The 112,797-nt window shown below is 70.3% G+C and carries 109 protein-coding genes, 2 pseudogenes and 1 riboswitch; of the genes and pseudogenes, 52 read left to right on the top strand and 59 right to left on the bottom strand.

The window, feature by feature from the left end:
* Window positions 1-181: 181 nt before the first annotated feature.
* The 6 genes from sufD to AB0436_RS00630 are packed head-to-tail and all read left to right on the top strand — an operon-like array spanning window position 182 to window position 4,466.
* A complete protein-coding gene (gene sufD / locus AB0436_RS00655) occupies window positions 182-1,279 on the top strand; it encodes a Fe-S cluster assembly protein SufD (RefSeq protein ID WP_366466100.1) in 1,098 nt (365 codons plus the stop codon).
* Complete coding sequence (locus tag AB0436_RS00650) at window positions 1,279-1,596, top strand: non-heme iron oxygenase ferredoxin subunit (protein ID WP_366465443.1); 318 nt, start codon at window positions 1,279-1,281, stop codon at window positions 1,594-1,596. The genes sufD and AB0436_RS00650 overlap by 1 nt, the downstream gene beginning before the upstream one ends.
* A gap of 7 nt (window positions 1,597-1,603) precedes the next feature.
* Window positions 1,604-2,395: a Fe-S cluster assembly ATPase SufC gene (gene sufC, locus AB0436_RS00645; RefSeq protein ID WP_366465442.1), complete on the top strand. Its 792-nt coding sequence runs from the start codon at window positions 1,604-1,606 to the stop codon at window positions 2,393-2,395.
* Window positions 2,392-3,648, top strand: a complete 1,257-nt coding sequence (locus tag AB0436_RS00640) for a cysteine desulfurase (RefSeq protein ID WP_366465440.1) — start codon at window positions 2,392-2,394, stop codon at window positions 3,646-3,648. The genes sufC and AB0436_RS00640 overlap by 4 nt, the downstream gene beginning before the upstream one ends.
* Before the next feature lie 27 nt (window positions 3,649-3,675).
* Entirely contained in the window at window positions 3,676-4,131 is a 456-nt protein-coding gene (sufU, locus tag AB0436_RS00635; RefSeq protein WP_366465439.1) for a Fe-S cluster assembly sulfur transfer protein SufU, read from the top strand.
* The gene (locus AB0436_RS00630) at window positions 4,128-4,466 is read left to right on the top strand and encodes a metal-sulfur cluster assembly factor (protein ID WP_366465438.1); all 339 of its coding nucleotides are present in this window, start codon (window positions 4,128-4,130) and stop codon (window positions 4,464-4,466) included. Before sufU ends, AB0436_RS00630 begins: the two co-directional genes overlap by 4 nt.
* A 92-nt stretch (window positions 4,467-4,558) precedes the next feature.
* Here the strand turns inward: AB0436_RS00630 and AB0436_RS00625 are convergent, their stop codons facing one another.
* The gene (locus tag AB0436_RS00625; protein ID WP_366465437.1) at window positions 4,559-5,644 is read right to left on the bottom strand and encodes a hypothetical protein; all 1,086 of its coding nucleotides are present in this window, start codon (window positions 5,642-5,644) and stop codon (window positions 4,559-4,561) included.
* Between the two features lie 79 nt (window positions 5,645-5,723).
* Between AB0436_RS00625 and AB0436_RS00620 the strand changes: the two genes are divergently transcribed.
* Genes AB0436_RS00620 through dapD form a run of 3 tightly spaced genes read left to right on the top strand, consistent with a single transcriptional unit; the run spans window position 5,724 to window position 7,648 of the window.
* Window positions 5,724-6,044 (top strand): multidrug efflux SMR transporter, encoded by a 321-nt coding sequence (locus AB0436_RS00620; RefSeq protein ID WP_366465436.1) that lies wholly within the window; start codon window positions 5,724-5,726, stop codon window positions 6,042-6,044.
* Window positions 6,044-6,589, top strand: coding sequence for a TetR family transcriptional regulator (locus AB0436_RS00615; RefSeq protein ID WP_366465435.1), 546 nt, complete (start codon window positions 6,044-6,046; stop codon window positions 6,587-6,589). Before AB0436_RS00620 ends, AB0436_RS00615 begins: the two co-directional genes overlap by 1 nt.
* A 60-nt stretch (window positions 6,590-6,649) precedes the next feature.
* Window positions 6,650-7,648 (top strand): 2,3,4,5-tetrahydropyridine-2,6-dicarboxylate N-succinyltransferase, encoded by a 999-nt coding sequence (dapD, locus tag AB0436_RS00610; RefSeq protein WP_366465434.1) that lies wholly within the window; start codon window positions 6,650-6,652, stop codon window positions 7,646-7,648.
* A gap of 45 nt (window positions 7,649-7,693) precedes the next feature.
* On the opposite strand, the gene dapA is transcribed toward dapD, so the two are convergent.
* From dapA to AB0436_RS00595, 3 genes are all read right to left on the bottom strand, one after another.
* Window positions 7,694-8,599 (bottom strand): 4-hydroxy-tetrahydrodipicolinate synthase, encoded by a 906-nt coding sequence (dapA, locus tag AB0436_RS00605; RefSeq protein WP_366465433.1) that lies wholly within the window; start codon window positions 8,597-8,599, stop codon window positions 7,694-7,696.
* Window positions 8,600-8,636: 37 nt separating this feature from the next.
* The gene (gene lepB / locus AB0436_RS00600) at window positions 8,637-9,497 is read right to left on the bottom strand and encodes a signal peptidase I (protein ID WP_366466099.1); all 861 of its coding nucleotides are present in this window, start codon (window positions 9,495-9,497) and stop codon (window positions 8,637-8,639) included.
* A 165-nt stretch (window positions 9,498-9,662) separates the two neighbouring features.
* Window positions 9,663-11,504, bottom strand: coding sequence for an endonuclease/exonuclease/phosphatase family protein (locus AB0436_RS00595; RefSeq protein ID WP_366465432.1), 1,842 nt, complete (start codon window positions 11,502-11,504; stop codon window positions 9,663-9,665).
* A 212-nt stretch (window positions 11,505-11,716) separates the two neighbouring features.
* Here AB0436_RS00595 and AB0436_RS00590 point away from each other — a divergent pair, with 212 nt between their 5' ends.
* A complete protein-coding gene (locus AB0436_RS00590) occupies window positions 11,717-13,168 on the top strand; it encodes a hypothetical protein (RefSeq protein WP_366465431.1) in 1,452 nt (483 codons plus the stop codon).
* 42 nt (window positions 13,169-13,210) lie between these two features.
* Here the strand turns inward: AB0436_RS00590 and AB0436_RS00585 are convergent, their stop codons facing one another.
* Entirely contained in the window at window positions 13,211-13,978 is a 768-nt protein-coding gene (locus tag AB0436_RS00585) for an SDR family oxidoreductase (protein ID WP_366465430.1), read from the bottom strand.
* A 107-nt stretch (window positions 13,979-14,085) separates the two neighbouring features.
* Here AB0436_RS00585 and AB0436_RS00580 point away from each other — a divergent pair, with 107 nt between their 5' ends.
* On the top strand, window positions 14,086-15,543 hold the full coding sequence (locus AB0436_RS00580) for an alkaline phosphatase PhoX (protein WP_366465429.1): 1,458 nt from the start codon (window positions 14,086-14,088) through the stop codon (window positions 15,541-15,543).
* Window positions 15,544-15,651: 108 nt separating this feature from the next.
* Window positions 15,652-15,882, top strand: a complete 231-nt coding sequence (locus AB0436_RS00575) for a CarD family transcriptional regulator (RefSeq protein ID WP_365855754.1) — start codon at window positions 15,652-15,654, stop codon at window positions 15,880-15,882.
* A 119-nt stretch (window positions 15,883-16,001) separates the two neighbouring features.
* Here the strand turns inward: AB0436_RS00575 and AB0436_RS00570 are convergent, their stop codons facing one another.
* Together AB0436_RS00570 and AB0436_RS00565 are read right to left on the bottom strand one after the other, a co-directional pair.
* The gene (locus tag AB0436_RS00570; protein ID WP_365855756.1) at window positions 16,002-16,157 is read right to left on the bottom strand and encodes a hypothetical protein; all 156 of its coding nucleotides are present in this window, start codon (window positions 16,155-16,157) and stop codon (window positions 16,002-16,004) included.
* Between the two features lie 188 nt (window positions 16,158-16,345).
* A complete protein-coding gene (locus AB0436_RS00565; RefSeq protein WP_366465428.1) occupies window positions 16,346-16,942 on the bottom strand; it encodes a helix-turn-helix domain-containing protein in 597 nt (198 codons plus the stop codon).
* Window positions 16,943-17,030: 88 nt separating this feature from the next.
* Between AB0436_RS00565 and AB0436_RS00560 the strand changes: the two genes are divergently transcribed.
* Window positions 17,031-18,242, top strand: coding sequence for a pyridoxal phosphate-dependent aminotransferase (locus AB0436_RS00560; RefSeq protein WP_366465427.1), 1,212 nt, complete (start codon window positions 17,031-17,033; stop codon window positions 18,240-18,242).
* Window positions 18,243-18,249: 7 nt separating this feature from the next.
* On the opposite strand, the gene AB0436_RS00555 is transcribed toward AB0436_RS00560, so the two are convergent.
* The 7 genes from AB0436_RS00555 to AB0436_RS00525 form a co-directional block, all read right to left on the bottom strand.
* Window positions 18,250-19,482: a TerD family protein gene (locus tag AB0436_RS00555; protein WP_366465426.1), complete on the bottom strand. Its 1,233-nt coding sequence runs from the start codon at window positions 19,480-19,482 to the stop codon at window positions 18,250-18,252.
* Window positions 19,483-19,580: 98 nt separating this feature from the next.
* Complete coding sequence (locus AB0436_RS00550; RefSeq protein WP_366465425.1) at window positions 19,581-20,579, bottom strand: zinc-dependent alcohol dehydrogenase family protein; 999 nt, start codon at window positions 20,577-20,579, stop codon at window positions 19,581-19,583.
* Window positions 20,576-21,484 carry a carbohydrate ABC transporter permease gene (locus AB0436_RS00545; protein ID WP_366465424.1) on the bottom strand — a complete coding sequence of 303 codons (909 nt, stop codon included), beginning with the start codon at window positions 21,482-21,484 and terminating at the stop codon, window positions 20,576-20,578. Before AB0436_RS00545 ends, AB0436_RS00550 begins: the two co-directional genes overlap by 4 nt.
* The gene (locus AB0436_RS00540; RefSeq protein WP_366465423.1) at window positions 21,481-22,416 is read right to left on the bottom strand and encodes a sugar ABC transporter permease; all 936 of its coding nucleotides are present in this window, start codon (window positions 22,414-22,416) and stop codon (window positions 21,481-21,483) included. Before AB0436_RS00540 ends, AB0436_RS00545 begins: the two co-directional genes overlap by 4 nt.
* Entirely contained in the window at window positions 22,413-23,783 is a 1,371-nt protein-coding gene (locus AB0436_RS00535; protein WP_366465422.1) for a sugar ABC transporter substrate-binding protein, read from the bottom strand. The genes AB0436_RS00540 and AB0436_RS00535 overlap by 4 nt, the downstream gene beginning before the upstream one ends.
* A 24-nt stretch (window positions 23,784-23,807) precedes the next feature.
* Window positions 23,808-24,575: a DeoR/GlpR family DNA-binding transcription regulator gene (locus AB0436_RS00530; RefSeq protein WP_366465421.1), complete on the bottom strand. Its 768-nt coding sequence runs from the start codon at window positions 24,573-24,575 to the stop codon at window positions 23,808-23,810.
* Window positions 24,576-24,859: 284 nt separating this feature from the next.
* Window positions 24,860-25,684 (bottom strand): NAD(P)-dependent oxidoreductase, encoded by an 825-nt coding sequence (locus tag AB0436_RS00525; protein WP_366465419.1) that lies wholly within the window; start codon window positions 25,682-25,684, stop codon window positions 24,860-24,862.
* A gap of 263 nt (window positions 25,685-25,947) precedes the next feature.
* Between AB0436_RS00525 and AB0436_RS00520 the strand changes: the two genes are divergently transcribed.
* From AB0436_RS00520 to AB0436_RS00455, 14 genes and pseudogenes are all read left to right on the top strand, one after another.
* Window positions 25,948-26,886, top strand: coding sequence for a 5-dehydro-4-deoxyglucarate dehydratase (locus AB0436_RS00520; RefSeq protein ID WP_366465418.1), 939 nt, complete (start codon window positions 25,948-25,950; stop codon window positions 26,884-26,886).
* A gap of 5 nt (window positions 26,887-26,891) precedes the next feature.
* Window positions 26,892-28,091 carry a hypothetical protein gene (locus AB0436_RS00515; RefSeq protein ID WP_366465417.1) on the top strand — a complete coding sequence of 400 codons (1,200 nt, stop codon included), beginning with the start codon at window positions 26,892-26,894 and terminating at the stop codon, window positions 28,089-28,091.
* Between the two features lie 65 nt (window positions 28,092-28,156).
* Window positions 28,157-28,801, top strand: a complete 645-nt coding sequence (locus tag AB0436_RS00510; RefSeq protein ID WP_366465416.1) for a dihydrofolate reductase family protein — start codon at window positions 28,157-28,159, stop codon at window positions 28,799-28,801.
* A 559-nt stretch (window positions 28,802-29,360) separates the two neighbouring features.
* Complete coding sequence (locus AB0436_RS00505; protein WP_366465415.1) at window positions 29,361-30,050, top strand: GntR family transcriptional regulator; 690 nt, start codon at window positions 29,361-29,363, stop codon at window positions 30,048-30,050.
* On the top strand, window positions 30,047-30,973 hold the full coding sequence (locus tag AB0436_RS00500) for a dihydrodipicolinate synthase family protein (protein WP_366465414.1): 927 nt from the start codon (window positions 30,047-30,049) through the stop codon (window positions 30,971-30,973). The genes AB0436_RS00505 and AB0436_RS00500 overlap by 4 nt, the downstream gene beginning before the upstream one ends.
* Entirely contained in the window at window positions 30,970-32,781 is a 1,812-nt protein-coding gene (gene araD, locus AB0436_RS00495) for an L-arabinonate dehydratase (RefSeq protein ID WP_366465413.1), read from the top strand. Before AB0436_RS00500 ends, araD begins: the two co-directional genes overlap by 4 nt.
* A gap of 132 nt (window positions 32,782-32,913) precedes the next feature.
* Window positions 32,914-33,846, top strand: a complete 933-nt coding sequence (locus tag AB0436_RS00490) for a sugar ABC transporter permease (protein ID WP_366465412.1) — start codon at window positions 32,914-32,916, stop codon at window positions 33,844-33,846.
* A complete protein-coding gene (locus tag AB0436_RS00485; RefSeq protein ID WP_366465411.1) occupies window positions 33,843-34,748 on the top strand; it encodes a carbohydrate ABC transporter permease in 906 nt (301 codons plus the stop codon). The genes AB0436_RS00490 and AB0436_RS00485 overlap by 4 nt, the downstream gene beginning before the upstream one ends.
* A 5-nt stretch (window positions 34,749-34,753) precedes the next feature.
* Window positions 34,754-35,917 (top strand): Gfo/Idh/MocA family oxidoreductase, encoded by a 1,164-nt coding sequence (locus AB0436_RS00480; RefSeq protein WP_366465410.1) that lies wholly within the window; start codon window positions 34,754-34,756, stop codon window positions 35,915-35,917.
* On the top strand, window positions 35,914-36,777 hold the full coding sequence (locus AB0436_RS00475; protein WP_366465408.1) for a PmoA family protein: 864 nt from the start codon (window positions 35,914-35,916) through the stop codon (window positions 36,775-36,777). Before AB0436_RS00480 ends, AB0436_RS00475 begins: the two co-directional genes overlap by 4 nt.
* Window positions 36,778-36,835: 58 nt before the next feature.
* Window positions 36,836-38,182, top strand: a complete 1,347-nt coding sequence (locus AB0436_RS00470) for a sugar ABC transporter substrate-binding protein (protein WP_366465406.1) — start codon at window positions 36,836-36,838, stop codon at window positions 38,180-38,182.
* 103 nt (window positions 38,183-38,285) lie between these two features.
* Entirely contained in the window at window positions 38,286-39,620 is a 1,335-nt protein-coding gene (locus AB0436_RS00465; protein ID WP_366465405.1) for a pectate lyase, read from the top strand.
* 91 nt (window positions 39,621-39,711) lie between these two features.
* Window positions 39,712-40,776: pseudogene (locus AB0436_RS00460) on the top strand (pectinesterase family protein); the annotation flags it as partial.
* Window positions 40,777-40,779: 3 nt separating this feature from the next.
* Entirely contained in the window at window positions 40,780-41,550 is a 771-nt protein-coding gene (locus AB0436_RS00455) for a rhamnogalacturonan acetylesterase (protein ID WP_366466098.1), read from the top strand.
* Here AB0436_RS00455 and AB0436_RS00450 read toward each other — a convergent pair.
* The 12 genes from AB0436_RS00450 to AB0436_RS00395 form a co-directional block, all read right to left on the bottom strand.
* Window positions 41,543-42,343, bottom strand: coding sequence for a GNAT family N-acetyltransferase (locus AB0436_RS00450; RefSeq protein ID WP_366465404.1), 801 nt, complete (start codon window positions 42,341-42,343; stop codon window positions 41,543-41,545). The genes AB0436_RS00455 and AB0436_RS00450 overlap by 8 nt on opposite strands.
* 46 nt (window positions 42,344-42,389) lie before the next feature.
* Entirely contained in the window at window positions 42,390-45,776 is a 3,387-nt protein-coding gene (locus AB0436_RS00445; RefSeq protein ID WP_366465403.1) for a family 43 glycosylhydrolase, read from the bottom strand.
* A gap of 38 nt (window positions 45,777-45,814) precedes the next feature.
* Complete coding sequence (locus tag AB0436_RS00440; RefSeq protein WP_366465402.1) at window positions 45,815-48,748, bottom strand: beta-galactosidase; 2,934 nt, start codon at window positions 48,746-48,748, stop codon at window positions 45,815-45,817.
* 187 nt (window positions 48,749-48,935) lie between these two features.
* A complete protein-coding gene (locus tag AB0436_RS00435; RefSeq protein ID WP_366465401.1) occupies window positions 48,936-49,769 on the bottom strand; it encodes a pectate lyase in 834 nt (277 codons plus the stop codon).
* 110 nt (window positions 49,770-49,879) lie between these two features.
* The gene (locus AB0436_RS00430; RefSeq protein WP_366465399.1) at window positions 49,880-50,578 is read right to left on the bottom strand and encodes a hypothetical protein; all 699 of its coding nucleotides are present in this window, start codon (window positions 50,576-50,578) and stop codon (window positions 49,880-49,882) included.
* A complete protein-coding gene (locus AB0436_RS00425; RefSeq protein ID WP_366465398.1) occupies window positions 50,578-51,138 on the bottom strand; it encodes a SigE family RNA polymerase sigma factor in 561 nt (186 codons plus the stop codon). The genes AB0436_RS00430 and AB0436_RS00425 overlap by 1 nt, the downstream gene beginning before the upstream one ends.
* Window positions 51,139-51,273: 135 nt before the next feature.
* Window positions 51,274-52,722, bottom strand: coding sequence for a penicillin-binding transpeptidase domain-containing protein (locus AB0436_RS00420; protein ID WP_366465397.1), 1,449 nt, complete (start codon window positions 52,720-52,722; stop codon window positions 51,274-51,276).
* Between the two features lie 80 nt (window positions 52,723-52,802).
* Window positions 52,803-53,450, bottom strand: coding sequence for a response regulator transcription factor (locus AB0436_RS00415; protein WP_366466097.1), 648 nt, complete (start codon window positions 53,448-53,450; stop codon window positions 52,803-52,805).
* Window positions 53,450-54,679, bottom strand: coding sequence for a histidine kinase (locus AB0436_RS00410; protein WP_366465396.1), 1,230 nt, complete (start codon window positions 54,677-54,679; stop codon window positions 53,450-53,452). The genes AB0436_RS00415 and AB0436_RS00410 overlap by 1 nt, the downstream gene beginning before the upstream one ends.
* Window positions 54,676-55,659 carry a hypothetical protein gene (locus AB0436_RS00405; protein ID WP_366465395.1) on the bottom strand — a complete coding sequence of 328 codons (984 nt, stop codon included), beginning with the start codon at window positions 55,657-55,659 and terminating at the stop codon, window positions 54,676-54,678. Before AB0436_RS00405 ends, AB0436_RS00410 begins: the two co-directional genes overlap by 4 nt.
* A gap of 80 nt (window positions 55,660-55,739) precedes the next feature.
* Entirely contained in the window at window positions 55,740-56,213 is a 474-nt protein-coding gene (locus tag AB0436_RS00400) for a GNAT family N-acetyltransferase (protein WP_366465394.1), read from the bottom strand.
* Window positions 56,214-56,987: an IclR family transcriptional regulator gene (locus tag AB0436_RS00395; protein WP_365855812.1), complete on the bottom strand. Its 774-nt coding sequence runs from the start codon at window positions 56,985-56,987 to the stop codon at window positions 56,214-56,216. It lies immediately after the preceding gene.
* Between the two features lie 130 nt (window positions 56,988-57,117).
* Here AB0436_RS00395 and AB0436_RS00390 point away from each other — a divergent pair, with 130 nt between their 5' ends.
* From AB0436_RS00390 to AB0436_RS00375, 4 genes are all read left to right on the top strand, one after another.
* Window positions 57,118-58,644, top strand: coding sequence for an aldehyde dehydrogenase (NADP(+)) (locus tag AB0436_RS00390; RefSeq protein ID WP_366465393.1), 1,527 nt, complete (start codon window positions 57,118-57,120; stop codon window positions 58,642-58,644).
* Window positions 58,641-59,252 (top strand): DUF1349 domain-containing protein, encoded by a 612-nt coding sequence (locus AB0436_RS00385; RefSeq protein WP_366465392.1) that lies wholly within the window; start codon window positions 58,641-58,643, stop codon window positions 59,250-59,252. Before AB0436_RS00390 ends, AB0436_RS00385 begins: the two co-directional genes overlap by 4 nt.
* 79 nt (window positions 59,253-59,331) lie before the next feature.
* Window positions 59,332-59,850 (top strand): GNAT family N-acetyltransferase, encoded by a 519-nt coding sequence (locus tag AB0436_RS00380; protein ID WP_366465391.1) that lies wholly within the window; start codon window positions 59,332-59,334, stop codon window positions 59,848-59,850.
* Window positions 59,851-59,919: 69 nt separating this feature from the next.
* A complete protein-coding gene (locus tag AB0436_RS00375) occupies window positions 59,920-60,984 on the top strand; it encodes an aminotransferase class V-fold PLP-dependent enzyme (RefSeq protein WP_366465389.1) in 1,065 nt (354 codons plus the stop codon).
* A gap of 85 nt (window positions 60,985-61,069) precedes the next feature.
* Here AB0436_RS00375 and thpD read toward each other — a convergent pair whose 3' ends face one another.
* The 5 genes from thpD to AB0436_RS00350 all read right to left on the bottom strand — a co-directional run bounded on the left by thpD (window position 61,070) and on the right by AB0436_RS00350 (window position 65,727).
* A complete protein-coding gene (thpD, locus tag AB0436_RS00370) occupies window positions 61,070-61,972 on the bottom strand; it encodes an ectoine hydroxylase (RefSeq protein WP_366465388.1) in 903 nt (300 codons plus the stop codon).
* Window positions 61,973-61,977: 5 nt separating this feature from the next.
* The gene (locus AB0436_RS00365) at window positions 61,978-62,376 is read right to left on the bottom strand and encodes an ectoine synthase (protein WP_366465387.1); all 399 of its coding nucleotides are present in this window, start codon (window positions 62,374-62,376) and stop codon (window positions 61,978-61,980) included.
* Between the two features lie 39 nt (window positions 62,377-62,415).
* Window positions 62,416-63,684: a diaminobutyrate--2-oxoglutarate transaminase gene (gene ectB / locus AB0436_RS00360; RefSeq protein ID WP_366465385.1), complete on the bottom strand. Its 1,269-nt coding sequence runs from the start codon at window positions 63,682-63,684 to the stop codon at window positions 62,416-62,418.
* A gap of 30 nt (window positions 63,685-63,714) precedes the next feature.
* The gene (ectA, locus tag AB0436_RS00355) at window positions 63,715-64,245 is read right to left on the bottom strand and encodes a diaminobutyrate acetyltransferase (RefSeq protein ID WP_366465384.1); all 531 of its coding nucleotides are present in this window, start codon (window positions 64,243-64,245) and stop codon (window positions 63,715-63,717) included.
* A 375-nt stretch (window positions 64,246-64,620) separates the two neighbouring features.
* Window positions 64,621-65,727, bottom strand: a complete 1,107-nt coding sequence (locus tag AB0436_RS00350; RefSeq protein ID WP_366465383.1) for an aminotransferase class V-fold PLP-dependent enzyme — start codon at window positions 65,725-65,727, stop codon at window positions 64,621-64,623.
* A gap of 80 nt (window positions 65,728-65,807) precedes the next feature.
* Here AB0436_RS00350 and AB0436_RS00345 point away from each other — a divergent pair, with 80 nt between their 5' ends.
* Window positions 65,808-66,893 carry an amidohydrolase family protein gene (locus AB0436_RS00345; RefSeq protein ID WP_366465381.1) on the top strand — a complete coding sequence of 362 codons (1,086 nt, stop codon included), beginning with the start codon at window positions 65,808-65,810 and terminating at the stop codon, window positions 66,891-66,893.
* A 336-nt stretch (window positions 66,894-67,229) separates the two neighbouring features.
* Window positions 67,230-68,192: an SCO1860 family LAETG-anchored protein gene (locus AB0436_RS00340; RefSeq protein WP_366465379.1), complete on the top strand. Its 963-nt coding sequence runs from the start codon at window positions 67,230-67,232 to the stop codon at window positions 68,190-68,192.
* A 54-nt stretch (window positions 68,193-68,246) separates the two neighbouring features.
* Here the strand turns inward: AB0436_RS00340 and cobC are convergent, their stop codons facing one another.
* Window positions 68,247-69,311, bottom strand: a complete 1,065-nt coding sequence (cobC, locus tag AB0436_RS00335; protein ID WP_366465378.1) for an Rv2231c family pyridoxal phosphate-dependent protein CobC — start codon at window positions 69,309-69,311, stop codon at window positions 68,247-68,249.
* A gap of 103 nt (window positions 69,312-69,414) precedes the next feature.
* Window positions 69,415-69,786: pseudogene (locus AB0436_RS00330) on the bottom strand (cobalamin biosynthesis protein); the annotation flags it as partial.
* A 147-nt stretch (window positions 69,787-69,933) separates the two neighbouring features.
* On the opposite strand from AB0436_RS00330, the gene AB0436_RS00325 reads away from it, so the two are divergent.
* Entirely contained in the window at window positions 69,934-70,713 is a 780-nt protein-coding gene (locus AB0436_RS00325) for a ZIP family metal transporter (RefSeq protein WP_366465377.1), read from the top strand.
* 11 nt (window positions 70,714-70,724) lie between these two features.
* Here AB0436_RS00325 and AB0436_RS00320 read toward each other — a convergent pair whose 3' ends face one another.
* From AB0436_RS00320 to AB0436_RS00290, 7 genes are all read right to left on the bottom strand, one after another.
* Window positions 70,725-72,095, bottom strand: a complete 1,371-nt coding sequence (locus AB0436_RS00320; protein ID WP_366465376.1) for a cobyrinate a,c-diamide synthase — start codon at window positions 72,093-72,095, stop codon at window positions 70,725-70,727.
* Entirely contained in the window at window positions 72,089-72,685 is a 597-nt protein-coding gene (cobO, locus tag AB0436_RS00315; RefSeq protein WP_366465375.1) for a cob(I)yrinic acid a,c-diamide adenosyltransferase, read from the bottom strand. The genes AB0436_RS00320 and cobO overlap by 7 nt, the downstream gene beginning before the upstream one ends.
* Complete coding sequence (locus tag AB0436_RS00310) at window positions 72,685-74,727, bottom strand: putative cobaltochelatase (protein WP_366465374.1); 2,043 nt, start codon at window positions 74,725-74,727, stop codon at window positions 72,685-72,687. Before AB0436_RS00310 ends, cobO begins: the two co-directional genes overlap by 1 nt.
* 55 nt (window positions 74,728-74,782) lie before the next feature.
* Window positions 74,783-76,327, bottom strand: a complete 1,545-nt coding sequence (locus tag AB0436_RS00305; protein ID WP_366465373.1) for a cobyric acid synthase — start codon at window positions 76,325-76,327, stop codon at window positions 74,783-74,785.
* Window positions 76,324-77,325: a cobalamin biosynthesis protein gene (locus AB0436_RS00300; protein WP_366465372.1), complete on the bottom strand. Its 1,002-nt coding sequence runs from the start codon at window positions 77,323-77,325 to the stop codon at window positions 76,324-76,326. The genes AB0436_RS00305 and AB0436_RS00300 overlap by 4 nt, the downstream gene beginning before the upstream one ends.
* A 125-nt stretch (window positions 77,326-77,450) precedes the next feature.
* A riboswitch (cobalamin riboswitch) is annotated at window positions 77,451-77,593 on the bottom strand.
* A 61-nt stretch (window positions 77,594-77,654) separates the two neighbouring features.
* Window positions 77,655-77,882 (bottom strand): hypothetical protein, encoded by a 228-nt coding sequence (locus AB0436_RS00295; RefSeq protein WP_366465371.1) that lies wholly within the window; start codon window positions 77,880-77,882, stop codon window positions 77,655-77,657.
* A 19-nt stretch (window positions 77,883-77,901) separates the two neighbouring features.
* Window positions 77,902-79,143, bottom strand: coding sequence for an inorganic phosphate transporter (locus AB0436_RS00290; RefSeq protein ID WP_366465370.1), 1,242 nt, complete (start codon window positions 79,141-79,143; stop codon window positions 77,902-77,904).
* Window positions 79,144-79,328: 185 nt separating this feature from the next.
* Here AB0436_RS00290 and AB0436_RS00285 point away from each other — a divergent pair, with 185 nt between their 5' ends.
* From AB0436_RS00285 to AB0436_RS00275, 3 genes are all read left to right on the top strand, one after another.
* Window positions 79,329-79,988: a class II aldolase/adducin family protein gene (locus tag AB0436_RS00285; protein ID WP_366465369.1), complete on the top strand. Its 660-nt coding sequence runs from the start codon at window positions 79,329-79,331 to the stop codon at window positions 79,986-79,988.
* A gap of 75 nt (window positions 79,989-80,063) precedes the next feature.
* Window positions 80,064-81,188, top strand: coding sequence for a hypothetical protein (locus tag AB0436_RS00280; protein WP_366465368.1), 1,125 nt, complete (start codon window positions 80,064-80,066; stop codon window positions 81,186-81,188).
* A gap of 151 nt (window positions 81,189-81,339) precedes the next feature.
* Window positions 81,340-82,704, top strand: coding sequence for a hypothetical protein (locus AB0436_RS00275; RefSeq protein WP_366465367.1), 1,365 nt, complete (start codon window positions 81,340-81,342; stop codon window positions 82,702-82,704).
* A 58-nt stretch (window positions 82,705-82,762) separates the two neighbouring features.
* On the opposite strand, the gene AB0436_RS00270 is transcribed toward AB0436_RS00275, so the two are convergent.
* The gene (locus AB0436_RS00270; RefSeq protein WP_366465366.1) at window positions 82,763-83,164 is read right to left on the bottom strand and encodes a VOC family protein; all 402 of its coding nucleotides are present in this window, start codon (window positions 83,162-83,164) and stop codon (window positions 82,763-82,765) included.
* Between the two features lie 254 nt (window positions 83,165-83,418).
* Between AB0436_RS00270 and AB0436_RS00265 the strand changes: the two genes are divergently transcribed.
* From AB0436_RS00265 to AB0436_RS00255, 3 genes are all read left to right on the top strand, one after another.
* Window positions 83,419-85,017 carry an ABC-F family ATP-binding cassette domain-containing protein gene (locus AB0436_RS00265; protein WP_366465365.1) on the top strand — a complete coding sequence of 533 codons (1,599 nt, stop codon included), beginning with the start codon at window positions 83,419-83,421 and terminating at the stop codon, window positions 85,015-85,017.
* Between the two features lie 363 nt (window positions 85,018-85,380).
* Window positions 85,381-85,602 (top strand): helix-turn-helix domain-containing protein, encoded by a 222-nt coding sequence (locus AB0436_RS00260; protein ID WP_006123601.1) that lies wholly within the window; start codon window positions 85,381-85,383, stop codon window positions 85,600-85,602.
* A gap of 130 nt (window positions 85,603-85,732) precedes the next feature.
* Window positions 85,733-86,524 (top strand): enoyl-CoA hydratase/isomerase family protein, encoded by a 792-nt coding sequence (locus AB0436_RS00255; RefSeq protein WP_366465364.1) that lies wholly within the window; start codon window positions 85,733-85,735, stop codon window positions 86,522-86,524.
* A gap of 36 nt (window positions 86,525-86,560) precedes the next feature.
* On the opposite strand, the gene amaP is transcribed toward AB0436_RS00255, so the two are convergent.
* The 10 genes from amaP to AB0436_RS00205 form a co-directional block, all read right to left on the bottom strand.
* Window positions 86,561-87,139, bottom strand: a complete 579-nt coding sequence (amaP, locus tag AB0436_RS00250) for an alkaline shock response membrane anchor protein AmaP (RefSeq protein ID WP_366465363.1) — start codon at window positions 87,137-87,139, stop codon at window positions 86,561-86,563.
* A gap of 7 nt (window positions 87,140-87,146) precedes the next feature.
* Window positions 87,147-87,809 (bottom strand): DUF6286 domain-containing protein, encoded by a 663-nt coding sequence (locus AB0436_RS00245; RefSeq protein WP_366465362.1) that lies wholly within the window; start codon window positions 87,807-87,809, stop codon window positions 87,147-87,149.
* Entirely contained in the window at window positions 87,806-88,150 is a 345-nt protein-coding gene (locus AB0436_RS00240) for a hypothetical protein (protein ID WP_366465361.1), read from the bottom strand. Before AB0436_RS00240 ends, AB0436_RS00245 begins: the two co-directional genes overlap by 4 nt.
* Window positions 88,147-88,338, bottom strand: a complete 192-nt coding sequence (locus AB0436_RS00235; RefSeq protein WP_366465360.1) for a hypothetical protein — start codon at window positions 88,336-88,338, stop codon at window positions 88,147-88,149. The genes AB0436_RS00240 and AB0436_RS00235 overlap by 4 nt, the downstream gene beginning before the upstream one ends.
* A gap of 33 nt (window positions 88,339-88,371) precedes the next feature.
* Entirely contained in the window at window positions 88,372-88,818 is a 447-nt protein-coding gene (locus tag AB0436_RS00230) for an Asp23/Gls24 family envelope stress response protein (protein ID WP_366465359.1), read from the bottom strand.
* A 238-nt stretch (window positions 88,819-89,056) separates the two neighbouring features.
* Window positions 89,057-89,812: an SDR family oxidoreductase gene (locus AB0436_RS00225; RefSeq protein ID WP_366465358.1), complete on the bottom strand. Its 756-nt coding sequence runs from the start codon at window positions 89,810-89,812 to the stop codon at window positions 89,057-89,059.
* A gap of 4 nt (window positions 89,813-89,816) precedes the next feature.
* Window positions 89,817-91,616: a glycoside hydrolase family 15 protein gene (locus AB0436_RS00220; RefSeq protein WP_366465357.1), complete on the bottom strand. Its 1,800-nt coding sequence runs from the start codon at window positions 91,614-91,616 to the stop codon at window positions 89,817-89,819.
* 30 nt (window positions 91,617-91,646) lie between these two features.
* Window positions 91,647-92,435 (bottom strand): SURF1 family protein, encoded by a 789-nt coding sequence (locus AB0436_RS00215; RefSeq protein ID WP_366465356.1) that lies wholly within the window; start codon window positions 92,433-92,435, stop codon window positions 91,647-91,649.
* Window positions 92,436-92,507: 72 nt separating this feature from the next.
* A complete protein-coding gene (locus AB0436_RS00210; protein WP_365855879.1) occupies window positions 92,508-92,744 on the bottom strand; it encodes a hypothetical protein in 237 nt (78 codons plus the stop codon).
* A gap of 63 nt (window positions 92,745-92,807) precedes the next feature.
* Window positions 92,808-93,791 carry a DEDDh family exonuclease gene (locus AB0436_RS00205; RefSeq protein WP_366465355.1) on the bottom strand — a complete coding sequence of 328 codons (984 nt, stop codon included), beginning with the start codon at window positions 93,789-93,791 and terminating at the stop codon, window positions 92,808-92,810.
* Between the two features lie 85 nt (window positions 93,792-93,876).
* On the opposite strand from AB0436_RS00205, the gene AB0436_RS00200 reads away from it, so the two are divergent.
* The 4 genes from AB0436_RS00200 (at window position 93,877) to moaA (ending at window position 97,338) form a co-directional block, all read left to right on the top strand.
* Entirely contained in the window at window positions 93,877-94,602 is a 726-nt protein-coding gene (locus AB0436_RS00200; protein WP_366465354.1) for a VIT family protein, read from the top strand.
* An 88-nt stretch (window positions 94,603-94,690) separates the two neighbouring features.
* Entirely contained in the window at window positions 94,691-95,578 is an 888-nt protein-coding gene (locus tag AB0436_RS00195; protein ID WP_366465353.1) for a sterol desaturase family protein, read from the top strand.
* A complete protein-coding gene (locus tag AB0436_RS00190) occupies window positions 95,575-96,237 on the top strand; it encodes a lysoplasmalogenase (protein WP_366465352.1) in 663 nt (220 codons plus the stop codon). The genes AB0436_RS00195 and AB0436_RS00190 overlap by 4 nt, the downstream gene beginning before the upstream one ends.
* A gap of 111 nt (window positions 96,238-96,348) precedes the next feature.
* Window positions 96,349-97,338 carry a GTP 3',8-cyclase MoaA gene (moaA, locus tag AB0436_RS00185; protein ID WP_366465351.1) on the top strand — a complete coding sequence of 330 codons (990 nt, stop codon included), beginning with the start codon at window positions 96,349-96,351 and terminating at the stop codon, window positions 97,336-97,338.
* On the opposite strand, the gene AB0436_RS00180 is transcribed toward moaA, so the two are convergent.
* Together AB0436_RS00180 and AB0436_RS00175 are read right to left on the bottom strand one after the other, a co-directional pair.
* Window positions 97,321-97,560 carry a hypothetical protein gene (locus tag AB0436_RS00180; RefSeq protein WP_366465350.1) on the bottom strand — a complete coding sequence of 80 codons (240 nt, stop codon included), beginning with the start codon at window positions 97,558-97,560 and terminating at the stop codon, window positions 97,321-97,323. The two genes, moaA and AB0436_RS00180, sit on opposite strands and share 18 nt — an antisense overlap.
* 215 nt (window positions 97,561-97,775) lie before the next feature.
* Window positions 97,776-98,165: a DUF3099 domain-containing protein gene (locus AB0436_RS00175; RefSeq protein WP_366465349.1), complete on the bottom strand. Its 390-nt coding sequence runs from the start codon at window positions 98,163-98,165 to the stop codon at window positions 97,776-97,778.
* A gap of 216 nt (window positions 98,166-98,381) precedes the next feature.
* Here AB0436_RS00175 and AB0436_RS00170 point away from each other — a divergent pair, with 216 nt between their 5' ends.
* Window positions 98,382-98,663 (top strand): GlsB/YeaQ/YmgE family stress response membrane protein, encoded by a 282-nt coding sequence (locus AB0436_RS00170; protein WP_366465348.1) that lies wholly within the window; start codon window positions 98,382-98,384, stop codon window positions 98,661-98,663.
* Window positions 98,664-98,742: 79 nt separating this feature from the next.
* On the opposite strand, the gene tyrS is transcribed toward AB0436_RS00170, so the two are convergent.
* From tyrS to AB0436_RS00150, 4 genes are read right to left on the bottom strand one after another with little or no spacing between them, the layout of a single operon-like run.
* Window positions 98,743-100,011, bottom strand: coding sequence for a tyrosine--tRNA ligase (tyrS, locus tag AB0436_RS00165; RefSeq protein ID WP_366465347.1), 1,269 nt, complete (start codon window positions 100,009-100,011; stop codon window positions 98,743-98,745).
* A gap of 52 nt (window positions 100,012-100,063) precedes the next feature.
* Entirely contained in the window at window positions 100,064-101,455 is a 1,392-nt protein-coding gene (locus tag AB0436_RS00160; protein ID WP_366465346.1) for a metallopeptidase TldD-related protein, read from the bottom strand.
* Entirely contained in the window at window positions 101,452-102,975 is a 1,524-nt protein-coding gene (locus AB0436_RS00155; protein WP_366465345.1) for a TldD/PmbA family protein, read from the bottom strand. Before AB0436_RS00155 ends, AB0436_RS00160 begins: the two co-directional genes overlap by 4 nt.
* Window positions 102,976-103,028: 53 nt before the next feature.
* Window positions 103,029-103,502 carry a nuclear transport factor 2 family protein gene (locus AB0436_RS00150; RefSeq protein ID WP_366465344.1) on the bottom strand — a complete coding sequence of 158 codons (474 nt, stop codon included), beginning with the start codon at window positions 103,500-103,502 and terminating at the stop codon, window positions 103,029-103,031.
* Between the two features lie 215 nt (window positions 103,503-103,717).
* Between AB0436_RS00150 and fabG the strand changes: the two genes are divergently transcribed.
* On the top strand, window positions 103,718-104,422 hold the full coding sequence (fabG, locus tag AB0436_RS00145; RefSeq protein WP_366465343.1) for a 3-oxoacyl-[acyl-carrier-protein] reductase: 705 nt from the start codon (window positions 103,718-103,720) through the stop codon (window positions 104,420-104,422).
* Window positions 104,423-104,426: 4 nt separating this feature from the next.
* The gene (fabI, locus tag AB0436_RS00140) at window positions 104,427-105,194 is read left to right on the top strand and encodes an enoyl-ACP reductase FabI (RefSeq protein ID WP_366465342.1); all 768 of its coding nucleotides are present in this window, start codon (window positions 104,427-104,429) and stop codon (window positions 105,192-105,194) included.
* A gap of 78 nt (window positions 105,195-105,272) precedes the next feature.
* Here the strand turns inward: fabI and AB0436_RS00135 are convergent, their stop codons facing one another.
* Window positions 105,273-105,947 carry a FadR/GntR family transcriptional regulator gene (locus tag AB0436_RS00135; RefSeq protein ID WP_366465341.1) on the bottom strand — a complete coding sequence of 225 codons (675 nt, stop codon included), beginning with the start codon at window positions 105,945-105,947 and terminating at the stop codon, window positions 105,273-105,275.
* A gap of 78 nt (window positions 105,948-106,025) precedes the next feature.
* Here AB0436_RS00135 and AB0436_RS00130 point away from each other — a divergent pair, with 78 nt between their 5' ends.
* The 4 genes from AB0436_RS00130 to AB0436_RS00115 all read left to right on the top strand — a co-directional run bounded on the left by AB0436_RS00130 (window position 106,026) and on the right by AB0436_RS00115 (window position 108,449).
* The gene (locus tag AB0436_RS00130) at window positions 106,026-107,318 is read left to right on the top strand and encodes an MFS transporter (protein WP_366465340.1); all 1,293 of its coding nucleotides are present in this window, start codon (window positions 106,026-106,028) and stop codon (window positions 107,316-107,318) included.
* A 17-nt stretch (window positions 107,319-107,335) separates the two neighbouring features.
* Window positions 107,336-107,452 (top strand): SGM_5486 family transporter-associated protein, encoded by a 117-nt coding sequence (locus tag AB0436_RS00125; protein WP_365855913.1) that lies wholly within the window; start codon window positions 107,336-107,338, stop codon window positions 107,450-107,452.
* 169 nt (window positions 107,453-107,621) lie between these two features.
* Window positions 107,622-107,828: a hypothetical protein gene (locus tag AB0436_RS00120; RefSeq protein WP_366465338.1), complete on the top strand. Its 207-nt coding sequence runs from the start codon at window positions 107,622-107,624 to the stop codon at window positions 107,826-107,828.
* 69 nt (window positions 107,829-107,897) lie between these two features.
* Entirely contained in the window at window positions 107,898-108,449 is a 552-nt protein-coding gene (locus AB0436_RS00115) for a histidine phosphatase family protein (RefSeq protein ID WP_366465337.1), read from the top strand.
* A 52-nt stretch (window positions 108,450-108,501) separates the two neighbouring features.
* Here AB0436_RS00115 and serB read toward each other — a convergent pair whose 3' ends face one another.
* Window positions 108,502-109,803 (bottom strand): phosphoserine phosphatase SerB, encoded by a 1,302-nt coding sequence (gene serB / locus AB0436_RS00110; protein ID WP_366465336.1) that lies wholly within the window; start codon window positions 109,801-109,803, stop codon window positions 108,502-108,504.
* Between the two features lie 310 nt (window positions 109,804-110,113).
* Here serB and AB0436_RS00105 point away from each other — a divergent pair, with 310 nt between their 5' ends.
* Window positions 110,114-112,672 carry an FHA domain-containing protein gene (locus AB0436_RS00105; RefSeq protein ID WP_366465335.1) on the top strand — a complete coding sequence of 853 codons (2,559 nt, stop codon included), beginning with the start codon at window positions 110,114-110,116 and terminating at the stop codon, window positions 112,670-112,672.
* Window positions 112,673-112,797 lie beyond the last annotated feature (125 nt).

The raw sequence follows: 112,797 nt of genomic DNA, 5'->3' as shown, positions 1-112,797 counted from the left end.
CCGCACCATCGACCGACTCAGACGTCTTCATCAGAAAGCGAGCACGACGACAGCCATGGCTGAGGCTCAGAATTCCTCCAAGGACCCCCGACAGGCTTCGGTCCAGGGGGGACCGCCCGCGGCGGGTTCCACCACTGCCGGGTCCATCGCGGTGGCCGCAGAGTCGACCGTAGCCACCCGCATGAGCGCGCCGCCGTCCTTCGACGTGGCGGACTTCCCGGTCCCCGGCGGCCGCGAGGAGGAGTGGCGGTTCACTCCGCTGGAGCGCCTGAAGGGCCTGCACGACGGGACCGCGGTCGCGACCGGCAGCGGCGTCGAGATCGAGGTGACCGCCCCCGATGGCGTGACCGTCGAGACCGTGGGCCGCGACGACGCCCGGATCGGCGCGGCCGGCAAGCCCGTGGACCGGATCGCCGCGCAGGCGTACTCCTCCTTCGAGAAGGCCTCGGTCGTCTCGGTGCCCAAGGAGGCCGTGCTCAGCGAGCCGATCCGGATCGCGGTGCGCGGGGTCGGCGGAGTCGCCTACGGTCACCAGATCGTCGAGCTCGGTGCGTTCGCCGAGGCGGTCGTGGTCATCGACCACACCGGCGACGCGGTGCTCGCGGCCAACGTCGACTACATCCTGGGTGACGGCGCCAAGCTGACCGTCGTCTCCGTCCAGGACTGGGACGACAAGGCCGTCCACGTGGCCCAGCACAACGCGCTGGTGGGCCGGGACGCGTCCTTCAAGTCGGTCGTGGTCACCTTCGGCGGCGATGTCGTACGTCTCCACCCGCGCGTGCAGTACGCGGGCCCCGGCGGCGACGCCGAGCTGCTGGGTCTGTACTTCACCGACCGGGCGCAGCACCAGGAGCACCGCCTGTTCGTCGACCACAACGTCGCGAACTGCCGGTCGAACGTGGCCTACAAGGGCGCCCTGCAGGGCCAGGACGCGCACGCCGTATGGATCGGGGACGTGCTGATCCGGGCCGCCGCCGAAGGCACCGACACCTACGAGCTCAACCGCAACCTCGTCCTCACCGACGGCGCGCGGGTCGACTCGGTCCCGAACCTGGAGATCGAGACCGGCGAGATCGCGGGAGCGGGCCACGCCTCCGCGACCGGCCGTTTCGACGACGCGCAGCTCTTCTATCTGCAGTCCCGGGGCATCCCCGCGTCGGAGGCCCGCCGCCTGGTGGTCCGCGGCTTCTTCGCCGAGCTGGTCCAGCAGATCGGCCTGCCGGACGTCGAGGAGCGCCTGCTCGACAAGATCGACGCCGAGCTGGGGGCCGCTGTCTGATGGCCTTCGTCAAAGCCTGTGCGCTGAGCGAGCTGGAGGACGACACCCCGAAAAGGGTGGAGATCGGCTCCACGCCGGTCTCGCTCGTCCGGACCGAGGGCGAGGTGTTCGCGATCAACGACATCTGCTCGCATGCGAACGTCTCACTCTCGGAGGGCGAGGTCGAGGACTGCTCGATCGAATGCTGGCTGCACGGTTCGACCTTCGACCTGCGAACCGGCAAGCCGTCCGGTCTTCCCGCGACGCGCCCCGTCCCCGTATACCCCGTCAAGATCGAAGGGGACGACGTGCTCGTCTCCGTCACCCAGGAGTCCTGAGTCACCCATGGCAACGCTTGAAATCCGCGACCTGCACGTCTCCGTCGAAACCGAGAACGGTACGAAGGAGATCCTCAAGGGCGTCGACCTGACCGTGAAGCAGGGCGAGACCCACGCCATCATGGGCCCCAACGGCTCAGGCAAGTCGACACTGGCGTACTCACTCGCCGGGCACCCCAAATACACCATCACCCGGGGCACCGTCACCCTCGACGGCGAGGACGTCCTGGAGATGACCGTCGACGAGCGCGCCCGGGCCGGCCTCTTCCTCGCCATGCAGTATCCGGTCGAGGTCCCCGGCGTCTCGGTCTCCAACTTCCTCCGCACGTCGGCCACCGCCATCCGCGGCGAGGCGCCGAAGCTGCGTACCTGGGTGAAGGAGGTCAAGGGCGCGATGGAGACCCTCCAGATGGACCCGGCCTTCGCCGAGCGCAACGTCAACGAGGGCTTCTCCGGCGGTGAGAAGAAGCGCCACGAGATCCTTCAGCTCGAGCTGCTCAAGCCGAAGATCGCGATCCTCGACGAGACCGACTCCGGTCTGGACGTCGACGCGCTGCGCCAGGTCTCCGACGGCGTCAACCGCGTCCGCGAGTCCGGCGATGTCGGCACCCTGCTGATCACCCACTACACGCGCATCCTGCGCTACATCAAGCCCGACTTCGTGCATGTCTTCGCAAACGGACGCATCGCCGAGTCCGGCGGCCCCGAGCTCGCGGACAAGCTGGAGAACGAGGGCTACGAGGCGTACACGAAGGGTGGCCCCGTGAGCGGAGCAAACACAGAGGAGGGCGTGGCGTGACACAGCTGCCGGGCCTTCTCGACACAGAAGCGATCCGCAAGGACTTCCCCCTGCTGGACCGCGTGGTCCACGACGGGAAGAAGATCGTCTACCTGGACAACGCGGCGACGTCGCAGAAGCCGCGCCAGGTTCTCGACGCGCTGAACGAGTACTACGAACAGCACAATGCCAACGTCCACCGTGGCGTGCACGTGCTGGCCGAGGAGGCCACGGCGCTGTACGAGGGCGCCCGCGACAAGGTCGCCGCCTTCATCAACGCGCCGAGCCGCAACGAGGTGATCTTCACCAAGAACGCCTCCGAGTCGCTCAACCTGGTGGCGAACATGCTGGGCTGGGCCGACGAGCCCTACCGGGTCGACCACGAGACCGAGATCGTCATCACGGAGATGGAGCACCACTCCAACATCGTCCCGTGGCAGCTGCTCGCGCAGCGCACCGGCGCGAAGCTCAGGTGGTTCGGCCTCACCGACGACGGCCGCCTCGACCTGTCCGACATCGACGAGATCATCACCGAGAAGACGAAGATCGTCTCCTTCACCCTGGTCTCCAACCTGATGGGCACGGTCAACCCGGTCGAGACGATCATCCGCCGCGCCCAGGAGGTCGGTGCGCTCGTCTGCATAGACGCTTCGCAGGCCGCCCCACACATGGTGGTCGACGTCCAGGCACTGCAGGCCGACTTCGTGGCGTTCACCGGCCACAAGATGGTCGGCCCGACGGGCATCGGCGTCCTCTGGGGCCGCCAGGAGCTCCTCGAGGACCTGCCGCCGTTCCTCGGCGGTGGCGAGATGATCGAGACCGTGTCGATGCACTCGTCGACCTACGCTCCGGCGCCGCACAAGTTCGAGGCGGGCACGCCCCCGATCGCCCAGGCCGTCGGCCTCGGTGCGGCCGTGGACTATCTCAGCGCCATCGGCATGGACAAGATCGCGACGCATGAGCACGTGCTCACCGAGTACGCCATGAAGCGTCTCGGCGAGGTGCCCGACCTGCGCTTCATCGGTCCGACGACGGCCCTGGACCGCGGTGCGACGATCTCCTTCACGCTCGGTGACATCCACCCGCACGACGTGGGCCAGGTCCTCGACGAGCAGGGCATCGCGGTCCGGGTCGGACACCACTGCGCGCGTCCGGTCTGCCTGCGTTACGGAATTCCTGCGACCACCCGAGCGTCGTTCTATCTGTACTCCTCGCCTGCAGACGTCGACGCACTGGTGGACGGCCTGGAGTACGTACGGAATTTCTTCGGTTAACCGAACACACCGGGCAGGGACTGGATCGTGAAGCTGGATTCGATGTACCAGGAAGTGATCCTGGACCATTACAAGCACCCGCACGGGCGCGGTCTTCGTGACGGCGACGCCGAGGTGCACCATGTCAACCCGACGTGCGGCGACGAGATCACGCTGCGCGTGAAGTACGAAGGCGACCGCATCGCCGATGTGTCGTACGAGGGCCAGGGCTGCTCCATCAGCCAGGCCAGCGCCTCCGTGCTGAACGAACTGCTGGTCGGCAAGGTGCTGGCGGACGCGCAGAAGATCCAGGCCACCTTCCTGGAGCTGATGCAGTCGAAGGGACAGATCGAACCGGACGACGCGATGGAAGAGGTGCTGGAGGACGCGGTCGCGTTCGCCGGTGTCTCGAAGTACCCGGCGCGCGTGAAGTGTGCGCTGCTGAGCTGGATGGCGTGGAAGGAAGCGACGGCCCAGGCGCTGTCCGAAGGGAACACCGTATGAGCGAGAACGAGACCGCCACGATGAAGCCGGCCTCCGAGGAGGAGGTCCGGGAAGCGCTGTACGACGTGGTCGACCCCGAGCTCGGGATCGATGTCGTCAATCTCGGCCTGATCTACGGCATTCACATCGACGAGTCCAACGTCGCCACCCTCGACATGACCCTGACGTCGGCGGCCTGTCCGCTGACCGATGTCATCGAGGACCAGGCGAAATCGGCCACCGACGGCATCGTCAGCGAACTCAGGATCAACTGGGTCTGGATGCCGCCGTGGGGACCGGACAAGATCACTGATGACGGCCGGGAGCAGCTGCGCGCGCTCGGCTTCAACGTCTGATCCGCCCCGGACCTCTCATCGGTCCTTCGCGGAACGGCCACGGTGCACCGCACCGTGGCCGTTCGCCGTACCGCGCGCCCGCGGGGCCACCGTCAGGCGGTGACGTCCCGGGTGGCCGCCTCGGCGAGCACGGGGCCCAGATCCTCCGTGCGCATCCGCCGGTCGACGTAGAGCAGTCCGGTCACCAGCTGCGGGAAGGTGGCCGAGACGATCTGGCTGAGCGTCTGGCCCAGCAGCGCGAACGCCAGATAACCCGCCGCTTCGGCGAAGACCTGCGCGGGAGTGGGATCGTTGTGGGCGGTCACGCTCAGCGGCAGGCTGCTGAACATCCCCAGCATGCTGAACGGAACCTGGATGAGATATCCGGCTATCCCACCGATCGCCAGGCCCAGCAGCGTCACCCCGAACGTCCGCCACCAGGCGCCCCGCACCAGCGCGGCCGACCGGCGCAGTGCGCCGACCGGGCCCTGGTGCTCGAACACCACAGTGGCCGGAGCCAGGGTGAAAAGCACCCACAGCCAGGCGGCCGCCGGGACGAGCGCGAGCACACCGAGCACACCGGCCACGATGGCCGGCGCCGGGCTGTCCTGGTTGACGGACCACACGATGATCGCCGCCGCGGCGCCGCCGATCACCAGCAGCGGGATCATCACGATCAGGCCGCTCAGGAACACCGTGCCGATCACCGAGGGCACCCGGGACCACGCCTTCCGCCAGACCGCACCGAAGGTCGTCGCCCTGCCCAGGACGGCCTCCTGCAGGACCGTTGCGCAGGTCGCGTAGATCATCGCGCCGCTGACCATGAGCAGCAGCACGGCGCCGACCACGACTCCGAGGAAGGAGAAAACCAGCGGTGCCGCCAGATGCCAGCTGACGTCATCTCCCTCAGGGGCGTCGACAATGGTGTGGATCCGGTCCGACAGCACGGCATACAGCACCGCCAGCGCCACCCCCACCAGCACCGCGGCGCCGCCGTAGAGGGTCGCCGCTATGCCGAGCAGTTGCTTCCAGTACCGCCCCACCGTGGCCAAGGCCCCGCTGAGAATGTCACTGACCTGCAAAGGCCGCAGCGGTATCACCCCCGGCCTGGGAGCCTGCGGGGGTATCCAGCCCCAGCCGGGCGCTCCTCCGTACGGCGCGCCACCATAGCCGCCGCCCCACCCCGAATCCTGTGCCACGCTCACTCCGTCGTTGTCGCTGCCATTTTCCTACCGGACGGCACACCGTAACCGCTCCCCGATGTGTACGGTCGTACGCATGCCCTATGTACTGCTCGCCGCAGCCATCGCGGCAGAGGTCGGCGGAACCACCGCGATGAAGTACAGCGCCGGTTTCAGCAGGCTGTGGCCCTCACTGGCGACGGTGATCGGCTATGTGCTGGCCTTCGTGCTGCTGGCGCAGGTGCTGAAGTCGTTGTCGGTGGGCACGGCTTATGCGATCTGGGCGGGCGTCGGCACCGCCGCGATCGCGATCATCGGAATGGTCTTCCTGGGCGAGGCGGCGAGCGCGGCCAGGCTCGCCGGGATCGGTCTGGTCATCGCCGGTGTCGTGCTGCTCAACCTCGGCGGGTCCCACTGATGGTGCGCCGCTACGACCCCGAGCGCCGCGGGCGCATCATCGACGCCGCGATCCGAGTGGTCGGTGAGAAGGGCATCGCCGGGCTGAGCCACCGCTCCGTCGCGGCCGAGGCCGATGTGCCGCTCGGCTCGACCACCTACCACTTCGCGACCCTCGACGAGCTGCTGGTCGCAGCGCTTCGGCAGATCAACGGCGAGCCGCAGACCGCCCTTGAGGGCTGGGTGCGGGTCCTCGAAGGGCGGGAGGAGCCGCTCGCCGACCGACTCACCGGGCTGCTCGCACGGTTCGCCGCGGGCGACCGGAGCCGGATCCGGCTGGAGTACGAGCTCTATCTCGCCGCCCTCCGCCGCGAAGCGCTGCGGCCGGTCGCCGCGCAGTGGCTCGACGGGCTGGTGGAGGCCGTCCGGGTCCATGTCGGGGGAGACCCGGCGGTGGCCCGGGCGCTGGTCGCCCTGATCGACGGACTGCTCATTCAGCTGCTGCTGACCGAGCGGTCATTCGACGCCGCCGAGGTGCGCGGGATGCTCGCCCGGGTGATCGGCTGACCACCTGCCGGATCTGAGACGGGTTGGGCGGTGCGGGGCCCGGCCGGTTAGGTTTTGGTCATGACCGACACGCTTTCGCAGAGTTCCCCCCGCTCCACCGGCGCCGTGGCCGCCGGACTCGCCACCGTCACCGCCGACGGCACCGTCCTCGACACCTGGTTCCCCGCCCCCAGGCTCACCGCCGAGCCCGGTCCCGCAGGCACCGAGCGGCTCTCCGCCGAGCGCGCCGGGGAACTGCTGGGCGAGGCCGCGCCCAAGGCGCTGGGTCCGGACCGCCGCCGCGGAGTCGAGGTCGTCGCCGTCCGCACGGTCATCGCCTCGCTCGACGACAAGGCGCTGGACGCACACGACATCTATCTCCGCCTGCATCTGCTCTCGCACCGGCTGGTGCAGCCGCACGGCCAGAACCTCGACGGCATGTTCGGACTGCTCTCCAACGTCGCGTGGACCTCGCTCGGCCCGGTCGCGGTGGACGACATCGAGAAGGTGCGGCTCAACGCCCGTGCCGAGGGCCTGCACCTCCAGGTGACCTCGATCGACAAGTTCCCGCGGATGACGGACTACGTGGCGCCCAAGGGCGTACGGATCGCCGACGCCGACCGGGTCCGGCTCGGCGCGCACCTCGCCGAAGGCACCACCGTCATGCACGAGGGCTTCGTCAACTTCAACGCGGGCACCCTGGGCACCTCCATGGTCGAGGGCCGGGTCTCGGCCGGCGTGGTGATCGGCGACGGCTCCGACATCGGCGGCGGCGCCTCCACCATGGGCACTCTGTCCGGCGGCGGCAACGTCCGCATCAGCATCGGCGAGCGCTGCCTGATCGGCGCCGAGGCCGGTGTCGGGATCTCGCTGGGCGACGAGTGCGTCATCGAGGCCGGGCTCTACGTCACGGCGGGCACCCGGGTGACGATGCCCGACGGGCAGATCGTCAAGGCCCGTGAGGTCTCCGGCGCCTCCAACATCCTCTTCCGCCGCAATTCGGTGACCGGCAAGGTCGAGGCCCGCCCGAACAATGCGGTGTGGGGCGGGCTCAACGAGGTGCTGCACAGCCACAACTGAGACCGAGCGGCGGGTGAAGGCGCCTCACGAGTGCCTCACCAGCGCCTACGAAGCGTCTCGCGAGGCGCCGAGCAGCTCCTGGTACGCCGTGCGCAGCCCGTCGACCGCCTCGCGGCCGGCGGGCCGCAGCGGTTCCCGGACCGGTCCCGCCGGCAGCCCGGCCGCACCGAGCAGCGCCTTAGCGGTCACTGTGCCGGGCAGGCCGGAAGCCATCATCAACTCCACCAGCGGAAGGTTGAGTTGATTCAGCCGGGCGGCCTCCGCCGGATCCCGGCGGTCGAACGCGTCGAGCACCCCGCGCAGCTGCCGCGGCGCCACATTGGCCACCGTACTGACGAAGCCCGCCCCGCCCACCGCGTACAGCGGCAGGTTCAGTTCCTCGCAGCCCGAGTAGTAGGCGAGTTCGGTGCACGAGATGACCCGGGTCGAACCCAGCAGGTCGTAGGCGCAGTCCTTCACGGCCACGATGCGCGGATGTTCCGCCAGCCGCAGCAGGGAGTCGGTGCCGATGCGGGTGCCGGTACGGCCCGGGATGTCGTACAGCATGACCGGCAGCGCCGTGGCGTCGGCGGCGGTACGGAAATGTGCCTCGACGGCGTCCTGCGGCGGGCGGCTGTAGTAGGGCGTCACCACCAGCAGACCGTCCGCCCCGGCGCCTTCGGCCGCTCGGGCCAGTTCGACGGTGTGCCGGGTGGACGCGCTGCCCACCCCGGCCACGATGTGCGCCCGGCCGCCGACCGTCTCCGCCACGGCCCGCACCAGGGCGGTCTTCTCCGCGTCGCTGGTGGTCGGCGACTCACCGGTGGTGCCGCTCAGCACGAGGCCGTCGCAGCCCGCGTCGACCAGTTGGGACGCGAGCCGCCGGGCACCCGGCAGGTCGAGCTCACCGGTCGGCGTGAAGGGGGTGATCATGGCGCAGAGGGCCCGCCCGAAGGGGCGTGAGAGGGTCATGGCGCCAGTGTCGGCCCAGCGGAAGCTGAAGGTCTACTTAGTTCTTCTCCGAGGGAGCCGCAAGCAAAGCTGAACGGTGGGCCTGGCTGAGCGAGCGTTTCCGCCTCCGCCACAGCACCAGCGGCGCGGCGCCCATCAGGCCGGCCGCTCCGGGTGCGGCAGCGCCCACCGCGTTGATGTCCGACTGGCCGAAGGTGGCCGGAACCGGCAGATTGTTCAGGCGGTCGAGCGGCCAGGCGACCGCGATCGCGCGTCCCACCACGTCCTTCACCGGCACCGCGCCGCCGCCCGGCTTGTCCTGGTGGTAGCGGGAATCGGCCGAGAACTGCCGGTGGTCGCCCATCACCCAGATGCGGCCGCTCGGCACAGTGATCTTGAACTGGCCGGCGCTGTCCGTGCTGCACGGGGTGTTGCCGGGGAACACGTACGGCTCGTCGAGCGCCTTGCCGTTGACTTTCAGCGGGCCCGTGCCCTTGCACTCCACCGTGTCGCCGGCCACCCCGATGACCCGTTTGATCAGATCCTTCTCGTCGGCGGACGGCATCAGCCCGACCGCGCTGAGCGCCGTCTGGAGCGCGCTGGGTTTCGGGGTCGGCTCGTCCGCCAGCCAGCCGTCCGGGTCGTGGAAGACCACTACCTCGCCGCGCTCCGGTTTCGAGCCGAACCAGGGGGTCAGTTTGTCGACCAGGACCCGGTCGCCGATCTTCAGCGTGTTCTCCATCGAGCCCGACGGGATCGAGAAGGCCTGGAGCAGGAACGTCTTGATCAGCAGCGCCAGTACCAGCGCGATGACGATCAGCAGCGGCAGTTCCTTCCAGAAGGAGCGCTGCTGCTTCCGCTGTCCGTCCGGGGGTGCGGCGTCCGGCGCATCGCTCTCCTGGTCCGATTCAGTGCCGATCGTCACATCTCCACCCCTGCTTCATCCGGTAGCCGGCTCACTCCTCCCCGATCTTCGCATGCGACGCGTATCCGCAGCGTATGCAGAGCGAGGTGTCCCGGGGCGAGTGTGCGAGGCCCGGGCGAGGGCGTGCGGTGCCCCCTGCCCGGACCCGGCCGGAGCCGGTTACGGCCGGAAGCGGAGCACGCTGGGGTCGTGGTCGCTGTTCTGGTCGGCGAATTCGGCGTTGATGTGCACGATGTCCAGCTGGTAGTGCTTGATGGTCGGACTCACCAGGATCTGGTCCAGGATCTGCGAGTTGCCCTGGTAGACGTACGAGTACCGCTCGCTCACCGGCAGCGAGTAGGCCGTCGCCTCCAGGGCCCGCCCGGCGGTGAGCAGTTTCGCGGTGTCGGAGAACTCGAAGTCGTTCAGATCGCCGAGCACCACCACCTCGGCGTTCTTCTGTGCCGCATGGATCTTCTTCACGAAGGTGTTCACCACCGCGGCCTGCTGGTGACGGGCTGTCTCCGAGCTGCGGGTCGGCGGCTGGAACTGCGAATCCAGGCCCTGGTCGCCGCCCTTCGACGAGAAGTGGTTGGCGATCACGAAGACCTTCCTGCCGCGGAAGGTGAACTCGCCGGCCAGCGGCTTGCGGCTGTTCTTCCACGCCGCGTTGGCCGGGTCGATGCGACCGGGGGAGTAGGTGAGAGCCGCCTTGCCGTGCTTCGACTCGACGTCGGTGGCCGTGGTGGCGGTGCCGCCCGAGCGGTCGATGAAGTCCGCCCGGTCCGGGTTGTAGAGGAAGCCCTGGCGAATGTTGCCGCCGGGTTCTCCGCCGTCCGCGAGGTCCACCGGGTCGATGGAGCGCCACTCGTAGCGCGGGCCGCCGGCCGCGACGATGGCGTCGATGAACTTGCCGACCGTCACATCGGCGGACACCACGCCGTCCTTCTTGGCGCCGTCGTTGTCCTGGACCTCTTCGATGGCGACGATGTCCGGCGATGCCAGGTGGTCGACGATCCCGGCGGCGAGCTTGTCGAACTTGCTCTGCGGGTCGGTCGGGTCCAGGTTCTCCACGTTGTAGGTGGCGACCGCCAGTTCGCTCCGCTTCTGCTTGCGGGTGACCTCGGGAGTCGTACCGCCCGCCGTCACGGTGCCCAGCTCGCGTGCAGCCACGGTGTACGTCCCCGCGTACTGGTTGTAGTCCAGCGGGCCCTCGGTGGTGCCGGTCAGGGAGTCGCCGACATCGGCCACCGGGAAGGGCTGTTGGGCGATCGGCACCAGCGACTGGACCATCAACCGGCCGGTGTTCTGCGAGGTGTACGAGTTGTACAGGGTGCCGCCGCGCGGAGTCGGGCGCTCGTCCGGCTTCACGGTCACCCAGAGCTCGCTGTAGGGGTCGGTCGCCCCGGTGATCCGTGAGGTGCCGATCCGCACGTTCATGCCCTCCAGCGACTCGTAGTAGTCGAGGGCGTACTTATTCGGCTGCAGCGGCAGGCCGTTGATGCTGCCGCCGGCCGCCGGATCGCCCGCCGGGGCGAAGGTGCCGGGGACCGAGCGGGAACTGATGACCGTCGCGGCGGGTATCGGATTGCCCGACGAGGTGAGGGTCACGGCAGGCTTGTTGATCTCGGTGATCGACTGGTTGCCGGAAGAGGCGCCGCCCGGCACGTACTCGCTGACGGTGCCGGACACCGAGACCGCGTCGCCCACGGTGACGGTCGGCGTGGAGCCGGTGAAGACGAAGACGCCCTCGCTGGTCGCGGGGTCGGCGTCCGGCCGGGGATCCTGGAACCAGAAGCCCTTCGACCCGTACGTGCGGACGCCGGTCACCACGCCGGTGACGCCGGCCACCGGTTGGCCCGCGAGCGGCGATATCCGGGTCGAGCCCTGGATGTCGTGAATGCGAACCTCGGTCGCGCTCGCCGACGAGGTGCCGACGAGCAGACCCGCGGCGAGCGCGGCCGTGACGACGGCTGCGACCGCGGTCGATCTGGTGAGGCTGAGGGAAGGAACGGCAGGCATCACAGGACTCCGGGAGGTGAGGGTGGAGCGGAGCGGCGGTCTACGTTCTACGCGCGTCAATCTCTTGCCTGGGCACCGGAGTTGTCAAGGGTTCACAGGTGGACGAAACCTGACGGGTACATGAACCGGGCTGCATGGGTGGAAATGCGTCTACGCTGGGGCGCGCCCGATCCGTACGCCCGTCACCAGACCCGTAACGAGGAGAACCACCGATGTCCGGAGACCGCCCCACCATGCCGCCGGTGCGGCTGAACTCCGACGCGGAACTTGCTCGTGACGCGCTGGCCGCCCCGCTCTTCGCCCGCGCGGTGCGGCTCGCCCGCTGGGCCGGTCCCGGCACCCGGGTCGGTGCGGGCGGCGAGCTGACGGATGAGCAACTGCCGCTGGCCGCCGCCGAACTCGGCCTGCCGGCGGACGGGGACGGCGCGGCCGGGGCGAGCGAGGCCTGGCGGCTTGCCGTGGACACCGGACTCGTCGATGTGGAAGATGCCGACGAGGAGGACGGCGAGGGTACGGCGTCGCCCGGCGAGCAGGTGCAGCTGATCACGTCCGGCAGCCCGCAGGAGATCCTCGCCCTCTGGCTGGACGGTCTGGAGAGCGTGTATGCCGATGCCACCGGGCCGCAGTTCGACGACTTCGCCGATCTGGTGGGCGAGGACGGCGAGGTCGACTTCGCCAAACTGGAGTGGGACCCGGAGACGGAGGCGGAGTTCCTCGACGGTGTACTGGGCAATCTCTATCTGCTGAGCGTGTCGGAGACCGGTTCCGCCGACGGGCCCGTCCCGCTGCCCGCACTCGCCGCATCGATGATCGTCCCCGACGACATGGGGGAGCCCAGTGACGACGCGCTCGAGCAGGTGTCCGAGGCGATGATGCGCCTGGACGACCAGTTCCGTCTTCTGGAACCCATCGGCCTGGTCGAGTACTGGCCGGTTGACGAGGCGCTGATGGCGGAGGAGACCGAGGGCGCCGTTGAGCCGGTCGCCCCGGTCGACGAGGAGGACGTCGCGCGCTACGGAATGGTCCGGCTCACTCCGCTCGGTCTTTACGGCGTCCGGGCGCGGATGCTGGACGCCGGCGTCGAGGCCCCGGCCGTCGGCGACCTCGCCGGGAAGGACGCGAGCGCCCTGCTCGGCGCTCTTGCCCACTTCCCGGCGGCAGCGGCCCGCGCGGAGACCGTGCTCTGGCTGGCGGACCGCGAACCGGCGGCTGCGGCAAAGGAGTTGCTGTCCGCGGCGCGTGGCGCCGACCGGGGCGCGCCACTGCGGCGGCTGCACTGTCAGCAGGCCCTCTCGCTGGTCACCGACGAGGCCGCGGACCACGAGGTGCGCGCCGTACTCGACGACCCGGAACTCGGCGGTCTCGCCCGGGTCCGGCTCGCGGAACGCGGCGCGGCCGATGTGCCGCCGCCGCCCGAGGCCATGGTGTTCTGGCTGGCCATCGACACACTGGCCGCCCAGCTGGAAGCGGACGGTGAGGACGAGGAGTTGCAGGCGCTCGTCGAAGGGCTCACCGGACAGTACACCGGCTTCTTCGACGCCGCCTGGCGGGTGGACCACCCCGCCACCGCGGACGTGCTCGAGGCGATGGGACGGCTGCACCCGGACAAGAAGGCCGCGAAGGACGCCCGCAAGGCGGCCTTCAAGGCGCGGTCACGCGCCTGACCCGGTGGCCTGACCGCGCGGGCCTGCTCCTCGGCGCCTCTCTCAGGTGCGCAGGTACGAAGCGCCGTTGAGGTCGAGCACCGTGCCCGACGACCACTCGGCGAGGGGCGACGCCAGCCAGAGCACCGCTGCGGCGATCTCATCGGGCGACGCCACCCTGCCGAACGGCGACTGAGCCCGGATCGCCTCGCCCTCCGCACCGCTCAGCCGGTCCGCCACCCGCTCGGTCTCGAAGAAGCCGGGCGCGACCGAAGCCACTCCGATCCCGTACGGGGCGAGCGAGACCGCGAGCGACTGGCCCAGCGCGTGCACCGCGGCCTTGGTCGCGCCGTACGCGGGGTGGTCGGGCTCGCCGCGAAACGCGCCCCGCGAACCGATGTTGACGATCCGGCCACCGGTGCCGCCGTCGATCATGCGGCGTCCCGCGAGGTGGCTGAGGTGGGCCGTGGCGAGCAGGTTGACGGCGACATGCTGCTGCCACACGGCCACCCACTCCTCGTACGGCGTCTCGGGCAGCGGATGGCGCTCGTTCACCGCCGCGTTGTTCACCAGCACGTCGATGCCGCCCAGCCCGTCGGCGGCGCTCCCGGCGACGGCGGCCGCCCCCGCCGGATCCGAGAGGTCACCGCCCACCAGCACATGGCCGCTGCCGGCGAGTGATTCCAGGGTCCGCAGCGCGTCTGATGCACGGGATCCGTAATGCACCGCGACCCGGTCGCCGTTGGCCGCGAAGGCCTGTGCCATGGCGCGTCCGAGACCGCGGGAGGCGCCGGTGATGAGGACGCGCCGGCCGGTTGTCGGGAATTGCATGGGGAAAAGCCTCTCGAAGTAGTGCGTCGTTCAACTGCCGTTTATACGCGGACGGGACGGTGAGCCCGAAACGACTCAGCCGTCCGTGTTACGTCAGGAGACTCGCGATGCCGCTCAGCCGCAGGGAATTCACCGGACAGTCCGTGATCACCGGTGCGGGAGTGGCCCTGGCCGGGACCGTCGGGGCCCTGGCCACCGCCCCCGGAGCGCTCGCCGCCACCGAACCCTCCGGGGCCGCAGGCCACGGCCACGGGCACAACAGCCACCCGGCGGAGCCGGGGTACGGCGCTCTGGTGGCCGACCCGCAGGGCCTGCTCGCGCTGCCGGCGGGCTTCTCGTACCGCGTCATCACCCGTACCGGAGTGACCTCGCTCGACTCGGGCGAGACCACCCCGTCGAACCACGACGGGACGGCCGCCTTCGCGGGGCCGCGCGGTACCACCCTGCTGGTCAACAACCACGAGCTGGGCGGTGCCCGCTCGAAGCTTCCGCACCCGGTGCCGCACCTCGAGGGGCTGGTCTACGACCCCGCCGCGGGCGGCGGCTGCACGGTCGTCGAGGTGCACCGCAGCGGCGAGGTCGCCGAGTGGGTCGGTATCGCCGGCACATCCACCAACTGCGCGGGCGGCAGTACCCCGTGGGGCACCTGGCTCACCTGCGAGGAGACCGAGGACAAGGCCGGCGCCAACGGCATGACCAAGGACCACGGCTACGTCTTCGAGGTGGACCCGCAGGACCGCAGGGCCAATCAGCAGCCGCAGCCGGTCAAGGCCCTGGGCCGCTTCGCCCATGAGGCCGTGGTGGTCGACCCCGGCAGCGGTCGGCTCTACCTGACCGAGGACGCCGCGGGCCCGAACGGGCTGCTCTACCGCTGGACCCCGCCGGCCCGTGGATTCCGGCACGGTCGCGGGCAACTGCGCCGCCTCGCCGACACGGCGGGTGAGCTGCAGGCCACGAAGTGCTACGACCGGAACGGCGCGTTCGTCGACGACCTGTCGCGCGCCACCCGGATCGGTACGGTCTACGGCGTCGACTGGGTGGACGTGCCGGACCGCGACGCGAAGACGGTGTCGGCGCGCAAGCAGTTCGCCGACGGTGCGGTCACCCGCGCCCGGAAGCTGGAGGGCATGTGGTGGGCGGACGGCGGCGCCTACATCGTGTTGTCGTACGCCCGCGACGAGAGCCCCGTCCAGCACGACGGACAGGTGTGGTTCTACGACCCCCGGCGGCGGACGCTGACCCTGAAGGTGCTGCTGGGCGTGAACCGCGCCCCTGCCGAGGACGGCGCCTTCGACGGCCCCGACAACATCACCGTCTCGCCGTACGGCGGCCTGGTGATCGCCGAGGACGGCGAAGGGGTCCAGCACCTCTTCGGCGCCACCGACAGCGGGCGTACGTACCCGATCGCCCGGAACGAGCTCAATATCGGCACCGCACAGGAACCGCAGTACAGCGAGTTCACCGGTGTCACGTTCTCGCCCGACGGCCGGACGCTGTACGCGAACATCCAGACGCCGGGCATCATGCTCGCCATCACCGGCCCCTGGAAGCGTCAGAACCGCTGATCCCACCACGCCGCACCGCTGTCTCCACGGCCCGGAATCCGGTGGCCGGAGGCCGGGCAGCGGGACAGACATGGCGTGAGGGGGGCTCGCGGGCGCATACTGGCAGCAATGACTAAGTCAGCCGGATCCCGGCGCCACCTGCCCTCCAGTCCCTTCAACCGCCCGGCTCAAGCTGCCGCACCGATCGAGATCTTCGATGTGGGAGACCGGGTTTCGCATGACCAGTTCGGACTCGGAAGAGTCGTCGGCATCGAGGGCGACAATGACGCCGTGCTCATCGACTTCTCCGGGCGTCAGGGGAGGATTCTCAGCCCTTACGCCAAGCTGACCAAGCTCTGAGCCCGGCCAGGACCGGTCAGGCACGGGCGAATACGGCATGAGGTGACCCGGTGGGATGCCGGGTCACTTTCCGTATGTCGTCATTACCCCGACGGAGGGGCGCCGGCGTGCCGGGTCGGCTAGGCCGCCGGCTCGATCCGGTCCTGGATCGCGGCGGCCCACTCCGTGAGCAGCACCTCGTAATCCTCGGAGGGCCACTCGGCACCCGTCGCCTGGGCATCGACGAACCGGCGGATGGCGTCGTTGGCCTCGGAGGCGGAAGATGTGGTGGACATGTGAACAAGGCTAAGGCCTGCCACTGACAGTTAACCCTCATCTGCGCGTGGTATCAGTCACGTGCTGGACGAGCAACCATGTCGCCGGTCACATGTAGCGGTTACACCCGCAGGTCAGAGGAGGGAACGCGGCGCTGCCGCAGGCGAGTTCGGCCATGCCGACCGCCGTCTTCAGGGTGCGACGCTGCTCACACGGGTGGATCCAGCAGGACCGATCCCCGGCTGATGCCTTCCTTCAGGGAGAGGCTGCCGTCACTGATAGCGATACAGGTGTCGGCATCCAGAGTGAGCGTGGCCGCGGGCCGGTCGGCGGGGCCGTCACCGTACAGCGGTTCGCCGCCGTCGGTCCGCACATGGAAGACGCCTTCGTCCAGACGGACCTCGATCACCCCCGCGCCCAGGTCGCCGAGGCGCCTTGCCAGCGGAATGGCGAACCAGTGCGCCCGGACCGCGTCCGTGGGCCGGCGCTCGGCCAGCGCCGGTGCGCCCCAGTCGGCCAGCGCGGCGAGGACCGGCAGCAGCTCGCGGCCGCGTGCGCTGAGCTCGTACACGAACACCGCGCCCGGCGGTGGCAGTCTGCGCCGGGTGGTCAGGCCGTCGCGCTCCATGTCCTTGAGCCGGGAGGCGAGCACGTCCGTACTGACGCCGGGCAGGTCGGCGTGCAGGTCCGTGTAGCGGCGCGGACCTGCCAGGAGCTCTCGCACGATCAGCAGGGTCCACCGGTCCCCCACGGCATCGAGGGCGCGGGCCGCGGGGCAGTACTGGTCGTAGCTTCGGCGGGGCATGGGACGCAGTCTAGACAACAAGTTGGACTTTCCAAGCTGACACTTGGTAAAACCAAGTGACGTAAGTGAGACCTGGGAGGGCCACGGCATGGAGTTCCGCCAGTCCAACAAGCTGAGCGAGGTCTGCTACGAGATCCGGGGCCCGGTGATCGAGCAGGCGAACGCGCTGGAAGAAGCAGGTCACAGTGTGCTGCGCCTGAACACCGGCAACCCGGCCCTCTTCGGTTTCGAGGCCCCGGAGGAGATCGTCCAGGACATGATCCGGATGCTGCCCCGGGCGCACGGCTACACCGATTCGCGGGGCGTGCTCTCCGCACGGCGTGCCGTTGTCCAGCGCTACCAGGACCTGGGACTCACCGATGTCACGGTCGACGACGTCTTTCTCGGAAACGGCGTCTCCGAGCTGATCTCGATGGCGATGCAGGCGCTGATCGAGGACGGCGACGAGGTCCTGATCCCGGCCCCGGACTTCCCGCTCTGGACCGCGGTGACCACGCTGGCCGGCGGCAGGGCGGTGCACTACATCTGTGACGAGTCGGCGGACTGGAACCCCGACCTCGAGGACATGGCGGCCAGGATCACCGACCGGACCAAGGCCATGGTGATCATCAATCCCAACAATCCGACCGGCGCGGTCTACCCCCGGGAGATCGTCGAGGGCATGCTCGATCTGGCCCGCCGCCACGGTCTGATGGTCTTCGCCGATGAGATCTACGACCAGATCCTCTACGACGACGCGGTCCATCACAGCGCGGCGTCCCTCGCACCCGACCTGGTCGTCCTGACCTTCTGCGGTCTGTCGAAGACCTACCGGGTGGCCGGTTTCCGGTCGGGCTGGCTGGTCGTCACCGGCCCGAAGCAGCACGCCAAGAGCTACCTGGAGGGCCTGACGATGCTGGCCTCCATGCGGCTGTGCGCCAACGCCCCGGCGCAGTACGCCATTCAGGCGGCGCTCGGCGGACGTCAGTCCATCGGCGAACTGACCGCGCCGGGCGGCCGTCTGCACGACCAGCGTGACCGGGCGTGGCAGAAGCTCAACGAGATCCCGGGCGTCTCGTGCGTGAAGCCGAAGGGCGCGCTGTATGCCTTCCCGCGGCTGGACCCCAAGGTCCACAAGATCCAGGACGACGAGAAATTCGTCCTGGACCTGCTGCTCCGGGAAAAGATCCAGGTCGTGCAGGGCACCGGCTTCAACTGGCCCCGCCCCGACCACTTCCGGATCCTGACCCTGCCGTACGCCGACGACCTCGACGCGGCGATCAGCCGCATCGGCCGCTTCCTGAGCGGCTACCGTCAGTGACGGCTGGTCAGAGCGCCTGGGCTCCCGGCTTGACCATGCCGCGGACCGTGCGGGACTTCACGAAGTCGCCCACCGCCGTCATCTCCCACTCCCCGGAGAACTGCTTGATCAGCTTGGCCATCAGCACACCGGTCTGCGGCTCGGCGCCCGTCAGATCGAAGCGGACCAGTTCCTCGCCGCTGGCCGCGTCGATCAGCCGGCAGTAGGCCTTGGCCACCTCGGTGAACTTCTGGCCGGTGAACGAGTTGACCGTGAAGACCAGGCCGGTCGCCTCTGCGGGGATCCGGCCGAGGTCGACCACGATGACCTCGTCGTCGCCCGCGCCCTCGCCGGTGAGGTTGTCACCGGAGTGCTTGATCGCGCCGTTCAGGATGGACAGCTTGCCGAAGTAGCAGCTGTCGATGTGGTTGCGCTGCGGGCCGTAGGCGATGACCGAGGCGTCGAGGTCGATGTCCTTGCCACGGAAGGCCGGCTCCCAGCCGAGACCCATCTTCACCTGCGAGAGCAGCGGCTTACCTGCCTTGACCAGCGACACCGTCTGGTTCTTCTGCAGATTGACCCGGCCCTTGTCGAGGTTGATCCGGCCGGTCGCGGCCGGTGCGGCGGGTTCCGGCGCGGCCGGGGGCGTGGTGGCGGCCGGCGTCGGTGCGGCGACCCGCGGGTCGGCGGCCGGCGCCGGGGGTGCCTGCGGCATGGGCGGGAGGGTCGTGGCGGCCGGCGTCGGCGCTGCGGCGGCCGGTTCCTCCACCGAGACGCCGAAGTCCGTCGCGATACCGGCCAGCCCGTTCGCATAGCCCTGTCCCACCGCACGGATCTTCCAGGCGCCGTTGCGGAGATAGATCTCCACGATCACCAGCGCGGTCTCGGTGCCCAGCCGGGGCGGGGTGAAGGAGGCCAGCGGGGCGCCGTCCCGGGCGTTGCGGACGGTGGCGGTGGGCTCGATGCCCTGGAAGGTCTGTCCGGCCGCGTCGGGGCTCGCGGTGACCACGATCTTCTCGATACCCGCCGGGACCGCCGCTGTGTCCACCACGATCGCGTCCGGCGCGGAACCGCCACCGGACCGGTGGGTGACACCGGGACCGGACGGCTGGTTGTAGAAGATGAAGTCGTCGTCGGAGCGCACCTTGCCGTCTGCGGTGAGCAGCAGGCCCGACACGTCGAGCCGCACCGGGGCGGTGACGTCCACCGCGACATGGGTGGTCGGGAGCGGGATGTTCGAGCCAGGGGTCATTGCGGTCATGTCCGGAGCAACGAGCGGAGACCCTGTGCAGTTCCGCGAATTCTTTGCAGTTCCTTGAATCTTTTTCGGACTTTTCCGGCGTGCCCCGCAGTGACCGCTCAGCTCCCGGGCAGTACCACGATCTTCCGGCCCAGGCCCGCCCTGAAGCGGTCCAGCGCGTCCGGGTAGCTCGCCAGCGGCAACCGGTCGCTGATGAAGATCTCCGGATCCAGAGCCCCGGCGGCGAACAGTTCGGCGGCCCGCTCGTAGCTGTGCAGCACCGCCATCGAGCCGGTGATGGTGATCTCCTGGTTGTAGATGCGGTACGGGTCGATGGTGGCCCGGGTCGCGTAGTCGGCGACGCCGAACTGCAGGTAGGTGCCGGCCTTCGCGACCCGGCCCAGGCCGTCCTGGATGGCTGCCGCGTTTCCGGTGGCGTCGATGACGACGTCCCAGCCCTGCGGTGCCCGGCCCAGCTCGTCGGCGGCACCGGCCGCGCTGCTGCAGCCGAGTCCCCGGGCGGTGGTCAGCCGCTCCTCGTTGATGTCGACGACGTCGACGCTCGCCGCGCCGGTCCGCTTGGCCAGCTCCAGCATCATCAGGCCCATCGTCCCCGAGCCGTAGATCAGCACATGGGACCCGAGCCTGCTGTTCAGCACGTCGTAGCCGCGCACCGCGCAGGACAGCGGTTCGATCAGTGCCGCGTCCTCGGTCCTGACCTGGTCGGGCAGCTTGACGCAGTTGGCCGCGGGCGCCACCGCGTACTCGGCGGCACCACCCGCCGTGGTCACCCCGATCGCCGCCCACTTCTCGCACATGTTGTTGTGGCCGATGCGGCAGTAGCGGCACTCGAAGCAGTACAGCGACGGGTCGACGGCCACCCGGTCCCCGGCCGCCAGCGAGGTGACCTCGCTGCCCAGCGCGACGACCCGGCCGGCGAACTCGTGGCCGGGCACCACCGGCAGGGTGGGGGCGAACTCGCCCTGCAGGATGTGCAGATCGGTGCCGCACAGTCCGCAGGCGGCCACCTCGACGACCACCTCCCGCGGTCCGGGGGTGGGGTCGGGCACCTCCCCGTACACGACCTTGCCGACGGATTCGATGATGGCGGCCTTCATTTCACGGCTCCCAGCGAAAGGCCCTGGACCAGTTTGTCCTGGGCGGCGAACCCTGCGGCGAGTACCGGCAGGGAGATGACGAGCGACGCGGCGCACACCTTCGCCAGGAACAGGCCCTGGCTGGTGATGAAGCCGGTCAGGAAGACCGGCGCGGTCTGCGCGACCACCCCGGTCAGCACCCGGGCGAAGAGCAGCTCGTTCCAGCTGAAGATGAAGCAGATCAGCGCGGTGGCCGCGATACCGGGCGCCGAGATCGGGGCGACGATCCGGGTCAGGATCACCGGCAGCCGGGCGCCGTCGACCCGCGCGGCCTCGATGATGGCCACCGGCACCTCGGCGAGGAAGGACTGCATCATCCATACCGCGATCGGCAGGTTCATCGAGGTGTAGAGGATGACCAGCAGCCAGATGTTGTCGAGCATCCCGGTGTTTCTGGCGAAGAGGTAGATCGGCAGCAGCCCGGCCACCACCGGCAGCATCTTGGTGGAGAGGAAGAAGAACAGGACGTCGGTCCATTTCTTCACCGGCCGGATGGACAGTGCGTACGCGGCCGGCATCGCAAGCAGCAGCACGAACAGCGTGGAAGCGACCGAGGCCACCGCCGAATTGATCAGTGCGGGCCAGGGACTGGCACCGCCGCCCGCGCCGAAGAAGTCGCGGTAGCCGTCGAGGGTGAGTGAGGCGGCCAGCGACGGCGGGTTGGTGGCCGCGTCCGCCTCCGCGTGGAAGGAGGTGAGCGCCATCCAGGCGATGGGGAGGAAGAAGAGGATCCCGGCGAGCCAGGCGACGAGACCGAGCGCCGCGCCCTTACCGCGAGGGGGACGCCGGGTGCCGGCCGACGGGCCGGGCGGTGGGCCGGCGGTGGCGCCGACCGGTGTGCCGGTGGATGTGTCGAGGGACGTCATGCCCGGGATGCCTCCTCGTTGAAGAGGGACGAGACCACGCGGAGCGCGAAGGTCGCGATGATGATCGTGCCGATGACCACCAGCACACCTGCGGCGGAGGCCAGTCCGTTCTCATGTGCCTGGTAGAAGGCCTGGTAGACGGTGTACGGAAGGTTCGCGGTGCCCAGGCCACCCGAGGTGATGGTGAAGACCGCGTCGAAGTTCTGCACGATGTAGATCGAGCCGAGCAGCGCACCGAGTTCGAGGTAGCGCCGCAGATGCGGCAGGGTCAGGTGGCGGAAGATCTGCCAGCTGCCCGCCCCGTCGATCCGGGCCGCCTCGATCAGTTCCGGCGAGCGGCTCTGCAGTCCGGCCAGCAGGATCAGCATCATGAACGGCGTCCACTGCCAGATGAGCGATGCCTCCACCGCGAGCAGCGGGGTGTTGGACACCCAGTCCGGCTGTGGTGCGCCGTCGCCGCCGATCCAGTGCAGCACGCCGTTGAACAGCCCGTACTCCGGGTTGTAGAGGACGTGCTTCCAGAGCAGCGCCGCGGCCACCGGTACCAGCAGGAAGGGGGCGATCAGCAGCGTACGGACGAAGCCGCGGCCCTTGAAGCGGCGGTCCAGCAGCAGCGCCAGGACAAGACCGAGCACCAGACTGACGAGCACCACCGCCACGGTGAGCAGCACGGTGGTGTACACCGACTTGCGCAGCGCCGGATCGGTGAGGACATCGGAGTAGTTGGCGAATCCGGTGAAGCGCCGTGCGTCGGGGTAGAGCGCGTTCCAGTTGAAGAAGGAGATCACCACCGTCGCCACGAAGGGCAGTTGGGTGACGGCGATCATGAAGATCAGGGCGGGGAGCAGCGGAGCCCGGGTGACCCAGGCGCGCAGTCGGCCGTGGGCCGGTGGCGCGAGGGCGGGCAGGGTCGGAGCGGCGGTTGCAGTCATCGTCCCTCGTACTCCTTCGCGATCTTCGAGGCGAGCCGCTGAGACGCCTTGATGGCCGAATCCACCGACTGGCGCCCGGCGATGGCGGCACTGATCTCCTGGGAGACCTTGGTGCCGAGGTCGGTGAACTCGGGAATGCCGACGAACTGAATGCCGGGCGCGGGCCTCGGCTGCACCCCGGGATTGTTCGGCCTGGCGCTCTTGATGGCGTTGAGGGTGGTGTCCGCGAAGGCCGCGGAGGCCTTGCGGTAGGAGGGGTCGGCGTAGGTGGAGGCGCGTTTGCCGGCAGGGGCGTCGGACCAGCCCGTCTCCTTGCCGACGAGCTCCTCGTACTCCTTGCTGGAAGCCCAGGAGATGAACTTCCAGGCCTTGTCCGGGTTGCGGGACGTCTTCTGGATGCCCCAGGCCCAGGTGTAGAGCCAGCCGGAACTGGTGGTCTTCTCCACCGGCGCCGGGGCGTAGCCGATCTTGCCCTTGACCGGGGACGAGGCCGATTCCAGTGATCCCGCGGCGGACGTGGCGTCGTACCACATCGCGGTCTTGGACTGGGTGAGGTCGTTGAGGCACTCGGCGAAACCGGACTGGGCGGCGCCCGACTCGCCGTGCTTGCGGACCAGCTGGACATAGAAGTCCACGGCCTGCTTGAAGGCGGGGGAGTCCAGCCGGGCCTTCCAGTCCTTGTCGAACCAGGTGCCGCCGAAGGTGTTGACGACCGTGGTCAGCGGTGCGATCAGCTCCCCCCAGCCGGGCAGACCGCGCAGACAGATGCCCTTCATGCCGGGCTTCGCGCCGTCGGCCCTCGCGGCGAGGTCGGCGACCTGCTGCCAGGTGGGATGCGCGGGCATGGTCAGGTGCTTCTGCGCGAAGACGTCCTTGCGGTACATCAGGAAGGAGGACTCGCCGTAGAACGGCTCGCCGTAGAGCTTCTCGTCGTCGCCGGTGAGGGACTGGCGCAGCGCGGGCAGGATGTCCTGCTGATCGAAAGCCTTGTCCCGGTCCGCGTACGTCCCCAGTTCGTGCAGCCAGCCGTTCCTGGCGTAGATGGGTATCTCGTAGTTGCTCAGGGTCGCGACGTCGTACTGCCCCGCCTGGTTGGCGAAGTCCTGACTGATCTTGTCGCGGACGTCGTTCTCGGGGAGAACGGTGAAGTTCACCTTGATGCCGGTCTCCCGGGTGAAGTGCGCGGCGGTGAGCTTCTGCAACTCCGTCATCTGCGGGTTGTTGACCATCAGTACGTTGATCGAGTTCCCGCCCGATCCGGTTCCTCCGGCGCCGGCCCAACAGCCGGACAACAGGCTGGTGAGCAGGGCGCCGGCGGTGGCCTGGACGAGCACGGTGCGCGTCCTGCGCCGGCTCTGACTTCGCATGGATTGCTCCTCGGGTGGTGGGACTCAGACGCGGATGACCTGCGGCCCGAGCAGGGAGTAGCGGTGGGCTTCGGACGGCGGGAGCAGCGTGCTCGTGACGATCGTTTCGAAGTCGGTCACCTCGGCGAAGCGACAGAAACCGGCCGCCCCGAACTTCGTGTGATTGCCGACGAACACCCGGCGCCTGGCGGATCTGACCGCTTGCGCCTTCACCTCGCCGACCGCCGGGTCGGGGGTGGTCAGACCGTGTTCGCGGGAGATGCCGTTGGCGCCGATGAACGCCAGGTCGATGACGAACCCGGCCAGCATCCGGGTCGCCCAGTGATCGACGGTGGCCAGCGTGCCGGCCCGGAGCCGGCCGCCGAGCAGCAGTACGGCGGTGTTCTCGGCGACCGCCAGCGCACCGGCGGTCTGCAGGGAGGCGGTGACCACGGTGAGCGGGCGGTCGTGCGGCAGCGCCTCGGCGATCAGCTGCGGGGTGAAGCCTTCGTCGACGAAGACCGTTTCCGCGTCACCGAGCAGCTGGGCGGCGGCGGCAGCGATCCGGCGCTTCTCGGGGACGTGCATGGTGGTGCGGAAGTCGAGGGTGGTCTCGAAGCCGGCGCTCTCGACCGGGTAGGCCCCGCCGTGCGTACGACGGACCAGGCCGTGGTCCTCCAGGGCCCGCAGATCGCGGCGCACCGTTTCCTTGGCGACCCCGAGCAGCACGGAGAGCTCGGCGACATCGACCGACCCCGACCGCCTTGCGGCCTGGACGATCTCTCGCTGTCGTTGTTCCGCGTTCGCGGACACGGTGCCTCCTCGGTGGTGCCACGCGCAGGTGTTGTCACGCGCTGTGGGGTGATTTCTACCGCCGCCCGCCTGACGTGAATAGGGCAGGAACGGGCTCGGTCCTGCCCGTTTGTGCCCGCTTCGGCGGGCGGTTACGCAGGTCCGACCAGGGGAGGCCGTGCCCGTCCGGGCATGACAAAGGCCCGTCCGGTGTACCGGACGGGCCCGTTTGCTGCCCGGATGCCGCAGGGCGCGAGGTCACGCGGGGCGCGCGGGTGCTGATCGAGGGTGCGGCGTGGCTCCGCTCAGTAGGGCCAGATGGGCGGGTCGGTGAGGAACGGGCCGCCGAGGTGCGCTTGCGCGGGGTCGGCCGGGTCCAGTTCGCCCTGCTCGGCGATGAGCTTCTCCGCGTACTGCTCCGAGTCGTCCTGCGGCTCGTAACCCAGCGCCCGCGCCGAGGTGAGGTCCCACCAGAGCCTGGTGTTGGCGGACGACCCGTAGACCACCGTGTGCCGGACGTCCTCGGCGGTCAGTGCGGCATGGAAGAGGCGGGCGCCGTCGCCGGGGCTCATCCAGACCGAGAGCATCCGGACCGAGGTGGGCTCCATGAAGCAGGAGCCGATGCGTACCGAAACGGTCTCCTGGCCGAACTTGTCCCAGTACAGCTGCGCCAGGTCCTCACCGAAGCACTTCGAAAGGCCGTAGTAGGTGTCGGGCCGGCGCGGGGTGTCGATCGGGATCAGCGCGCCCGAATCGAGCGGGAGCTCGCCCTCCGGGCTCGGGGTGTAGCCCACCGCGTGGTTGGAGGAGGCGAAAACGATCCGCCCGACGCCCTCCGCGCGCGCCGCCTCGTACAGGTTGTACGTGCCTTCGATGTTGGCCCGGAGGATTTTGTCGAACGATGACTCCAGCGAGATGCCGGCCAGGTGGATGATCGCATCGACGCCTCGCACGGCCTCGCGCAGTGCTCCCCGGTCGGCCAGGTCCGCGGTGATCGCCGTCGGCTCGCCCTCGATCGGGGTGACGTCGAAGAGGCGCAGCTCGTAGCCGTAAGCGGGCAGCAGACCGCGCATCAGGGTGCCGAGGCCTCCGGCGGCTCCGGTGAGCAGGATGGTGCGGGGAGCGGGCATGAGCGGGTCTCTCCTCGAGGGGCCGGCGTTCACATGGATGACATTCACATGCATGGACAAGCTAAGGAGCCCGGTAGGACCCGTCAAGTGTGGCGCCAAGGGCCGCATTCCGCCGTCGACTCGGTGTTTCCTGTCTTGACCGGCCCGGCCCGCTGACTTAGCGTGGGCGTCGTTCAGAAATGTAGACGCAGATCAGGGTTGTGCACATCTGGCACGGTGTACGACCGGAACTGTGCACAACGGAATGCCCCAGGGAGCGCCCCGTGTCCTCAGCCCCGCTCGCCGGCCGACTCGATGGTCTGCTGTTCTTCCCCGTCACCGCGTACGGGCCGGACGGCGCCATTGACCTCGACGCCTTCCGTCTTCATGTGCGCCGGGGCATCGACGATGGTGCGGCAGCGGTCTTCGCCTGCTGCGGCACGGGCGAATTCCACGCCCTCGCGCCCGAGGAGTTCGGGGCGGTCGTCGCCGCCGCGGTTGAGGAGAGCGCCGGCCGGGTCCCCGTCGTGGCCGGTGTCGGCTACGGCACCGCGCTCGCCGTCCAGTACGCGAACCTCGCCGAACGGGCCGGAGCCGACGGGCTGCTCGCCATGCCGCCCTACCTCGTGACGGCGGACCAGGACGGACTGCTGCGCCACTACACCGAGCTCACCGCGGCCACCTCGCTCGACGTCATCGTCTACCAGCGCGACAACGCCGTGTTCACCCCGGAGACCGTCGTCGCGCTCGCCCGGGTCGAAGGGATCATCGGACTCAAGGACGGGCACGGCGACCTCGACCTGCTGCAGCGCATCATCAGCGCGGTGCGCACGGAGCTCCCCGGCCGGGACTTCCTCTACTTCAATGGACTGCCCACCGCCGAACTCACCGCCCCGGCCTACCGGGCCATCGGCGTGACGCTCTACTCCTCGGCGGTCTTCTGCTTCGCTCCCGACATCGCTCTCGCCTTCTTCCGGGCGCTGCGCTCCGGTGACGAGGCCCTGGTGAACCGGCTGCTCGACGGTTTCTACCGGCCGCTGGTCGAACTGCGCAACCGGGGGCGCGGTTACGCGGTGTCGCTGGTCAAGGCCGGTGTACGGCTCGGTGGCCTGGATGTCGGCGAGGTCCGCGCGCCACTGAGCGAACCATCGGCCCCCCATGTGAAGGCGCTCACCGAGATCATCGAGCACGGCCGTGCGGTGCTGACGGCCGCGGCGGAGTGATCGGCGTGAAGACCGCTGCCTTCCTCTACCCCTGGGATGTCGCCGGCGACCCGGACGCCGCCGCCCGTATCGCCGACCTGGGTGTCCAGCAGGTCACCCTGGCGTCCGCCTACCACTCCACGCGCGCGCTGACGCCGCGCCATCCGGAGCACCGGATCGTGACCGCCGCTCACGCGTCCGTGCTCTACCCGGCCTCCGGTGCACGGTGGGCCGGACGTGCCCTGCGCCCGTACGCCGCCGGGTCCTGGGCGCCGTCCGCCGACCCGTTCGCCGAGGCCGCCGCCGCGCTCACCGGAGCCGGACTCGACGTGCACACCTGGGTGGTGCTCGCGCACAACTCCCGGATGGGCGCCGAGCATCCCGGCACCTCGGTGGTCAACGCCTACGGCGACCGCTATCCCTGGGCGCCCTGCATCGCGCAGCCCGCGACCCGCGACTATCTGACCGACCTCGCGGCCGAGGCGGCGACCCGGCCCGGGGCGCTCGGCACCGAGCTCGAGTCCCTCGGCTGGTACGGGCTCGCCCATCTGCACGCCCACGACAAGATCGCCGGGGTGCGGCTGGAGGAGGCCGGCCACTACCTGATGTCGCTCTGCTTCTGCCCCGCCTGCGCCGACGGTTACCGGCAACTCGGCCTGGACGCCGAAGAGCTGAGCGTCGCGGTGCGCCGCGCGCTGGAGCCGGTGTGGTCCACCGGCGCCTCCGGCACGTCCGGCGACTCCGGCACGTCCGGCGCCCCCGGGACCGGGTGGCCGGCGATCGAGAAGCTGCTCGGCGCCGACCTCGCCGCGGCCACGCTCACCTGGCGGACCCGGACCGCCCGGACCTTGCAGGAACGGGTGGTCGCCGCCGTACGGGCGGCTGCCGCCCCCGGCTTCCAGATCCTGCTGCACGCGGACCCGGTCGCCCACCACTGCGGAGCCAACGCCGGCGTCGATCCCGGACACATCCTGGCGGTCGCCGACGGCGTGGTCGTACCCTGCACGGGTGACCCCGCGCTGCTGACCCCCTTCGCCGCACACCGCAGGCCAGGCACCGTCCTCGCCGCCAACCTCACCGTGGTTTCCGGCATGGGTGGCAGCCCGGCCACCCTGGCCGACGACGCCGCCCGCGCCGCCGGACTCGGCGCGAGTGAGCTGCGGCTCTACCACGCGGGACTGGCGTCGGACGCCGACCTCGGGCTCGTTCGGGCCGCGCTGGCCTGACACAGCGATGAGTTCTTCCGGCCCGGAGAGTCTGACCACTGTTGTCGACAACACGGGAGAAACACGTGACTCAGCTACTGAGAGTGCAGAACTTCAATGTCTCGAGTGACGGAATCGGGGCCGGCGAGGATCAAACCCTTGAGCGTCCATTCGGCCACGTCGAGCCCGAGCGGCTGTTCGCCTGGGCCGGCGCCACGGCGAGCTGGCCCATGCGTACCGAACCGGGGGGCAGCCGGGGTCTCGACGACTATCTGACGCGGGACTACCCACGCAACATCGGTGCCGAAATCATGGGCCGCAACAAATTCGGGCCCCAGCGTGGGCCCTGGCGCGACCATGAGTGGCGCGGCTGGTGGGGTGACGAGCCCCCGTTCCGCACCCCGGTGTTCGTGATGACCCACCACAAGCGTCCTTCCTTCACGCTCTCCGACACCACGTTCCACTTCGTCGACGGCGACCCTGCCACGGTCCTCGCGCAGGCGCGGGAAGCTGCGCAGGGCAAGGACGTCCGACTCGGCGGCGGGGCCACCACCATCCGGCAGTTCCTTGACGCCGACCTCGTCGACACCCTGCACGTGGCGGTCTCGCCGGTGAAGTACGGGTCCGGCGTGCGCCTCTGGGAGTCCCCCGATGAGCTGCTCGACCGGTTCCACCTGGACGTCGTGCCCAGCCCGAGCGGAGTGACGCACCACCTGTTCTGGCGAAAGTGATCCGCGGGCCCGACTGTCGACTGCTCCGGCGGTCAGCTTCTTTCCCGAGGCCGCGGTAGGGCGGTCACGGAGAGGCCGCCGCAGGTCGTCGAAGGCTTGGAGGTGGCGCCTCCGCCAGAGCGTCGGTGAGCGACGCGGCCTTGGCGTCGGCGGCGGACCGGTCGGTGACCGCGCCGAGCAGCGGCCCCGCCGGCGTCGGCGGCCATATCGCGAAGACGGTCAGTGCGGCCGGACGGTCCGAATGAGTTGACGATTGCGCCTGCCAGATACAGGGCCGCGTCGCGGTGGCGCAGGACGCTCGCTGTTGACCATTTCACCAGGCGACGTGACACGTGAGGGGTGCTCGGCGGACCGGGCACATGCCTGAGCGGACCGGCTCCGACCGATCGGGCAAACGAATCAGTGGTGCGCGGAGCATTGACGAACGGCTGTCACGGGCCTAGCTTCATCGCGTCGTACTTCGTACGTCATATATGAGACGCCATACGCGATACGCCATACGCGATCCCTGGTACGCGCCCCATACGTGGCACCTGATACGTGAGATCTGAGAGCGCCCATGACCTTTGCCCCGAGCCCGATCCCTTCCCGGACCCAGTACGTCCTGGAGGCGATCAAGCACTCCATCCTCACCGGGCAGCTCAGCCCGGGGCAGGCCCTGGTCGAAACCGAACTCGCCGCGCAGTTCGGGGTGTCCAAGACCCCCGTTCGCGAAGCGCTCAAGACGCTCGCCGGCACCGGGCTGGTCGTCATGAGCCAGTACAAGGGCGTCACCGTGCGTACCGTCGACGCCGCCATGGCACGCGAGGTGTACGACGTACGACTGCTGCTCGAGCCTGAGGCGCTGAAGAGGTCCATTCTGCGCAAGGCGTCCCTCCAGGCCGCCCAGGAAGCGCTGGTGCGGGCCGACGGTGCCGAGGACCGGGCCGAGCGTTCCCTCGCCAACCGTGAGTTCCACCGGGCCCTCTACCTGCCCTGCGGCAATCCGCTGCTCGCGAAGATGCTGGACGAGGTACGCGACCAGGCCGCCCTGGTCTCCACCGTCGCCTGGGCCTCCGACCCCTCCTGGGACCGGGAGGCAGGTGAACACCGGGAGATCCTGCGGTTCGCCCTCGACGGGGACGTCGAACGCGCGGCACGCACCCTGCACAACCACATCGCCGGCTTCGTGGAACGGGCCTTCCCCGATTCCGAGATGTCCGGCGCGTCCGGCAGGTCCGAAGGATTTGAAGGAGGGGAAGCCCGATGAACTTCCAGCCACTGCGCACCGCGCTCGCCGATGTCGTATCGATCCCCGTCACCCCCTTCGGCGCAGACGGCGCGATCGACGAGAGCACACACCGTGCCCTGCTGCGCCGGCTCATCGACGGCGGCATCCGGACGCTGACCCCCAACGGCAACACCGGTGAGTTCTACGCCCTCACGCCCGCCGAACGGACCCGGGTCACCGAGCTGACCATCGAGGAGGCCGCAGCCGGTACCGTCCCCGGCACCGGTGCCGGGGCGGTCGTGCTGGTCGGAGTCGGCCACGATGTGCCGACCGCGGTCGCCGCGGCCCGGCATGCCCGGGAGTGCGGGGCGCAGATGGTGATGGTCCATCAGCCCATCCACCCGTATGTGTCGCGGGGCGGCTGGGTCGACTACCACCGGGCCGTCGCGGACGCCGTGCCGGAGCTCGGTGTGGTGCCCTACCTGCGCAACCCGCACCTGCCCGGAGCCAGAATGGCCGAGCTCGGCCGGCTCTGCCCGAACGTCATCGGGGTGAAGTACGCCGTCCCCGACGCCGCGCGCTTCGCCGCGTTCGCCCGTGACGCGGGCCTCGACCGTTTCGTCTGGATCGCGGGACTCGCCGAGCTGTACGCGCCCTCGTACTTCGCGGGCGGCGCCAGCGGCTTCACCTCCGGACTCGTCAATGTCGCGCCGAGCGTCTCGTTGGCCATGCTGGAGGCCCTGCGGGCCGGCGACAGCGCCGCCGCCATGAAGGTCTGGGAGCAGATCCGCCCCTTCGAGGACCTGCGCGCCGCCGATCAGTCCGCCAACAACGTCACCGTGGTCAAGGAGGCGCTCGCCTCGCTCGGGCTGTGCCGGCGGGACGTGCGGGCGCCGAGCCGGGTACTGGACGAGGCGCAGCGAGCCGAGGTCGCCGACCTGGTGGCGGGGTGGGCGATATGAGTTCTGACAACTCCGGGCCCGCGACCGCTTCCGCCGACACCCGGCCGGCCGGTACCCCCTCCGCCGGCACCCCGTCCGCCGCTACCTCACGCAGAAGGCCGGACCAGCTGCGCAGCCACCAGTGGTACGGCACCGACGGTCTGCGCTCCTTCAGCCACCGGGCCCGCACCCGCCAGCTCGGCTATCTGCCCGAGGAACACCTCGGCAAGCCGGTCATCGCGATCCTCAACACCTGGAGCGACATCAACCCGTGCCACGTCCATCTGCGCGACCGGGCGCAGGCGGTCAAGCGCGGAGTCTGGCAGGCCGGTGGATTCCCGCTGGAATTCCCGGTGTCGACCCTGTCGGAGACCTTCCAGAAGCCGACCCCGATGCTCTACCGCAACCTCCTCTCGCTGGAGACCGAGGAACTGCTCCGTTCCTATCCGGTCGACGGCGCGGTGCTGCTCGGCGGCTGCGACAAGTCCACCCCCGCCCTGCTGATGGGCGCGGCCACCGTCGACCTGCCCACCGTCTTCGTCCCCGCGGGCCCGATGCTGCCGGGCCACTGGCGCAACGAGGTCCTCGGCTCGGGCACCGACATGTGGAAGTACTGGGACGACAAGCGGGCCGGTCTGATCGGCGACTGCGAGATGGCCGAGCTGGAGAACGGGCTCGCCCGCTCGCCCGGCCACTGCATGACCATGGGCACCGCATCCACCCTCACGGCCGCGGCCGAGGTGCTCGGCGTGACCGTTCCCGGTGCCTCCTCCATCCCGGCCGTCGACTCCGGTCACGACCGGATGGCCGCCGCCTCGGGGCTGCGGATCGTGGACCTCGTCCACCAGGACCTGAAGCTGTCGAAGATCCTCACCGCCGAGGCGTACGAGGACGCGGTGGCCACCGTGCTCGCGCTCGGCGGCTCGACCAACGCCGTCATCCATCTCATCGCCATGGCGGGCCGCTCCGGGGTCAAGCTCACCCTCGACGACTTCGACCGCATCGCCCGCACGGTCCCGGTACTCGCCAACCTCCGCCCGGGCGGCCGCTATCTGATGGAGGACTTCCACTTCGCCGGCGGGCTTCCGGCCTTCCTGGCCCAGTTGACCGATGTACTGCACCTGGACCGGCCCACCGTCTCCCACCTCACCCTGCGTGAGCAGCTCGAAGGCGCTCTCGTCCACAACCCGGACGTGATCCGGCCCCGCGAGAACCCACTCGCCGAAGAGGGCGGCGTCGCCGTGCTGCGCGGCAACCTCTGCCCCGACGGCGCGGTCATCAAGCACATCGCGGCCGAGCCCCGGCTGCTCAGCCACACCGGCCCCGCGGTCGTCTTCGACGACTACCGGACCATGCAGCGCACCATCAACGACCCCGCACTGGGCATCACCGCCGAGCACGTCCTGGTGCTGCGCAACGCGGGCCCCAAGGGCGGCCCCGGCATGCCCGAGTACGGGATGCTGCCCATCCCCGACCATCTGCTCAAGCAGGGGGTCCGCGACATGGTGCGGATCTCCGACGCCCGGATGAGCGGTACGAGTTACGGCGCCTGCGTGCTGCACGTCGCGCCGGAGTCCTACGTCGGCGGTCCGCTCGCGCTGGTGCGCACCGGGGACCTCATCACCCTGGACGTACCCGCTCGCACACTCCGGCTCGAGGTGCCCGACGAGGAGCTGGAGCAACGCAGAGCCGCGTGGACCCCGCCGCCCACCCGGTACGAGCGCGGCTACGGCGCGCTCTACAACGAACAGGTCACTCAGGCCGACACCGGCTGCGACTTCGCCTTCCTGGCCCGGCCGGGACAGGTGCCGGATCCCTACGCCGGCTGACCGAGCCGCCTGACCGAGCCCGCTGACCGCTCCGCCCAACGCCCCACCCGCCCAACGCCTCACCCGCACCGCACACCGGTATGCCGAACGCCGTCCGGTAAGCGCTTACCCCACCCAGATCGGAGACGAGTCATGGCACAAGCCGCAGCCGTGGCCGCACAGCAGCCGAAGGTGCCCAAGCGGCGTTCGGCGACGCCCCGGCGCCTGCCCTACCTGCTGATCGCCCCCGCGGGCCTGCTGATGCTGGGCTTCATCGCATACCCGGTGCTCAGCGTCTTCTACTACAGCCTGCAGAACTACAACGTCACCAAACCCTGGCGCAACGGCTTCGCCGGCTTCGACAACTTCACCCGGATCTTCACCCAGGACGATCAGTTCTGGTCGACGCTGGGCTTCAGCGCCCAGTGGGTCGTCACCCAGGTTGCCCTCCAACTGGCCCTGGGACTGGGCCTGGCGCTGATCGTCAACCAGACGTTCATCGGCCGCGGTATCTCCCGCGCCATGGTGTTCTCGCCGTGGGCCGTCTCCGGCGTGCTGACCAGCACCATCTGGATCCTGCTGTACAACTCGTCGACCGGCTTCAGCCGCTACCTCGCCGACGCAGGCATCGGCTCGTACGGCTCCTCGGTGCTCTCCGACACCGGCACCGTCTTCTGGGCCGCGACCGTCGCCGAACTGTGGCGCGGAGTTCCCTTCTTCGCGATCCTCATCCTCGCCGACCTGCAGTCCGTCTCCAAGGAGTTGTACGAGGCGGCGTCGGTCGACGGCGCCGGACGGATGCGGCAGTTCTTCCACATCACCCTGCCGCACCTCAAGGACGCGATCATCCTCGCCACCCTGCTGCGCGGAGTGTGGGAGTTCAACAACGTGGACCTGCTCTACACCCTCACCGGCGGCGGCCCGGCCGGTGTGACCACCACACTGCCGCTGAAGATCGCCAACACCACCATCGACGGCCACGACTTCGGGTACGCCTCGGCGCTGACCACCGTCGCCTTCGTGATCCTGCTCTTCTGCTCCATCGTCTATCTCCGCCTGAGCAAGTTCGGAGGCGACAACAAGTGACCGCCGCACTCGCCGAGAAGAGCACCCGGGAACGCCGCTCCGGCGCCGGCGCCTCCGCTCCGGTGCATCCCCCGAAGAAGAACCGGCGCGCGTTCGACGAGGTGCCGCGCTGGCAGATCTATCTGCCGCTGGGCCTCTATCTGCTCTTCACCCTCGTCCCCTTCTACTGGATGCTCCTCTTCGCGTTCCGCCCGGCCGGCTCGACGGCGCTGGTGCCGTGGCCGATCACCTTCGAACACTTCTCCAAGGTCTGGAACGACCGGAGCTTCGGGATCTTCTTCCAGAACAGCATGATCGTCGGCATCAGCACCCTGGTGGCGACCACGGCCGTGGCGCTGGCCGGCGGATACGCCCTCGCCCGCTTCCGTTTCCGTATCAAGAACGCCTTCATGCTGGGCCTGCTCTGCTCGCAGTTCATTCCCGGGGCGCTGATGCTGGTGCCGCTGTTCGAGATCTTCAAGAACCTCCGGATGATCAACTCCCTGGGCAGTGTGATCATCGCCGAGACGGTCTTCCAGCTGCCTCTGTCGATCATCCTGATCAGCGGTTTCATCAAGAACGTACCGGTCTCGCTGGAGGAGGCCGCCTGGGTGGACGGCTGCGGACGCTTCCGGGCCTTCTGCGCGGTGGTGCTGCCGCTGCTGCGCCCCGGACTGATCGCGGTCGGCTCGTTCGCCTTCGTGCACAGCTGGAACCACTTCCTGTTCGCTCTGATGTTCCTGAGCGAACAGGACAAACAGACGATCCCGGTCGGACTGAACACCCTGATCGGCTCGGACAGCGTCGACCTGGGTGCGCTGGCCGCGGGCGGTGTGGTGGCCGCGCTGCCCGTCGTCATCGTCTTCGCATTCATCCAGAAGTGGCTGATCACCGGCTTCAGCGCCGGTGCGGTGAAGGGCTGATGTCCATGGTGAAGAGCAGTCGGCCGCTGCCTGTCGTCCTGGCGGGCGCGCGCGGCCACGGACGCAGGCATCTCGAGAACATCGGCCGCCTGGAGGCCGCCGGTCTGCTCCGGCTGGCCGGGATCTGTGAGCTCGCTCCGCTCACCGCCGAGGAGCTGGCCGGGTTCGGCGCCCCCGCGCAGTCCGCCGATTTCGGTGGACTGCTCGACTCCACCGGCGCCGGGCTGGCGGTGATCTGCACGCCCATCCAGACCCACACCGACCTGGCACTCGCCGCCGCCCGGCGCGGCGTGCACCTCCTCCTCGAGAAGCCGCCCGCGCCGTCCTACGCCGAGTTCCAGCGGATGGCCGATGGGGTCCGGGCGGCGGGAACGGCCTGCCAGATCGGCTTCCAGTCCCTCGGCTCGCACGCCCTGCCCGCGATCCGCGAACTGATCGACAGCGGTTCGATCGGGACCGTACGGGGCATCGGTGGCGCCGGGGCATGGGTACGCGACGAGGGCTACTACCGGCGGGCTCCCTGGGCGGGCCGTCGCCGTCTCGGTGACCTGGACGTCGTCGACGGGGTCCTGACGAATCCGCTGGCGCATGCCGTCGCGACCGCCTTCGCCCTGGACGGCAGTTCACTGGCCGATGACGTGTCGTCCATCGAGACCGAGCTGTTCCGGGCGCACGACATCGAGGCCGACGACACCTCCTGCGTACGCGCCGTCACCGGGCGCGGCACCCGGGTCACCGTGGCCGCGACGCTCTGCGCGGAAGAGCAGGCCGAACCGTATCTCGTGGTGCACGGCGACCGCGGGCGGATCACCTTCTGGTACAAGCAGGACCGGGTCCTGGTGCAGCGTGCGGGCAGTGGGCCGGCGGAGTCGGTCCATGGCCGCACCGATCTGCTGGAGAATCTGGTCGAGCATCTCGCGGGACGGGCCGAGCTCCTGGCGCCGCCGCAGGAGACGGGGGCCTTCATGCGGGTGGTCGAAGCCATCCGCACCGCCCCGGAGCCGGCCCCGCTGCCGGCCGGCTCCTGGCGAAGCGCCGCAGGCGAGAGCGGTTCCCGGCGGATCGTGCGGGGCATCGGCGGCCTGGTCGCCGCGAGCGCCGACACGCTCAGCCTCTTCTCCGAACTCGGCGCCCCCTGGGCCCTCCCCTCCGAGGTGAGCACCTCATGACGTCCCCCGTGCAGTCGTCCGTGAAGTCCTCCGTGGTCCTGCGCTGTGCGGGGCGCCCGGTCGGCTGTTACCACTACCGGCCCGAGATCGACACCCGGCTCTCCCCCCGCCCGTACCTCCACCCGCTCACCACCCTGCAGGGGCTCCGGGTCACCGAGGAGATGCCGCAGGACCATCTGCACCATCTGGGCGTGTCGGTGGCCGTGCCCGACATCGAGGGGGCCAACTTCTGGGGCGGGCGCACCTTCGTCCGGGGCCGGGGCTCCACCGAGCTGGCCAACCATGGGACGCAGCGCCATGACGGGTGGAAGCTGCGCGACTCGGACGGCTTCGTCGAGGACGTGAGCTGGCGTACTCCCGAAGGGGAACTGCTCAGCGAGTACCGGACGGTCGCCGCGACCGAGCTCGACGACCGTGCCTGGGCGCTGGACTTCACCTTCTCGCTCACCAACTCCAGCGGCCGGGACCTCTCGATCGGCAGCCCGGCAACCAACGGCCGTCCCGGCGCCGGATACGGCGGCTTCTTCTGGCGCGCGCCCAGAGCCGCCGAAGCTCCCCGCGTGTTCACCCAGGACACCGACGGCGAGGAGCCGATCCACGGGCGGCCTGCGGACTGGCTGGCGCTCGCGGGCAACGGCTGGACGCTGGTGTTCGCCGGGGCGACCGAGGAGACCCGCCGTGACCCGTGGTTCGTACGGAGCAGGGAGTACCCGGGTGTCGGTTCGGCCCTCGCCTGGGAGGGGCGGCTGCCGGTGGTGGCCGGCGGGGCGGTCGTCCGGCGCATCGTCACCGTCGTCGCCGACGGCCCGCTCGACCGGGACGCGGCGGCCGCCTACGTACGGAGGGTGGTCACCGCGTGAGCAACCGCCCCTTGCAGAGACTCAGAGATTCAGGGATCCAGAGAGAGAAGAGCCGACGATGAAGATCTCCACCACCACCTGGCGGCGCAGAACGTCCGGCGCGGTCACGCTGGCCGCGGTGCTCGCCCTGACCGCGACCGCTTGCGGTGACGACGGCAGCGGCACCGCGGGAGACAAGGGAAACGAGGGCTCCGGCAAGGGCGAGATCACTTTCTGGGACAACAACGGCGGGGTCCGCACCGAGATCTGGAAGCAGGTCATCGCGGACTTCGAGAAGAAGTACCCCGACATCAAGGTCAACTACGTCGGGATACCCGCAGCGAGCGCCCAGTCCAAGTACGACACCGCCATCCAGGGCGGCGGCCTGCCGGACGTCGGAGGCGTGGGCACCGCGATGCTCGCCGAAGTCGCGGTCCAGGGGGCGCTGGAGCCGCTGGACAGCCGGCTGGAGAAGAGCTCGCTGCACGGCGAACTGGGCCAGAAACTGCTCGACAGCAGCCGGGCCGCGGGCGGCGGGGACAAGCTGTACCAGGTGCCGACCTCCGTCAACAACGGCACGCTGTGGTATCGCACGGACCTCTTCAAGAGCGCCGGTCTGGACGCACCGACCACCTGGTCGAAGTTCTACGCGGCGGCCGACAAGCTCACCGACAGCGGCAAGAACAAGTTCGGTTTCACCATCCGGGGCGGTACGGGGTCCATCGCGCCGGCCCTGGACGCGGTGTACGGGCAGACCGGCATCAGCTCATTCTGGAGCGGCGACAAGACCACGGTCAACGATCCGAAGAACGTGGCCGCCCTGGCGAAGTACGTCGCCCTGTACAAGAAGGACACCCCGTCCGCCGACCTCAACAACGACTTCACCAAGATGGTCGCCCAGTGGGACAGCGGCTCCATCGGCATGCTGAGTCACAATCTCGGCTCCTACCAGGACCACCTGAAGGCGCTGGGCGCGGACAAGTTCCGCGGCATCCCGAACCCGACCATGGACGACGGCAAGCGTGTGCAGGTCTCGAACCCGGTCGACGGGCTGAGCCTGTTCAAGGCGAGCAAGAACAAGGCGGCCGCCTGGAAGTTCATCGAGTTCGCCGTCTCGGCCGAGGAGAACTCCAAGTTCAACGAGTCCGCGGGCCAGGTGCCGGCGAACACCGAGGCCGCCAAGGCGGCCTGGGTCCAGAAGGCGGAGCCCACCAAGCTGGCCGCCGAGGCGCTGAACGGTGCCGACACCAAGATCGTGCAGCTGCCGTACTACCTGCCCGACTGGAACACCATTTCCAAGTCCGACAACGAGCCGGAGTTCCAGAAGCTGCTGCTCGGCAAGATCACCGCGAAGGCCTTCCTCGACAAGATCGCCGATGAGCTGAACGCGGCTCAGGCGGACTGGAAGCAGCGGACCCAGAGCTGATCCCCGCGATACGCCCACAGCAGTACGCCCACAGCACGCCCACAAGCGGCGGCGGCAGCCGGGACGGTGCCGCCGCCGGACATCCAGCCCTTCAGGAGCAACGATGCTTTCACCGAGACGTCGTGGTCGGGTATGTCATGGCCGCGTCATAGGAGTCGTCGCCGGATGCGCCGCGCTGGTGCTCGGCATCACCGGGCCTGCCGCATCGGCCGCACCGCATCACGACCCGGCACGCGCCGTGCTGGCCGCCCACGACGGCTGGGGTTCGGCCGGCCCGGGCACCACCGGCGGATCGGCCGCGACGGCCGACCACATCTACACCGTCTCCAGCCGCGCCGAACTGGTCGCCGCCTTCAAGGACGCCGGCGACGCCCCGAAGATCATCAAGGTCAGGGGCACCCTCGACTTCAACACCGACGACACGGGCGCGGCCCTCTCCTGCGACGACTACGCGGCCCCCGGCTACCGCCTCGAGCAGTACCTCGCCGACTACGACCCCGCCGTCTGGGGCCGCGACCAGGTGCCCAGCGGCCCGCAGGAGGACTTGCGGGCCGCGTCGGCCGCCGACCAGGCAGCCAGGGTCGAGGTCAAGGTTCCCGCCAACACCACCGTGATCGGCCTCGGCTCGCACGCCCGGATCCTCTCGGGGGACCTGCAGATCGAGAACGTGGACAACGTCATCGTCCGTAATCTCACCTTCGAGGACGCCTTCGACTGCTTCCCGCAGTGGGACCCGACGGACGGGGACACCGGCAACTGGAACTCCGAGTACGACAACCTGGTCGTCTACGGAGCCACCCACGTCTGGCTCGACCACAACACCTTCACCGACGGCCGCCGCCCCGACAGCGCACAGCCGTACTACTTCGGCCGGATCTACCAGCAGCACGACGGCGAACTGGACGTCGTCAAGGGCGCCAACTACGTCACGGCGTCCTGGAACGCCTTCACCGACCACGACAAGACCCTGCTCTTCGGCAACAGCGACAGCGCGACCGCCACCGACACCGACAAGATCAAGGTCACCCTGCACCACAACCTCTTCCGGAGTATCACCGAGCGCGCCCCGCGGGTCCGCTTCGGCCAGGTCGACTCGTACAACAACCACTTCGTGGTCACCCCCGGCCAGGAATACGCGTACACGTTCGGCGTGGGCAAGAACTCCCGGCTGGTCGCCGAGCACAACGCCATCACCCTGGCGCCCGGCTTCGACCCGGCGACCATCCTCAAGAAGTGGAGCGAGGCGCCCATCACCGCCGACGACAACTACGTCAACGGCCGGCGGACCGACCTCATCGCGGTCCACAACGCCGGAATCCCCGCGGAGCACCTCACTTCCGGCGCGGGCTGGACCCCCACCCTGCGCACCCGCGTCGACAACCCCCGCGCGGTACCGCACCTGGTGGACCGCGGCGCGGGCGCCGGAAAGATCCACTGATTCACACCCGTTCGGCGGCCGGGGCGGACAGCCCCGGCCGCACCCTCTGTTTCCCTGAGTCATCCCCAGCCGCAACGGAGGCACTACCAGCATGCCCTCGAACTCCCCGCACATCGCCCGCCGTTCCGTCCTGATCGGAGCCCTGGTGGCCGCCGCGGCGGGCCTCGCCCCGCGCGCCTCCGCCGCCACCGGCGCACCCACGAAAATCCTGTACGTCGCTCCGCAGGGCAGCGGCCATCACGCGGGCGCCCACACCACCGTCCACAGCACGGTGCAGGACGCGGTCGACGCCGTGCCGGGTCCCGGCTGGACGATCGTGCTCGCCGCCGGCACCTATCGGGAGACGGTGACCGTTCCGGCCACGGCCGTCGACCTCACCCTGCGCGGTGCGACCGGCATCCCGGGCGATGTCGTCATCGTGTACGACAACGCGGCGGAAACCCATGGCACTTCGGGCTCGGCCACCTTCACCTCGATGGCGCCCGGCCTGACCGTACGCGACCTCACGCTCGCCAACGACTGGCTGCGCGCCGACCACCCCGGCACCACCGGTACCCAGGCCGTCGCCGTCCGCGCCTGCGGTGACCGGACGTTCTTCGACCACTGCAGGTTCCTGGGTCACCAGGACACCCTGCTGGCGGACACCGTGAACGTGGGCACCTTCGCCCGGCAGTACTACCGCGACTGCTACGTGGAGGGTGACGTCGACTTCGTCTTCGGGCGGGCCACGGCGGTCTTCGAATCGACCGAGTTCCACACCCTGGAGCGGGACGTCACTTTCACCCCCAAGGGCATGGTGTTCGCACCCTCCACGGTCCGGTCCAACCCCCGCGGGTTTCTCGCCACCCGCTGCCGGATCACCTCAGGCGCCGGCCCGGCGGAGTACTGCCTGGCCCGCCCCTGGGTGCCGTCGTCCGACCCCACGGCGTACCCGATGCTCACGGTTCGGGACACCTGGATGGGCCCGGGCATCCGGGCGGCCGAGCCGTACACCAATATGAAGGACCAGTACCCCTGGCAGGACCAGCGGTTCACCGAGTACGCCAACTTCGGGCCGGGCGCGGAGATCACCGTCGCGGCCAACCGCCCCCAGTTGACGGAAGCCGGCGCCGAGGCGCACACCCCCGCGACGTACCTCGGCAGCTGGGCCCCGTACACCGTGCCCCGCAGCACCGGCCCGGTGGCGAGACGTACGTTCCGGGTCTTCGTCACCGGTGACTCCACGGCGTCCGTGTACGCGGCCGACACCGCGCCCCGCACCGGCTGGGCGCAGGCGCTGCCGGTCTTCGCCGGCCGGCGGACCACGGTCGTCGACCGGGCGCTGTCCGGCGCGAGCACCAGGAGCTATGCGGACGCCGGCCTGCTGGACGCCGTGCTCCGCGACATCCGCCCCGGCGACTGGCTGCTGATCTCCTTCGGCCACAACGACGAGAAGACCGACGATCCCACCCGGGGCACCGATCCGTACACCACCTACCAGGCGTATCTCCGTACGTTCCTGGACGGCGCCCGGCAGCGCGGCGCCCACCCGGTGCTGGTCACCCCGGTGGAGCGGCGCAGGTTCGACGCCGCAGGCCATGCCCGGCCCTCCCACGGTGTGTACCCGGCGGCCATGCTCGATCTGGCCGAGCGGGAGGGGGTTCCGTCCGTGGACCTGCAGTCCCTCAGCCTCGCCCTGTGGGACCGGCTCGGGCCGGACGGCACCACCGGCTGTTTCCTGCACCTCGCTCCCGGCGCAAGCCCCAACTACCCGGACGGGGCAGCCGACAACACGCACTTCCAGGCGCACGGCGCCATCGAGGTCGCCCGGCTGGTGGCCGAGGCGCTGCACGCCGGTCGGGTGCTGCCGTCGGGGACCTGGCGGGAACTGCATCGCGGGATTCCCGACTCGGCGATCGTCTGGCCGCCGGAGCTGCCGGTCCTCACCTGATCAGCCGGGGGCGCGGCGGGCCGTACACATGAGGTGTCGTGGTGGTGAGGGCGGTGAAGCCGAGGCGCTGCAGGATCGGGCGGCTGTCGTCGGAGGCGTCGACCTGCAGCCAGCGGCAGCCGCGGTCGGCCGCGAGACGGGCCCGGTGCGCGACCAGAGCGCGATAGATGCCCCGGCCCCGCCAGGCCGGGGCGGTCCCGCCGCCCCACAGACTGGCGAAGTCCGATGCGGGGTGGAATTCCGTCCGGGCCGCGCACACCGGCACTTCGCCGGCCATCGCGACGACCGCGGCCATCGAATCGGGCTCCTGCGTCAGCCGGGCCAGGATCCGGTGCCGGAGCCTCGAGCCGTCCTTGCCGAACGCCTCCTCATGGGCGCTCGTCATCAGGTCCACCCCGGCCACGTCGGTCACCGGAAGCAACCGGACGCCCTCGGGCAGTTCGACCTCGGTCGGCAGATCCGCGACCTCGGCGACCATCAGGGTCTCCGGCGGTTCGGGTGAGAAGCCGGCCATCCGGAGCCGGTCCGCGAGGTCGGCGGGGCGGTCGTGCGCGTACAGCTTCCACTCGAACTCGCGGCCCAGCGCCGAGAAGTGGCGTACCTGCTCGGCGATCGCCGCGTCCGCGGTGTCCGGGCCCAGGCCCGACCAGACGACGCCGTTCCAGGCAGCCCCGTCCGCTCCGGTCTGCCGCACGACATCGCCGATGCGCTCGACCCGGGCCCCGGGCCCGTCCGGTGGCGCGTCCCGCCGCATCTGTTGGTCGAAGACGGCCAGTACCGCTTGATGATCCATCCGGCCACTCCAACAGAACGGCAACGCGGCGCGCCACCGGATTTCGTCAGCTCGCGCGGCCCCGGAGCGGGTCGATGGATTCGAGCGTCGGCACCACCGGCTTGATCGTGCCGTCCGATGCGAACTCCAGGCGGTCCAGCGTCGTTTCCCGGTGCGTTCCGTCACCACCCGCCTTGCCGGGGCCGGAGATCGCGAAGCGGTGGTAGGCGATGTACCAGTCGTCCGTACCCGGCACCTGGATGATCGAATGGTGGCCGGTGCCCAGGATCCCGTACGCCGGGCGCTTGGCGAGAATCGTCCCCTGCTTGGTCCACGGGCCGAGCGGCGAGGGACCGGTGGCGTACGCCACGTGGTAGTTCTCGCTGCGGGTGTCGTCCTCGGACCAGGAGAAGTAGTAAGTGCTTCCCCGCTTGATGACGAACGAGCCCTCGTTGAAACCGCTCGGTGTGAAGGTCTGCGCCTTCGCGGTGTCGAAGGACGTCATGTCGTCGGCCAGCGGCACTCCGTACGCATGGCCGTTGCCCCAGTAGAGATACGACTGCCCGTCGTCGTCGGTGAAGACCGCCGGGTCGATCATCTGTCCGCTGTACTGGCCCTTGGCGATCAGCGGCTTGCCCAGTGCGTCCTTGAACGGGCCGGCCGGGCTGTCGGCGACCGCGACCCCGATCTGGGTGTCCGCGCAGAAGTAGAAGTAGTACTTCCCGTCGCGTTCCGCGATGGTGGGAGCCCAGGCCCTGCTGTCCGCCCAGCTCACATCGGGGCCCAGATCGAGCACCACCCCGTGGTCCTTCCAGTGCACCAGATCCGTCGACGAGTACGCCTTGAACCGGGTGCCGCTCCAGCCCGCGTAGCCGTCACCGGTGGGATAGATCCAGTACTTGCCATCGAGGTAGGCGATGTCCGGGTCGGCGTTCAGCCCCGGCAGCAGCGGGCTGCGCAGGTGCCGCGCCTCCACCGTCCAGGTCCGCCGGGTCCCGTCGGCAGCGGTGACGGTGTACGTCTGCGGTGTCCGGAAGTCACGCCGGGTGCCGGAGGCCGGGCTGATCCGGGCGCCTTCGGCGAGGCTGAACTCAGGGGCCAGAGCGGACAGCGGGGCGTTCGGCTTCAGCGGCAGCACCACCGTGCCCGCCGTGTCGTCGACCATCGCGTACGCCTGCAGAGCGGGCGCGGTGGCGTCGGAAATGGACGCCTTCGGGGCGTAGGCGCTCAGCAGCCGCTGGTACTCGGGCCCGGTCACCGGCAGCACCGTGCCGTGCCGGGGGCTGGCCGGCAGCTCGTAGTTTTCCGAGGGTGTCCACGTGCCGGAGTCCAGGTCGGTCGTTTCGAACGGGACGTAACCGCGTCCGCCGAACTCGTCGATGAACAGGTACCACTTCTTCTCGGTGTTCGACTTGAAGACGGTGGGGCCCTCACCCTGGTTGATGGTGCCCTTGCCGATGCAGTCGGCGACGAACGAGTAGGACGTGGAGCGCAGATCCTTCGACTTCTCGGCCGTGATGAACTTGCCGCAGGGGGACGCCGAGGCCGAGTCCCGCTCGTCCTTGGTGAAGCGGTAGTACGTCCCGTTGTGCTGGATCACCGTCGAGTCGATCACCGAATGGCCGGGGTCCGACCACACCTTGGGCGCGGAGAAGGTGCGGAAGTCCCTGGTGGTCGCGTACAGCATCTTGTTGTACGTGGAGCCGGTGTGCTGCGGATCGTCGTCGGCGTACACCTTGGACGCCCAGAAGACGACATAGGAACCGAGGGACGAGTCGTAGTACGCCTCCGGTGCCCAGGTGTTGCCCGCCGTGTCGGGTGCGATCTTCACCAGGCGCTGGTCGGTCCAGTGGACCAGGTCGGTGGACTCCCACACCATGATCGACTTGCTGCCGGTGCGCTGGGCGGCGTCCCAGTCCCCGTTGCCGTACATCCGCAGGTCGGTGGCGATCTGGTAGAACTTGTCGCCCTCGGGGGAGCGGATGATGAACGGGTCGCGCAGCCCCTTGGTGCCGAGGTCGGAAGTGAGCGTCGGCTTGCCGCCGTTGAGTTCCCGCCAGTGCAGGGCGTCGTTGCCGCGGCTGAGGGCGGTGCGGATCTGCTCGCCGTCCGCCGTGCCCTCACCGGTGAAGTAACTGAAGGCGTAACCGGTGTACTTCTGCTTCTTCGGCAGCTCGGGCACGGTGGCGGTGAAGGCCCGGGTGGCGCTCGCGCTGCCGCGGGAGACCGTCGCGGTCAGGTGCACCGTCCGGGCGCCGGCGCCGTGCCGGGGGCGGTGCACCACACCGGTCGGGTCGATGGTCCTGGAATCGTCGGAACGCCAGCTGACGGACGTCGAGTCGGCCGCCGTGTCGGGCAGCGTGATGTTGCCGCGCACATCGTTGATGCCCGGCAGGGTGAGCGCGGCGGCAGCCAGCGCGGTGGCGCGGGCGTCGTCGTACTGGGCGGGCACGGTCACGGTGAAGCTCTTCGTCTGTGACACCGCCCCTCGGGAGAGCGTGGCGGTGAGGGTGACGCGGGCGTCCGGTTGACCGAGCGCCGGGCGGGTGACCTTGCCGGCGGCGGAGACCACGCCGGGGTCGCTGCTCTGCCAGCTGACGGACGAACCGTTGCCGCCGCTGCCGGGCAGGTCGATGTTCCCGGTCACGGCGGAGGTGTCACCGAGCGACAGCGCCGCACGGTCCGCGGCGACGGCCTCCGTGTTGACCGGGGTCGCGAGGACCGCGGTCTCGTCGGCGCTGAGCGCCCGGTCGTAGATACGGAAGTCCCGCATGTTGCCCTCGAAGTACTTGTCGGACGAGTAGAGCGACCGGCCGAGATAGTCGGCGGTGGTGGCGCCGCCGCCCAGCGAGCCGGGAGTAAGGGTGACGGCGGTGTTGCGGGCGACCTCGACCCCGTCCTCGTAGAGCACACCGGTGCCGCCGCTCAGCGTGTAGTCCAGGTGCTTCCAGACTTCTCGCGGCAGGTTGTACGAGGACGAGCGGCGCACCGTCTGCTCGGTGGACCAGTTCCCGGACGCGATGGACGTGCGGTACTGGTCACCGGTGGTGAAGAGGTAGCCGTCGCCGTTGCCTCCGCTGGTGTTGCCGAGGCCGTAGAGGAAGTACGGGGTGGCCTGGCCGGTGGCGATCTTCACGTCCAGCGACACGGTCACCGCGTCGAGGCCGGACAGCAGGTTGTCCGGCATCTGTACGTAGGTGTCGCTGCCGTTGAAGGCGAGGCCCTGGTCGGCGCTCCAGCCGGCCGTGCCGTGCACGGTGCCGTCGTGGCCGTGGCCGGAGGAGTCGGTGGCGACCGTGCCCGACGGCTCGTCGAGGGCATACCTCAGCAGCAGCCCGCCGGTGACATCGGCGGCCGCCGGGGCCGCCTGGGCGGGTGCGGCCAGCAGGCCGATGATCAGGGCGAGCAGGGAGAGAAGGGGTGGCAGGGCTCGTCTGGGGGTGCGGACGTGCATCGGGTGGGCGTCCTTCCGGAGGTGGGAATCGGGAGCGGTCAGAGGCCGGGGGAGCTGACCGGGTCCACGCGGACCCCGCCGGCGGCGCTGCCCAGCAGCTTCAGCGAGACCTCGGCCGGCCCTGCCTCGGTGGTGCCGTCGGACAGGACCGCGAGCGCCAGCGTGTTGCGGCCCCGGGTTCGCAACAGGCCGTTCGGCAGCACGAAGGTGTGCTGCGGTCCCACGTCGTTGATGTACTGGCCGAGATTCCAGCCGTTCAGGAAGATCTGCACCCGGTAGGCGCGCGACGCGTCGTCGTCCAGGTGGAGCCCGATCGATGCGTCCACCTGCTCGTCCACGTGCAGCGCGAAGCTGGTCCGCTGCCAGCTCACGCCCTGCCGCCGGCCCGGCGCCGGATCGGATGCCCAGGCGTGGTCGTCGAAGCCCGGCAGATGCCAGCCGGTGCGCTCGCCGTACAGGCCACCGGCGTTGAGCGGGCCGCGCACCCGGTCCTCGGTGCCCGTCGCGCCCTGGACGCGCCAGGTGACCGACGTCCCCGGCACGACGGCGGCGGTCAGGCCGCGCGCCGCCTTGTGGCTGTCGCGGGCCCCGCCGTCCTCCTCGTGGGCCATCCGCCGGACCAGCACCGAGAGGGTGTGCGGGGCCGCGGTGCGCAGGGCTTCCGGTACGGCGAAGGCGGCCGTCGCCGTCCAGGTGCCCTGGGTGTCCTGCGCCTTGGCGGGAACCGGAAGCCGGTGGGTGCCCAGCGGTTCACCGTCCAGCCAGGCCATCAGCAGGCCCTGGGTGCCCGCCGAGTAGGAGAGCGAGACGGTGTCGGCCGACGTCGCGTCGTCGAAACGGCCGCGGTACCAGACGTCGCCGTAGTGGAAGCCGTAGTCGTCGGCGAAGAGGACCGGCTGTCCCGCGGGGACCGGGGTGGTGCTGTACGAGGTGGCCCGGGTGGCCGGCGTCCAGTCCGAGTCGTCGAAGTCCGCTGCCGATTCGGGGTTCTCCGGGGCGTGCCGCCAGCCGGTCAGTTCGGGCAGCCGGACCTCCGGGACGCCGGGGAGATCCGCCCGGGAGAGCAGACTGCCCGACCGGGTCGACCGCAGGGGGAGGCGGCGGTCGTTCCAGGCTGCCTCGCGGATGCCGCGCGGCGCCCAGATCTCCACCTCGCAGTCCTCGATGGTGTCGCCGGTCAACCGGATGGTGGCGCCGTGCAGCGAAGCGGTGCGCGACAGCGCGGGGCCTCGCACGAGCACCGGACCCGACGGGGTGGAGTGCCGCCACAGCCGGGACGAGGCCTCGTCGTCGGCGAGCAGCAACAGCAGCGGCGTCCCGCTCCCGCCTCCCTCGATCAACAACCGTGTCAGACCGGACAGTCCGGCCCGCACGGTGAGGGCGCCGTTCTCGTACGCCGTCGTCGCGTCGCCGTCGAGCACCGTGACGCGTGGCTGCTCCGCGCAGGCGATCGCCGCTTCGACCGGGCCCCCGGTGCGCCCGGTCAGGACCGCGATGTCCTGGCGGCCGACGGTCAGTTGCAGCATCGGCTGCGCCGTGGTGTGCAGCAGCGTGCGCCGGCCCAGCCGGATGCCGGTCGCCAGCAGGGTGGCGTCACGGGCCCCCACTGTCACCGGGGCGGTGACCTCGCCGGCCGGGGTGGCCAGCGGGAGCGTGCAGTCCACCGCCGCCGTGGTGTCGTTGCGCAGGACGTAGAAATGGGCCCCCGTCTCCGGGTTGGTCAGGTGGTAGACCTTCACCCGTGGGTCGTTCGCCGCGACGTCCTGAGCCCGGTCCAGCATGGCGAAGTCCGTCACGGACTGGACCAGTTCGCCCAGTTGGTGCATCGGCGTCAGCTTGGAGGTGGCGTTGCGCGCTTCGTCGATGGCCGCGCCGTAGTCGTACGAGGTGTAGACGACCGGCGCGGGCAGCCAGCCCCAGGACGTTCCGCCGAAGGTCATGTAGACGTTGTGGATCTTGATGCCGTTGGCCAGATTGGTGAGGTAGAAGCGCCGTTCATAGGCGGCGTCCCGGGTGCGCCGCGACTCCTCGTACCCCTTCCCGCCGAACTCGGCGCCGCCCCATGGGTCGAACCAGCCGCCACCGAACTCGGCCACGAACCCCGGCGTCTGCGGGCTGGCCGTGGAGCCGCCCTTCGCGCCGCCCGGGCCGAAGTAGCCCCAGTCCGGCGGGTTGCCCGAAGGCGAGGGGTAGCCGTCGAAGGCATAGAGGTAGCGGCCGCTCTCGTCGCCGGTGGGGAAGGAACCGGGAACCCAGTAACCGTTGCGGCCCTTGTCGTTGTGGAAGAGCGGCACGTCGATGCCGTCGGCGCGCACCTTGGCGTACAGGTGCGCCAGGTAGTCGCGGCCGGAGGCGTCCGAGATGTGCGCGGCGTACTCGTTCTCGAGTTGGTAGAGGACGACCGTGCCCTGACCGTTGGTGTAGAGATGCTCCCGAGCTATCGCGTCGACGGCGGTCAGCCACTCGTCGACGTGGCCGAGATAGGTGGGGTCGGCGGTCCGTGCCGTGCCGGCCGTCGTGGTGAGCCAGCCGGGGAAACCACCGCCGTCGACCTCGGCGTTGATGTACGGGCCGGGGCGCAGGATGACGTACAGGCCGGTTTCGGCGGCCATCCGCAGAAAGAGTCCGAGATCGCGGACGCCGGTGAAGTCGTAGGTACCGGGGGCGGACGAGTGGTAGTTCCAGGCCACATAGATGCTGATGGCGTTGTATCCGTTGGCCCGCAGCTTCTGCAGCACATCGCGCCAGAGTGATGGGCTGGGCAGCCGGTACGGATGTATCTCGCCGGACCAGAGGACCACTCGCCGGCCGTCGATCACCATGGAGTACTTGTCGAAGGCGACCGTGTGCGGCGCACCGTCGGCGGCGGCGGGCTCCGCCGCGGCGGCGGCCCGATCGGCTCCGGGGGCCAGCGCGAGCGTCAGCGCGGCGCCGCCGGTCATCGCGGTGAAGGAGCGTCTGGTCAGCTCCAAGGGAGCCTCCTCGCTAGGAGAGTGATGGGATATCAGCTGTGCGAAATATCGAACGCTGTTCGGAATTCCGCGACACGCTAACCCCGTACCGCACCCCGGTCAACGGTTCGGGCAAGGCTCTCTCGACGTGCGCGTGCGGCGCCGCCCGGACGAGCCCGGCGGCGCCGCGTCTGCAGGAGCGAGCGGCCTACTGGTACGTGAGGTCCGAGGCCGAGTAGCGGCAGTACGTGCCGTCCGGTCCCGAACCGGTCTCCACCGGCTCGTCGCCCGAACTGTTGCCCGTGTACCGCAGGCACGGCTTGATCTTCTTGCTGCTGTCACCGATGATCCGGATGTTGCGCAGCGCGGCGGTGTCACCGTAGTTGGTGTTGATGCCGACGATCGCCTTACCGGGCGCCGTGACGTCCACGTCGTTCACGATGATCGACCGCTTGTACTGCGTCGAGCAGTTGCCGCACGAGCGCACCAGCTTGCCGAAGTCCGACACCTGGAACTTGGTCACGACCAGTTTGCCGGCGCCGTTGAACTGGAAGACCTTGTCCGACGCCTTGCGCGCCCCACCGCCGTACACGGTGTAGACCGAGGACGATGACGTGCCCTTGAACGTCGCGGCGTCCTCGCCGACGTCCTCCCACCAGACGTTCTGCAGCGTGCAACTCCCGGCGCAGTGCACGCCGTCGGCGGCGGGCGACCCCAGGATGACGTTCTTCAGGGTCGCGCCGTCCTTGAGGTTGAAGATCGGGTCCTGGTCTTCGGACTGTCCGCCGGTGCCGAGGTCCCCGCTGCCGTAGAAGCGCTTCATCCCGCCGTCGTACGTACCGGATACCGGGATGGTCGCCGTGACGGGCTTGGAGCCGTTGTTCGTCGGCCACGGAGAGGGGGCCGCACTGGCGGGGGTCAGCATGACACTGGTGACGATCGCGGCTGCGGTCATCCCGACCGCGGTCGTCAGTGCGGCGATGGCGCGCCGCCGCATCAGGCGGCGCCTGCGGCCCGTGCGGAGTTCGGCTCGTTGGCTCATGTGTCCCATTCCTTGGGCTCCTTGGGGTGAGGTCGAGAGCTGGCGCCCCGTGGTCGCCACCGCGGCGGAATGGGTTGCCGCCTCCTGCCGGATTCTCCGCCGCAGGCCGGTCAGGCGAAGCCGCCGTGCGCCTCGATCTGCCGCCCCGATGCCACACCCCGGACCGTGTACGAGTCGCCCTTCGGATCCCGGGCGCCTTCCGCGTGGTTGTACTGGGCCGCGAAGACATGCCGGCCGGCCCGCGCCGTGTGCCCGTCCTTGAGGGTCCAGCGATAAACGAGGAAGCGGCCCTCCGGACGCACCGAGACGGCGAAGTCCGCAGCGGGCAGATCGCGCCAGTTGCCGGTGTCGGTGACGCCGCCGGTCCGGGCGACACGCAGCTCCACGGTGAGTGCGGACAGCGCACGGTCGTTGGTGAAGGCGACATCGCTCTGCGCCCAGTAGGCGTTGGAGCCGGCGTCGATCGTCCCCCTGGCCCGGAGCCCGGCGGACGACGGCTGCGGCGCCCCGCTCGAAGGCGCCCCGCTCGAAGACGCGGCCGGGGACGACGAGCGCGTCGCCACGGTCTGCTCCGCCCGGCCGTCCTGGACGGCGGAGGCGACGGCGTACCCGGCGAGCACGAAGACGCCGGCGACCGCGGCCGTGGCCCCGGCGATCCGCATCCAGGGCGCCACCACCGGGCGCCGCCCGCGCCGCACGTCACCGGGGGCGGTCATGCCCCGCTCGACCCGGGCCATGATCCGCTCCCGGTCCGGCCGGTGGGCCCGAGCCGCCTCGCGCAGCTGATCCCGTACGTCCGCGTCGCCCATCAGTTCCTTCCTCCGGTACGTCCGGCGGCCACCGTCGCGTGGACCCGGGCGGGGGTGTCCTCCGCGTCCCCGAGGAGCCGGCTCAGCTCCGCGATCCCTTTCGACGTCTGGCTTTTCACCGTACCGACCGAGATGCCGAGCGCCCGGGCGGTGTCCCGCTCGGACAGATCGAAGGCATGCCGCAGCACGACGCAGGCCCGCTTGCGGAAGGGCAGCCGGCGCAGCGCGTCCTGCACGTCGACGACCGCGGGTATGTCCGGATCGTCGGCCGGTTCGCCCCGGTACGACCAGAAGAGCGCGATACGCCGTCGTTCCCGAACGGCGCTGCGGATCCGGGACCGCGCCAGGTTCGCGACGACCCCACGGGCGTACGCGGCGGGATGCTCGGCCGCCCGCACCCGGCCCCAGTGGTGCCAGAGCGCCAGCAGAGCGTCAGCGGCGAGGTCGTCGGCGGCGTCCGGCTCGCCCGTCAGTACATGGGCGAGGCGGGCGAGTTCGGCGTAATGCGCCTCGAAGAAGCCATGGAACTCGGCAGCAGCGTCGTCGTCGACCGGTCCCACGGGCGCTCTCCCTGTGTACGGATGCTGTACCGGCGGTACGCGCTCCCCGCCGGGCGGCGCCCGGCCGGAGTGCGGGGCGAGAGCGTACCAGCGCGCACCGCTGCCGGCACCCCTCGCGTACCGCTCCGGTGTCCGCTATTTCAGGGCCGCCGCCATCATCTTCTGCGCGATCGGCGCCGCCAGTCCGTTGCCGCTGACCTCCGAGCGCTCGGCTCCGGAGTCCTCGACCACCACGGCGACGGCCACCTGCTTGCCGGTGGCGGAGTCCTTCCCGTACGACGTGAACCAGGCATACGGCGTCTTGCTGTTGTTCTCCCCGTGCTGCGCCGTACCCGTCTTTCCGCCGACCTCGACGCCGCTGATCCTGGCGTTCGTGCCGGTGCCCTGATCGACCACCGTCCGCATGGCGCTGCGGATCTGCCGCGCCGTGGAGGAGGAGACCACCCGGGTCGATGACGGGTTCTCGAACGACTTGAGGGTGTCGCCGTCCGCGTCCGTGACCTTGGAAACCATATGCGGATCGATCAGGACCCCGTCGTTGGCCAGGGCGGCCGACACCATGGCCATCTGCAGCGGGGTGGCGGTCACGTCGAACTGGCCGATACCGGTTTGCGCCGTCTGCGACTTGTAGTCGGTGGAGGGATACACGCTCTCCGCGGCCCGTACCGGCACATCCAGCTTCGAGGCGTTGAAGCCGAACTTCTCGGCCATCGCCTTGACCTTGTCCTGACCGAGATCGACGGCCATCTTCCCGAAGACGTTGTTGCAGGAGTACTCCAGCGCCGTGCGGATGTTCGCGTTCTTGCAGGGCGCCGAGGCGTTCTCGTTGCTGAGGGCCGTGCTGGTGCCGGGCAGCGGGTACGGGTTGGGGCTGTGCGTGGGGGTGTCGACCGACGCGTAGAGACCGTCCTCCAGCGCCGCCGACGCGACCACCAGCTTGAACGTCGAACCGGGCGGCAGGGCCTGCCGCAGCGCACGGTTCAGCATCGGCTGGTCCTTGTCCTCGGTCAGCTGCTTCCAGGCTGCCGCGTCCGTCGTCCCGCTGATCTTCGAAGGGTCGTAGGACGGCGTCGAGACCACGCCCAGAATCTTCCCGCTGGCCGGATCGATCGCGACGGCCGCGCCCTTCTTGTTCCCGAGAGCCTGGTACGCGGCCTTCTGGACATCCGGGTCGATGGTCGTCAGGACGTTGCCGGGAGAGGTCTGCTTGCCGGTGACGGCGTCGATCGGGTTCTTCAGCTCCGGGTCCGCCCCGTCCAGGACGTCGCGGTAGATGCCTTCGAGCTGGGTGGCGCCGTACACCTGGGAGCTGTAGCCGGTGACGGCCGAGTAGAGATCACCGTTGGTGTAGGTGCGCTTGTATGCGAGATCGCCGCTGTCCGTCCTCTCCGATCCGGTGACCGATGAACCGGCCACGATGATGTTCCCGAGCGGTTTCGCGTACTGAGCGATGGTGGTCCGCCGGTTGTGCTCGTTGTCCGCGAGCGCACGGCCGTCGTAGAACTGCACGTAGGTTGCCCGGCCCAGCAGGGCGAGAACCAGCAGCAGACACAAGGCCGAGGCGCGCCTGATTGTCTTGTTCATCCCGTACTGAGGACGAGCGGGCCACCGGTGGTGTTCCGGATTACCGGTTTTCTCAGCGATCTCTCATGCCGGGCCCCGCCCTATGCGGGACTGACGAAGCCTGATTCGTACGCCGCGATCACTGCCTGGGTACGGTCGCGCGTAGCGGTCTTCGCGAGTACGGCGGCCACGTGCGTCTTGACCGTCGCGGGGCCCACCCCCAGATGCGCCGCGATCTCCGCGTTGGTGAGCCCGGTCGCCATCAGCCGCAGCACGGCGGACTCGCGGGCGGTGAGCCGTGCCGCCCAGGGCGGGCAGGCCGCTGCCTCCCGGCGTCCGTGTTCGGCGGCCAGTGCACGCACGGCCGCCGGAAACAGCAGGGACTCGCTGCGTGCCACCAGTCGCACCGCCTGGATCAGTTCGCCGGCCGCCGCGCGTTTGAGCAGAAAGCCGGAGGCGCCCGCACGCAGCGCTTCGTAGACGTAGGAGTCGTTCTCGAAGGTGGTGACGACCACGATGCGCGGCGGCGCCGACAGGGTGGCGAGAATGCGCTCGGTGGCCCGGATACCGTCGATCTCCGGCATCCGGACATCCATGAGTACGACGTCCGGACACAGCTCCCGGGCCACCGAGACCGCCTCGGCGCCGGTCGTCGCCTCGCCCACCACCGTCAGATCGGGCTCCGCATCGATGATCACGCGCAGGGCCGTCCGTACCATCCGCTCGTCGTCGGCGAGAACCACCCGGATCACAGACCTTCCCCCTTCAGCGGCAGCAGGGCGGTGAGCCGCCACACCCCGCCCGCCGGCCCGGCCGACGCATGACCGCCGAGCAGCGCCGCCCGCTCGGCCATGCCGCGCAGCCCACGGCCGCCTCCCGGCGGGACCGGCGGCCTGGGGCCGGGCAGCGGATTCTCCATAGTGATCTCCAGGTCTTCCCGTCCGCGCACCACCCGCAGTGCGACGGGGGCCGACCCGCCGTACCGCAGGGCGTTGCTCAGTCCCTCCTGCACGATCCGGTAGGCCTCGCGGGAGACCGGTCCGGGTACCTGCTCCGGATCGCCCGCCGTGGTGCAGGCGACCGGTACGCCACAGTGCGCCAGCAGACCGGTGAGGGCTTCCAGGCCCGGACCTGTCGGTGTGCTCGCGTCTTCCTCCCCCTGCCGCAACAGGCCGAGCACCGTGTCCAGTTCGCCCACTGTACGGCGCGTCGTCTGCTCGATCGCGGTCAGCGCCTCTCGTACGAAGTCTGGGTCCGAGTCCAGCACCCGGCGCGCGGCGCCCGCCTGGAGGGTGACGGCGCTGAGCGCATGGCCCACCGAATCGTGCAGCTCCCTGGCCAGCCGGTTGCGCACCGCCAGATCCGCCGCCCGCCGCTCGGCGGCGGCCAGCCGGTCCGCCGGTGTCGGCCCCAGCAGTACGGGCGCTGCGCGGGCCAGCAGTTCCGCGGCGCCCGCCGCGCAGCCCGCCAGGGCGAGCAGCAGCACGATCCCCGCGGGCGGGGCGAGCAGCACGGCCCAGCCGCCGAACACCTCCGGCAGCGCGAACCGGAAACTGCGGAGTGCGGGGCAGAACGGCAGCACGAGCAGTACGCCGGCCAGCGGCGGCGTCGACAGGGTCAGCGCGCTGACGATGCCGCCGAGCCCGGTGTGCAGAGTGAACCAGCCCGATGTCCGGACTCGGGCGGCCCACGACCGGGCGGGTCTGTCGGCCAGCAGCGCGGAGTCCACCCCGCCCAGGGCGTGTACCGCGAACACCGACAGCGGCCGGGCCGGTACGAAAAGGGCGCTGACGGCGGCGATCGGCAGTGCACAGGCGAAGGTGACGAGTTGCAGCCGGAGGGAGACGAGGACGTCCTGATGCCGGGCGAAGGTACCGACGGCCACGGTGCCGAGCAGGAAATAGGGCATCAGCAGCGCGCCGCCCAGGATCAGGTGGGTCCAGCGCAGCCGCGCCCGGCTGTCGAACAGCGGCTTCACGTGTCGCGTTCCGCGAGGAAGCAGGCACCGACCACGACGACCAGCATCCCGACCATCATCTGCACAGCGTAAGTGAGCGACATCAGCTGGGTGGGCAGCTTGCCGGGATCGCCGGAGCCGGGCAGCGATGCGGCCAGCAGCCAGCCGCCCCAGCAGGCCAAGGCGCCGGAACCCACCCAGGCCAGCGCCAGCGGTACCTTCACCGGCACTCGGCTGCCACGGCGGAAGGCGAGCAGCAGTACTCCGGCGACGGTGACCGCGGCGAAGAAGGCGTACACCGCTTCGAGCGCGTAGAAGTCGGCCGTACGGTCCGCGACCCGGGCGGAGCTGAGCCCGGCCCGCACACCGCATGCCCACAGCAGGTGCATGACCCCCGGGAGCAGCGCGAACAGCGCGGCGGCCGCGGCGGCCCCCCGCTGGACGGAGCCGGTGACCGTCCTGACCGGCAGTTCCCGCATCCGGCCGCGCCACAGATGTCCCCAGCGGTCACCGGCGTACAGCACGAAGAGGCTGCCCAGAGCGAGACCCTGGAGGATGAAGCCGGTGTAGACGACGCCGAAGACCCACGCGTGGAGGAACGGCTCACCCGACGCGGCAGGGGCGGCCGAACCGTGGACGGCATGGACCAGCAACTGGAGCGGATAGCCGGTCATGACGGGGGCGAGCAGTCCGGTCGCCACCCACATCGGCAGGCCGAGCAGCCAGGCCGGGACGCGGCGCCCCCAGGCCCGGGTCAGCAACAACGCGAGGACGATGACGCAGCTGTCCAGCAGCAGGGACGCACTGTTGGCCGCGATCATCGCGCCCCGGTGGTCGAGCAGCGTGCTGTCCTCGGGCATACCGACATGGCTGCCTGCGATCCATGCGGTTTTGATGGCCAGGTACGGCAGGCAGGAGACCATGGCGACGGTCCGCAGCACGGCGCGGAACCGGGAGCCCGCCGGAGCAACGAGGGGAGGGGTGAGCAGCGTCGAAGTCATGACACCCACGCTTCAGGACCGCCCCGGCGGGCGCCTCCTGCGCGACGACGATCCCCCTCCGCCGTACGGCGGAGACGGTCTCAGCCTGCGAGCAGGAGCACGACCTCGTCGATCTCCGCGCCGCGGGCGTGCGCGAAGCCCCGGTCGTGGCCGGTGATCGTGAAGCCGCACTTCTCCAGAACGCGGATCGAACCCTTGTTGTCGGCGGCGGCCCTGGCGTACAGCGGCCGGGTCGGCACCGTGTCGAGCAGCGCACGCAGGGCGGCGGTCGCCACGCCCCTGCCCCACAGCGCGCGGTCGATGAAGTAGGTCACTTCGCGCTCCTCGGGCGGCCCGTACACCGACGCGTGGCCCGCCACGGCGCCGTCCGCGAGCACGGTCCTGATCACCGCGTCGGAGGCGCGGATCCGGCGCCAGTGCGCGTCGAAGTAATCCCGGTCGGTGGGGTCTGCACAGGTGAAGGCGGCGATCCGGTTCGACTCGGGGTCGCTCATGTGCCGGAAGAAGACCGGCAGATCGGCGTCCTCGACCTCCCGCAGGGTGACGAGTGCCATTCAGAGCCTCCGGGTGGCGAGGGTGAGCCGGTCCCGCGCGTCGAAGAGGGCGTCCTTGACCATCTGCTCATGGCCCGGGGTGAGTCTGGCCACCGGCACCGAGCAGCTGATCGCATCGCGGGCCGGAGTGCGGTAGGGGATCGCGACGCCGAAGCAGCGCAGGCCCAGCGTGTTCTCCTCGCGGTCGACCGCATATCCCTGCTCGCGGATCTGGTGCAGCTCCTCGATGAGCCTCTCGCGGTCCGTGATGGTGTGCTCGGTCAGCTGCGCCATGGTCTCCGGCAGCATCTTGCGCACCTGCTCGTCGCTGTGGGTGGCGAGCAGCGCCTTGCCCAGCGAGGTGGAGTGGGCGGGCAGCCGGCGGCCCACCCGGGTGAAGGGGCGCAGATAGTGCTGCGACTGCCGGGTGGCGAGGTAGACCACGTTGGTGCCGTCGAGACGGGCCAGGTGGATGGTCTCCGTGGTGTCGTCGGAGAGCCGGTCCAGGGTGGCGCGGGCGGCGGCCACCACCTCGTCGCCATCGATGTACGACGTGCCGACCAGCAGGGCGCGGACCCCGATGCCGTACCGGGTGCCGGTGGCATCGGTCTCCACCCAGCCCAGCTCCACCAGGGTGCGCAGCAGCATGTAGAGGCTGGACTTCGGGTAGCCGACCGCCTCCTGGACCGCTGCCAGCGAGTGCATCCCGGGCCGCCCGGCGAAGTACTCCAGCAGCTCCACCGTCCGGACCGCGGACTTGACCTGCGCCCCACCTGCTGTCTCGGCAGTCGACATTCGACCCTGCCCCTCTTGTCAATGCTGAACGCGCGTTATTAGAGTTCCAGAGGAAATTCATCATCAGGAACTGCGTTCAGAATACCGAACAACCCTGATGTGCGGCAGTAGATCTGGAAGGACGTTCGCGGTGGCAGCAGCACCAGTCTGGAGTGTCGACCCCCGAACCGGGAAGCAGCGCGAAGAGGTTGCGGTGGAAGCCACAGCCGCGGAGGTGGACCAGACGGTCCGCGCCGCCCACGCCGTGCGTGACACGCTGGCCGACCGAACGGTACGCGCGGCCCTGCTGCGGGCCGCCGCCGACCTGCTCGACGAGGCCGGCCCGCACGTCATCGAGGCCGCCGACGCCGAAACGGCGCTCGGCCCCGGTCGGCTCACCGGTGAACTCGCCCGCACCACCGCGCAGTTCCGGGCCTTCGCCGATGTCGTCGAGGAGGGCTCCTTCCTCGACGTCCGCATCGACCACCCGGACGCCGCGGCCATCCCGCCCCGCCCCGACCTGCGCCGCTACAAGGTGCCGCTGGGCGTCGTCGCGGTCTACGCGGCGAGCAACTTCCCGCTGGCCTTCTCCGTCCCGGGCGGCGACACCGCGAGTGCGCTCGCGGCCGGCTGCCCGGTCGTGGTCAAGGCGCACCCCGACCACCCCGCCACCTCCGAACTCTGCGCCTCGGTGCTGCGCCGGGCCGCCGAGCAGGTCGGGCTGCCGGCCGATGTGATCTCCGTGGTGCACGGCTTCGAGGCGGGCGTCGCCCTGGTCAAGCACCCGTTGATCGCCGCCGCGGGCTTCACCGGATCAGTGCGCGGCGGGCGCGCTCTCTTCGACGCCGCAGCCGCCAGGCCGACGCCGATCCCCTTCCACGGTGAACTCGGTTCGCTCAACCCGGTCGTGGTGACCGAGGCCGCCGCCGCCGAACGCGGCGAGCAGATCGGCGCCGGTCTCGGCGGCTCCATGACCATGGGCGTCGGCCAGTTCTGCACCAAGCCCGGCTTCGTACTGGCCCCGGCGGGCGCGGCGGGCGACACCCTCGTCAAGTCGCTCACCGCCGCCGTCAGCGACAGCGAGGCCGGGGTCCTGCTGGACCACCGGATGCGCGACAACTTCCTGGCCGGCGTCCGCGACCGGGCCGCGCTCCCCGGAGTCGACGCCCCGGTCACCCCCGGCGCCGGCAGCGAGCACACCGTGAGTGCGGGCTTCCTCACCGTGTCCGCGGCGCTGCTGGCCGCGGACGGTGAACACGACCTGCTCCTCGAGGAGTGCTTCGGCCCGGTGACCGTGGTCGCCCGCTACGCATCGGCCGACGAGATCGCCGCCGTCCTCGGACGGCTGCCCGGCAACCTCACCGCGACCCTGCACGTGTCCAGCGACGAGGCCGCCGGCGAGGGCGAGGCCGCCGCACTCATCGCCGAGCTCACTCCGCTCGCCGGCCGCGTTCTGGTCAACGGCTGGCCCACCGGCGTCGCCGTCGCCCCGGCCCAGCAGCACGGCGGTCCCTACCCGGCCACCACGTCGACCTCCACCTCGGTCGGCGGCACCGCGATCGAGCGCTGGCTGCGCCCGGTCGCCTACCAGACGACCCCCGACGCGCTGCTCCCCCCGGAGCTGCGTGAGGCCAACCCGCTGGGTGTGCCACGCCGTATCAACGGACTGCCCGAGTGACCGACCTCCTTCCCGAGCTGCCGTTCCCGCTGCGCCCGTACGGACCGCCGGCCCCCTGGTCGTACGACGCGGGGGTGCTCTCGGTCCGTACCGGTCCGCGCCAGGACCGGTTCGTCCCTCCGGCGGGCGACGCACTGGAGCCCGCGTCGGACGCGCCCCGGCTGCTCGGCACACCACCCGCAGGGGACTTCCAGCTGATCGCCCGGGTGTCGGTGGGCTTCGTCGGCGCGGGGGATGCCGGCGCGCTCTATCTGCACGTCGGCGACCACGAGTGGGCCAAGCTCTGCCTGGAGCTCTCCCCGGACACGCCCACGATCTGCTCGGTCGTCACGCGCGGGCACTCCGACGACGTCAACTCCTCGGTGGTCGAGGGCGACAGCGTCTGGCTGCGCATCAGCCGTACGGGTAAGGCGTTCGCCTTCCACGCGTCCCCGGACGGCGAACGCTGGACGTTCGTCCGGGTGTTCGCTCTGGGCGACGCGGTGGAGGCGGCTGGGGCGCAGATCGGATTCCTGGCGCAGTGTCCGGAGGCGGACGGGTGCGCGGTGTCCTTCGACTCCGTGGCGTTCCGGGGCTACGCGCCGAAGGGGATGCGGGACGGCAGCTGAACGGCCGCGAGCCGTGCGCGGGCACCCTGCAACCGGAGCCCCCGTCCGTCGCGTCTCCTCAGCCATGATCAGTGAAGCCGTGATCCGTGCAGCAGCGCCCAGCGACATCACCGCCATCGCCACACTTCATACCGCCGCCCGCGCCACCTACTACGAGGGGCGGATCCCGGTGGCGGAGTACGCGAGCGCCGAGGTGCTCGCGCACGTGCGGGCGGGCTGGGTCCGGTCGATCGCCCGGGCCGACGGCGGGGTGCTCTGCGCGGAGCACGAGGGGGTCGTGGCGGGGGTGGCGGCGTTCCGCGTCATCCAGGGCGATGTCACCGGCGACATGACCCTCACCCAGTTCCATGTCGATCCCGCCCGCTGGCGCCGAGGCATCGGCAGCGCCCTGCACACCGCGGTCGTCGAAGCCTGGCGGCGGTCCGGCGTCCGCCGCGCGCGTCTCGAGGTGTACGAGCACAATCTGCGGGCCCAGCGGTTCTACGCCGCACACGGCTGGCAGCCGGCCCGGGAGGTGGTGCGCGCACCGGACAGTGCCCATCTGCTGATGCGGCGGGAGGTGCCGCCCGCGGGCGAATCACCCGGTCGGCCCGCATGACGGCGATGTCCGCGTCCGGACCGTTTCGCCCGATGGACGAGCGGATCGCCGGGCGGCAGAGTGGTCACCATGGAGAGCAACGTGGAGATCTTGGCGGAGACCCTGGCCGGCACCGAATACACGCCCGGGACGACCTATCTGAACACCGCGAGCACCGGTCTGCTCCCGGCCCGCACCGTGACGGCGATGCAGCAGGCGATCACGGCCGCTTCGGTCGGCAGGCCGACCGACATGTTCGCCGATGTGGAGGCGTCCCGGGCCTCGTTCGCCCGGCTCGCCGGGGTTCCGGCCTCCCGGGTGGCGGCCGGGGCGTCGGTCGCCGTGTACACCGGGCTGATCGCCACCTCGCTGCCCGCCGGGGCCGAAGTCCTCGTCGCTGACGGCGATTTCAGCTCGGTGGTGAACCCCTTTGTGGTGCGCGGCGACCTCGATGTGCGGTCCGTTCCGCTGGAGGCCCTGGCGGACGCGATCCGGCCGGGCACCGCGCTCGTCGCGGTCAGCGCCGTGCAGTCGGCCGACGGCCGGCTGGCCGATCTCGCCGCGATCCGGGCCGCCGCCCGCGCCCACGGCGCCCGCACGCTGGTGGACGCCTCGCAGTCGGCAGGCTGGCTGCCGCTCGGCGCGGGTCAGGACGACTTCACGGTAGCCGTCGCCTTCAAGTGGCTCACCTGTCCGCGCGGCGTCGCCTTCCTGGTGGTGCCGGAGAACCTGGGCGGCCTGACCCCGGTCTTCGCCGGCTGGGTCGCGGGCGAGAAACCCTGGGACAGCTGTTACGGTCCGGTGGCCGAACTCGCCCACTCGGCGCGGCGGTTCGACGAGAGCCCGAGCCTGTTCTCGTACGCCGGAGCCCGGCATTCACTGGCCCTGATCGAGGACATCGGCCCCGGGAACATCCAGCGTCACAATCTCGCGCTGGCCGACCGTTTCCGCGCCGGACTCGAACGGATCGGGCAGCAGGTCGTCCCCGCCCCCGGATCGGCGATCGTCTCGGTGCCGGGGCTCGGTCACCGGCAGGGCGAGCTCGGCCGGGCCGGCATCGAACTCTCCGACCGGGCCGGCAATCTGCGGGCCGCCTTCCACCTGTACAACTCGACCGCGGAGGTCGACAAGCTGCTGGACGTGCTCGCCGGCTGAACGCTCGCCTACGCGGGAGGGGGACGGCAGCCTGTGCCGTCCCCCTCCCGCGTAGGCCGGACCCGTCAGGGCCGGCGGGCCGGGCTCACTTCACCGGGGTGAAGTCCCGGGCTCCGATGAAGTCGGGCCGCCGGACCGGAGCCGCGAAGGGCTCCACCGCCGCGTTGTCCACGCTGTTGAACACGATGAAGACATTGCTGCGGGCGTACGGCGTGATGTTGTCACCCGAGCCGTGCATGCAGTTGCAGTCGAACCAGGTCGCCGAACCCGCCCGGCCCGTGAAGAGCTTGATACCGTGCGCGTCCGCCATCCGGGTCAGCGCCTCGTCCGACGGGGTACCCGCGTCCTGCATCTGCAGGGACTTCTTGTAGTTGTCCTTCGGCGTCGCACCCGCGCACCCCAGGAAGTGCCGGTGCGACCCCGGCATGATCATCAGGCCGCCGTTGGTGTCGAAGTTCTCGGTCAGCGCGATCGAGACCGACACGGTCCGCATGTTCGGCAGACCGTCCTCGGCGTGCCAGGTCTCGAAGTCCGAGTGCCAGTAGAAGCCACTCGCACCGAACCCCGGCTTGACGTTGATACGGGACTGATGGACGTAGACGTCCGACCCCAGGATCTGCCGTGCCCGGCCCACCAGCCGCTCGTCCCGCACCAGTTGGGCGAAGACCTCGCTGAGCTTGTGCACCTCGAAGACCGACCGCACGTCCTGCGACTGCGGTTCGATGATGGACCGCTCGTCCGCGCGTACCGCCGGGTCGGCGACGAGCCGGTCCAGCTCCGCACGGTAGCGCGGCACCTCGTCGTCCGAGAGCAGCTGCTCGACGCTGAGGAAGCCGTCGCGCTCGAAACCCTGGAGATCGGGCTGCGTGATCGGTCCGTCGGCTCCGGGCTGCGACCAGACCACCGGATCCTGGCGGGGGGTGATCACCTCGCTCGCACCACGGGTGGGATAGAGATCCGCCCGTATGTTGCTCAGTACGTCGGTCATGGCGGTCAGGCCTCCTCGGTCAGCAGCGGATACACGCCGTTCTCATCATGGTCCTCCCGTCCGGTGACCGGCGGGTTGAAGACGCATACGCAGTGGAAGTCGGTCTTCGGGCGCAGGGTGTGCTTCTCGTGCCCGTTGAGCAGATACATCGTGCCCGGCTCGATCCAGTGGACCTCACCGGTGTCGTCGTTGGTGAGCTCCGCCTCGCCCTTCGTGCAGAGAACGGCCTCGATCTGGTTCGCATACCACATCGACGTCTCGGTCCCGGCGTACAGGATGGTCTCGTGCAACGAGAAACCGACCTTCTCCTTGGCGAGCACGATGCGCTTGCTCTCCCAGGTGCCCGACTTGGACTTGATGTGGCGGTCGGTTCCCTCGAGGTCCTTGAACGATCGGACAATCACGGTGAGTTGAGCCTTTCTGTGTTACGGGTGCTGACTGCGTCAGGCGGTTTCTCGGACGGCGCGGGCGAGCGTGCGCAGCCCCTCGTCCAGTTCATCGGGGGAGACGGTCAGCGGCGGAAGCAGCTTCACCACCTCGCTCTCCGGGCCTGAGGTCTCCAGGAGCATGCCGAGCTCGAAGGCGCGCCGGCAGACCGCCGTGGCACGCGCCTTGTCGTCGAACTCGACGCCCCAGACCAGGCCGCGGCCACGGAAGCTGACGCCGGTTCCTTCGTTCTCGTCGACGATGGCGAGCAGCGCACGCTCGACCTGCTCGCCGCGGGCGAGGGTCTGCTTCTCCATCTGGCCGTCGGCCCAGTAGGTGTCGAGGGCGGCGGCCGCGGTGACGAAGGCCGGGTTGTTGCCGCGGAAGGTGCCGTTGTGCTCGCCCGGCTCCCAGACGTCGAGTTCCGCCTTGAACAGCACGAGCGCCATGGGCAGCCCGTAGCCGCTGATGGACTTCGACAGGGTGACGATGTCCGGGGTGATGCCGGCCTCCTCGAAGGAGAAGAAGCCGCCGGTACGGCCGCAGCCCATCTGGACGTCGTCGACGATGAGCAGCATGTCCTGGCGGTGGCAGAGGTCCTGCAGCGCCCGGAGCCACTCGGCGCGGGCGACGTTGATGCCGCCCTCGCCCTGCACCGTCTCGACGATCACGGCGGCGGGCTTGTTGAGGCCGGAGCCCTGGTCCTCGAGGAGCCGCTCGAACCAGAGGAAGTCCTCCACCTGGCCGTCGAAGTAGTTGTCGAACGGCATCGGCGTGCCGTGCACCAGCGGGACACCGGCGCCGGCCCGCTTGAAGGCGTTTCCGGTGACGGCGAGCGAGCCCAGCGACATGCCGTGGAAGGCGTTGGTGAAGGACACCACGGACTCGCGGCCCTTCACCTTGCGGGCCAGCTTGAGCGCCGACTCGACGGCGTTGGTGCCGGTCGGGCCGGGGAACATCACCTTGTACGGCAGGTCGCGCGGGCGCAGGATCACGTTCTGGAAGGACTCCAGGAAGGCCCGTTTGGCGCTGGTGGCCATGTCCAGGCCGTGGGTGATGCCGTCGCGCTCGATGTAGTCGATCAGGGCGCGTTTCAGCACCGGGTTGTTGTGGCCGTAGTTGAGCGAACCGGCACCGGCGAAGAAGTCGAGGTAGGTGTGGCCGTCCTCGTCGTGGAGGTAGCTGCCCTGCGCCCGGTCGAAGACGGCGGGCCAGCTGCGGCAGTAGCTGCGTACCTCGGACTCCAGGGCCTCGAAGACGCTCAGGGCGGGAGGGGTGATGGTCATGGCAGGTCTCCTGGGGGGTGGGGGAGTCAGTCAGGCCGAAACGGGGCTGATGCGGTACAGCACTTCGGGCTGGTGTGTCCCCTCCGGGAACAGTCCGCCGTCGAAGAGCACCTCACGCTGCAGCGAGGCTCCGTGACGCTCGGCGTACGAGCTGAAGAGCCGGTCGGACGCGGTGTTGTCCGGGGTGATGGTGGTTTCGATCTCGCGGACCTCGCCGCGGGCCGCGACTTTCGCGGTCAGGCTGTCCAGCAGTACGCCGGCCAGGCCACGGCCCCGATGGGCCCCGTCGACGGCGACCTGCCAGACGACCAGGGCCTCGGGGCGGCTGGGGCGCACGTACCCGGTGACGAACCCGATGGGGTCGCCGTCCGAGCCGCGGGCCACCACGGAGGTCTCTGCGAAATCGCGACACCACAACAGATAGCTGTACGAGGAGTTGAGGTCCAGTACCTCCGAGTCGCGGGCGATACGCCAGATCGCGGCTCCGTCCTCCACTCGTGGTGTGTCTATCTCGATGAATTCACTGCGGGCACGTACAAGGTCTTCTTGCGCGGCGGTCATGTCGATGAAATTTACCCAGCAAATTCGAAAAATGCACGGCGGGGCGGGGTTGGCGGAACGCCGTGATCGTGTTATCGCGTGGGCGCGGGTCGGCGACGCCGTGCTTGCGAATATGGCTGATTTGTCCAGCAAATAACGGCACAAAGGGGTCGTTCTGTGGGGTCGGTCACATGTAGGTAACCGTTCGGAGGCGTGTCCGAAAACCGCTGATCGAACCGGTTGAAGATTGAGCGTTTAGGCTCCAAAAAAGAGGGCAGGAGAACCCGGAAGGCGTAAGGGGAAAAGCCAGTAATAGGCGTTCTTTGATTGTCTTTTATTATGTGTGGAGTGGAGCGCTGTATACGGTTTTGGTTGCAGCCCCGGAAAAAGGGCGTCTCAGCCGTTCTGCCAGGCCGCCGCGACCGCGCTGCGAGCCCCTCGGAGGTCCACGGATGTGCCCGTGCCGTGCAGGGCGGCACCCAGTGCCGCCAGCGCGGAGTACACCGCGTCCTCGGTGGCCTGCGGACCGTAGTGGTTGATCCGGATCATCTCCTTCGCCAGTGCTCCTCCGCCCGCGATCAGCGGCAGCGCCGGGTCGGCGGCCAGAGCCTCGGCGACCAGTTCGGAGGCGTCGGAGCCGGCCGGGACGCGCAGGGTGGTGGCGACGGGGGCCGAGTCCTGAGCCCGGTGGACGTACGGTGCCAGGCCGCCGCCCAGCGCGAGCGCGCCCGCCCGGGTGGCGGCAGCCGCCCGCGCGTGCCGGTCCATCACCGTGTCCAGGCCGTCCGCCTCGATCCGGTCCAGACATGCCTGGAGCGCCAGCATCTCCAGCTGTGCCGGCGCGTGCGGCAGCGCCTTGCGGCCGCCGTCGATCCAGCGCCGCTTCCAGTCGAGCAGCGAGAGGTACGAGCCCCGCGGCGCCTGTGGGTTCTCCGCGAACCGCTGCCAGGCCCGCTCGCTCACCGACACCGCGGAAACGCCTGCCGGGCCGCCCATCGCCTTCTGTCCGCCGATCACGCACAGGTCGACGCCCCAGGCGTCGGGCAGCAGCGGCTCGGCGCCCACCGAGGCGACGGCATCCAGCATGAAGAGGGCGCCGTGGGCCCGTACGACCTCACCGATCGCCGCCACCGGGTTGGTGTTCCCGGTCGCGGCCTCCGCGTGCACCAGCGAGACGAAGGAGGTCTCCGGGTGCGCTGCCAGCGCCTCGCGCACCTGGTCGGGGCTGACCGCCGTGTGGAAGGGCACGGCCAGGTCGACCACGGTGACCCCGCAGTCGCGCAGCCAGTTGCCGAAGGTCTGGCCGTAGGGGCCGGTGATCACATTGAGCGCGGTCGATCCCGGCTCGGCGGCGGAGCGGATGCAGGCCTCCAGCGGGAGCAGCGCCTCGCCCTGCATGATCACGACATCCTGCTCGGTGCGGAGCAGCGCGGCCACCTGCCGTTCGATCGAAGCGAAGTGCGCCGCGGTGAGCGGGGGCAGATCCAGGAATGCGTGCGTCACAGCGGTGCTCTCCTCGCGATTTGTTCGATTCATCCGGGCCGGCGGTTCGATGGTACTGAGGCGCGTTCTAGGCTCGATGCATGAGTGATCACGCGGTGCTGCATGTGAAAGGGCGGGTGCTCATCGGGCCCGAGGAGGTCCGGGACGAGCTCTGGGTGGTGGGTGGACGGATCACGTACCGGCGCCCGGCCGGGGAAGCCGTCACGGTGCGGGGCTGGGTGCTGCCGGGGCTGGTGGACGCGCACTGCCACGTGGGGCTCGGCACGCACGGCGCCGTCGACGCGGCGACCGCCGAGAAGCAGGCGATCACCGAGCGGGAGGCCGGTGCGCTGCTGCTGCGGGACGCCGGCTCGCCGTCCGACACCCACTGGATGGACGACCGCGCCGACCTCCCGAAGATCATCCGGGCGGGTCGGCACATCGCGCGCACCCGTCGCTACATCCGTAACTTCGCCCACGAGATCGAACCGGGCGACCTGGTCGCCTACGTCGCCCAGGAGGCCCGCAGGGGGGACGGCTGGGTGAAGCTGGTCGGCGACTGGATCGACCGGGACACCGGCGATCTGGCGGCCTGCTGGCCGCGGGGCGAGGTGACCGCGGCCATCGCCGAGGCGCACCGGCTCGGCGCCCGGGTCACCGCGCACTGCTTCGCCGAGGACTCGCTGCAGGACCTGGTGGAGGCCGGGATCGACTGCATCGAGCACGCCACCGGACTCACCGCGGAGACGATCCCGCTCTTCGCCGAGCGCGGCGTCGCGATCGTCCCGACGCTGGTCAACATCGCGACCTTCCCGGCGCTCGCCGCGGGTGGCGAGGCCCGGTATCCCCGCTGGTCGGCGCATATGCGGCGGTTGCACGAACGGCGTTACGAGACCGTGCGCTCCGCCCACGAGGCCGGCATCCCGGTCTTCACCGGAACCGACGCCGGCGGCTCGCTGCCGCACGGCCTGGTCGCGGCGGAGGTCGCCGAACTGGTGAAGGCGGGAATCCCGGCCCCGGAGGCGCTGTCGGCGGCCACCTGGGGGGCACGCCGGTGGCTGGGAAGGGACGCGCTGGCCGAGGGCGCGGTAGCGGACCTCGTGGTGTACGAGGCGGATCCGCGGGCCGACGTGGGGGTGCTGGCGGCTCCCCGCCGGGTGGTGCTCGACGGGCGCGTGGTGGGCTGACGGGAGGGTGGGCGCCGGGTTGACCCGGCGTAACCCAGCACCGTCCCGCCTCGTTGAGATGCTTTATGTGCGCCCCCGGTGCTGTCACCGGCGCACCACCTCGCAAGGGTGACGGCGGAGTCTCGCACGAATGCCTGTGCGTCAGGATTCGAAAAGAAGCGCGGAAACGCCACTTTCGGGTGAACTCACGTCAGGTTGCTGCCCGTTCACCCTCCGTGCGTAAAGATTCCCGTGTCTCGGTCGCCGGCGTACCCGCGAAGTCCCAAACGGGTGCACCTCCGGCGACGTCACGTCTCTTGTGGGGGTTCCACCACCTTGAACAGCAACACCTTTCGCATGCCCGTACGCCGTACGGCCGCCACCTTCGTGGCGGCCGCGCTGACCGCAGGGCCGGTGGCGCTGCTCGCCGCGGCCCCGGCACAGGCGACCACCGGCGGTGACGGGAAGGCGAGCGCCGTCGTGCTCCGTACCGGGCTCGACGTCTCACTGCTCAACAGGACGGTCGACGTACCGCTCGAAACCACACTCAACGAGGTACAGGCCCCGGCGACGGCCGCGAAGACCGCACTGACCGCCAAGCTGGACGGAGTCGACCGGGGGCATCCGTTCAGCCTGCTGCGCGCCGACGTCGCCACCGCGAAGGCCGCGGTCGACTCCCACCGGGCGGAGGGGTACGTCAACATCGCCCGGGCCAGGGTCCATGTCCCGGGGCTGCCGCTGCTGTCCCTGATCGAGGTCGAGAAGGTCACGTCGAAGGCGGAGTGCAAGGCCGGTGAACACCCCCGCGCGGAATCGAATGTGCTCGGCCATGTGACGGTGCTCGGCAAGCGCGTCACCCTTTCCGCCGGTGGCACGACCCGGGTGTCGGTGCCGGGTGTGGGCGCGGTGACGCTCGACCTCTCGAAGACCAGCACCACATCGCGTACCGCCGCGGCCACCGCGCTCCGGCTGAAGGTGTCGGTGAACCCGCTCAAGCTGAACGTCGCCGACGTGCAGGGGGAGATCACCCTGGCCCGGGCCACCTGCGAGTCGCCGAAGGCCCCGCCGCGTCACCACGGCGGTGACACGGCGAGCCCCGCGCCCGGATCCCCGGCCCCGACCGCCGGCACCCAGGACACCCGGCCGCAGGGTGCCGCCGAGCCGGTGAAGGCGGATGCCGCGGCCGGAGCGAAGGAGAACCTCGCGGAGACCGGCAGCAGCTCCACGACGCCGTACATCGCGGGCGGGGCCGTGGCGCTGGTGCTGGCCGGCGGGGGCGCACTCGCCGTCGCGCGCGGCCGCAACCGTAACCGGGCCTGACCGCAACCGGGCCTGACGGCGGTCGGGGGCGTGCTGAGCCCCCGACCGGACCGGTCAGTCGCCGACGGCGGTCAGCGCCTGGTCGAGAGCCTGCAGAAAGCGGTTGGTGGTCGCCCGGTCGCGCACCGCGAGCCGTAGCCAGTCGGTTCCGAGGCCGGGGAACGTGTCACCCCGCCGGGCCGCGAAGCCGAGGCGGCGCAGCCGGGCGCGCACCTCGTCGGCCCGCTCCATCCGCACCAGCACGAAGGGGCCCTCGGCCGCCTCCACCACCCGTATCTCGTCGAACTCGGCCAGGCCCGCGAGCAGATGGGCGCGGTCGGCGGCGATCCGGTGGGCCGCTCGAGCGGCTTCGGTGAGCGCCGCAGCCGCCGAGCAGACCTCGGCGGCTGCGAGGGCCGGGGTGGAGACCGGCCAGAGCGGCTGCGCCCGCTCGAGCAGTCCGATGGTCTCCGGACCGGCGAGCACGTAACCGATCCGCAGCCCGGCGAGCCCCCAGGTCTTGGTGAGGCTGCGCAGCACGATCAGACCGGGGATGTCCGTACGGTCCGCCAGCGCCTCGCGTTCGTCCGGCACCGCGTCCATGAACGCCTCGTCCACCACCAGCGTGCGTCCGGGCGCGGCGAGCGCCTCGAGGGTCCCGGCCGGATGCAGTATCGACGTGGGGTTGGTCGGATTGCCCACCATCACCAGGTCCGCGGTGTCCGGGACGGCAGCGGGGTCGAGCCGGAAGCCGTCCTTCTCGCACAGCACCACCCGTTGGACGGTGTGCCCCGCGTCGCGCAGCGCCGCCTCGGGTTCGGTGAACTGCGGGTGGACGACCACCGGTCTGCGCACCGGCAGTGCGCGCGCGATCAGCACGAACGCCTCGGCGGCTCCCGCGGTCAGCAGCACCCGTTCCTCGGGAATCCCGTGCCGGGCGGCCACCGCTGCCCTGGCCGCCCGGCCGTCAGGGTACGCGGCCAGCGAGGAGAGCGAATCGGCGATGTGTGCCTTCAGCCAGTCCGGCGGGGTTCCCGTCCGGACGTTGACTGCGAGGTCGACGAGATCGCCGCAACCGTGGTCCCGGACCTCGGAGTCCCCATGGTGACGCAGATCGTGTGCGTCAGAGTGTGTGCGCATGACTGCCATGGTGGTGATGGTGGTCCCCGAGGTCCGCAGCAGGGAAGTGGGGCCGCTCAGGAAGTTCCACTTTGTACGGGACCGGTTGCTGCGCGTCCCGCGTTCGCCGTGCCACGGCGCAGGTGGCCATCGGGGCCCGTCCCCCGGGGCACGACTTCCGCTTCGTCACGATCAGCTCGCCCCCGGACGCCAGCGCGGCGGCCTCGGCGACGGACGGGGTGGCGACCGCTTCGAGCGCCGTGCCGGACGGGTTCGGTACCGGGATACCGGCGAGCTCGGTGGCGGAGTACGTCCGCAGCGGCACGCCCAGTGCCGCTGCCGCACCCACGAGCCCGGGCTCGGCGCCCCGGGCGTCCACGGTCGCCAGCGCGACCACGTCGAGCGGCGAGCGCCCGGCGACGCGCAGCGTGTCCACGATCAGTCCGAGCACCTCTTCGGTGGCGACACCCCGGGACGCCCCCACCCCCACGACGAGCGGTGCGGCGTGTGGGGCAGATCCGGTATCCGCTTCCCGCATGGACGGAGTTCCTCTCCGCTCGGGGCAGTGATCGGGGCGGCGGACCGGCACCTGAATCATGCGTGGATGTGCGTGAAGGGGGTGCCATGGGCTATGCAGGGGCGCATGGCGGTCTTTGTTGCGCTCGGAGCGTTTCTGATGACGCTGGTCGGCGGCTGGACGGCGCAGCACGTCACCGACCGGCGTCATCTGGTGCTCGGGCTGGCCGGGGGCCTGATGCTCGGCGTGGTGGGACTCGACCTGCTGCCCGAGGCACTGTCGGCGGCGGGCGGCGAGGTCTTCGGGGTACCGGCCGCGCTGCTGCTGTTCGTCGCGGGCTTCCTGGTGGCCCACCTCGTCGAGCGCCTGCTCGCGGTACGCCGGACAGCACACGGGGCGCACGAGCCGGCGGTGCCCGGCCCCGCGCACGGCGAGTCCCACGAGGGCGGCGCGGTGTCGGGCGGGCGGATACCCCAGGTGGGGCTGACCGCGGCCGCCGCGATGGTGGGGCACAGCCTGATGGACGGCGTCGCGATCGGCGCGGCCTTCCAGGTGGGCGGCGGTATGGGGGCGGCCGTGGCGATCGCCGTGATCACCCACGACTTCGCAGACGGCTTCAACACGTACACGCTGACCAGCCTCTACGGCAACGCGCGCCGCAGGGCGGTGGCCATGCTGGTGGCCGACGCGCTGGCCCCGGTGGTGGGCGCCGCGTCGACGCTGCTGTTCACCCTCCCGGAGCAACCGCTCGGCGCCTATCTCGGCTTCTTCGGCGGCGTACTGCTCTATCTGGCCGCCGCCGAGATCCTCCCCGAGGCGCACCACGAGCACCCGGCGCGCTCCACGCTGCTGTTCACCATCGGGGGAGTGGCCTTCATCTGGCTCGTGGTGGGCGTGGCCGGCTGAGCCGGGCCGGATCACCGCGCGCACCCGTCCACGAAGCGGCGGGCGACGGCCGGGCGGCCTGCCCAGTGGGTGTGCAGATAGCTCGCGTGCACGCCCTGTTGTACGAAACCCTCGAGCCTGCGGGCCGGCTGACGCATGCCCCATGCGGCCGATGGCCCCGCGCCCGGCTCCAGCACCGTGCGGTGGAACTCGTGCCCGCGCATCCGGGTCCCGGCTTCCGCGAGCGAACTGTCGCAGACGGCCACCGCATCCCGGTAGCCGAGCGTCAGCCGCTCGGACATCAGGCCTTCGGCAGCCAGCACGCCGCACATCGGCTGCCCGTCGAGCGAGCGGGACAGATACAGCAGCCCGGCGCATTCGGCGGCGACCGGCGCGCCGGAGAAGGCCAGTTCGGCGACGGCTTTGCGGAGCGGCTCGTTGGCGGACAGCTCCGGGGCGTACACCTCCGGGAAGCCGCCGCCGATGACGAGTCCGCGGGTGCTCTCGGGCAGTTCCTCGTCGTGCAGGGGGTCGAAGGCGACGACCTCGGCGCCGGCGGCGGTGAGCAGTTCGGCGTGCTCGGCGTACGAGAAGGTGAACGCGGGGCCGCCGGCCACGGCTATCCGGGGGCGCCGTTGCCCGGCGTACGGCGGATGCGCCTGCCCCGCCGAACCGCAGGCGACACCCGGGTCCCAGGCCTCCGCGCCCAGCGCGGGCGCACTCCGCGCCAGCGCGAGCAGACCTTCCAGATCGCACCCGGCCCGCACCTGCGCGGCCAGTGCCCGGACGGAATCCACCGCCTCGGGCTGTCGCTCGGCCACCGGCACCAGGCCCAGATGCCGGGAGGGTGTCCGCGCCTGCGGAACCCGTCGCAGCACGCCGAGGACCGGCACCCCGGACTCGTCCAGCGCCTCCCGCAGCATGGTCTCGTGCCGGTCCGACGCCACCTTGTTGAGGATCACCCCGCCGATCCGTACCTCCGGATCCCAGCACGCGAAGCCGTGCACCAGCGCGGCCACCGACCGCGACTGGGACGAGGCGTCGACCACCAGCACCACCGGCGCCCGCAGCAGCTTCGCGATCTGCGCGGTGGACGCCAGCTCCCCCTGACCGGCCGCCCCGTCGAACAACCCCATGACACCTTCGACCACGGCCAGGTCGCAGCCCGCCGCGCCATGCTCGAAGAGCGGCGCGATCAGCTCCGTCCCGCACAGGTACGCGTCGAGGTTGCGGCCGCGGCGACCGGTGGCGAGGGCGTGGTAGCCCGGGTCGATGTAGTCCGGCCCCACCTTGTGCGGCGACACCGCGAGCCCGCGTTCGGCGAAGGCGGCCATCAGCCCGGTGACCACGGTGGTCTTGCCGCTTCCCGAAGCCGGCGCGGCGACAACGAGCCGAGCTACCACTCGATGCCCCTCTGGCCCTTCTGACCGGCGTCCATCGGATGCTTGACCTTGGTCATCTCGGTCACCAGATCCGCGAAGCCGAGCAGCTTCTCCGGGGCGTTACGGCCGGTGATCACGACGTGCTGGCTGCCGGGGCGCTCCCGCAGCACGGAGAGCACCTCGTCGGTGTCCACCCAGCCCCAGTGCATCGGGTAGGCGAACTCGTCCAGCACATAGAGCCGGTACGCCTCAGCGGCCAGGTCGCGCTTGACCTGCTCCCAGCCCTCCTTCGCGGCTTCCTCGCTGGACTCGATGTCCCGCTGGACCCAGGACCAGCCCTCACCCATCTTGTGCCAGGCGACGGTTCCGCCCTCGCCGCTCTCGCCGAGCACCCGCAGCGCCCGCTCCTCGCCGACCTTCCACTTCGCCGACTTGACGAACTGGAACACCCCGATGGGCCACCCCTGGTTCCAGCCGCGCAGCGCGAGCCCGAAGGCGGCCGTCGACTTGCCCTTTCCCGGGCCGGTGTGCACCAGAGTCAGCGGCCGGTTGCGGCGCTGGCGGGTGGTGAGCCCGTCATCGGGCACGGTGGTCGGTTGTCCCTGCGGCATCAGGCGGCCCTCCTCGAAGTGGTCTGTACGTCCTTCACAAGCCCGGCGATGCTCTCCGCCCGCAGCTCGTCCAACGTCACGGCGGTGCCGCCCAGTTGAGCGGCGAGCTCCCCGGCGAGCCCGAGCCGCACCGGCCCCGACTCGCAGTCCACCACGACCGACGCGGTGCCGTCGGCCTCGTGCAGCCGGGCCGCACGGGCGGCCAGCGCCACCGGCTCCGGGCCACCGGTCGCACGGCCGTCGGTGACGACCACCAGCAGCGGCCGGCGCGAGGGGTCCCGCAGCCGCTCGATCCGCAGCACGTCATGGGCCTTCAACAGCCCCGCGGCCACTGGCGTGCGGCCCCCGGTGGGCAGCTGCTCCAGCCGGGCGGCCGCCGCGTCGACGGACGAGGTGGGCGGCAACGCCACGTCCGCGTCCTTCCCGCGGAACGTCACCAGGCCCACCTTGTCCCGGCGTTGGTAGGCGTCGAGCAGCAGCGAGAGGACCGCGCCCTTGACCGCGCTCATCCGCTGCCGGGCGGCCATGGACCCGGACGCGTCCACCACGAACAGCACCAGGTTGCCCTCGCGCCCCTCCCTGGTGGCCTGCCGCAGATCGTCCCGGCGGATCACCAGACCGGTGCCCGACCGGCCGCGGGCCCGCTGATGCGGCGCCGCGGCCTGCACGGTCGCCGCCAGGTGCAGCTTGGTGAGCGTTCCTCGGGGCCGCTGGGCCCCGGTGGTCCTGCCGTGCTCGGTGCGGGCCCTGGAGCGACGGCCTGCCGCGCCTTCCCCGAGCCCGGGCACGCTCAGCATCTTCGTACGGAACGGCTCGGCGGCCCGGGCGGCCGGCTGCTCGCCGCTGCCCGACGGGGCGGCACTCGCCGCGGCACCCTCGCGGTCGCCGCCGGGCTCCCCGGCGTCGGACGGCGTCGGCGTGTCGCTGCGGCCCGCGCCGTCCTGCGGCGGTGTGCCGGGGCTGTCGCCGGGCGGCCGGCCTCCGCCGCCGGGCCCGTCGGGGCCGGGGTCGTCGTCCTCGTCGCCGCCGAACTCCTTGAGCGTGTCGTCCAGCTTCTCCTCGTCGAGCCCCGGCGCGTCGAAGGGATTGCGCCGGCGGCGGTGCGGCAGCGCGAGCAGGGCGGCCTGCCGTACGTCGTCCGCGCTCACATCGGTGCGACCGGCCCAGGCGGCCAGCGCACTCGCGGTGCGGGCCATCACGATGTCCGCGCGCATCCCGTCCACCTCGAAGGCCGCGCAGGTCGCCGCGATCTGCAGCAGCGCGGGGTCGCCGAGACGGACGTCCGGCAGCAGGCCGCGGGCAGCCACCACGCGCTCGCGCAAGGCCCGTTCCTCGTCGGCCCACTTGGCGGCGAAGGCGGCCGGATCGTCGTCGTAGGCCAGCCGGCGCCGCACCACCTCGACCCGCTGTTCCGGTTCGCGCGACGCGGCGACCTCGACGGTCAGCCCGAAGCGGTCCAGCAACTGCGGCCGCAGTTCGCCCTCCTCGGGGTTCATCGTCCCGACGAGCAGGAAGCGGGCGGCGTGCCGTACCGACACCCCCTCGCGCTCGACGTACGAGGCACCCATCGCGGCGGCGTCCAGCAGCAGGTCGACCAGGTGGTCGTGGAGCAGGTTGACCTCGTCGACGTAGAGAATCCCGCGGTGCGCGTCGGCGAGCAGTCCGGGCTCGAAGGCCTTCACGCCCTCGGCCAGCGCCCGCTCGATGTCCAGGGCCCCGACCAGCCGGTCCTCGGAGGCCCCGACCGGCAGTTCGACCATGCGGGCAGCGCGCGACGCGCCTCCCGACGCGCCGGCCGGGCCGTGCGGCCCGTCGGGACACGCCGGGTCGGGGGCCGCGGGATCGCAGGAGAAGCGGCACCCGGAAACCACCGGAACCTCCGGTAGCAGGGCCGAAAGCGCGCGCACCGCCGTCGACTTGGCGGTGCCCTTCTCCCCCCGGACCAGTACACCGCCCACGGCGGGGGAGACCGCGTTGAGCAGCAGCCCGAGCCGCAGATCGTCCATCCCGACTATCGCGGTGAACGGATAGGGGGTGGTCATGAGGGAATCACTCCTTCGGGTACACGGGTTCGGACGGGACAAGCCGGCGCGGTGCTCACGGCGCTCCGGGCGGGATGAAGGGAAGTCCGGCCGGAGCCCCCGATTCGATGAGCGCGAGCAGCCGCTCGGTGTCCGCGTGCTCCTCGATGAGGTCACCGAGCCGGTCGAGCTGTTCCTCGCGGAGCATGCCGAAGCAGGTGTCGGGAGCCGGCACGAAACGCCGCCCCGCCGCCCGCGCGACCTCCCGGAGGAAGGCGCGCCGGAAGCCGTCGCTCTCCAGCGAACCGTGCCAGTGGGTGCCCCAGACGGCGCCGGAGCGGCAGCCGTCCAGGAAGGCGTCGCCGCCCAGCACTTCGGCCACCCCGTGGTGGATCTCGTACCCCTCGACGCGTTCGCCCAGCGCCTCACCGGCAGGCCGGCCCAGGGTCTTCGCGGCGGCGAACCTGACCCGTACGGGCAGCAGGCCCAGGCCGTCCACGGCGCCGGCCCGCGACTCGATCTCGTCGTCGATGTGCTCGCCCAGCAACTGGAAGCCACCGCAGATGCCCAGCACCGGACGCCCCTCCACGGCCCGGCGGGCCAGCGCGTCGGCGAGTCCGCGCCGACGCAGCCACTCCAGAGCGCGGACGGTGCCCCGGGTGCCCGGCACGATCACCAGGTCCGCGTCGGCGAGCTCGTCCGCCCGGTCCACGAACCGCACCAGCACGCCGGGTTCGGCCGCCAGTGCGTCCACATCGGTGAAGTTGGACATCAACGGCACAGCGCAGACGGCGACCCGCAGCACCTCCGCACCGTGCGGCGGGGCGACGGACGACTCGCGCACGGTGCCCCGCATCGAGATCCGCAGCCCGTCCTCCTCGTCGATGCCGAGGCCGTGCGCGAACGGCAGGACGCCGTAGGTACGGCGCCCCGTCAGCCCGTGCAGCATGTCGAGGCCGGGCTCCAGCAACGACACGTCACCGCGGAACTTGTTGACCAGGTATCCGGCGACCAGCGCCTGGTCCTCGGCGCTGAGCAGCGCGGTCGTACCGAAGAACGAGGCGAAGACGCCACCCCGGTCGATGTCGCCCACCACCACCACCGGGAATCGGGCAGCCCGCGCGATGCCCATGTTGACGATGTCCGTCCGCCGCAGATTGATCTCGGCCGGGCTGCCGGCCCCTTCACAGATCACAGCGTCATACGTGCCCCGAAGCCGGTCCAGGCAGTCCGTGACAGTCCCCAACAGGGCTTCCCTGCGCCCGGGTTGCGCACCGTCGCCGGTGGACGGAGCGCCGGCGTCCCCGAAGAACCCGCGGGCGCTCATCTCGCCGACCGGCTTACCCATCAGCACCACCTGGCTCGACCGGTCGCTGCCGGGCTTGAGGAGGACCGGGTTCATCAGCGCCGACGGCTCCACCCTGGCCGCCTGGGCCTGCATCGCCTGCGCGCGGCCGATCTCCGCACCTTCGCGGGTGACAAAGGAATTCAGCGACATGTTCTGCGCCTTGAAGGGCGCGACCTTGACGCCACGGCGCACCAGCCACCGGCAGATGCCGGCCGTCACCACGCTCTTCCCGGCGTCCGAGGTGGTTCCGGCGACCAGCAGCCCGCCACTCATCCGCGTACCCCTCTCACGGCATGGACGCCTCTCACCGCATGGACCTCTCTCACCGCATGGGCCTTCCCCGCCATCAGGGCCTTCCTCGCTACGAGGGCTGTCGCGAGTGCGAGCAGACCCACCCGGCGCGACAGCCGCACCGCGCGCTCGATGTCGTCCACCCCGGCCGGCCTGCCGCCACCGTTGAGCACCGCCCGGTGCTCGACCCGGCCGCCGTACGCGAGCGTCCCGCCGAGCCGTACGCCCAGCGCTCCGGCGAACGCCGCCTCCACCGGACCTGCGTTCGGGCTGGGATGGCCGGCCGCGTCCTCGCGCCAGGTGCGGGCAGCGCCGCGCGGGTTCCCGCCGGCCAGCACCGCCAGTACGGCAGTCAGCCTGGCGCCCGGCCAGCCGGCCAGATCGTCGAGCCGGGCCGAGGCCCAGCCGTACCGCAGATACCGCGGCGAGCGGTGGCCGACCATCGCGTCGAGGGTGTTCACCGCGCGGAAGCCCACCAGGCCGGGCACCCCGCACAGGGCGCCCCAGACCAGCGCACCCACCACGGCGTCCGAGGTGTTCTCTGCGACGGATTCCACCACGGCGCGCGCCAGTTGCGGAGAGTCCAGCGCGTGCGGGTCCCGGCCGCACAGGTGCGGCAGTCGTTCCCTGGCCGCTTCGATGTCGCCCGCTGCCAGCGCGGCGCCGACCGTACGCGCCTCCCGGCCCAGCGAGGTGCCGCCGACAACCGTCCAGGTGGCGGCGGCGGTCAGCGCGATTCCGGCCCCGGCGCGGCCGCGCACGGCACGCCGGGCCAGCACCGCGGCGCCCACCGCGCTTCCGACGCAGACGGCGGTGTGCAGTGCGCCCCACGCCCGGTGGTCACGCCACAGGCGCCGCTCGACGGCCGCGGCGGCCCGTCCGAAAGCGGCGACCGGATGTCCGCGCCGGGGATCTCCGAGGACCAGGTCCGCGGCGATGCCGGTGGTGGCGCCGTATACGAATATCTGCTCGGCACGCATGGGTCAGCAGGCCGTTGCGCCTCGACGGGCTCTTGTGCGGGGGGTACTTCTCGTACGGGTCACAGCATCGGGCGACAGGCAGCCGCGCATGGCGATAGGTCCTCACTCAGGGTGTCCGCGCCCTGGTTCGACGGGTCCGGCGGTGAGAGTTCCTGGCTCCCGGGGGTGTGACCCCCGGTGACAGTGGCGGGACCGCGCCGGATTCGCACCGTGCTTCCTCTCCTGCCGCCGTATTGGCCCCGGCAGTCCACCACGCGCCGAGAACAACCGTCAACTCGCCTTGACCTGCGAGGAGGCGACGTGGACGAGGCGACGTGTCCGAACGGCGGTCAGCCGACGATGAGGTAAATCCCGTAGGCGACGGCGGCCGTGCAGAGAGCGAAGCAGGCGTACGCCCCGGCGCGTGCGGCGGGCGCAGGGGCCGTACCGCCGGCGCCGTCCGGTGCCGACTTCCTGGCAAGGCCCACGACGCCGAGGGTGAACAGACCCACCAGTCCGACGGTGGCCACCAGACTGACGCCGAAAACGGTGCCGAGAGCTGCCCAGTCGATGTTCATGATTGCAGTGTCCTCTGCTTCAGACCGCGGCCGGTCGGGTGGGTTCCGGTGCGCCGTCCGGGGCGGGAATGGTGGCCCGGAGAGCCTCGGCCGTCAGCCCGGCCGGCGGCGGGCTGACCGCCGCGAGGGCGGCGGTGACGACATCCACGGGCTCGACGGGCTCATCAGGCGTGACGCTGTGCTGGTCGACGGGCTTGCGCCGGGACAGCGACCAGATGACGCCGGAGCCGGCGACCAGCAGGACCGCCACGGCGCCGACGCCCCACGGGCCGTGGCCGGTCAGATACTCCGCACCGGCGGCGACGAGTGCGGCGGCCGGCAGGGTCAGAACCCAGGCGATGCACATCCGGCTCGCGGTGGACCAGCGGACCACGCCGCCCTTGCGTCCGACGCCGGCGCCCATCACGGAGCCGGAGCAGACCTGCGTGGTGGAGAGCGAGAAGCCGAGATGCGAGGACGCGAGGATCACGGTCGCCGCGCCGGTCTGCGCTGCGAAGCCCTGCTGCGGCCGGAGCTCGGTGAGCCCCTTGCCCATGGTCCGGATGATGCGCCAGCCGCCCAGGTAGGTGCCCAGCGCGATGGCGGTGCCCGCGGAGACGATGACCCACAGCGGCGGGTTCGATCCGGGGGCGATCACGTTGCCGGTGACCAGGGCCAGGGTGATGACGCCCATGGTCTTCTGCGCGTCGTTCGTACCGTGCGCGAGTGAGACCAGACCGGCCGATGCGATCTGCCCGGCCCGGTACCCCTTGGCGGTGGCCTTCTCGTCCGCGTGCCGGCCGATCCGGTACGTCAGCCGGGTGGCGAGCAGCGCGGCGAGTCCGGCGACGACCGGCGCCGCCACCGCGGGCAGCAACACCTTGGTGACGACCACATCGCCGTTGACACCGGAGGTGCCGACCGACATGAGGGTGGCGCCGATGAGACCGCCGAAGAGTGCGTGGGAGGAACTGGACGGCAGGCCGAGAAGCCAGGTCAGCAGATTCCAGAGGATGGCGCCGACGAGCGCCGCGAAGATCACTTCTGTGCTGATGCCCTGTTCATTGATGATCCCGCCGGAAATCGTCTTGGCGACCTCGATGGACAGGAAAGCCCCGACAAGGTTGAGCGCGGCGGACATGGCCACCGCGGTCTTGGGTTTGAGAGCACCGGTCGAGATGGTCGTCGCCATCGCGTTGGCCGTGTCGTGGAAACCGTTCGTGAAATCGAACACGAGAGCGGTAATGATCACGATCCCAAGGAGCAGGGTCAAGTGTTCCATTTACCTGGGCAATCGCTCGAGGTCATTGACGCGACGAACGTAGGCAACCTGAATGAACGGAAGATGAACTGGGACGGGCGCTGTGGTGACTCTGTCCGGTCGGCGAGCTTCCGCTTTGTCCCTGCGTGATCGTGCGAACGCGCGGTGGCACGGACGGGGCCCGGCCGGCCTGACATCATCGCCGGATGACCGACCCGCATACAGAACCGAACGCAGTCGCACAGGCCTGGCGCGACCTGGTGGCCACTGCCCGCAGATCGGCGGCCGAAGGGCTGGTCGTGGGCACATCGGGCAATGTCTCGGTACGGACCGGCGATCTGATCCTGGTGACACCCAGCGGCGTCCCCTACGACCGGCTCGGCCCGGCGGACACCGTCGCGGTGGACCCGGCGGGCCGCCAGGTCATCGGTGAGCTCAAGCCGACCAGTGAGCTGCCCCTGCATCTCGCGGTCTACCGGAACACCGAGGCGTCCGCCGTCGTCCACACCCACGCGGTGCACGCGACCGCCGTCTCCACCCTCGTGCCCGAGCTGCCCGTCATCCACTACATGACCGCGGCGCTCGGCGGTCCGGTGCGGGTCGCCCCCTATGCGCTCTACGGCACGGACGAGCTGGCCGAACACATGCTCCGGGCCCTGGAGAACCGCACCGGCTGCCTGCTGCAGAACCACGGCACGGTCACCCACGGCAGCTCCCTCGAACAGGCCTACGACCGCACCGCGCAACTGGAATGGATGTGCAGGCTCTGGCTCACCGCCAGTGCGGTTCCGGGCCGGACGCCCTCGTTGCTCTCGCCCGCCGAACTGGCCGAGGTGGGCGAGAAGCTCCGGGGGTACGGCCAGTAGACGCCGGGGCCCGAGCGCCACGCCGTTTGCTGCGGCCCACTGGCCGTCCGGCGGGTGCGTACGGACACTGGAGAGATGCGCCCGGCTACAGCGACGGCATTGGCCGTCACCTCCCTGATAGGCGTCGGCGTGGCCTCGGTCGCCGCCGGCCGGTACACCGGCAATGCCGCTCTCAAGGCGTCGCGACGCCCGCTGCCCACCGAGCCCCGGATCTCCGTGCATGCCACGGACCCCGGCCGGATCACCCTGACCCGCTGCCTGGCGTCGCTGCGCCCAGGTACGTACGGCCTGGCGGGCACCGGATCGCACGCCGTCGCGGGACCCGTCCTCGACCTGGTGCCGCGCACGGCCGACACCGTCGTACGGCGTCTCGAACGGGTCTCGCACGGCGTGCTCGCCCCCGGCGACAAGGTGCGGCTCACCCCGCAGGTGTACGTCGGCGACCCCCGGTCCGCACTGGGGCTCGATTTCACCGATGTCGACATCCCCGGTGAGCTCGGCTCCTGCCCGGCCTGGTTCGTGTCCGGACCCCGCTCCATCTGGGTCATCACGGTGCACGGCATCGGCACCACCAGGGAACACCCGATGAACGTGCTGAGCCTGCTGCACCAGCTGCAGTTCCCGGTGCTCGACATCGCCTATCGCGGGGATCCCGGCGCGCCCGCTTCCCCCGACGGACTCGGACGCTTCGGCGCGGAGGAGTGGCAGGACCTGGACGCCGCCATCCGTTACGCGGTCGACCACGGCGCGGAGCGCGTCGTCCTGCACGGCTGGTCCACCGGCGCCTCGATGGCTCTGCACGCGGCCGCCGGGTCCGCGCTGAGCGACCGCATCAGTGGACTGGTGCTGGACTCCCCGGTCCTCGACTGGGAGGCCACCGTGCGCGCTCTGGCCTCCGCCCGCCGCACGCCGGCCGCGCTGCTGCCCCTCGCGGTCAGGGCCGCCCAGGGGCGTACCGGCCTGGACGGTGACCGGCTGCGCGTCGTGTCGGCGCCCGACGCGATGTGCGTCCCCACGCTGATCTTCCACGGCCCCGGCGACCGCTTGTCGTCCTGGCGCCGGTCGCGTGAACTCGCTCGTAGGCGGCCCGAGTTGGTCATCCTGGACGCTGTCGACAACGCCCCGCACGCGGCCATGTGGAACGCAGACCCGGCCCACTACGAGGAGACCCTGCGACGCTTCCTCACACCGTTGATGTGACGCCGGCACGTTCCGTCAACCTGCAAGGCGGGGTTCCGTTTGGGCTTTCGGCCCGTCAGAGGCGAGACTGCTCCCCGTGACGTCCCGTACTCCGCGCGACTCCAGGCTCAGACTCGTCCGTCCTCGACCGCTCGTCACGGCTCGCCGTGTCGTGACCAGCCGGCCAACCCGACCCACCCCGCGGCCACCGGAGGGCACCCCGCCCGCCGCGGAGCTGGCCCGTCAGGCGCGAGCGGTCCTCGCCGACGCCGTCCGGGTCGCCCGCTGGGCCGCGGAGTCGCTCCCCGCGGCTCCCCGCTCAGCGGCCCCCCGCACCGCAGATGCCCGCGCCGCAACTCCCCGCTCCGAGCGAGCGGCACGGACTCCGGTGGGGCAGGCCGGCGCGCTCCTCGCGCAGACGGCTGAACGGGCCGTCCAGGCGTTGGACCTGACGCCGGATGAGGTGCGTGCGGGCTGGGACCGCGCCCGGCTCGCCGGGCTGGTCGAACTGCACGGCGACACCGCGCGCCCCGGCTGGCGGCTGCGCGCCTGGGACCGCGACGACTCCGCGGTGCTGCGCGGCTGGGTGGCGCTCTTCGACGCGTGGTCGATCGTCCACCCGGCCTCCGAGGAGGTCGCGGCCGCCGCGGTCGCCGAGGTCGTCGAGGCCGTCCCGCAGGTGCTCTCACTGCTCCAGCTCTCCGCGGGCCCGGTGACCGTGCCCGCCCTGCTCGATCTGCTGGAGCAGCGCGTCGCCGAACTGCACGAGGAGCGCTGCGAGGTGCCCTACGGGCCGCAGCAGCCCGCCGCCCCTGCGCCGCTCCCGGAGCTGCTGGACTGGGCGCTGCACGGGCTGGCCGCGGTCGGTGCGCTGACCCTAGGGCCCGGCCTCGCGACGCTGACCCCGCTGGGCAACTGGGCCGTCTGGGTCAAGCTGGAGCAGATCTGCGTCGCCGCGCAGAGCCCGGCCGGGAACATCGAGCAGTCCGCCGACGACATGCTGCGCGGCTGCGCGGGCCTGACCCCCGGCCCCGCCCGCGCCGAGTACCGTGCCTGGCTGGCCGCGCGGCCGGTCGGCAGCGCGGTCGCCGAACTCCTCAGTGTCGCCCGTGGCGAGGACGCACTGCTGCGCGGCCTCGCCTTCGAGGCGCTGCGGGTGGTCGGCGGTCCTGCGGAGGCCGCCGTCCGGGCCGCCGCCGACGAGATCTCGTTGCGCCCGTACGCGGTCCTCTGGCTGGCCGAATACGAGGGAGCCGACCCCGACGACGCCCATGACGCGCTGACCCGTGCGGAAGCGACCTGGCTCTGGGTGGACACAGCTGCGGCCGTCGCCGACCACGGCGAGACCCCGTTGCTGGTCCGCCACCTCGAATCGGCCGTGCAGGGCACCGTCCCGGCGCTGCTCGAAGAAGTACAGGCGGTGGGTCATCCCCGCACCGTGCAGGTGCTGGTGGCCCTCGCCGCGGCGCACCCGGACCCGGCGCTGGCGAAGGCCGTGCGCCGGGCGGCCTTCCAGGTGCATACCGGGGGAGTCTGACCGGTCCGGCGCGAGCTTCTGTTCCCGGCACGCCCCCGGGACCGGCCGACCCGCTCGGTCAGTCCTGGGCCGGGGCCCCCGGTACGTAGGTCCCGAAACTCCAGACGTTTCCCTCCGGGTCGCGGGAAATGTAGTCGCGGGAGCCGTAATCCTGGTCGGTCGGTGGCATCAGGATCTCCACCCCGTGCTCGACGGCCTGCCGGTGGTGTGCGTCGGTGTCCTGGACCACCACGTAGACCCCGACCGGGCCGCCGCCCGCCATCGCCTTGGCGAACACGCCTTCGCGGCCCTTGGAACCCAGCATCACCAAGCCGTCGCCGTACGCCAGCTCGGCGTGCAGCACCTGGCCCTGCTGGTCCTCGTAGACGGCCTGTTCGCTGAAGCCGAAGGCCTCTTTGAGCAGCCGGATCGCTGCCTTCGCGTCGTCGTACAGAATCGTCGGACTGATGGTGACGGCCATGCCGCTCACCCTCCCACTCGCCTGTTGATCGGACTGGATCGGAACCGATGCGCCTGCGAGGCCCAGTCTGGCACCGGGCACTGACAACGTCCCGGCGTGACATGGGCCACCCCGGACAGAGCCGCCGCGGCGGCAGAGCGCTTGCGCGACACCGTTAGACTGGGCCTCATGGCATTTCTCCTTGTGCATTAGCCGGCGTCGAAGCATCCCCTCCGCCTGCCCTTCCGCCGTCCATACCGCCCTGGAGTCTTTCCGTGATCACCGCTTCCGGCATCGAGCTGCGCGCCGGCGCCCGCATCCTCATCGAGTCCGCTTCCTTCCGTATCGCCAAGGGCGACCGCATCGGCCTGGTCGGCCGCAACGGTGCGGGCAAGACCACGCTCACCAAGTGCCTCGCGGGTGAAGGCGTCCCCGCCGGAGGCACCATCACCCGTTCCGGCGAGGTCGGTTACCTGCCGCAGGACCCGCGCACCGGCGACATGGACGTGCTCGCAAGCGACCGCATCCTCTCCGCCCGCGAACTCGACTCCGTGCTGCGCAAAATGCGGGAGAACGAGGAGCGGATGGCCAACGGACAGGGCGCCACCCGCGAGAAGGCGATGAAGAAGTACGAGCGCCTGGAAACCGAGTTCCTCACCAAGGGCGGGTACGCCGCCGAGGCCGAGGCAGCCACCATCGCCGCCGCCCTCGGACTGCCCGACCGGGTGCTCGGCCAGCCGTTGCACACGCTCTCCGGCGGTCAGCGGCGCCGGGTCGAGCTCGCCAGGATTCTCTTCTCGGACGCCGACACGCTGCTCCTCGACGAGCCCACCAACCACCTCGACGCCGACTCGATCGCCTGGCTGCGCGAGTACCTCAAGACGTACCGCGGCGGCTTCATCGTGATCTCCCACGACGAAGAGCTGGTCGAGACGGTCGTGAACAAGGTCTTCTATCTGGACGCCAACCGCACGCAGATCGACGTCTACAACATGGGGTGGAAGCTCTACCAGCAGCAGCGCGAGGCCGACGAGAGGCGTCGCAAGCGTGAGCGGCAGAACGCCGAGAAGAAGGCCGCGTCCCTCAACTCGCAGGCCGACAAGATGCGAGCCAAGGCGACCAAGACCGTCGCCGCCCAGAACATGGCCAAGCGCGCCGACCGGCTGCTCGCGGGCCTGGAAGCGGTCCGGGTCTCCGACAAGGTGGCCAAGCTGCGCTTCCCCGACCCCGCGCCGTGCGGCAAGACCCCGCTGATGGCCGAGGGGCTGTCCAAGTCGTACGGCTCGCTCGAGATCTTCACCGATGTGGATCTCGCGATCGACAAGGGTTCGCGCGTCGTCATCCTCGGCCTCAACGGAGCGGGCAAGACCACCCTGCTGCGTCTGCTGGCCGGCGCCGAGAAGCCGGACACCGGTTCGGTCGTCGAGGGGCACGGGCTGAAGATGGGCTACTACGCCCAGGAGCACGAGACGCTCGACCCCCGGCGCACGGTGCTGGAGAACATGCGCTCCTCGGCCCCCGACCTGGATCTGGTCCAGGTCCGCAAGACGCTCGGCTCCTTCCTCTTCTCGGGCGACGACGTCGACAAGCCCGCGGGCGTGCTCTCCGGCGGTGAGAAGACCCGCCTCGCGCTGGCCACCCTGGTGGTCTCATCGGCCAACGTGCTGCTCCTCGACGAGCCCACCAACAACCTCGACCCGGCGAGCCGGGAGGAGATCCTCGGGGCGTTGCGCACCTATAAGGGGGCGGTCATCCTGGTCACCCACGACGAGGGGGCGGTCCACGCACTCGAGCCGGAGCGGATCATCCTGCTGCCGGACGGAGTCGAGGACCTCTGGGGCCCGGACTACGCGGATCTCGTCGCGCTTGCCTGATTCCCTTCGGCCTGATTCCCTTCGGCCTGATCCACTTCGGATGGATCATTCGGCCCATGGGTGATCCATCATCTGAGTGAGTCGCTCTCGTACCCCGGCGTGTCATGCACCGGCTCCGGTGTCCTGGGGCGACCGGCCGGCTGGACGCCGTGCCGGGGTTGCAGTGACGGCTCTGACCTGCGGTTTCCGGTGCGCAGCCGGTTGTTGGCGGAGGCCGGTCGAAACGGAATATCGAATTCCGTTCGTGCTGGTGACCCGGGACACACACATCCCCGTCCCAATAGACCTTGCCGAATGGGTGGCCAGGACGGCGTGTAGGGGTGATCATGAGAGTCCAGAGCGCACTTCCTTGAGGAGGCACGGGTGGCCGAGACTCTGAAGAAGGGCAGCCGGGTAACCGGCGCCGCGCGCGACAAGCTCGCGGCAGACCTGAAGAAGAAGTACGACTCCGGTGCAAGCATCCGGGCGCTGGCCGAAGAGACCGGCCGCTCCTACGGATTCGTCCACCGGATGCTCAGCGAGTCCGGCGTGACCCTGCGGGGGCGCGGCGGAGCGACACGAGGCAAGAAGGCCGCGTCGGCCTGACGGGTCCGCGGTGCGGCAACCGCGGTCCGGGATCACCGGTTCTTGGCGGTGACCACCCGGTCGGCCGAGAGGTCGGCAGGGTGGTTACTGTGCAGTCACTTATCCGTCTGCATCCGAACCGGAGGCTCCCATGACCTCGATGGCCCATGTGCTCGACAAGGACGGCGTACGGCTCACCGTCGAGGACGCCGTTGCCACGGTGACGCTGACCAATCCTGCGAAGCGCAACGCCCAGTCTCCCGCTCTGTGGCGGGCGTTGACGGAAGCAGGGCGGTCACTGCCGGGCAACGTCCGTGTCGTGGTGCTCCGCGGTGAGGGCGCGTCCTTCTCCGCCGGCCTGGACCGACAGGCGTTCACGCCCGAGGGTTTCGACGGTGAGCCGTCCTTCCTCGATCTGGCACGCGGCGGCGACGCCGAACTCGACGCGGTCATCGCCGAATACCAGGAAGGCTTTACCTGGTGGCGCAGGCCCGACCTGATCACCGTCGCCGCCGTCCAGGGCCATGCGATCGGCGCCGGTTTCCAGCTCGCCCTCGCCTGCGACCTGCGGGTTGTCACCGAGGACGTGCAGTTCGCCATGCGCGAGACCAGTCTCGGACTCGTCCCCGATCTCACCGGGACCCATCCGCTGGTGGGGCTCGTCGGATACGCCCGGGCGCTGGAAATCTGCGTCACCGGCCGCTACATCCACGCCGACGAGGCGGTCCGCACCGGTCTGGCCAACCTCGCCGTGCCGGCCGAGGAGCTGGACAGCGCCGTGACGGACCTGGTCGGCGCGCTGCTCGCCGCCCCGCGCGACGCGGTGATCGAGACCAAGGCCCTGCTTCGCGGTGCCTCGGAGCGTACCTACGAGGACCAACGGGCCGCCGAGCGGGCCGGACAGGCCCGCAGGCTGCGCGACCTGGCGGGGCTCTCGGACTGACCCGTCCTCAGCGGCGGGTCCGGGCGCAGCTCCCGGTTACGACACCCGCTGCGCCCGGTGCTTCGCCGCCCGCAGCCGGATCTCGGCGGGGAACTGCGCCAGCCCCGCCGAATCGCGGGCGTGCGCCAGCGCTCCTGTGGCGAGACCGGACAGCGCGGCAGTCGGCTGGGCGTGCGCCTCGAGGACCAGGACCACCCGGGCCTCGGGCGCCGTCCGCCGGCCCCGCAGCGCGACCTTGGCGCGATCGACTCCGTGCAGCGCCTCCGCCTCGCTCGACACCACGTCCTCCAGTGCCCGGCCGCGGAGCCTTGCCCCCTCACCGTCCCCGCTGTCCACCAGGACCTCCGAGAGGCGCGAGCCGCGCAGCTGGGCGAACAGCCACCACAGGGCGAGCAGGATGATGACCGCGAGCCCCGCGATGACCGCCGGCCACCACCAGCTCTCGTCGCGGTACCGCTGCCGGTCCGGCGCGCTCAGCAGGACGGCGTGCGGCCCGCTGAAGGGCCACCACGACGGAGTGGAGAGACCGAGCCCCGCTGCCAGTACCGCGCCGCCGAGCGCGAGCAGGGCCAGGCCGGCGACGCACACCAGCACCCGGTTGACCGACCTCAGCATCGCGGCGTCATCCCTTCCCGGCCGGACGGCCGACATGCACGGAGAGCCGGGGCGCCGAGGCCAGTCCCAGCTCCGTGATGCCCGCCTCCAGCGCTGCGTTCAGGTCCGTCCGTACGTCGTCGAGCCCCCGGAAGTGCGAGCGGGCCCGGGCCACCACCCGGGACCGCTTCACCCGGATACGTACCGACTGCACGCCGGACACCTCCATCGCCCGGTCACGCAGGACGAGGGCCGCGGCTTCCCGCTCCAGACCGGCCCGCACCCGGTGACCGCCCGGGGACATCGGCAGCACCGACCGCAGACCGGGCGTGAGCGCGAGAAGAATCAGCCACAGCCCGAGGGCCATCGCGACGGCCGCGCCGACCTCGAACCGGATATCGCCCAACGGGCGCGTCGCCAGATTGTCGGCCAGTACGTGCCGCCAGCGCATCGCGGGCCGTCCGGCGCGCACTGACGCGACGTCGTAGAGCAGCAGGCCGGCCCCCCCGAGCACCACCAGGGCGACCAGTGCGGCCGGCGTGCGGCGCGACGACCAGAAGCGCCCGGCGCGGACCTTGCCGGCCCGGGGATCCGGTGTCGGACGGTAGGCGGTCGCCGATCGGCCGGGCCCGGCCGGTGGCGGCTGCTCGACGATCGGCAGGCGCTGCGTACGGTCGTCGGGTTCGCTCATCGGGTCCTCCCCCGATCGGCGCCGGTGGTGTGCACGGAGTGCAGCCGTTCGACCTGGAGGGCCACCTCCGGCACCTCCATGTCCGCCAACGTCCGGAGCCGATGAGCGACCTGACGGCGTACCGCGGCACACTGGGCGCCGATGTCGGACGGATAGCCGAGTTCCAGACTGATGTGCACCCACGCTCGCGCCTCGTCCACCGTCGCCGCGGCATGCGGCGGCGAGCCGCCCTCGGGGACCGCGCCGATCGCCTCACGGGCCGCCTGAGCGGCGATCTTGGACACCACCCGGTCGGCGATCCGGGTCGACCCGCGCTCACCGGGCGCCACGTGCGTGGTCATCGCCGCCGGTCGCCGTGGTCGCGGCCGTGGAAGAAGTCCCCGGCCTCGAGGTCACCGTCGAGGAACTTGCCACCGATGAAGCCGACCGCGCCGAGCGCGGCCACCAGAAGAAAGGCTGCGAAGCCGCCGAAGTAGCCGGCGAAACCGAGCGCCATACCGGCCATCAGGCCTACCACAGCCATACTCATCGTGAGCTCCCAGTCCGAAGCGAAGGTGCGGGGCTACTGCAGGCGGGACTCCAGCACTTCATCGTCCTGCTCCTCGGGCAGTTTCACATCACTGACCGCGATGTTGACCTCGACCACCTCGAGCCCCGTCATCCGCTCCACCGCCGAGATGACGTTCTCCCGCACATCGCGGGCGACATCCGCGATGGAAACCCCGTAGTCGACGACGATCTCCAGATCGAGCGCCGTCTGGACCTCGCCGACCTCCGCCTTCACACCGCGCGTAACGGACTTGGTGCCGCCGGGAACCCGGTCACGGACCGCGCCGAAGGTGCGCGAGATGCCACTGCCCATCGCATGGACACCGAGGACGTCACGCGCCGCGAGTCCGGCGATCTTCTCCACCACGCCGTCCGCGATGGTGGTGCGTCCGCGGGTCGCTGGAGCGCCGCCGCCGCGCTTGATCACATCCGGCTGGTGCTGCGGTGCGGTGTCGCTCATCGCGGTATGTCCCTTCCCGAGTGCTGGCGGATTCCGCTGCCTACGGTATGTGCGCATGCCCCGTTCCGCGCCGGGGATACGGCAGGGTGGGTGAGATGACGGGCGAAGCGAACAACGGATGGAACAGACGGTACGCAGTCACATCGCCCTCGGCCGCCTGTTGCCGCTCGGCGGCGTGGCGGCACCCGATCGGGCTGGAGCAGCTGTTGTGGACGGCTCAGAAGCCGTACCGGGCACCTCAGAAGCCGTGCCGGAACCCGCCGTCGACCGGCAGCATCACGCCCGTCACATACGACGCCGCGGGGGACAGCAGAAACGCGGCGGCCCTGCCGAACTCCTCCGGCGCGCCGTAACGCCCCAGCGGCACCCGGGCCTCGCTCCGCGCCCGCGCCGCCTCCGGGTCGCCGCCGAGCGCGTCCAGCTCCCGTACCCGGTCGGTGTCGATCCGGCCGGGGAGCAGGCCGACCACCCGGATACCGCGCGGCGCCAGCTCGTTGGCCAACGACTTCGCGAAGCCGGCCAGGCCGGGGCGCAGACCGTTCGAGATCGTCAGGCCGGGGATGGGTTCATGGACCGAGCCGGAGAGTACGAATCCGATGACACCGCCGTCGGAGAGCTCTGCCGCCGCCGTGCGGGCCAGCCGCACCGCGCCGAGGAAGACCGATTCGAAGGCGGTCCGCCACTGTTCGTCGGTGGTGGTGTCCGCCGAGCCCGCGGCCGGTCCGCCGACGCTGATCAGGATGCCGTCGAGGCGCCCGAAGTGCTCGCGCGCGGTGGCGGTCAACCGCGCGGCGGACCCGGGATCCGCGTTGTCGGCCGCGACACCCAGCGCGTTCGGGCCGAGGGCGGCGGCCGCCGCCTCCGCGCCCTTCGTGTCGCGTCCGGTGATGACGACCTTCGCACCGTCGGACGCCAGCTCCCGCGCGGCGGCGAGGCCGAGACCCCTGGTGGCTCCGGTGACGATGTAGACGCGGTCCTTCAGTCCAAGATCCATGGCTCTATCCTGCATCCTCCGGCTGCGGCTCCGTCGCCCGGGCCAGGGCCAGCGCGGTGTTCACCAGACCGATGTGGCTGAAGGCCTGCGGGAAGTTCCCGAGTTGCCGCCCGGCCACCGGGTCGTACTCCTCGGCGAGCAGCCCCACGTCGTTGCGGAGGTCCAGCAGTTTGCCGAAGAGCGCCTCGGCCTCCTCGACACGGCCGGTCATCCGCAGCGAGTCGGCCAGCCAGAACGAGCACACCAGGAAGGTGCCCTCGCCGCCGGGCAGCCCGTCGATCGCGGCGCCCTCGGTGCTGTACCGGCGCACCAGTCCGTCGTGGCTGAGCTCGTTGCGTACCGCGTCCACCGTCCCGACGACCCGTGGGTCGTCCGGCGGCAGAAAGCCGACCTGGGGGATGAGCAGCGTCGCGGCGTCGAGCTCCTGGGAGCCGTACGACTGGGTGAAGGTGTTGCGCACCGGGTCGTACCCCTTCTCGCACACCTCCCGGTGCACCTCGTCGCGCATCCGGCGCCAGCGCTCCACGTCCCCGTGCAGCGTCGGCTCGCTCTCCAGGGTGCGTACGGCCCGGTCCGCGGCGACCCAGGCCATCACCTTGGAGTGCACGAAGTGGCGGCGCGGGCCGCGGATCTCCCAGAGTCCCTCGTCCGGTTCGCGCCAGCGGGACTCCAGAAAGCCGAGCAGGCTCACCTGCAGCCGCCAGGCGTGCGGCTTCCCCGACAGGCCCGAGGTGCGCGCCAGGTGCAGCGAGTCGATCACCTCGCCGTACACATCGAGCTGCAGTTGGTCGACGGCCCCGTTGCCGGTGCGGACCGGCGCGGAGCCCTCGTGGCCACGCAACCAGTCCAGCTCGGTCTCGGGCAGCCGGCGCTCACCCGACAACCCGTACATGATCTGCAGGTCACTGGGGCTGCCGGCCACCGCCCGCAGCAGCCAGTCCCGCCAGGCCGACGCCTCCTCGAGATAGCCGCAGGCGAGGAGCGCACCGAGGGTGAGGGTGGAGTCGCGCAGCCAGCAGAACCGGTAGTCCCAGTTGCGTACGCCGCCGATCTCCTCCGGGAGGGAGGTGGTCGGGGCGGCCACGATGCCGCCGGTCGGGGCGAAGGTGAGCGCCTTGAGGGTGATCAGCGAGCGGACCACGGCCTCCCGGTGCGGTCCCTCGTACCGGCAGCGCGCCGACCACTCGTGCCAGTCGGCCAGCGCATTCTCCAGAGCCTCGTGCGGGTCTATCAGCTCGGGCCGCGGTTCGTGCGAAGGGTGCCAGGTGAGCACGAACGCCACCTTCTCGCCCGCTGCGACCGTGAAGGAGGAGCGGGTGGAGAAATCCTGGCCCCACGTCTTCACCTGCGGTTCGCTGCGCAGCCACACGGAGTCGGGGCCGGCCACGGCGATGCGATGGCCGTCCGTGCGGCGCATCCACGGCACCACCGAGCCGTAGTCGAAGCGCAGCCGCAGGGTGCCTGCCATGGCCACCTCGCCGGAGACGCCCTCCACGATGCGCATGATGTCGGGAGCGGTGTCGCGCTGCGGCATGAAGTCGGTGATCCTGACCGTGCCGGTCGGTGTTTCCCAGACCGATTCCAGCACCAGGGACTCGCCCAGATAGCGCCGGCTGGTGCAGTTGCCGGCCCCGGCGGGCGCAAGGCGCCAGTGGCCGTTCTCCTCGTCGCCGAGCAGCGCGGCGAAGCAGGCAGGAGAGTCGAAGCGGGGCAGGCACAGCCAGTCGATGGACCCGTTCCTGGCGACCAGCGCCGCGCTTTGCAGATCGCCGATGAGGGCGTAGTCCTCGATACGTTGAGTCACGCTGTGGCGCCTTCCCAGGAGTGAAACAGGTTAAGCGGCCACCGTCGTCGGCTCCGACGCCGTCTTCGACCCGCCTGCGGTGCGTTCGCGCTTCTCCCGGCGTACCAGCACGATCCAGCCGATGGGCACCCCGGCGGTGAAGAGCCACCACTGGACCGCGTACGCCATGTGCGGGCCGATGTCGGTGTGCTCGGGCGTCGGGATCAGTTCAGGAGTGTCGCCCTTGGGCTTGGGCGAGGTCTGTTCGATGTAGCCGCCGAGCACCGGCTTGCCCAGCGCCTTCGCCTGCTGGGCACTGTTGATCAGCATCACCTGGTGCGGCGGCAGCCCGCGTACGTCCTTGATCCCGCTGTCCGCCGTCGTCTGATCGGCCATCAGCCGCCCGGTCACCGTCAGCCGGCCCTGGGGCGCCGCCGGGATTTTGGGCAGCGTGATCTGACTGCCGTCGTCGGGGATCCAGCCGCGGTTGACCAGCACCACCTTGCCGTTGTCCAGGACCAAGGGGGTGAGGACGTGGTAGCCGACCGTGCCGTCGGCGGAGGTCCTGCGCCGTACGACGACCTCGTCCGCGGTGTCGAAGGTGCCGGTGGCGGTCACCTGACGCCAGTACTGCGCGTGCGGGACCGTGTGTCCCGGGGAGGTGAGGGTGCCGACCGGGACGGGCCTGGCCTCGAGATTCCTGGCGATCAGCGCGTTCTGTGCGACCTTGTGCTGGTGGCGGTGCAACTGCCAGAAGCCCAGCTTGATCATCGTCGGCATCAGGACGAGTGAGATCAGGGTGAGGATCACCCATTGCCGGGTCAGCAGGAAGCGGTACACGCCTTTGACGGTACCTGGCACGAAATGGCCGTCGGACGCGGGGTCACACCGTGTCGGTGTTCGTCGGGCCGCTCACACCCGGTCGACGACGCCGACCCGACCTTCCGCGCGGGCGCAGTGCGCGCCGCAGTACCAGTGGCCGCCCGCCTCGACGCCGGGGCCGATGATCTGCACCCGGCAGTGCTCGCAGATCGGCGCCATCCGGTGGATCGCACAGGAAAACGAATCGAAGACGTGCCGCGAACCGTCCTGCGTCTCCACGTAGAACGCCAGGTCGTAGTCGTTACCGCATACCTCGCACCGTGCCATGCGTCACAGAGTGGACGTGCACACGGTGGCGGGCGAGCCGGCGGCGGGCGCGTCGCCGGTCAATCACCCGTCTGCCGGGACGGCCGCGACATCGCGGAGCAGCTGGGTGAACGCGGCCTCGTCGATGACGGGCGTGCCGAAGGACTTGGCCTTGAGGGTCTTGGAGGTCGCCGCATCGGGGTCGTTGGTGACGAGCAGGCTGGTCAGGCGGGAGAGGCTGGTTGCCACATGGAGTCCGGCCTCGACCGCGCGGTCCTCCAGCAGTTCGCGGTCCACCGAGGTGTCACCCGAGAAGGCCACCCGCATGCCCTGCAGCAGAGGGCGGCCCGGCTCGTACCGCCCGGGGTTGGGGTGCGGGCAGGCCGGCCGCTTCCGGGAGGGACGCCAACTGCTCTGCCGATACGACGCCTGGTAGCCGACCCGTGGCGTTGCCGGTGCGTCCGACCACTCGGTGAGCGGCAGACACTCCAGCAGCGGCAGCCGCACCCCGTCCCGCGCCGCGGCGTGCAGACTCGGCCGGAACGCCTCCGCGAGCACCCGCGCGTCGTCCAGCGCGTGGTGCGCGCGCTGCTGCACGACACCGAAGTGCGCGGCGAGCGACTCCAGTTTGTGGTTCGGCAGCGGAAGCGCCAGCTCCTTGGAGAGCGCGATGGTGCACAACCGCTGGCGGACCGGTGCGGTGCTCCGGGCGCGGGCGTACTCCCTGGCGATCATCTGCCAGTCGAAGATCGCGTTGTGCGCGACCAGCACCCGCCCGTCGAGCCTTCGGGCGAACTCCGCCGCGATCTCCGGGAAGAGCGGAGCGCTCTCCAGGACATCGCTGGTCAGACCATGGATCCAGACGGGTCCCGGGTCCCGCTCCGGGTTGACGAGTGTGTACCAGTGGTCCTCGACGTTCCCCCGAACGTCCAGCCGGTACACGGCAGCGGAGATTATCCGGTCGTCACGGGCGAGTCCGGTCGTCTCCACATCGACGACCGCGTACCCCTGCGGGTATGCGGCCGGCCACGGTGTCGCTGCTGTCTGGCGGTCGTCGAGCATGGTCACAGAGAATACGGGCAGCGACTGACAGCACATGAACCGCGGTGCGATGGACGCCCGTCCGCGGTGTCCGAGGTGAGACCCTCCCGTAGTGACTGAAGAGCCGGCGCACCTCGACACGCACCACGAACCCCACCGGGGCGGCCTCGGGGCACGCCTCAACTGGCTGCGGGCCGCGGTGCTCGGCGCCAATGACGGCGTCGTATCGACCGCAGGCCTGGTCGTCGGTGTCGCGGGCGCCACCGACTCGCGCTCCGCACTGCTCACCGCCGGCCTCGCCGGACTGCTGGCCGGATCCATGTCGATGGCGGCGGGCGAATACGTCTCGGTGTCGACCCAGCGCGACTCGCAGAAGGCGGCCCTGGCCACCGAGAGACGCGAGCTGCGCGAGGAGCCGCAGGCCGAACTCGAGGAACTCACCGTGCTGTTGGAGGGCAAGGGTCTCACCAGGCAGCTGGCGGCCGAGGCCGCCGAGCAGCTCACCGCACGCGACGCGCTGCGCGCGCACGCCGAGGTGGAACTGGGCATCGACCCCGACGACCTCACCGATCCCTGGCGTGCGGCAGGCGCGAGCTTCGCCGCCTTCACGGTCGGCGCGCTGCTGCCGCTGCTGGCGATCGTGCTGCCGCCGCCATCGGTCCGGCTGTACGTCACCGTCGTCTCGGTCCTGGTCGCCCTGGCGCTGACCGGGTGGGGGAGCGCTCGTCTCGGCTTCGCGCCGGCCGCCGTCGCGGTGTGGCGGAACGTGATCGGCGGCGCCCTGGCGATGGCCGTGACCTATGCGGCCGGCCTGCTGCTCGGCGCGGTGGGTGCCTGACGCGATCCGAGCTGCTGACACGATGTCTCGCATACTTGTGGGTAACAACGTCTAGCGGTAGCCGACCTGTCACCCTTACCGTGCTGGCATGCCGAACCTGCCCGATGTAGTGCTGTGGTCCATACCGGCTTTCGTCCTGCTCACCGTCGTGGAGATGGTGAGCTACCGGTTCCATCCCGACGAGGACGCCGCCGGTTACGAGACGAAGGACGCGGCGACCAGCATCGGCATGGGCCTCGGCAGTCTGGTCTTCGACTTCTTCTGGAAGATCCCGATCGTCGCGATCTACACCGCGGTGTACGAACTGACCCCCCTGCGCATTCCGGTGCTGTGGTGGACGGTGCCGCTGATGCTGCTGGGGCAGGACTTCTTCTACTACTGGTCGCACCGGGGACACCACGTCATCAGGATCCTCTGGGCCTGTCACGTGGTCCACCACTCCAGCCGCAAGTTCAACCTCACGACCGCGCTGCGCCAGCCCTGGACCACGCTGACGGTCTGGCCCTTCTACCTCCCGCTGATCGCCCTCGGCGTGCATCCGGCCGCACTCGCCTTCTGCTCGTCGGCCAACCTCGTCTACCAGTTCTGGGTGCACACCGAGCGGATCGACAAGCTGCCCCGGCCCTTCGAGTACCTGCTCAACACGCCCTCCCACCACCGGGTGCACCATGCGTCCCAAGGCGGCTACCTGGACCGCAACTTCGGCGGCATCCTGATCGTCTGGGACCGTCTCTTCGGGTCCTTCACCGGCGAGACGGAGCGGCCTGTCTTCGGACTGACCAAGAACATCGAAACCTACAACCCGCTGCGCGTCGCGACGCACGAGTACGCGGCGATCGCCCGGGACGTACGGGCCGCCCGCAGCTGGCGGGAGCGCGCGGGGCGGGTCTTCCGCGGACCGGGCTGGCAGCCGGTCCCGCCGCCCGCACCCCGCCGGGCCGCGGGTCGCGAAACCGCCGCGGAACATCTCGCGTGAGCCTGCCGGACGGCTGCGCGCGGGCCGCCCGGCCGCCGCTTCCCGCCTCCCGGCCGCTCCTTGTCGCCTTCGGGCTGGCGGCCCTCACCGACCTCGGTGCCCTCCTCGCCGGTCCGCACTCGCTGCACGTGATGGCCAAGCCTCTGCTGATGCCGCTCCTCGCGGCTTACGCGTACACCCGCGGTGCTCCCGGGCCGCTGATCGCCGCGCTGCTCCTCGGCTGGGGCGGCGACACGCTGCTGCTCTCCGGCGCCGATCCGGCGTTCCTCGCCGGGATGGCCTGCTTCGCCGCAGGACACGTCTGCTACCTGGCGCTCTTCCGCCGGGCACGACCCCGTCCGCTGTTCGGCGCCGGATACGTCGTGGTGCTTGTCGCCGCGGTCGCCGCGTTGTGGCCGGGCCTGCCCGCCGGCCTGCGCGTCCCGGTGGCCGGCTATTCACTGCTGCTCGCGGCGATGGCCTACCGGGCCGGCGGGCTCGGGCCCCGCGCCGGGATCGGCGGGGCGCTCTTCCTGGTCTCCGACACCCTGATCGCCACCGGTGTCGCCGGGTGGCCGCAGCTGCCGCACCCCGACTTCTGGGTCATGGCCACCTACCTGCTCGCCCAGTACCTGCTGACGGACGGGGTCCTGCGGGCCAGTACGCCGGTCGCGTCGTAGGTCCGTACGAGGCGGCCCCCGCGCACCTCGTGGCAATCGGCCCCTGTCGTTGTCACACGGGTCGCGTAGGCTCGGGTGCATACAGTCTTCCAGTCGGGGAGGGGGCCCACAGTGCTCATTGACACCTATGGCCGAGTGGCCACTGACCTGCGCGTTTCGCTGACCGACCGCTGCAATCTCCGGTGCACGTACTGCATGCCGGAAGAAGGACTGCAGTGGCTGGCCAAACCCGATCTGCTCAGTGATGACGAGATCGTCCGGCTGATTCGCATCGCCGTGACCGACTTGGGCATCACCGAAGTGCGATTCACCGGGGGAGAGCCGCTGCTGCGCCCCGGCCTGGTCGGCATCATCGAGCGGTGCGCCGCCCTGGAGCCCCGCCCCCGGATGTCGGTGACCACCAATGGCATCGGCCTCAAGCGCACCGCGCAGGCGCTGAAGGCTGCTGGTCTGGACCGGGTCAATGTCTCGCTCGACACCCTGCGCCCCGACGTGTTCAAGACGCTCACCCGCCGTGACCGGCACCGTGACGTGCTGGAGGGGCTGGAGGCGGCCAGGGACGCCGGGCTCACCCCCGTGAAGGTCAACACCGTACTGATGCCCGGGCTCAACGAGGACGAGGCTCCCGACCTGCTCGCCTGGGCTGTGCGGAACGACTACGAACTGCGCTTCATCGAGCAGATGCCGCTGGACGCCCAGCACGGCTGGAAGCGCGACAGCATGATCACTGCCGGTGACATCCTGCAGTCGCTGCGCACCCGCTTCGCCCTCACCGACGAGGGCGCCGGCGAGCGCGGATCAGCGCCCGCCGAGCGCTGGCTCGTCGACGGCGGCCCGCACCGCGTCGGCGTCATCGCCTCGGTGACCCGTCCGTTCTGCGCGGCCTGCGACCGTACCCGGATCACTGCGGACGGTCAGGTGCGGACCTGCCTGTTCGCCCGCGAGGAGTCGGACCTGCGTGGCGCCCTTCGCTCCGGTGCCCCGGACGAGGAGATCGCCACTCGCTGGAAGCTGGCGATGTGGGGCAAGAAGGCCGGGTCCGGCCTGGACGATCCCACATTCCTGCAGCCCGACCGCCCCATGTCAGCCATCGGAGGCTGAGTCCCGCTCCCACTCCGCAAGCGGCACCACGTCCTTCAGGAACCCCCGTACGCCCAGGAACTCGGTGAGATGCCCCCGGTGTTCCTCGCAGGCGAGCCACGTCTTGCGGCGTTCCGGGGTGTGCACCTTCGGGTTGTTCCACGCCAGCACCCATACGGCGTCGGTGCGGCAGCTCTTGGCCGAACAGACGGGTGCGGAACCGGCGGTCTCAGGGGAGTTCACGTGTCAACCCTAGGCCAACGCATGACCGGTCAGAGACCTGGCCGCCCCGCACATGGCGACGCCGAGCAGCCACGGGGGGAGCTGCCCGGCGTCGGTCCAGTCGCTCCGACGGGGGATGCGGAGCGCCTACGAAGTATGTCACGGGCCACAGCGCCTTCGGCACCGGAACTTCACGATTGATCTGAGCTTTTCTTGAGCTTTGCGGCCCGGTGGTCTCAGCCGCGGCCCGAGGCCTGGTGCTCACCCTCCGTGGCGGTGGCTTCCTCGTCCGGGTCCGCCGAAGCGCCCTTGTCACGGGCTTCCGCCTTGTCCTCTCCGAGCGCCGGCCGGACCGGCGGCGGGATGAGAGTCGACGGCAGTGGCGGGGTGTTCTCCCGTCCGGCGTTCGCGATCACCACGGCGACGTAGGGCAGAACAGCCCCCAGCACCAGCGCCGCGATCGCGACGGGCCGTTCGATGTTCCACAGGATCACGGCCAGCAGGACGGCCACGGTCCTGATCGACATGGACACCACGTAGCGCCGCTGACGGCCCCGGATGTCCTCCTCGAGCCCCTGACGGGCCCCCGTGATCCGGAAGACCTCCGCGTTGCTCCGCTTCCGCATCACGTATCACCACCCGTTTCCTGTGTCCGGCGTCCCCGGACCGGATGGTTTCCACGGTACGCCGCGGCTCCCGCGTACACGAGGCCGGGGCAGCGGCGCAGGGGCCGGCTGGCGGCACCGCTCAGCCCCGGATGGCGCCGCCCGACATGCGCTCTGTGCCGGGCAGACCGAAACTTGGGCGGACATGCGCATGCCGGAGCCGCACGAGGAGGCGACGTGAACTGGTTGTGGGCCATCATCGTGGGACTGGTGCTCGGCCTGATCGCAAAAGCGATCATCCCCGGCAAACAGAAGATCCCGCTGTGGCTGACCGTGGTGTTCGGGATCCTGGGCGGCATCCTGGGCAACTGGGCGGCCACCGGGCTCGGCGTCAATCACACGCGGGGTATCGACTGGATCAGGCACGTGCTCCAGGTGGCCGGCGCCGTGGTCATCGTCGCGATCGGAGACCAGGTCTGGGCTTCTATCAGGGGCAGAGGCCGCAGTCAGACCCGTTGAGACACAGCTGGTCAAGCAGAAAGAGTAAGCAGGGGGCGCCGACTTCCACCGCGCGCCCCCTGCCTGCGTTACTTCGGACCTAGCCGCCCACGACCTCGACCGCGGCCAGGTTCTTCTTGCCCCGGCGCAGCACCAGCCAGCGCCCGTGCAGCAGATCCGCCGCCGTGGGCACGGTGTCCTCGCCCGCCACCTTCGCGTTGTTGACGTACGCCCCGCCCTCCTTCACGGCCCGGCGTGCCGCGGACTTGCTCGGCACCAGGCCGACCTCGGCGAGCAGGTCCACGACCGGCAGCAGGCCGTCGACCTTGGCGTGCGGCAGCTCGGAGAGCGCGGCGCCCAGCGTCGCCTCGTCGAGCTGCGCCAGGTCACCCTGGCCGAAGAGCGCCTTCGACGCGGCGACGACCGCCGCGCACTGCTCGGCGCCGTGCACCAGCGTGGTGAGCTCCTCGGCAAGTGACCGCTGGGCGGCGCGGGCCTGCGGGCGCTCCTCGGTGAGCCGTTCCAGCTCCTCGATCTCCCCCTGGCTCTTGAAGCTGAAGATCCTCAGGAACTGGGCGACATCGCGGTCGTCGGCGTTCAGCCAGAACTGGTAGAAGGCGTACGGCGTCGTCAGCTCGGCGTCCAGCCAGATCGTGCCGGACTCCGTCTTGCCGAACTTCGTACCGTCGGCCTTGGTGATCAGCGGAGTGGCCAGTGCGTGCACCACCGTCTCCGGGTCGATCCGGTGGATCAGATCGGAACCGGCCGTCAGATTGCCCCACTGGTCGCTGCCGCCGGTCTGCAGCGTGCAGCCGTACCGCCGGTTCAGCTCCAGGAAGTCCATGCCCTGGAGGATCTGGTAGCTGAACTCGGTGTAGCTGATGCCCGCGTCGGAGTTGAGCCGCCGCGAGACGGCCTCCTTGGCGATCATCTTGTTGACCCGGAAGTGCTTGCCGATGTCGCGCAGGAAGTCGATGGCCGACAGCCCCGACGTCCAGTCCAGGTTGTTCACCATCGTCGCCGCGTACGGCCCGTCGAAGTCCAGGTAGCGCTCGATCTGCCCGCGGAGCCGCTCCACCCACAGCGCCACGACCTCCGGAGCGTTCAGGGTGCGCTCCGCGTTGGGCTTCGGGTCACCGATCAGGCCGGTCGCGCCACCGACCAGTCCCAGCGGCCGGTTCCCCGCCTGCTGGATCCGGCGCATGGTGAGGATCTGCACCAGATTGCCGAGGTGCAGACTCGCCGCGGTCGGGTCGAATCCGCAATAGAACGTAACGGGACCGTCCGCGAACGCCTTGCGCAATGCGTCCTCGTCGGTGGAGACGGCAATCAGCCCTCGCCACTTCAGTTCGTCGACGATGTCCGTCACGGGTCTCGCGTCTCCTTCGGCCTTCGGTGTCACGGGAACTACGTCTGAGAGGTTATACGCCCCGGCTGACCGAACTCATATTGAAATCCGGGATGCGCAGCGCGGGCATCGAGGCCCGGGTGAACCAGTCGCCCCACTCACGCGGCAGGGTCTGCTCGGTACGGCCGGCCTCGGTGGCCCGGGACAGCAGGTCCACCGGGGACTCGTTGAAGCGGAAATTGTTCACCTCGCCGACGACCTCGCCGTTCTCCACCAGATAAACGCCGTCCCGGGTCAGGCCGGTCAGCAGCAGCGTCGCCGGATCTACCTCGCGGATGTACCAGAGGCAGGTCAGCAGCAGCCCGCGCTCCGTGGCGGCCACCATCTCCTCCAGCGAGCGCTCACCGCCGCCCTCCAGAACCAGATTGCTGATCGCGGGCGCCACCGGAAGACCGGTCAGGCCCGCACTGTGCCGGGTGGTCACCAGATGTGCCAGCTGTCCCTCGCGGATCCAGTCGGTACGGGACAGCGGCAGCCCGTTGTCGAACACCGAGGCGTCGTCCCCCGAGGCGTGCGCCAGGACGAACGGCGCCGACTCCAGACCGGGCTCGGCCGGATCACTGCGCAGCGTCAGCGGCAGCGGCGACAGCCGGTCGCCGACCCGGGTGCCCCCGCCGGCCCGGGAGAAGACCGTACGGCCTTCGGCGGCGTCCCTGGCGGCCGACGACCACAGCTGGTAGATCAGCAGATCGGCCACCGCCGTCGGCGGCAGCAGCGTCTCGTACCGCCCGGCCGGCAGTTCCACCCGGCGCTCCGCCCAGGCCAGCCGCTGCGCGAGCTCGGCGTCCAGCGCGGCCGGGTCGACGTCCTTGAAATCGCGGGTGGTGCGTCCCGCCCAGGCGGAGCGGGTCCGGTCGGGCGACTTGGCGTTCACCTCGAGCGTGCCGTTGGGCTGGTCGTGGCGCAGCCGCAGGCCCGTGGACGTACCGAGGTAGCTGCAGGTCAGTTCGTGGTTGGCGAAGCCGTAGAGCTCTCGTCCGCCGGCTCGGGCACGGGCGAAGGACTCGCCGAGCGCGGGTGCGAAATCGGCGAACACCGCCGACGTCGTCTCGCCGGGAGCGTCCGTGAAGCCGGGTGACGCCGGGACCCCTGCGACGAGCGGCTGGGCGTCCTCGGCCGCGGATCCACCACGGGCCGCGGCCTCCGCGGCGCGGACCAGCGGTTCGAGATCATCGGCGGTGACCGCGGAACGGGAGACGACCCCGGACGCGGTGCCCTCCTTCCCGTCGACGGTCGCGATGACCGTCAGCGTCCTGCCCCGCGTCACGCCGTTGGTGGTGAGCGCGTTGCCCGCCCAGCGGAGGTTGGCGCTGGACTCCTCGTCGGCGATGACCACGCAGCCGTCTGCGGTGGACAGCGCGAGAGCTCGCTCGACGATCTCGTGCGGCTTCGTGGTGCGGCTCATCGGCCCGCCTCCTGCGTGGTGTTCAAGATGTTGACGCCCCGGAAGAGGGCGGAGGGACACCCGTGCGAGACGGCGGCGACCTGGCCCGGCTGCGCCTTGCCGCAGTTGAACGCCCCGCCGAGGACGTAGGTCTGCGGGCCGCCGACCTTCTCCATCGAGCCCCAGAACTCCGTGGTGGTCGCCTGGTAGGCGACATCCCGCAGCTGCCCGGCGAGTTCGCCGTTCTCGATCCGGTAGAAGCGCTGGCCGGTGAACTGGAAGTTGTACCGCTGCATATCGATGGACCACGACCGGTCGCCCACGACATAGATCCCTCGCTCGACGCCTCCGATCAGCCCGTCGGTCGAAAGGCCGCCGGGATCCGGCTGCAGCGACACGTTCGCCATCCGCTGGACCGGCACATGACCCGGCGAGTCCGCGTACGCGCACCCGTTGGACCGGCCGAGACCGGTCAGCTTCGCGATCCGCCGGTCCAGTTGGTAGCCGACCAGCGTGCCGTCCCTGACCAGATCCCAGGACTGCGCGGCGACCCCCTCGTCGTCGAATCCGATGGTCGCGAGGCCGTGCTCGGCGGTGCGGTCACCCGTCACGTTCATCACGGAGGAGCCGTACGCGAGCTTGCCGAGCTGGTCGAAGGTGGCGAAGGAGGTACCGGCGTACGCCGCCTCGTAACCCAGCGCCCGGTCGAGCTCGGTGGCGTGCCCGATCGACTCGTGGATGGTCAGCCACAGGTTGGACGGGTCGACCACCAGGTCGTACGTCCCCGCCTCCACGCTCGGCGCGCGCATCTTCTCGGCGAGCAGCGACGGAATCCGCTCCAGCTCGGAGTCCCAGTCCCATCCGGTGCCCCGCAGGTACTCCCAGCCCCGCCCGACCGGCGGCGCGAGCGTCCGCATCGAGTCGAACTCGCCGGTGGCCGCGTCCACGGCCACCGCGGTGAGCTGCGGGTGCAGTCTGACCCGCTGCTGCGTCGTCACCGTTCCGGCGGTGTCCGCGTAGAACTTGTTCTCCAGCACCGTCATCAGCGAGGCGTCCGCATGCGCCACGCCGTCCGCGCGCAGCAGCCGCGAAGACCACTCGGCCAGCAGTTCGGTCTTCTCCTCCGCCGGTACGGAGAAGGGGTCGACCTCGTACGCCGAGACCCACGTGCGGTCCGCGTGCACCGGTTCGTCCGCCAGCTCCACCCTCTCATCGGAGCCGGCGGCGCTGATCACCTGGGCGGACAGCTTCGCCATCGCCACCGCCTGCCCCGCGACCCGCGCGGCGGCGTCCATCGACAGATCGACGCCGGACGCGAACCCCCAACTGCCGCCGTGCACCACCCGCACCGCGTAGCCGAGATCCGTGGTGTCCGTCGACCCGGCCGGTTTGGCGTCCCGCAGCCGCCAGGTCGCACTGCGGACCCGCTCGAGCCGGAAGTCGGCATGCTCGGCGCCCAGCGCCCGGGCCCGCGCGAGCGCCGCGTCGGCGAGGGCGCGCAGCGGCAGCGCCAGGAACGACTGATCTACCTCATGGGCCACGAAGGGCTCCCCTTCTCTCGACGTGCTTCGGAGTGAACCATGCGCCGTGCGCGTCACGGCGTGTCAGCCGGCGCAAGGCGCTCGGTCGGTCCCGCGAAGGCAAGAAACGTGGAACGCGTGCCGAGCAGCCACCGGCCGTCGACCTTGCGGAAGCTGTCCTCGTAATGCCCCACCTGGACGGGGATCCGCGGAGGCGCCATGCCGGCCGTATGACCATCGACACGGTACGTCGTGAAGTAGGTGGTCGCCGTGGCTGTCGACGCGGAGGTGAGGGTCACCAGGACGTTCGTGCAGACCCGGCGCGACAGCCGGTCGGCAGGTCGCGAACCGAAGTAGGTCCGAAGTGCGTCACGGCCCTGGATCCTGCGCTCGCCCTCGGCCCACTCCCAGACGCCGTCAGCCGTGAACAGCTCGGCCACCTCGCCCGGGTCACCCAGGTCGAGCTCGCGGACGAACTCGATGATCAGGCGCTCGCAGGCTCGCTCGGCGATCAGCCGGTCCGGGGGAGCAAGGGGTTCAGTAACCATCCCCACTTACTACCAGCACGGCAGCAGGCCTCACGACCGCTTTTCGCCTCCGCACGGCACATCCGCGGGGAGGGCCGGACCGAGGCCCGACCGCCGCCAACTGTAGGAACCCGACAGTGCCTCGCCGGAGCCACTGTCAGGGGCCGATTCCTCCTGTCGCGGCTGGTACCGATAGGTTTTCGGTGTACCAGACCAGCCAAGGAAAGGGTGATCCGTTGAGCCGCTCGGTTCTCGTCACCGGAGGAAACCGGGGGATCGGCCTCGCCATCGCCCGGGTGTTCGCCGACGCAGGCGACAAGGTCGCGATCACATACCGCTCCGGAGAGCCGCCGGAGGGCTTCCTGGCCGTCAAGTGCGACATCACCGACACGGAGCAGGTGGAGCAGGCCTACAAGGAGATCGAGGAGAGGCACGGTCCGGTGGAGGTGCTGGTGGCCAATGCCGGCGTCACCAAGGACCAGTTGCTGATGCGGATGTCTGAGGAGGACTTCACCACCGTCATAGACACCAACCTCACCGGCACCTTCCGCGTCGTCAAGCGCGCCAACCGTGCCATGCTGCGCGCCAAGAAGGGCCGGGTCGTCCTCATCTCGTCGGTGGTCGGTCTGCTCGGTTCGGCGGGACAGGCGAACTACGCCGCGTCCAAGGCGGGCCTGGTCGGGTTCGCGCGCTCGCTCGCCCGTGAACTGGGCTCGCGCAACATCACGTTCAACGTCGTCGCACCCGGTTTCGTCGACACCGACATGACCAAGGTGCTCACCGACGAGCAGCGCGCGGGCATCGTCTCGCAGGTGCCGCTCGGCCGGTATGCGAAGCCGGAGGAGATCGCCGCCGCGGTGCGCTTCCTCGCCTCCGACGACGCGTCGTACATCACTGGAGCCGTCATCCCCGTTGACGGCGGATTGGGCATGGGTCACTGATCGCATGAGCGGAATTCTCGACGGCAAGCGCATCCTCATCACGGGTGTGCTGATGGAGTCCTCCATCGCCTTCCACACCGCCAAGGTGGCCCAGGAGCAGGGCGCGGAGGTCATTCTGACGGCCTTCCCGCGGCCGACGCTCACCGAGCGCATCGCCAAGAAGCTGCCCAAGCCGGCCAAGGTCATCGAGCTGGACGTGACCAACGCCGAGCACCTGGACCGGCTCGCCGGTCTGGTCCGCGACGAGCTCGGCTCGCTCGACGGCGTGGTGCACTCCATCGGCTTCGCGCCGCAGGACGCGCTCGGCGGCAACTTCCTCAACACCCCCTTCGAGTCGGTCTCCACGGCGATGCACGTGTCGGCGTTCTCGCTGAAGTCGCTCGCCATGGCCTGCCGTCCCCTGATGGGGGCCGGCGGCTCGATCGTCGGTCTCACTTTCGACGCGCAGTACGCGTGGCCGCAGTACGACTGGATGGGTCCGGCGAAGGCCGCCCTCGAGGCGACGTCGCGCTACCTCGCCCGTGACCTGGGCACGGACGACATCCGCTGCAACCTCATCTCGGCCGGACCGATCGGCTCGATGGCCGCCAAGTCCATCCCCGGCTTCGGCGAACTCGCGAACGTCTGGAACACCCGCTCCCCGCTCAAGTGGGACATGGCCGACCCGGAGCCGGCCGGCCGCGGTGTCGTCGCTCTGCTCTCGGACTTCTTCCCGAAGACCACCGGCGAGATCATTCACGTCGACGGTGGCGTGCACATGATGGGTGCCTGAGCCTTCCGCTGTTCCGTTGTGCGACCGCGCGCCCGTCTCCCTGAGGCCGGTGCGCGGTCGCGGTGTGCGCATGCGTACTCAGCCCCGGTCGCCGAGGCAGTTGAAGGCGTGGCTCGCCGCCTCGGCCGCCGCCGTGTCCGCGTCGCCGGCCCGGATCGCCTCGACCAGCCGGGCGTGGTCCATGTAGCCCTCCGGGCGCAGCTCCCGTCCCACGTCGTCGCGCAGCCAGTCGCGCAGCAGATCGCCCAGGTCGGCGTAGAGCTCGGTCAGTACGTCATTGTGCGAGGCGTTGACGATGGCCAGGTGCAGCGTCGCGTCGGCGGCGACGAAGGCCTCCGCGTCGCCCTCCTCCCAGGTCCGCTCGCGATGGGCGAGCAGCGCGGTCAGCTGCTTCAGGTCCCGCTCCGTCCGCCGCTCGGCGGCCAGCCGGGCCGCAGAGGACTCGAGCGTGGACCGAAGCTCCGCGATGTGCCGGGGGTCGGCCGAAGCGAAGCGGCGGTGCATCACGCCGGCCAGCTCGCTGGTGGCGATGACATACGTGCCCGAGCCCTGCCGGATGTCGAGCAGACCGTTGTGGGCCAGCGCGCGCACCGCCTCCCGGACGGTGTTGCGGGCCACGCCCAGCTGTTCCACCAGTTCCGGCTCGGTCGGAATGCGCGATCCCACCGGCCACTCGCCGGAGGTGATCTGATTCCGCAACTCGGTGATCACCTGGTCGGCGAGTGCGGAACGCCGGGGAGAGGTCAGCGCCATGGTGTTCCTCGTTCGGGCTCGGTCCGGCGGACGGACGGGAGTGGACAACCAATCATCCCATGATTCTATGATGGACCTATGTCCGACGACGAGACGAAGATTCTGAGCCCCGCGGCCGGGCCGCGCACCCCGGTGGGTCCCGCCGCCCCGCGCCCCGCGGCCTGGACCGTCAAACTGGTGATGGCCGCTATCGTCCTCGCCGCCGTGAACCTCCGCCCGGCCATCGCCAGCCTCGGCGCGCTGCTCGAAGAGGTACGGGACAGCCTCGGCATGAGCGGCAGCGTCGCCGGTGTGCTCACCTCCGTACCGCCACTGTGTTTCGCCGTCTTCGGCGTGATGGCCCCGCGGCTGGCGCGCCGATTCGGCCCCGGCGCGATCGTCTGCGCGGGTATGGCCGCCATCACCGCTGGGCTGGTCATCCGTCCCTTCGCGGGCGGCACGGTCGGCTTCCTCGCCGCCAGCGCCCTCGCACTGATGGGTATCGCCGTCAGCAACGTGCTGATGCCGGTGATCGTCAAGCGGTACTTTCCCGACCGGGTCGGCACCATGACCGGGCTCTACTCCATGGCGCTCGCCCTGGGCACCGCCCTGGCCGCAGCCGTGACCGTGCCCATGACGCACGGGCTCGGCGGCAGCTGGCGGGTGGGGCTCGGAGTGTGGGCCGTGCTGGCGGCCGTCGCCGTGCTGCCCTGGATCGTGCTGATCAAGGACCGGAGCGCCGCGGCCACCGACGAAGCGGCTGCGGGACCGGCGGACGCCGCCGGGAGCGGGACCCCCGAGGACACACCCGTACCGCGGATCACCCGCAGCCGCACCGCCTGGGCGCTCGCCTGCTTCTTCGGTCTCCAGGCCACCGGCGCGTACATCACCATGGGCTGGATGCCGCAGATCTTCCGGGACGCCGGAGTTCCGGCCGGCACGGCAGGCCTGCTGCTCGCCGTGACCATGGTGATGGGCGTACCGCTCTCCTTCGTCATCGCCAGGCTGGCCGCCCGGATGCGGCACCAGGGCCCGATAGCCCTCGCACTCGGCATCTGCGGGCTCGCCGGATACACCGGGCTCTATCTGGCCCCGGCCGGCGGCGCCTGGCTCTGGGCGCTGCTGCTCGGTGTGTCCAACTGTTCCTTCCCGCTGGCGCTCACCATGATCGGCATGCGGTCGCGGAGCGGCGCCGGAGTGGTCAGGCTCTCCGCCTTCGCCCAGTCCACCGGCTACCTGATCTCCATTCCCGGACCGTTGCTTGTCGGCGTCCTGTACCAGCACAGTGGCGGCTGGGGACTGCCGATCGCCCTGATGGGAGGCCTGATGCTGCCGCAGATCGCCGTCGGGATCCTCGCCGGACGGGACCGGACGATCGAGGACGAATCCTGAGATGCGAGACTGACCCCATGCCAGTGCTCGAACCGCATCCCCCCAATGGTCAGAAGAAGTTCCTGCTCGTGCTGACCGCGATGTTCGCCACCATGGCGATCGTCGCCGTCATCGCCTCGATCATCTCGCCCTGACACCCGCCGGGCATCGTCCGGGGCCCTGATGCGGCGTGGTGGGGCCAGCCCCACCATCCCCTAGGGGGCCAGGGTCAGGGTGAAGTGGGTGGATCACCGGATGGGGCCGGCCCTCCGCATTCCGTAAGTTCGAGGTGCATCAGCGACCACGAGCTTGACGGAGGCAGCCATGTCGGCCCGTACGTACACCAGCTCCCACCCCCGCACCCGGGGTGGTGTGGAGGTGCGGCTGCCGTGGTGGGCGGTCGCGCTTCCGGCCATCGCCTTCGCCGCCCTGCTGCTGCTCATCAGCGCGCCGGGCCAGGCGCACGCCGCGGCGGGCGACCCCGCCGTCGCGCACGTCCTGCAGCGCATCCAGGAGAGTCTGTCCCTGTGAGCAACAGCTTCTAAGGACCGCCACCAACTCCCTGCGCCCGATGGCCCGATCCGTGCGAAGCTGGAATGCATGAGCGCCGCTGTGTCTTCCGGGGGAACAGCCCCTGAAACCTCCGAGTCCCGCAGGATCGTCCTTCTCCGGCACGCCAAGGCCGACTGGCCCGAGGTGTCCGACCACGACAGGCCGCTCGCCGAGCGGGGCCGCCTGGACGCCCCCGCGGCAGGGGTCTGGCTGGGCTCCCACGATCTCTCCTTCGACCTGGCCCTGTGTTCGAGCGCGACCAGAACGCGGGAGACCTGGAAGCTGGCAGTACAGGAGCTGCCGCACCGCCCCAGGACGGTCTACGAGGAGCGGCTGTACGAAGCTTCGCTGGGCGACATCCTCGCACTGCTGAACGAGACCCCGGACGAGGTGCGCCACCTCCTCGTCGTCGGGCACAACCCCGGTATGCACGCCGCCGCCGACGCACTGGCGGGCCGCGCGCAGGGCGACGCGCTGGCCCGGATGAACCGCGCCGGCTTCCCGACCGCGGCGGTCGCCGTCATCGACTTCACCGGGTCGTGGAAGTCCGTCGAGCACGGCGTCGGCACGCTGACCGACTTCTGGGCCCCGCACGCGTAGCCTCCGGGCCCCCGCGAAGCCGGGGTCGCGCGGCCGTTCCTCGTCGTGCGCGTTACGCCTCGTCGTCGATCAGGCCGTCCGCCGCCTCGACCTCTTCGCGGGTGATGCCCAACAGGTAGAGCACGGTGTCCAGGAACGGCACGTTCACCGCCGTGTCGGCTGCCTTGCGGACCACCGGCTTGGCGTTGAACGCGACGCCGAGCCCGGCCGTGTTCAGCATGTCCAGATCGTTGGCACCGTCCCCGATCGCGACGGTCTGCGCGAGCGGTACGCCCGCCTCCTCGGCGAAGCGGCGCAGCAGCCGCGCCTTGCCGGCCCGGTCCACGATCTCGCCGACGACCCGGCCGGTGAGCTTTCCGTCGACGATCTCCAGCGTGTTGGCGGAGGCGAAGTCGAGACCGAGGCGATCCTGGAGGTCGTCGGTGACCTGGGTGAACCCGCCGGACACCACGCCCACTTGGTAGCCGAGCCGCTTGAGCGTACGGATCAGGGTGCGGGCGCCGGGCGTCAGCCGCACCTCGGCCCGCACCTTGTCCACGACCGACGCGTCGAGCCCCGCCAGCAGCGCGACCCGCGCGTGCAGCGACTGCTCGAAGTCCAGCTCGCCGCGCATCGCCCGGGCGGTGACCTCGGCGACCTCCTGCTCGCACCCCGCGTGTGCGGCGAAGAGCTCGATCACCTCGTCCTGGATGACGGTCGAATCGACATCCATCACGACGAGCCGTTGCGCCCGGCGGTGCAGGCCGGCGGAGATCACGGCGACATCCACGCCGAGCGCCGACGCCTCGATCGCGAGCGCGGTGCGCAGCGGTTCGGTCTCCACGCCGGACACCGCGAATTCCACCGCGGTCACCGGATACTTCGCGAGCCGGAAGACCCGGTCGATATTGCCGCCGGTGGCGGTGATGCTGGCCGCTATGGCGGCTGTCGACTCGGCGGTGAGCGGCTTCCCGAGCACCGTCACATGCGAACGACCGCTGCCCCGGGGCCGGTTGTCGCCGGTGCCGGAGATGATCTCGGCCTCCAGCTTGAGCGAATCGGCCCAGCTGTGCACGGTCGCCCGCAGTTCACCCTGGTCGGGGCCGTTGGGGCCCGGGGCGGTGACCAGGGCGCACAGGACGATACGGCCACGGGTGACGACCTGCTCGATGTCGATCACGTCGACGGCGTAGGCGGCCAGCGTGTCGAAGAGCCCGGCCGTGATTCCGGGGCGGTCCTTCCCGAAAATCTTCACGAGAAGGGTGGGGAAGTCGTCGCGCTCCGCGGACCGCGACCCGGCGGGCTGCGACCCGGCGGGCTGCGACGTGGGTGGCTGCGACGGGGGCTGCGACTTCGGGGGCTGCGATGCGCTCATGGTGATCCCCACCGTATAGGGCGGGACCCGCGGCACCACCCTCTGTCCCGCGGACCGGACAGGGTCCGCGGCAGCCGGTTTCGAGCCGAGTTGCGTTGGTTACTCAGGGTCAGTGCGTACTCGTGGTTCCTTCCGCCGGTCCGTCAGCTTTTGGCACCCGCCGACGGGCGGCCGCGGCCCTTCGGTACGCGGTCGTCACCCGGCCCGGGTTCCCGATACGTCGCTCGGCCTGAAATAGTTCCCCACGATGTTCGCCATCCCTGGACTCCCTGTGATGGGGGGACCTCGGGGGACAATAAGTGGGGCTGGAGTGCCGGAACTCGTACTGGAATTGAATGGCAGCGCCTGGACGCTCGACCCGTCCAGGTCGTACACCCTGGGGCGTGATCCGCAGGGCGACCTGGCGATCGACGACGCCAGAGTGTCGTGGCGGCACGCCACGATCAGCTGGGGGGGGCGTAGTTGGGTCATTGAGGACCACGGCTCCACCAACGGCACGTTTGTGCAGGGGCAGCGCATCCAGCGGACGGAGATCGGCCCCGGCTCCGCCGTGCGTCTGGGCAACGCGACGGACGGCCCCGGACTGAACTTCTCGGGTCCCGGGGCGCAGGTGGCGGGTGCTGCCGCAGCCGGACAGGCGGCCGCGCAGGCACAGCCGTCCGCCGCGCAGGCGGCCCAGGGGCAGGCGTTCGCGCAGGCCCCGGCCCAGCCACAGCAGGCAGCCCAGGCCCAGCAGGGCCGGCAGCAGCCCCAACAAGCCCACCAGGTTCCTCAGCCGCAGCAGGCTCAGGTTCCGCAGCAGGGCGGCCCGGCCCATGGCGCCGGCGGCGCCACGGGGGCCCCGCCGGTGTACGGGGACCGCAGCCCGACCACGTTCCACCAGCTGGCGCTCGGCCGGGTGATGCGCATCGGCCGTGCGCTGGAGAACGAGCTGGTCGTCTCCGACCTCCAGGTCTCCCGTAACCACGCCGAATTCGTCGCCACGCCCGACGGCCGCTTCGAGATCCACGACCTCGGATCGCACAACGGCACGTACATCAACGGTCAGCCGATGGCCAAGTCCGGCACGGCGCTGATCGGCCCCAACGACATCGTCGGCGTCGGCCACTCGACCTTCCGTCTCGTCGGCGACCGGCTCGAGGAGTTCGTCGACACCGGTGAGGTCTCCTTCTCCGCCCGGCACCTCACGGTGACGGTCGACGGGGGCAAGGACATCCTCAAGGACGTCTCCTTCGGCGTACCGGAGAAGTCCCTCATCGCGGTCATCGGCCCGTCCGGATCCGGCAAGTCGACCCTGCTCAAGGCGCTCACCGGCTACCGGCCCGCCAACCGCGGTGACGTCCTCTACGACAACCGGAACCTGTACAAGCAGTTCGCCGAGCTCCGCCAGCGCATCGGTCTGGTCCCGCAGGACGACATCCTGCACAAGGAACTCACGGTCCGTAAGGCGCTGAAGTACGCGGCGAAGCTCCGCTTCCCCGCCGACACCACCGAGGCCGAGCGCGAGTCCCGCATCGACGAGGTGCTGCGCGAGCTCAAGCTGGACATCCACAAGGAGAAGAAGGTCACCTCCCTCTCCGGCGGCCAGCGCAAGCGCGTCTCGGTCGCCCTGGAGCTGCTGACCAAGCCGTCGCTGATCTTCCTGGACGAGCCGACCTCCGGCCTCGACCCGGGCATGGACCGCGATGTCATGCAGCTGCTGCGCGGCCTGGCCGACGACGGCCGTACGGTCCTCGTCGTCACCCACTCGGTCGCCGAGCTCGCCATCTGCGACAAGCTCCTGGTGATGGCGCCGGGCGGGGCGGTCGCCTACTTCGGGCCCCCGGAGGAGGCACTCAACTTCTTCGGGTACAGCAGCTGGGCCGACGTCTTCTCCGCGTTCGAGAACTACCGCGACTACGACTGGGCGGGACGCTGGCGTGGTTCGCAGCACTACCAGATGTACGCCGCGGACATCGACGCCGTCGCGGTGCAGTCCGTCCAGATGCCGCCGGTCCAGGCGATGAAGCCGCCGAAGCCCCAGGGCTGGGGCTCCCAGCTGTTCACACTGATCCGCCGCTACGTGTCGGTGATCGTCTCCGACCGGGGATTCATGGCCCTGACGGTGCTGCTGCCCGCGGTGCTCGGCGCGGTCGGCGCGCTCATCCCGGCTGACTACGGGCTCGGTTTCGGCCCACCGGCCGGCCACCGCAGTAACGGCGACGGCGCCACGGTGCTGCTGATCCTCGCGGTCGGCGCCTGTTTCGCCGGCGCCGCGAACTCCGTACGAGAGCTGATCAAGGAACGGGTGATCTACGAACGTGAACGGGCGACCGGCCTGTCGCGCTCCGCGTACCTGATGTCCAAGGTGATCGTGCTCGGCCTGATCACCGTGGTGCAGGGCGCCATCATCGGCGGCATCGGCTTCGGACTGAAGAAGGCACCCGCCGAGGGCCTGATCTTCTCGAACTCCACCCGTATCGAGCTGACGCTGCCGATCATGGCGCTCGGCTTCACCTCGATGATGATCGGTCTGATCATCTCCGCCCTGGTGAGGACCGCCGAGAAGACCATGCCGCTGCTGGTCATGTTCGCGATCATCCAGGTCGTGTTCACCGGCTGCCTCTTCACGCTGAACGGTGCCGTAGGGGTCAACCAGTTCTCCTATCTGATGCCGTCCCGCTGGGCGGTCGCCGCGGCCGGCACCACCGCGTCGCTGAACGTCCTGCTGCCCGACAAGAAGGACCCCACCAACACCGACCCGCTCTGGGAGCACACCCTCGGCACCTGGGTGCTGGACATGGGCATCCTGCTGGCGATGGGTGTGGTCTGCGGGATCGTGGTGGCCCGGTTGCTGCGCCGGCACGAGCCCGAGGTCATGCGCAAGTAACACGGGCGCACCGTGCGCGAACGCCGGAGGGCGGCACCCCCCCCAGGGGCGGTGCCCCCCACCCCGGAGGGCGAAAACTAATGCGAATACTAATAGTACAATTAAACGAACAACTAATGAGACAT

Source organism: Streptomyces sp. NPDC051322, from assembly GCF_040689485.1.
Classification (GTDB): Bacteria; Actinomycetota; Actinomycetes; order Streptomycetales; family Streptomycetaceae; genus Streptomyces.
Note: the sequence above shows the minus strand (reverse complement) of the source record. Positions and strands in the feature narration are given on the sequence as shown.

Excerpts from the sequence above, each read along its gene's own strand:
- sufD (WP_366466100.1), top strand. The coding sequence starts at position 182 with ATGAGCGCGCCGCCGTCCTTCGACGTGGCGGACTTCCCGGTCCCCGGC.
- AB0436_RS00650 (WP_366465443.1), top strand. The coding sequence starts at position 1,279 with ATGGCCTTCGTCAAAGCCTGTGCGCTGAGCGAGCTGGAGGACGACACC.
- sufC (WP_366465442.1), top strand. The coding sequence starts at position 1,604 with ATGGCAACGCTTGAAATCCGCGACCTGCACGTCTCCGTCGAAACCGAG.
- AB0436_RS00630 (WP_366465438.1), top strand. The coding sequence starts at position 4,128 with ATGAGCGAGAACGAGACCGCCACGATGAAGCCGGCCTCCGAGGAGGAG.
- AB0436_RS00620 (WP_366465436.1), top strand. The coding sequence starts at position 5,724 with ATGCCCTATGTACTGCTCGCCGCAGCCATCGCGGCAGAGGTCGGCGGA.
- AB0436_RS00615 (WP_366465435.1), top strand. The coding sequence starts at position 6,044 with ATGGTGCGCCGCTACGACCCCGAGCGCCGCGGGCGCATCATCGACGCC.
- dapD (WP_366465434.1), top strand. The coding sequence starts at position 6,650 with ATGACCGACACGCTTTCGCAGAGTTCCCCCCGCTCCACCGGCGCCGTG.
- dapA (WP_366465433.1), bottom strand. The coding sequence starts at position 8,599 with ATGACCCTCTCACGCCCCTTCGGGCGGGCCCTCTGCGCCATGATCACC.
- AB0436_RS00595 (WP_366465432.1), bottom strand. The coding sequence starts at position 11,504 with ATGCCTGCCGTTCCTTCCCTCAGCCTCACCAGATCGACCGCGGTCGCA.
- AB0436_RS00590 (WP_366465431.1), top strand. The coding sequence starts at position 11,717 with ATGTCCGGAGACCGCCCCACCATGCCGCCGGTGCGGCTGAACTCCGAC.
- AB0436_RS00585 (WP_366465430.1), bottom strand. The coding sequence starts at position 13,978 with ATGCAATTCCCGACAACCGGCCGGCGCGTCCTCATCACCGGCGCCTCC.
- AB0436_RS00580 (WP_366465429.1), top strand. The coding sequence starts at position 14,086 with ATGCCGCTCAGCCGCAGGGAATTCACCGGACAGTCCGTGATCACCGGT.
- AB0436_RS00575 (WP_365855754.1), top strand. The coding sequence starts at position 15,652 with ATGACTAAGTCAGCCGGATCCCGGCGCCACCTGCCCTCCAGTCCCTTC.
- AB0436_RS00570 (WP_365855756.1), bottom strand. The coding sequence starts at position 16,157 with ATGTCCACCACATCTTCCGCCTCCGAGGCCAACGACGCCATCCGCCGG.
- AB0436_RS00565 (WP_366465428.1), bottom strand. The coding sequence starts at position 16,942 with ATGCCCCGCCGAAGCTACGACCAGTACTGCCCCGCGGCCCGCGCCCTC.
- AB0436_RS00560 (WP_366465427.1), top strand. The coding sequence starts at position 17,031 with ATGGAGTTCCGCCAGTCCAACAAGCTGAGCGAGGTCTGCTACGAGATC.
- AB0436_RS00555 (WP_366465426.1), bottom strand. The coding sequence starts at position 19,482 with ATGACCGCAATGACCCCTGGCTCGAACATCCCGCTCCCGACCACCCAT.
- AB0436_RS00550 (WP_366465425.1), bottom strand. The coding sequence starts at position 20,579 with ATGAAGGCCGCCATCATCGAATCCGTCGGCAAGGTCGTGTACGGGGAG.
- AB0436_RS00545 (WP_366465424.1), bottom strand. The coding sequence starts at position 21,484 with ATGACGTCCCTCGACACATCCACCGGCACACCGGTCGGCGCCACCGCC.
- AB0436_RS00540 (WP_366465423.1), bottom strand. The coding sequence starts at position 22,416 with ATGACTGCAACCGCCGCTCCGACCCTGCCCGCCCTCGCGCCACCGGCC.
- AB0436_RS00535 (WP_366465422.1), bottom strand. The coding sequence starts at position 23,783 with ATGCGAAGTCAGAGCCGGCGCAGGACGCGCACCGTGCTCGTCCAGGCC.
- AB0436_RS00525 (WP_366465419.1), bottom strand. The coding sequence starts at position 25,684 with ATGCCCGCTCCCCGCACCATCCTGCTCACCGGAGCCGCCGGAGGCCTC.
- AB0436_RS00505 (WP_366465415.1), top strand. The coding sequence starts at position 29,361 with ATGACCTTTGCCCCGAGCCCGATCCCTTCCCGGACCCAGTACGTCCTG.
- AB0436_RS00500 (WP_366465414.1), top strand. The coding sequence starts at position 30,047 with ATGAACTTCCAGCCACTGCGCACCGCGCTCGCCGATGTCGTATCGATC.
- araD (WP_366465413.1), top strand. The coding sequence starts at position 30,970 with ATGAGTTCTGACAACTCCGGGCCCGCGACCGCTTCCGCCGACACCCGG.
- AB0436_RS00490 (WP_366465412.1), top strand. The coding sequence starts at position 32,914 with ATGGCACAAGCCGCAGCCGTGGCCGCACAGCAGCCGAAGGTGCCCAAG.
- AB0436_RS00480 (WP_366465410.1), top strand. The coding sequence starts at position 34,754 with ATGGTGAAGAGCAGTCGGCCGCTGCCTGTCGTCCTGGCGGGCGCGCGC.
- AB0436_RS00475 (WP_366465408.1), top strand. The coding sequence starts at position 35,914 with ATGACGTCCCCCGTGCAGTCGTCCGTGAAGTCCTCCGTGGTCCTGCGC.
- AB0436_RS00470 (WP_366465406.1), top strand. The coding sequence starts at position 36,836 with ATGAAGATCTCCACCACCACCTGGCGGCGCAGAACGTCCGGCGCGGTC.
- AB0436_RS00465 (WP_366465405.1), top strand. The coding sequence starts at position 38,286 with ATGCTTTCACCGAGACGTCGTGGTCGGGTATGTCATGGCCGCGTCATA.
- AB0436_RS00450 (WP_366465404.1), bottom strand. The coding sequence starts at position 42,343 with ATGGATCATCAAGCGGTACTGGCCGTCTTCGACCAACAGATGCGGCGG.
- AB0436_RS00445 (WP_366465403.1), bottom strand. The coding sequence starts at position 45,776 with ATGCACGTCCGCACCCCCAGACGAGCCCTGCCACCCCTTCTCTCCCTG.
- AB0436_RS00435 (WP_366465401.1), bottom strand. The coding sequence starts at position 49,769 with ATGAGCCAACGAGCCGAACTCCGCACGGGCCGCAGGCGCCGCCTGATG.
- AB0436_RS00430 (WP_366465399.1), bottom strand. The coding sequence starts at position 50,578 with ATGGGCGACGCGGACGTACGGGATCAGCTGCGCGAGGCGGCTCGGGCC.
- AB0436_RS00420 (WP_366465397.1), bottom strand. The coding sequence starts at position 52,722 with ATGAACAAGACAATCAGGCGCGCCTCGGCCTTGTGTCTGCTGCTGGTT.
- AB0436_RS00405 (WP_366465395.1), bottom strand. The coding sequence starts at position 55,659 with ATGACTTCGACGCTGCTCACCCCTCCCCTCGTTGCTCCGGCGGGCTCC.
- AB0436_RS00400 (WP_366465394.1), bottom strand. The coding sequence starts at position 56,213 with ATGGCACTCGTCACCCTGCGGGAGGTCGAGGACGCCGATCTGCCGGTC.
- AB0436_RS00395 (WP_365855812.1), bottom strand. The coding sequence starts at position 56,987 with ATGTCGACTGCCGAGACAGCAGGTGGGGCGCAGGTCAAGTCCGCGGTC.
- AB0436_RS00375 (WP_366465389.1), top strand. The coding sequence starts at position 59,920 with ATGGAGAGCAACGTGGAGATCTTGGCGGAGACCCTGGCCGGCACCGAA.
- thpD (WP_366465388.1), bottom strand. The coding sequence starts at position 61,972 with ATGACCGACGTACTGAGCAACATACGGGCGGATCTCTATCCCACCCGT.
- ectB (WP_366465385.1), bottom strand. The coding sequence starts at position 63,684 with ATGACCATCACCCCTCCCGCCCTGAGCGTCTTCGAGGCCCTGGAGTCC.
- ectA (WP_366465384.1), bottom strand. The coding sequence starts at position 64,245 with ATGACCGCCGCGCAAGAAGACCTTGTACGTGCCCGCAGTGAATTCATC.
- AB0436_RS00345 (WP_366465381.1), top strand. The coding sequence starts at position 65,808 with ATGAGTGATCACGCGGTGCTGCATGTGAAAGGGCGGGTGCTCATCGGG.
- AB0436_RS00340 (WP_366465379.1), top strand. The coding sequence starts at position 67,230 with ATGCCCGTACGCCGTACGGCCGCCACCTTCGTGGCGGCCGCGCTGACC.
- cobC (WP_366465378.1), bottom strand. The coding sequence starts at position 69,311 with ATGCGCACACACTCTGACGCACACGATCTGCGTCACCATGGGGACTCC.
- AB0436_RS00325 (WP_366465377.1), top strand. The coding sequence starts at position 69,934 with ATGGCGGTCTTTGTTGCGCTCGGAGCGTTTCTGATGACGCTGGTCGGC.
- cobO (WP_366465375.1), bottom strand. The coding sequence starts at position 72,685 with ATGCCGCAGGGACAACCGACCACCGTGCCCGATGACGGGCTCACCACC.
- AB0436_RS00310 (WP_366465374.1), bottom strand. The coding sequence starts at position 74,727 with ATGACCACCCCCTATCCGTTCACCGCGATAGTCGGGATGGACGATCTG.
- AB0436_RS00305 (WP_366465373.1), bottom strand. The coding sequence starts at position 76,327 with ATGAGTGGCGGGCTGCTGGTCGCCGGAACCACCTCGGACGCCGGGAAG.
- AB0436_RS00300 (WP_366465372.1), bottom strand. The coding sequence starts at position 77,325 with ATGCGTGCCGAGCAGATATTCGTATACGGCGCCACCACCGGCATCGCC.
- AB0436_RS00295 (WP_366465371.1), bottom strand. The coding sequence starts at position 77,882 with ATGAACATCGACTGGGCAGCTCTCGGCACCGTTTTCGGCGTCAGTCTG.
- AB0436_RS00290 (WP_366465370.1), bottom strand. The coding sequence starts at position 79,143 with ATGGAACACTTGACCCTGCTCCTTGGGATCGTGATCATTACCGCTCTC.
- AB0436_RS00285 (WP_366465369.1), top strand. The coding sequence starts at position 79,329 with ATGACCGACCCGCATACAGAACCGAACGCAGTCGCACAGGCCTGGCGC.
- AB0436_RS00280 (WP_366465368.1), top strand. The coding sequence starts at position 80,064 with ATGCGCCCGGCTACAGCGACGGCATTGGCCGTCACCTCCCTGATAGGC.
- AB0436_RS00270 (WP_366465366.1), bottom strand. The coding sequence starts at position 83,164 with ATGGCCGTCACCATCAGTCCGACGATTCTGTACGACGACGCGAAGGCA.
- AB0436_RS00255 (WP_366465364.1), top strand. The coding sequence starts at position 85,733 with ATGACCTCGATGGCCCATGTGCTCGACAAGGACGGCGTACGGCTCACC.
- amaP (WP_366465363.1), bottom strand. The coding sequence starts at position 87,139 with ATGCTGAGGTCGGTCAACCGGGTGCTGGTGTGCGTCGCCGGCCTGGCC.
- AB0436_RS00245 (WP_366465362.1), bottom strand. The coding sequence starts at position 87,809 with ATGAGCGAACCCGACGACCGTACGCAGCGCCTGCCGATCGTCGAGCAG.
- AB0436_RS00240 (WP_366465361.1), bottom strand. The coding sequence starts at position 88,150 with ATGACCACGCACGTGGCGCCCGGTGAGCGCGGGTCGACCCGGATCGCC.
- AB0436_RS00235 (WP_366465360.1), bottom strand. The coding sequence starts at position 88,338 with ATGAGTATGGCTGTGGTAGGCCTGATGGCCGGTATGGCGCTCGGTTTC.
- AB0436_RS00230 (WP_366465359.1), bottom strand. The coding sequence starts at position 88,818 with ATGAGCGACACCGCACCGCAGCACCAGCCGGATGTGATCAAGCGCGGC.
- AB0436_RS00225 (WP_366465358.1), bottom strand. The coding sequence starts at position 89,812 with ATGGATCTTGGACTGAAGGACCGCGTCTACATCGTCACCGGAGCCACC.
- AB0436_RS00210 (WP_365855879.1), bottom strand. The coding sequence starts at position 92,744 with ATGGCACGGTGCGAGGTATGCGGTAACGACTACGACCTGGCGTTCTAC.
- AB0436_RS00195 (WP_366465353.1), top strand. The coding sequence starts at position 94,691 with ATGCCGAACCTGCCCGATGTAGTGCTGTGGTCCATACCGGCTTTCGTC.
- AB0436_RS00175 (WP_366465349.1), bottom strand. The coding sequence starts at position 98,165 with ATGCGGAAGCGGAGCAACGCGGAGGTCTTCCGGATCACGGGGGCCCGT.
- AB0436_RS00160 (WP_366465346.1), bottom strand. The coding sequence starts at position 101,455 with ATGAGCCGCACCACGAAGCCGCACGAGATCGTCGAGCGAGCTCTCGCG.
- AB0436_RS00150 (WP_366465344.1), bottom strand. The coding sequence starts at position 103,502 with ATGGTTACTGAACCCCTTGCTCCCCCGGACCGGCTGATCGCCGAGCGA.
- fabI (WP_366465342.1), top strand. The coding sequence starts at position 104,427 with ATGAGCGGAATTCTCGACGGCAAGCGCATCCTCATCACGGGTGTGCTG.
- AB0436_RS00135 (WP_366465341.1), bottom strand. The coding sequence starts at position 105,947 with ATGGCGCTGACCTCTCCCCGGCGTTCCGCACTCGCCGACCAGGTGATC.
- AB0436_RS00130 (WP_366465340.1), top strand. The coding sequence starts at position 106,026 with ATGTCCGACGACGAGACGAAGATTCTGAGCCCCGCGGCCGGGCCGCGC.
- AB0436_RS00125 (WP_365855913.1), top strand. The coding sequence starts at position 107,336 with ATGCCAGTGCTCGAACCGCATCCCCCCAATGGTCAGAAGAAGTTCCTG.
- AB0436_RS00120 (WP_366465338.1), top strand. The coding sequence starts at position 107,622 with ATGTCGGCCCGTACGTACACCAGCTCCCACCCCCGCACCCGGGGTGGT.
- AB0436_RS00115 (WP_366465337.1), top strand. The coding sequence starts at position 107,898 with ATGAGCGCCGCTGTGTCTTCCGGGGGAACAGCCCCTGAAACCTCCGAG.
- serB (WP_366465336.1), bottom strand. The coding sequence starts at position 109,803 with ATGAGCGCATCGCAGCCCCCGAAGTCGCAGCCCCCGTCGCAGCCACCC.